Source organism: Mameliella sp. CS4 (assembly GCF_019392335.1).
Taxonomy (GTDB): Bacteria; Pseudomonadota; Alphaproteobacteria; order Rhodobacterales; family Rhodobacteraceae; genus Antarctobacter.
The window spans coordinates 113,788-204,085 of the sequence record NZ_JAHXRQ010000008.1; the positions used below are offsets into that span (position 1 = coordinate 113,788).

A 90,298-nucleotide genomic window follows, 5' to 3' on the forward strand; every position below is an offset into this window, starting at 1 on the left:
CGGGATTGGGCGAGGTCACGTCGCCGTGGTCGATATCGGCCATCATCCACATCGGGACGGCCATCTTGGCGGCGCTCAGCCGGTCCTGCAGCCTGATGCACTCGGCGATGGTTTCGCCGAACTCGCGGCCCACGCTCATCGGCTCCCAGAAGACATAGTCGAGCCCGGCGCCCTGGGCGTGCTCGGCGACCTCGGCCCAGCAGTCGATGGCGATCCGCAAAAGGTCCTCGCGCCGCGCGGGGTCGTCGTAATCCTTGAACGTGAAGATCGCGAATTGCGTCCCGACCGATGTGCCGCCCAGGTCACCGATGATGTCGGCGAAAGTCTTGAACCAGTCGACATAGTACCGGCGCACGTCCCGGTCCGGGTGGCCAAAGTGGTTGAGCCGCCCGTAGGGCCCGGTCATGCCGCTGGTCACCCGGGCGCCTGTCCGCGACAGCGCCGCGCCCATCTGCCGGGTCAGCCGCCGGATCACCGGCGCGGGCCAGCTGGGGTTGATGAACTCATGCGTCAGCTGGATGTCGCGGATCCGGATATCGCGCGCGATGGTGTCGATCAGGTCGTCCGGCTCGGCAAAGCGGTTCACCAGCGGGTTGGTGTTCAGCGAAAGGGTCAGGCCCATGTCACGCGGCCTCCTGCCGGGCATCGAACCAGGCGGCAAAGGCTGCCTGTTCCGCCTCGGTCATGTGCAGGCGATGCTTGGTGCGCCGCCACAGGATGTCCTCTGCGGTCTGCGCCCATTCGTGGGTCACCAGGTAGGTCACTTCGGCCTCGTAAAGCTGGCCGCCAAAGTGCTGTCCCAACCCCTCCAGCGAGGTTGCATCGCCGGCGATCTGGCGGACCCGGCTGCCGTAGCAGCGCCCGTAGTGGCGGCGCAGTTCGCGCGGCATCCAAGGGTATTCCCGCTTCATCGTGTTGCGGAACTGCTCGTAGTCGGCATTTATCAGGTCGCCGCCGGGCAGGGGGGCATTTTCGGTCCAGTCCCTGCCCATCCTGGGAAAGAACTTTTCGATCTTGTGCATCCCGCGCTCTGCCAGTTCGCGGAAAGTGGTGATCTTGCCGCCAAAGATGTTCAGGAGCGGCGCGCCGCCGGTCTCGTCCACGTCAAAGACATAGTCGCGGGTCACCGCCGAGGGGTTGCCCTGTCCGTCATCAAACAGGGGCCGCACGCCGGAAAAGGTGGTTTCCACGTCGTCGCGTGTCAGCTCTTCCTTGAAGTAGCGATTCACGGCGTCGATCAGGTACTGCACCTCGCTCTCGTCGGCGGTCACGTCCTCGGCCCGGCCGTCATAGGCGATGTCGGTTGTCCCGATTAGCGCCTTGTCACGTTCGTAGGGGTTGATGAAGATCACGCGCTTGTCGTGGTTCTGGACCAGGTAGGCATTCTCACCCTTCCAGAACTTGGGCACGATGATGTGGCTGCCCTTGACCAGCCGTACGTTCCGCGCACTGTTTGACCCTGCCACCCGCGTCACCACGTCCGTCACCCAGGGACCGGCGGCATTGACCAGCAGCTTGGCCTCGAATTCCCGCGTCTCGCCGGTGACGGAGTTTTTCGTCGTCACCCGCCAGGTGCCGTTTTCACGCCGCGCCGAGACGCAGGGTGAGCGAGTCAGGACCTCTGCCCCGCGTTCCGCCGCATCGACGGCGTTCAGCACCACGAGCCGCGCATCGTCCACCCAGCAGTCCGAGTATTCGAAGCCGCGTGTATACTTGTCCTTGATCGCGGCCCCCTCGGGGTCGCGGCGCAGATCCAGTGTCCGGGTGCCCGGCAGCTTCTTGCGTCCGCCAAGGTGGTCGTACAGGAACAGCCCCAGCCGGACCAGCCAGGCGGGGCGGTCCTGGGGGCTGTGCGGCAGGACAAAGCGCATCGGCCAGATAATGTGCGGCGCGTTCTTCATCAGCACTTCGCGTTCGATCAATGCCTCGCGCACAAGCCGGAATTCGTAGTATTCGAGGTAGCGCAGACCACCGTGGACCAGCTTGCCCGACCGGGACGAGGTGCCCTCGGCCAGGTCGTCCTTTTCGCAGAGCACGACGCTCAGGCCCCGGCCGGCGGCGTCGCGGGCAATGCCCGCGCCGTTGATGCCGCCGCCGATCACGAAGAGGTCGACCTTGGAAATATCTGTCATCTCTCAAGCTCCTTCAGCCGCACGCGCCGCGGCCAGCCCATCCCATACGGGGGCAAGGCCGTCGCGCGCCTGGCGGTAGGTGGTGAACAGGGTGTCGTAGACAGGCACGAGGCCCGGATCGGGCGCCTCGGGCTGGCCCAGCAGGGGTGTTGTCCATTGCGCGATGCAGGCGTCCATGTCGGCATGGGCGCCGATCGCGACGGCGGCCATCATGGCACAGCCGGCGGCGCCGGCCTCCTCGCGCATGGAAACGCGGACAGGGGTATTCAGCGAGGCCGCAAGGACACGGCGCAGGGCGGCAGAGCGCGCCGCGCCGCCGGTCAGGCGCAGTTCGCGGGGCATGTCCCCCATCGCGGTATAGCAATCCCGGGCCGCCATCCCGAGGCCCTCGACCACGGCACGGATCACGTCCGGAAAGCGATGCGCGGCGTTCAGCCCGACAAGGCTTGCCCGCGCATCGGCATTGACGAAGGGGCCGCGCTCTCCGGCCTCGGAGATATAGGGGTGATAGACCAGCGCCCCGGGCTGTGACCGCTCCATCCAGCCGTCGATACGGCCGACGAGGTCGGCATGTGAGGGGGCTTTGCCGAACTCGCCGATCAGCTCCTCGGCCAGGGCCAAAGCCCAGTCGATGTTCAGCGTCGCGGCCATGTTGGTCTGCACCTGGGTGACCATGTCCGGCACCGGCAAGCAGATCACATAGCCCGTGCCCTCGGCGTTCAGGTGGACCTGGTCCGAGGTCACGGCGCGCATGTGCACGCCGGTCGACCCGACCGTCGAGCAGGCCGCTCCGGCGTCGCCCGTGTGCACGCCCGCGCCAAGGGCGGTCATGACCATGTCGACATACCCCAGCGAAACCGGCGTTCCCGCGAGCAGCCCGGTGGCCTCTGCCGCCTCTGGCGTCAGGGGACGGGTTTCCTGCGCACCGTCGATGATCTCCGGCAGGAGGTGTCGGCGCGCCTGCAGCCCGAGGGCAGAGATCACCGTGTCGCTGTAGCGCCGGTTGCGGAAGTCGCCGAAGGTAAAGCTCGCCTCCGAAGGATCGGTCGCGCGCACGCCGGTCAGGTTGAGGAACAGCCAGTCCTTGCAGTGCAGGGCCACCTCGGCCTGGTCCAGAAGCTCTGGGCAGGTGGCGGCCATATGCGCGAGTTGGCTGCCCTGCTGGCAGGTGTTCAGCCCGGTTCCCGTCGCCTCGAACCGCGCGCGCTCACCCGTGCCAGCCGATAGCCGGCGGACCGTGGGCGCTGCTCGCGCATCCAGCCAGAGCCAGGCGTCGCTGACCGCCGCGTTGCCCTTGCCTGCCAGCCATGTGCCGTCGCCCTGACCCGTCAGGGCGAGCGCGGCGGTCCGCTGGGCCAGCCCCGGCATCTTGTCTGCCAGTCCACGCAGGGCGGTGGCGCAATCGGCCCATGTCTGCGGCAGGGACTGGGTGGCAGAGCCATCGGTGCCCATCGTGTACCTGTTGCGCACCGATGATGCGGCCAGCTGGCGGCCCGAAAGATCGAAGGCGACGGCCTTGATCACGGAGGTGCCCGCATCGACGCCGATGATCACGTCAGACGAATCGGACATCAGCGCCTCCCTTTTCATTGTCGGTCACCTCGGCCTCCCCCTTGTGACGCTTGTGTTTTCCTGCCTCCGGGGCAGGTTCGCGCCGCGCGTGTTCAGAGTGCTCTTTCCCCTGTCCGCACTGCGTCCGGTTGCATTTGGTGTAACACAAAGAATCTCGACGTAGTGATTTTTTTTGCAGACAACGTAATTTTTTTCACTTATGGTTGGCGCAAACAGTCGCGGTGGTTTCACGGTGACGAATCGTCGGCCCATCCAGGGAATTGAGGAGTTCCGGGCGCGGCGAAAGGGGAGGAATAAAGCAACTTCAGATGGTTGCCATTCCCAGCACAAATAGTGTCCTGCCGTGCGGCAGGAAGAAACGGAACAGCCCGGTCCGCCGGGAGGAATCGCAAGAGGGGGCACGCCCGACATGGCAACCACCGGCACAGCATCTGCCAGCGCCAGCAAGGCCACGCGCAGGAATGTAATCACCGCTATCGCGGGGGTTGTGTTGCTGGGCGCGATCGCGCTCGACACGAAGGTCGTGAGCATCGGCGGCGAAGAAGACCTGCGGCAACAGGCCTTTGACCCGGATCGCTTTGGCGTCGGCGAATTTCCCCGCATCCGCGATGTCGTGACCGGTCGCGCCCCCGAGGCCGCCGACCTGGCCCGCGAACTGGCCGAGGACAAGAAGGCGGCAACGGCGGCCTATGGCACGATGGCGGGGGCCTTCCCGGTCATGACGGTCAAATTCACTGGCACCGTGGGCGAGGGCAAATCCGGCATCTTCAACATCGACGTGCCGGATATGCCGGAAGGTACCAAGATCCGCGTTCAGACCGGCCCGGCGATCAACGGGACAGAGCTGCGCGACATCGTCGGCGACATCGAGTTCGGCGCTTTCAAGAACCAGATCGAGTACCAGGACGCGGGCGCAGGCATCAACCGGGCGATGTCGGCGGATGTGTTGGCCGACCTCGACCGCGACACGCTGCAGGGCAAGACAATCTCTGTGACCGGCGCTTTCACCATGATCAACCCGAAGAACTGGCTGGTGACCCCTGTCGCGCTTGAGGTGCAGTGATGAAGGTTCCCGTGCATGACGAAACGCCGACCACCACGCCCGACAAGGTGGAGGTGGTTCTGGCCGCGCGCGACGTCACCAAGAGCTTTGGCGCGGTCCACGCGCTGAAGGGGGTGAATTTCGATGTTCACCGCGGCCAGGTGACGACGCTCTTTGGTGAAAACGGCGCGGGCAAGTCCACGTTGATGAAGATCCTGTCCGGCGTGCATATGCCCACGACCGGCGAACTGATGCTGGACGGGGCACCGGTCGAGATCCGGTCAACCGTCGAGGCGCGCGAACTGGGGATTTCCATCATCCACCAGGAACTGTCGCTCGCGCCCAATATGAACGTGCGCGACAACATCTTTCTGGGACGTGAGATCATGGGGCCGCGCGGTGTGAACTTCGCCGAGGAAGAGCGCCAGTGCCGCATCCTGATGGAAGAACTGGAAGAGGATATCGACCCGCTGACCCCGGTCGAGGACCTGCGCCTGGGACAACAGCAGATCGTCGAGATTGCGCGAGCGCTTTCGGTCAATTCGCGCATTCTCATCATGGACGAGCCGACCTCGGCCTTGTCGGCGGCCGAAGTCGAGGTGCTGTTCAAGGTCATCCATGACCTCAAGGCGCGGGGCGTTTCTATCGTCTACATCTCGCACCACCTTGAAGAGGCGTTGACCATCACCGACCATGCGGTCGTGCTGCGCGACGGTGTCATGACGGCCTATGCCCCCCGCGCGGAAATCGACCTGGAGTGGATCGTCCGCAACATGGTGGGCGAGAATTTTGACCTCGGCTCGCCGCCGACGGGGTATGACTTTGGCGACACCGCCTTGTCGATCGAGGGCCTCAGCGTGCCCGCACCGGGCGGGTCCGGCTATTCGGTCGTGGACCGCCTGTCGCTGAACGTGCGTCAGGGCGAGATCGTCTGCATCTACGGGCTGATGGGGGCCGGGCGCACCGAGCTGATGGAATGCGTGGCGGGCCGCCTGCCGGCTTCGGGCGGAACGGTCCGCCTGCACGGGCGTGACCTGGCGGGGATGACCATTGCCCAGCGGATCGAGGCGGGCCTTGTGCTGACGCCCGAGGATCGCCAGCGTGACGGACTGGTGCAGACCATGACCGTCGGCCAGAACCTCTCGCTGGCATCGATCGGGGCCTTTACCCGGCGCCTGCTGACGTCGAAGGCCGATGAGCAGGAGATCATCGAACGGTCCATCCGCGAGGTCACGATCAAGACCGACGGCGGCGGCGCGGCCATCGGCTCGCTGTCCGGCGGAAACCAGCAGAAAGTCGTAATCGGCAAGATGCTGGCCACCAAACCGTCGGTCGTGCTGCTGGACGAACCCAGCCGCGGCATCGACATCGGCGCCAAGGCAGAGGTGTTCCGCCTGCTGTCCGAGGGCGCGAAAGACGGGCTGGCTGTGGTCTATTCCACCTCCGAGGTCAGCGAATGCCTGTCCATCGCGCATCGCATCATCGTCATGCACAAGGGCAAGATCTCTGCCACCTTCGGGCCGGACGCCACCAAGGAACAGATCATGGCCGCCTCTGGTGAGGTAGACCTGCAGCAAAGCCTGACGGCCGCCTTCGGGCTGGACCATTGCGAGGTCGTCACCGACCTGCACCAGGAAGACCTGGCGCTTGGCCCGCTTGGCGCGGCGGGGGGCAGCTTCCTGGCCTCCGTCATCGCTAAGGGCAAGGTTGGTGTCATCGGGGTTGGGCACGGCCGGACGTTGTTGTCCTGCGTCGAGAACCTGCCCCCGCAATCGGCGCCGAACCTGCGGGTCGTCTCGCTGATGGGGGCGTTGACCACCGGCGCGGACATGAACCCGCACGCGGTCGTCACCCGCCTGGCTGACAAGACCGGGGCCGAGGCGGCCTCGATGCCCGTTCCCTTTATCGCCAATTCCACCGCGGATCGCGACGTGCTGCTGGGCCAGAAGGCCGCGCAGAGGGCCGCCGACCTGGCCGCGCAGGCCGATCTGATGATCGTTGGCATCGGCACCACCGGGGCGCAGGCGGAACTGGTCACGACGGGCATGATCGAGCAGGCGGAAATGGCGGGCATCGCCGAGGCCGGCGGCGTCGGAGAGATGCTGGGCCATTTCTTTGACAAGCGGGGCAAACCCGTGGGCAGCGAGATTACCGACCGCATCCTGACTCAGCCGCTGGACCGGTTGAAAGGCCGCCGCATCGTTGCCGTGGCCGGGGGCGAAATCAAGATCCACGCGATCAAGGCCGTGCTCGAAAGCGGCTTGCTCAGCGGGTTGATCATCGACGAACACACAGCCCGGGCAATTGTCGACATGGACAAACCCGACACGGCGCAGCACTGAACTGGAGATCGCCGACATGACCGATGTCACCACCAACAAGAAGCAGGGGTCCGGCGGGCTGGTCGCCTCGATCTTTGGCGAGAATGCCAACCTCGTTCAGATCCTGCTGGAAGGCCGTGCCTTCTTTGCGCTGATCGCGATCATCATCATCTTTTCGATCCTGTCGCCGAACTACGCGACCGTCTCGAACTTTCTCATCATGGCCAACCATGTCGCCATTTTCGGGCTGTTGTCCGTCGGCATGATGCTGGTGATCCTGAATGGCGGGATCGACCTGTCGGTCGGCTCTGTCCTGGGCCTGACCGGGGTTTTCGCCGGGTTCCTGATGCAAGGGGTCGAGCTGGAAGCGGCCGGGGTGATCCTCTACCCGCCGGTCTGGGCCGTCGTGGTCCTGACGCTGGGCCTGGGCGCCTTCGTCGGCGCGGTCAACGGCGTGCTGGTTGCCTATTTCCGGGTGCCGGCCTTCGTGGCCACGCTGGGCTCGCTCTACGTGGCGCGCGGTGTCGCGCTGCTGATGACCAACGGCCTGACCTTCAACAACCTGTCCGGCAACGAGAGCCTGGGCAACACCGGCTTTGACTGGCTGGGCTTCAACCGCATCGGCGGCGTGCCGATCGGGGTCATCATCCTGGCCGTGGTCGCCATCGCTGCCGGTCTGATGTTGTCGCGCACAGCCTTTGGCCGCTGGCTGTATTCCTCGGGTGGCAACGAACGCGCCGCCGAACTGTCTGGCGTGCCGGTCAAGAAGGTGCAGATCACCGTCTACGTCCTGTCGGGCATGTGTGCCGCCATCGCGGGCCTGGTTCTCAGCTCGCAGCTGACCTCAGCCGGCCCCACCGCGGGCACCACCTACGAACTGACGGCCATCGCTGCGGTCGTGGTGGGCGGCGCCAGCCTGATGGGCGGGCGGGGCACCGTGCGCGGCACGCTGCTGGGCGCCTTCGTCATCGGCTTCCTGTCGGACGGCCTCGTGATCATCGGCGTGTCGTCCTACTGGCAGACCGTCTTTACCGGCGCGGTCATCGTCCTCGCCGTGATGCTGAACTCCATCCAATACGGGGGCAAGGCCAAGAAAGGCTAGGCCCGCCCCAACCCAAATTTCGCGGTTTCTCGGGCAAGAGGAGACCCGACGCGAAGTCCCGCCGGACCACCGGCAACAACCAACCCAAGGGAGAGAATTCTCATGATCAAGTTCACCAAACGCGCCCTGCTGGCCGCCGCCGCTTCGCTGCCCCTGATGGCAGGCTCGGCCTGGGCCGAGGGCCTGATCTCCATCATCGTGACCGACCCGGCGAACCCCTACTGGTTCACCGAAGGCGAGGTCGCCAAGGCAACCGCAGAGGAACTGGGCTACGAGGCCACCGTTGCGGCGCACAAGGGCGACACCAACGTGGAATCCAACCTGATCGACGCGGCCATCACCAATGGCGCCAAGGCGATCATCCTTGACCCGGCCAACGCGGACGGCTCTGTCGGCGTGGTGCGCAAGGCGACCGAGGCCGGCATCCCGGTCTTCCTCGTGAATGCCGAGATCAACGAATCCGGTATCGCCATCGCGCAGCTGGTTTCGAACAACGCCCAGGGTGCCGCGCTGGGCGCCGTGGCCTGGCAGGAGCTGGTCGGTGACGAGGCCAAGTATGTCGAATTCTTCGGCAACCCGGCCGACAACAACGCCGCCACCCGCTCGAACGGGTACAACACCGTGCTGAGCCAGTATCCGGGTCTTGAGAAGGTCGCGCAGGAAGTGGCCAACTGGGACCGGACCCAAGGCTATACCAAGATGCAGTCGATCATCCAGGCGAACCCGGTCATCGACGCTGTCATCTCGGGCAACGACGAAATGGCGCTGGGGGCCATCGTCGCGCTGAAGGAAGCCGGCAAGCTTGAAGGCACCATCGTCGGCGGTTTCGACGGGTCGCCCGATGCGGTCGAAGCGGTACGCGCGGGCGAAATGGCCTATACCGTGCTGCAGCCGGTCGCCGTCTTCGCGCGTGAGGCCGTGATCCAGGCGGATTACTACATCAAGAACGGCGAGCCGAAAGTGGCCCAGGAAAAGCAGCTGTTCGACTGCGCCCTGATCACCCCGGACAATGTCGACAAGTACACCGCGCCCTTCACTCTTTCCGAGTGATCCCGGCCCGGGACTGACCAAGGGGGCGCGCCTTCGGGCGCGCCCTTTTTTGTGCGGGGATGGTCAACACGGGCCGCGGGGATGTCCCGCGGCCCGGCCTGTTCGCAGAGGGGGTGGATCAGAGATCGCCGACCGGGGTTTCCATGATGTCGGGCCACTTGGCGAAGGCGCCGGAGATCACGTTTTCGCGGTCTTCCAGGTACTTCTCGAAGATGGCCTTGTTGACGAAGAGATACAGTTTGCCGTCGAAGATGTCGGCATAGCGCACGTCGCCGTCCAGTTTCTTGCCGACGTAGACGCCGAAGGCGCAGAAGCCGCCGAACTGGGGAAGCATCGCTGCCGGATCGGCGTCGAAGGCGGCCTTGGTCTCGGCATTGGCAAAGTAGTAGTCGACGCCGTCGTGCTCCGAGGTGAATTCCGCGTCACCGATTTCAGGCGCGTCGGCCTCAAACATCGACACCGGGTCAAAGCCGTGCATGCCCAGCGGGTTGCCGGTCAGGGTCAGGCCGTTCGACACGTTGTATTCGTCGGCGGCAAAGGCGGCCGAGGCAAGCGCGATCAGAGATGCGGAAACGGCGGCGGCAAAGGTCAGTTTGGTCATGGTCTTGGTCCTTGTTTTCAGGGAGTTTTCAGGGGGGGAAGTGTGCTGCGCCGCTTACGCGCCGCGAGCGATGCGGGTCACAGCGTCGTCTGTCCACCAGACGCCGTTGGCAACCATTCGGAAATTGATGATGGCGGCGAGGTAGCCGTCGCCCTCGGGCACCTTGGCCCCGGCGGTGGCGTCCCGCACCACGGCGACCTCGTAACCCAGTTCCAAGAGCTCGTAGAGATGGGCCTGGGTGCAGAGATTGGCCGACATGCCGGCAAGAATGACCTTGTCGATGCCGCGCTTGCGCAGCTGCAGGTTCAGATCGTTCTGTGCCGGGCCATAGACCTTGTGAGGCGAACAGACGATGGTTTCGCCGTCCTCGATGTACTTCTTGTACTGCGGCATCCAGTCGGCACCGGAGCCTTCGAACCCGTCCAGCGACAGGGCGTCGGGGCGGTCGAACATGCCGATGGCGTGCATGGTCTTTTCCAGCGTGCCTTCGAACTGCCACTTGTGGTCATGCGGATAGTAATAGTGGGGCGAGATGAAGACTGGCATGCCGGCGGCCTTGGCGGCGGCAAAGAGGCGCTCGATGTTGTCGACGGTGCCCTGTTCGGTCACGCTTTCGCCCACGACGCCCCAGGTCACGCCGTCCTCGGACAGAAAGTCGATCTGCGGGTCTGTCACCACCAACGCGGTGCGGCCGGGCGTGATCTCCATGTCGATCTGCGGCAGGCCGGGATCGGCCGGGTCGGCATAAAGCGCGCGGGCGTCCGGCGTGGCGGCATGGGCCGCCGAGCCGGCGATGGCAGCGGCGCCCGTGGCGGCAGCGCCCGCCAACAGGCGGCGGCGTGCGGTGTCCACCTGTTCAGGCGTGACGTTGCAACCGCAGTTCTCGTGATCGTCGTGTTTCATGGTCTCTCTCCTTTGGGTCAGAGCGGGGTGGGGACAGCGCGGCTGCGCTGCCAGGGCTGCGAAAGCGGGTGCGCCGCATGGCGGTGCCGGTCGCGGCCTTTGGTGTGCCGCGTTGGTCCGTGTGTCTTTCGCTGTCCTTGGGGGCCGGGCTGCCGGGAGGGGCAGCGCGGGAATGGGGTCAGTCCACCGCCGGCGGCAGGGTGCAGGTGCAGACCGGCGGGGGCGTCAGGGCTTGCGGGCCGGGCAGCGGGGCAAGGTCCTCGGGAAAAACGCGCGCGGCGTGCGAGTCCGGCTCATCCGCCTCTCGCGGGAGGCGGACCAGGAGTTGCGGATTGGCGGGGGCGTGGCTTTCGGGCGGGCTGCCGGCATAGGCCGGAGCGGACATCATGATCAGCGTGGCGAGGCCGCCGGTGGCCAGGGCTCCGGCCAGTGCCGCGATCAGGAGCGAGACCATCTCGCGCATGCCGCGTATCCAGGGCGCGCTTTGCGGAGCATGTACGATGGTTACGCGGCAATGGCGCGGTGCGTCGGGACCCGGGCGGGCCGGTGCGGAGGTCAGTTCCATGTCTTGGGCCTTTCGTTTTGGCGTTGCCCGGGGCGCTGGCCCCGATTTTCCGTGATGAGGGACGGCGCCTCATCCTGTTGATGTAATGAGATTAAACCGTCCCGGCCCTGACCGTATCGGCCCCGCCTGCCAGCCTTTGGGCAGTCCCTGCCATGACCGCGCCCTGGGGCAGGCGCGGCACGTCGCAAGCCCTGTTGCGATACTGCGCCGGGGCCTGTCCGACCCAGCGCTTGAAGGCACGGCCAAAGGCGCTTTGCTCGGCGAAGCCGGTCAGAAAGGCGACCTCGGCGATGCTGCAGTCGCTGTGCTCCAGCAGGTCGCGGGCCAGTTTGACCTGCACCTCGCGGACCACGTCACGATAGGTGGTGCCTTCGTCCGACAGGCGACGAAAGAAGGTCCGTTCGCTCATCCCCATGTCGCGCGCCAGGGAGGCGGCGCGCGGAATCCCGGTGCTGAGCGCGGTGGACAAGCGGCGGCAGAGGTCCGCGCGCAGGGGCGGTTCCTGTTCCACGGGACCCAATTCCTGATCCAGGTGCCGGGTCAGGAAGTCCGACAGAGCCTCGTCCCCGAGGCGGTTGGGAAGGTCCAGCGACCGAGACGACAGGGCGATGGAATCCCGGTCCGCGCCAAAGATCACGGGGCAGCCGAAATGCGCCTCGTAGCGGGCGGGATCGCCGGAACAGGTATGCCGGAAGGTGACAAATTCCGGTGTCAGCCCGTCACGGACAAAGTCCCGCGCGTTGCGGGCAAAGCCGGCAAGCGCGCATTCGTTGCGCAGCGTCAGTGCCGGGTGATCCTGAGTCCGACCTTCGAGCACCAGCCGCACAGGTGTTTCGCTGGTGTCCAGCCGGTAGACAGCCGTATCCGTAAGCAGGCGAAAGTAGCGTTCCAACCGCACCAGCGAGGCACGCAGAGTCGGCGCGGTCTTGAGCGCGAGGCCCAGAACGCCGAGGTCATCCATTCGGATCGCATCGGCATAGGCAGCCATCAGGGCCACGCGGTCGGGATGGCGCCGTGCGATCCAACAGATGAGGTCGAAAAAACTCTGGTCGTCCAGTTGACCATCGTGGAGTGGCGCCACCCGGTGGACAGCGACCCCGCCGGACAGGATTTCTCCGTTTGCGGTCAGTGTCAGGTTGGCGGCTGCGGTGATGGCGTGGACAAAGGCTGCAGTGACGGTGGGCATGGCAGGCTCCAATTCTTTGCAGGTAAATGAAAACCGCCCCCGGATCATCTCCGGGGGCGGCGTCGGGCGGGTCAGGCCCTGGTGAAACGCTGTTGCTCGAGTTCGGCGATCCGTTCGCGCAGGCGGCGGATTTCCTCGCCGTATTCGGCGTCGGTGCGGCGCACCGGGATGTGCTGGGGGCAGTTCCAGTCGAAGGCCGCCACGTGGATCACGATTGCGCGTTCGGCAACCGGCGCGTCCGGCCGGTTCAGGTGGGCGATCACCGACGGATCTTCGGTGATCCGGGCATGACCCAGCAGCTTGAGCCGCTTGCGCCGCGCGAAGTCCACCGCAAGGATCGAGATGCGGTCATTCCGGCGGAGGTTGCCGGTGCTGATGTACTGCTTGTTCCCGCTGTAATCCGCATAGGCGACGGTCTGCGGGTCGATCACCTTGAGAAATCCGGGCGTGCCGCCGCGAAACTGGACATAGGGCCAGCCGGTCTCGGACACTGTGGCCTGGAACACGCCGTCGCGGGCCTCGATGAAGGCGGCCTCGCGTTCGGTCAGTGCGGCACCATCGTTGCGGTCGGGGGACAGGACGCGCGCGTAAATCTCTGCCGATCCGTGCTGGTGCTGTTCGGCACGCACGGTGGGTGTAAAGGCGATCTGGGCATAGGCATTGGGCATGATCTCTCTCCTCAGAGGCCCAGGTCGGTCAGGCCGGGGTGATCCTGCGGGCGCGGCCCCTGTGGCCAGTGCATCAGGCGTTCGTCTTCTCGGATCGGCAGGTCGTTGATCGAGGCGACGCGTCGCTGCATCCGGCCATCGGCGGCGAACTCCCAGTTCTCGTTGCCGTAGGCGCGAAACCACGCGCCGTTGTCGTCGCGATACTCATAGGCGAAACGCACGGCGATGCGGTTGCCGTCCTGGGCCCAGAGTTCCTTGATCAGGCGATAGTCATGCTCACGCGCCCATTTGCGCGACAGGAAATCGACGATGCGGTCGCGGCCCTGGAAGCGCTCGTCGCGGTTGCGCCATTGGCTGTCGGGCGTATAGGCCAGCGCGACCTTCTCGGGCTGGCGGGTGTTCCAGGCATCCTCGGCCATGCGGACCTTGTGCACTGCGCTGTCTTTGTCGAACGGGGGGATCGGCGGACGGGTCATCTTGGGTTCCTTGGGGATAGGTGGGCGCCCCGGCGGTGGAGGGGGGACAGGGAGTGTGCCGGGACGCCCCGGGGGGACCTGGGGGATCAGGCGGCGGCAGAACTCACGACCGGAAAGTCGATCGGGGTGCCGAAGGCCTCGTTGATGTAGTTGGTCAGCGTGTTCAGCGCGACATGGGCCACGATCTCGACGATCTGTGCGTCACTGTAGCCGGCCAGCTTGACGGCAGAGACCTCGGCCTCGGTCACGTTGCCGCGCGCCTTGACCAGCGACACGGCAAAGCGGACGGCGGCATCTGCCTTGGGGTCGGTCGAGCCACCCCGGCGGTTGGCCGCGATTTCGGCGTCGTCGAGCTTGACCATGTTCTTGCCAATGAAGGCATGGGCGGACAGGCAATAGTCGCAGCCATTCACCTGCGCGACGGCCAGGGCGATACGTTCGCGCGTTGCGGCGGGCAGGTCGCCTTTCGACAGGGCGCCGTTCAGTTCCAGGTAGCCGCCGAGCGCGGCGGGGCTGTTGGCCGTGAGGCGAAACAGGTTGGGCGCGGAGCCGAGCGAAGCCTTGACCGCCTCGAGCAGCGGGCGCGAGGCGATGGGGGCGTCGTCGATGGTGGCCGGAAGGGGGATACGTGTCATGGGATCTCTCTTGGTGTGGTTCATGTGTTCGCGCTTTGTGGCGCCCCTTATAAAACAGACAGGTCTGTATATTTGTCAAACCCCTATCACCGAGCTGTGAACCGGTGGAGTTTATCTTTCACGTTGAAAGATCGCCAAAAAAGCGGGATAAGTATACAGAACTGTCTGATAACAGGAGGGAACGTTTTGAAGTCGCGTCGTGACGACCTTGTCGAAACTGCCCTGAAACTTTTCTACATCCACGGCTTCAACGCGACCGGCATCGACCGCATCCTGGCCGAATCGGGCGTGGCGAAGATGACCCTCTACAAGCACTTCCGGTCGAAAGACGAATTGATCCTCGCCGCCTTGCAGTTGCGCGACGAACGGTTTCGCAACTGGCTTATGGCTGAGATGGAAAAGGCGTCAGCCGATCCCGAAGAGCGGCTCTTGTCGATGTTCTCTGCGCTTGAAACTTGGTTTCTGGGAAAGGCGTTCAAGGGGCTGGGTTTTTCCGGATGCGCCTTTATCAATGCTGCGGGTGAGTTCGGGGACCAGGCCCATCCGGCGCACCGGCTGGCTGCCGAACACAAACGCCGGATCGTAGACTATCTTGCAGAGCTGTGCCGCCAAGCGGAGCTTCCCGAGCCGGAAAAACTGGCCGAGCAACTGGCACTGCTCAAAGAGGGGGCCATTGCCACGGCGCATGTTCGGAACATGCCCGAGGCGGCCCGCACGGCCGAAAAGATGGCCCGCGTCCTTATCGAAAGCGCCAAGGCCGGGGACGGTGGGTCGGCGACATAGGCAAGGCCGCGCCTCTGGACATTTCCATCGAAATTCGGGATCGAACAGGTTGGTTTCGATAGGAAAGTGATATCATGCTCGACAAGTTGGAAATGTTCATCGCATTGGCCCGTGAGGGCCATTTCGGGCGGGCCGCAGAGGGTATGAATATCGCCCAACCGACCTTGTCGGCGGGGATCAAGCAGCTCGAAGAGCAGCTTGGCGTTCAGTTGGTGTATCGCGGGTCGCGATTCGGGGGGCTGACCCCGGAAGGACAGACCGCACTGACATGGGCCAAGCGGATCACCGGTGATGCCCGCCAGTTGCGTGACGAGATGCGGATGAGCCGAAAAGGTCTGGCGGGCGAGGTTCGACTTGCCGTGATCCCCACGGCCCAGTCCTGGGCCGGGCACCTCTGCACGGTTTTCGCCGCCAAGCACCCGAATGTCAGGTTCCGGATCCTGTCGCGCAATTCACGCGAGATCCTGCAATTGCTGGATGATTTCGAGGCGGACGCCGGGATTTCCTATCTCGACAACGAACCCCTGGGCCGGGTCGATACCGCCGAATTGTACGAAGAAAGCTACGTGCTTGTTTGCGCGAAATCGTCTCAATTCGCCGGGCAGGACAGCGTCGAATGGTCTGCCCTGAGCGATGTGCAACTGGCCCTTCTGACGCCCGACATGCAGAACCGGCGGATCATCAACCGCCTCTTCATCAAGAACGGTGTCAGGCCCAGCGCCTGCATCGAAACGAATTCGGTCATCGCGTTGGTGGCCAGCGTGATCGAGGGGCATTGCATAACGGTTCTGCCGGGGGATCTGGCGCGATTCCTGGCAGCGGGGAAGGACATTGCACTGGTCCCACTGCAAGGCGCCGGACGCTACCACAAGGTCGGTTTGATCCTGCCCCACAGGGATCCGCGCACGCCGGTTCTGCAGGCATTATTGAAAGAAGCGCGTAAGATGCCGCCGGTTTGATAGAAAATTCCTATCGACTGACGGAACAGCGTTATTGAAGCGACCCCCTCCGAACGTGCCAGTTGGCGCCAATTCAGGAGGACCACGACATGCCTGCCAGCGCCGATTTCGACGCCGCCGAGCTGCAAACCATCATCGCCGCGCACCAGTCCCTCGAAGGGCCGCTGCTGCCGTTGCTGCATGCCATTCAGGACAGTTTCGGCCATATTCCGGCCGGGGCCCACGCACCGATCTGCGAGGCGCTGAACATCACCCGGGCGGAGCTGCACGGGGTCATCAGCTTTTACCATGACTTCCGCGAGGCGCCCGCAGGCCGCCATGTGCTGAAGATTTGCCGCGCCGAGGCCTGCCAGTCCGTCGGCGGCAGTGAACTGGCCGAGGGCCTGCTGTCGAAACTGGGTTTGGACTGGCACGGGACGACACCCAACGGGGCGGTCACGATCGAGCCTGTCTATTGCCTGGGTCTGTGCGCCTGTGCCCCGGCGGCGATGGTGGATGACCGCGTGGTGGGCCGCGTCGATGCGGCCAGGCTGGACACACTGCTGGCGGAGGCAGGCGCATGAAGATCTACGTTCCGATGGACAGCGCCGCCAAGGCGCTGGGAGCCGAGGATGTGGCTGCCGCCCTGCGCGCGGCAGCACCTGATGCGGAGATCATCCGCACCGGCACACGTGGGATGATCTGGCTGGAACCCCTGGTCGAGGTTGACATCGACGGGGTGCGCCACGGGTTCGGCATGGCGGAACCCTCCGATGCGGCTGCGATCCTTGACGGCACCAGCGCCAAGGCGCTTGGCCCGGTCGAGGAGCTGGACTGGATGAAGCGCCAGACCCGCCTGACCTTTGCCCGCGTCGGCGTGATCGATCCCCTGTCGCTGGACGACTACGAGGCGCATGGCGGGCTGAAGGGCCTGCGCGTTGCGCTCGACCTGTCGGCCCAGCAGATCGTCGACGAGGTGAAGACCTCGGGCCTGCGCGGTCGCGGCGGGGCCGGCTTTCCCACGGGCATCAAGTGGCAGACGGTGCATGACGCCGAAGCGCCGCAGAAATACATCGTCTGCAACGCCGACGAGGGCGACAGCGGCACCTTTGCCGACCGCATGGTGATGGAGGGCGACCCCTTTACCCTGATCGAGGGCATGGCCATTGCCGGGCTGGGGGTTGGCGCGACCAAGGGCTATGTCTACCTCCGCTCCGAATACCCGGACGCTATCGCCGTCATGACCCGCGCGGTGGAACTGGCCCGCGCCGCGGGCGTTCTGGGCAATGACGTGCTGGGCTCTGGCCGGGCTTTCGACATGGAGATCCGCAAGGGCGCGGGCGCCTATGTCTGCGGCGAGGAAACGTCCTTGCTCAACTCGCTCGAAGGCAAGCGTGGCGTGGTGCGGGCCAAGCCGCCGCTTCCGGCGCTGGAGGGCTTTCTTGGCCGCCCGACGGTGGTGAACAATGTCATCAGCCTGGCGACCGTGCCGGTGATCTTCGAGAAGGGGGCCAAACACTACGCCGACTTCGGCCTTGGCCGGTCGCGCGGGACCGTGACCCTGCAGATCGCGGGCAATGTCGCGCGCGGCGGGCTGTTCGAAACCGCCTTTGGGATCTCGCTGGGCGAGGTGGTCAACGACCTCGGCGGCGGCACGGCCTCAGGCCGCCCGGTCAAGGCGGTGCAGGTGGGAGGCCCCTTGGGCGCGTATATGCCGGTGTCGAAATTCGACACGCCCCTGGGATACGAGGAGTTCGACCAGGCGGGCGGGCTGATCGGCCACGCGGGCCTGACCGTCTTCGATGACCGGACCGACATGCTGGGCATGGCGCGCTTTGCGATGGAATTCTGCGCCGTGGAAAGCTGCGGCAAGTGTACCCCTTGCCGGATCGGCGCCGTGCGGGGCGTCGAAACGCTGGACCGGATCGCCGAGGGCGACGCCGCCGCGCTGCCCCTGCTGACCGACCTTTGCGAGACGATGACGGATGGATCGCTTTGCGCGCTGGGGGGCTTTACGCCCTTCCCCGTCATGTCCGCCGTTACCCATTTCCCCGATGATTTCGCCCGCCAGAAGGAGGCCGCCGAATGAAGGACTTTATCCTGCCGACCGACGACCGTGACATGGGCACCCCGGCCCGCCAGGGCGCGCCCGTCACCCTGACCATCGACGGATTCGAGGTCACCGTCCCCGAGGGCACCAGCGTCATGCGCGCCGCCGCCGAGATCGGCATCTCGGTGCCCAAGCTCTGCGCCTCGGACAACCTGGAGGCTTTCGGGTCCTGTCGCCTTTGCGCGGTCGAGATCGAGGGCCGTCGCGGTACGCCGGCCTCCTGCACGACGCCGGTGGCGGCGGGTATGGTCGTGGACACGACCTCGGCCAAGGTCCGCAAGATCCGCAAGGGCGTTATGGAGCTCTATATCTCTGATCACCCGCTGGATTGCCTGACCTGCGCGGCCAACGGCGATTGCGAGCTGCAGGACATGGCCGGGGCCGTCGGCCTGCGCGACGTGCGGTACAAGGCGCCCGAACAGGGCGGGTTTGCCAATCATTTCGAGGCCCGCAACACCAGCGGTGAGGCCAACCCGGAATGGCTGCCCAAGGACGACAGCAACCCCTATTTTACCTACGACCCCTCCAAGTGTATCGTCTGCAACCGCTGCGTTCGCGCCTGCGAAGAGGTGCAGGGCACCTTTGCGCTGACGATCTCGGGGCGCGGGTTCGACAGCCGGGTGTCTGCGGGTGGCGTCGGGGACGATTTCCTGGCGTCGGACTGTGTCAGTTGCGGCGCCTGCGTGCAGGCCTGCCCCACCGCGACCCTGCAGGAAAAATCCGTGATCGAGATGGGCACGCCGGATCGGTCCGTCGTGACCACCTGCGCCTATTGCGGTGTCGGTTGTTCCTTCAAGGCGGAAATGCAGGGCGACGAACTGGTGCGGATGGTGCCCTACAAGCACGGCAAGGCGAACCGGGGGCATAGCTGCGTCAAGGGCCGCTTTGCCTATGGCTATGCCAACCACAAGGACCGCATCCTGAACCCGATGATCCGCGACACGATCGACGAGCCCTGGCGCGAGGTCAGCTGGGATGAGGCGCTGAGCTTTGCCGCTGGCCGCATGCGCGGCCTTCAGGAAAAGCATGGCAAGAAAAGCATCGGTGTCATCACCTCCAGCCGCTGCACCAACGAGGAAACCTACCTGGTGCAGAAGCTGACCCGCGCGGTCTTTGGCAACAACAACACCGACACCTGCGCCCGCGTCTGCCATTCGCCCACCGGCTATGGCCTTCGCCAGACCTTCGGCACCAGCGCCGGCACGCAGGATTTCGACAGTGTCGAACAGACAGACGTGGTCATCGTGATCGGGGCCAACCCCACTGACGGCCACCCGGTCTTTGCCTCACGGCTCAAGAAACGCCTGCGGGCAGGGGCCAAGCTGATCGTCATCGACCCGCGCCGGATCGACCTGGTGAAATCCGCCCATATCGAGGCGGCGCATCACCTGGCGCTGAAACCCGGTACCAACGTTGCCGTGGTCACGGCGCTGGCGCATGTGATCGTGACCGAGGGGCTGATGGATGAAGCGTTCATTCGCACCCGCTGCGACTGGGACGAATTCCAAGTCTACGCCGAATTCGTCAGCGAACCGCGTCACTCGCCCGAGGCGACGGCCCTGCTGACCGGCGTCAAAGCGCAGGACCTGCGGGCCGCCGCGCGGACCTTTGCCCGGGGTGGCAATGGCGCGATCTACTACGGCCTCGGCGTGACCGAGCACAGCCAGGGGTCGACCACCGTCATGGGCATTGCCAACCTCGCCATGCTGACCGGCAATGTCGGGCGGCCCGGCGTGGGTGTGAACCCGCTGCGCGGCCAGAACAATGTGCAGGGCTCCTGCGACATGGGCAGCTTCCCGCATGAACTGCCGGGGTATCGCCATGTGAAACTGCCCGAAGTGCGTGAAGTGTTCGAGACCACCTGGGGTGTCGAGATCGACCCGGAACCCGGCCTGCGTATTCCCAACATGCTGGACGCGGCGGTCGAGGGCACCTTCAAGGGGCTGTACTGCCAGGGCGAGGATATCCTGCAATCGGACCCGGACACCAAACATGTCGCGGCGGGGCTTGCGGCGATGGAATGCGTCATCGTGCATGACCTCTTCCTGAACGAGACGGCCAACTACGCGCATGTCTTCCTGCCGGGGTCGACCTTCCTGGAAAAGGACGGCACCTTTACCAATGCCGAACGCCGCATCAACCGCGTGCGCCGCGTCATGGCGCCCAAGAACGGCTATGCCGACTGGGAGGTGACGCAGCTGCTGGCAAATGCGATGGGGGCGGGCTGGTCCTATACGCATCCCAGCCAGATCATGGAGGAAATCGCCGCCACGACGCCCTCTTTCGCCGGGGTGGACTATGCCCTGCTGGAGGAAAAAGGGTCGGTGCAATGGCCCTGCAACGAGGCGCATCCCGAAGGCACGCCGCTGATGCATGTCGATGAGTTTGTGCGCGGCAAGGGGCGGTTCATCGTCACCGAATACGTTGCCACCGATGAAAAGACCGGCCCGCGTTTCCCGCTCTTGCTGACCACCGGGCGCATCCTGTCCCAGTATAACGTCGGCGCGCAGACCCGGCGCACGGAAAACGTGGTCTGGCACGAGGCCGACGTGCTGGAAATCCACCCGCATGACGCCGAGAACCGTGGCCTCAACGATGGCGACTGGGTGCGGCTGGCCTCGCGCTCGGGGGAAACGACGCTGAAGGCCACAGTGACCGACCGGGTCAGCCCCGGCGTGGTCTATACCACCTTCCACCACCCGGACACGCAGGCCAACGTCATCACCACGGACTATTCTGACTGGGCCACGAACTGCCCGGAATACAAGGTGACGGCGGTGCAGGTCGCGCCCTCGAACGGGCCGACCGATTGGCAAGAGGACTACGCCGCCCAGGCCGAACGGTCGCGCCGTATCCTTCCGGCAGCGGAATGAGCGCGCGCTCTGCAACCGTCAGCGCCTCGGGCCGGTCGCACCAGTCCGAGAGCACGCTGGCGATCCACCGCACACTGCCCGAGGAGGTGCCGGTGGCGCTGGTCTTCAACGGCACCACACAGGCGGTCATGATGGCCAGCCCCTCCGACCTGGCGGATTTCGCCCTCGGCTTTGCCCTGACAGAGGGCATCGTCAGTGACCCCTCGCAGGTCGACGATTTTGAAATCGTCGAACACGCGCAGGGCATCGAGGCACGCTTTCTGCTGGAGGACGGGTGCGCCCGCGCCCTGTCCGAGCGACGGCGCTTCATGGCGGGGCCGGTGGGCTGCGGCCTTTGCGGGATCGACAGCCTGGAGCAGGCGGTGCGTCATGTCCCGCACGTGACCTCTGACCTGCGGTTGACGGTGGCCGAGGTTGCCCGCGCGACCGATGCGTTGCGCCGTCATCAGCGCCTGCATGACATGACCCGCGCCACCCATGCGGCGGGCTTCATGACCTCTGGGCGCAGCGTCTACATGGCGCGCGAGGACGTGGGGCGGCACAACGCGCTGGACAAGCTCATCGGCGCGCTGGCGCATGAGGGGGGCGATGCCTCGCAGGGCGCCGCCGTCATGACCTCGCGCCTGTCGATTGAACTGGTCCAGAAATGCGCGCTGGCCGGAATTCCGGTCCTTGTTGCCGTGTCCGCCCCCACCGGCGCCGCTGTCCGCCTGGCGCAGGAGGCCGGGATCACCCTGGCCGCCTTTGCCCGGGGCGGCGGTTTCGACATCTATTCCCACCCGTACCGCATCACCGAGGAGGCTCCGCATGTCGCCTGACAAGATGATCCGCATGGCGAACCAGATCGCCACGTTTTTCAAGACCCAGCCGAACGAGGACGCCCCCGCGCGCGTCGCGGCGCATATCTCGGATTTCTGGGAGCCGCGCATGCGCGAGCAGTTGCGCAGCCATGTCGCGCAGGGCGGTGACGGGCTGGACGAGGTGGTTGTCCGGGCCGCCGCGCAGATATGACCAATGCCGCGCCCGACGTGGGCAGGCTTGATCTGACGGACAGTCGTGCCGACAAAAGGGGCGCGGCATGACGGGCACCAGCCTCCGCGCAGGGGAACGCGCGCTTGACCTCGGCCCGGCCGGGGACGCGGCGTTGCGCTTCATCGGCACCGTCCGCACACCTTGGCACAACCGGGATACCTGCCCGCGACAAGGGCGGCTGGACGGGCCGGAATGCCGCATCCGCCTGAACCCGGAATGGCAACCGGCGCTGGCAGGGTTGGGGGCGTATGACAGTATCGAGGTCCTCTACTGGCTGGGGCTGGCGCGGCGGGACCTGCTGACCCAGAGCCCAAAGAATGACGGACGGATCTTTGGCACCTTTGCCCTGCGCTCTCCGGGGCGGCCCAACCCCATCGGCACGTCACTGGTAAAACTGTTGCGGATCGAGGGGGCGGACCTCATTGTGCGCGGACTGGATTGTGTCGACGGCACCCCGCTGATCGACCTCAAGCCGGACCGTTGCCTGTTTACGCCCAAGGCGCCGCCGAAGCCGGGCGAGAGTTGACGATTTCGCTTTTCGAAGGAGGGCACTTTGCGATTTCTGTTCCTGTTCCTCGCGCTGCTGGCCACGCCTCTGGGCGCACTTACAATCACCGACAGCGCGGGCCGCGTCGTCGAGGTGCCCGACGAGGTGACCACCGTTTTTGCCGCCGGGCCGCCCGCCTCTGTCCTGGTTTACGTGCTGAAGCCCGAGGCCCTGACCGGCTGGCCCCGGGCGCTGCGCGCCGAGGAACGGGCCTATATCGCCGAACCCTTCCGCGACCTGCCTGAAACCGGCCGTCTGACCGGGCGCGGCGGTGAGGCCAACCTGGAACGGGTGCTGCAGATCAAGCCCGACCTGATCGTCGATTTCGGCTCTGTCCGGGACACCTATATCGACCTGGCGGATCGGGTGCAGGCGCAAACCGGCATTCCCTACCTGTTGATCGATGGCCGGTTCGAAAACACCCCCCAGGCCCTGCGCCTGTTGGGCGAGGCGTTGGGTGTTCCGGACCGTGGCGAGGCGCTGGCGGCGGATGCCGAGGCGCGCTTTGCCAGCATCGACGCGCTGCTGAGCGAAATCCCCGAGGAGGCCCGCCCCCGCGTTTACCTGGCGCGCGGGCCGGATGGGCTGGAAACCGGCATGAAAGGCTCGATCAACACCGAGATCATCGAGCGCGCGGGCGGACGCAACGTGGCCGATGACGGTGGTGCGACGCTCGGGCTGGTCAGGGCCTCGATGGAACAGGTCATCGTCGCCAATCCCGATCTGGTCGTGACCTGGGACCGGACCTTCTTTGACCGGGTCTGGGAGGATCCCCTGTGGCAGGGTGTCGACGCCGTTCAGAAACGGCGTGTCTACCTGTCGCCCACGGCGCCCTTTGGCTGGATCGACCGCCCGCCTTCGCTGAACCGGATGATGGGACTCACCTGGATGGCGGGGCTGATGTATCCCGACCGCTGGCCGGGAGAGTTGCGCAAGGAGGCGCGGGAATTCTACGCGCAATGGTATCACGTCGACCTGTCCGAGGACGCGCTTGATCGTCTGCTGGAGTGGGCCGAAGGACGCCCGCCAGAGTGAGCCGGCCCGCGCTGCCCCTGCTGCTGGCGCTTGTGCTGGTGCTCATGGCCTTTGGGGCCGTGATGGTGGGGCCGTTCGGCCTGTCGCCGGGCGAGGTTTTGCGGACCCTTGTCGGGCAGGGCGATCCGCAGGCCCGGATCGTGATCTGGAATATCCGCCTGCCGCGCGTCGCCGCCGCCTTGCTGGTCGGCGCGGCGCTGGCCGCCGCAGGGGCCAGCTACCAGGCGCTGTTTCGCAATCCGCTGGTCTCTCCGGACATCCTGGGCGTGTCGGCGGGCGCGGGACTGGGGGCCGTGGCGGGGATCTTTCTGTCCCTGCCGGTGGCGGCAATTCAGGCCTCTGCCTTTGTCGCCGGCATGGTTGCCGTGGGTGTGGTGACGCTGGTGGCGACCGCCGTGCGCGGCGCCGACCGAACCCTGACATTGGTTCTAGTGGGGGTGGTGATCGGGGCGTTGGCCGGGGCCGCGACCTCTCTGCTCAAGGTGCTGGCCGATCCCTATGACCAACTGCCGGCGATCACCTTTTGGCTGCTGGGGTCGCTGGCCTCTGTCACCTCTGCCGACATCCTGCCGGCCTTGCCCGCCGTGCTGGTCGGGCTTGTGCCGCTGACGCTGCTGCGCTGGCGGATCAACGTGTTGTCGATGGGCGACGAAGAGGCCCGCGCGCTGGGCGTCGAGGCCGGGCACACCCGGTTCCTGGTGATCGCCTCTGCGACGCTGGTCACGGCCAGTGTGACCGCGCTGGCTGGTGTCGTCGGCTGGGTCGGGCTGGTGATCCCGCATGTGGCGCGGATGCTGGTCGGGCCGGGGTTCGGGCGCTTGTTGCCGGTCTCGGCCCTGATCGGGGCGGGCTACCTGCTGGCGGTGGACACGCTGGCGCGGTCCATCGCCCCGGTCGAGGTGCCGCTGGGCATCCTGACGGCGGTAATTGGCGCGCCCTTTTTCGTGGTCCTGCTGGCGCGCGGGCGCCGGGGCTGGTCCTGATGCTGGAGGCCCGCGCCCTGTCCATCGGCCACGGCAAGACCCGTGTTGGCAGTGGCCTGTCGCTGCGGGTGGCGCCGGGCGAGGTGCTGTGCCTGCTGGGGCCAAATGGCTGTGGCAAGACCACTCTGTTCCGCACCCTGATGGGGCTGCTGCCGGCGCTTGCGGGTGACGTGTTGCTGGGGGGGCGGCCCGTCACCGCCCTGACCCGGGCCGAGATCGCGCGCCGGATCGCCTATGTCCCGCAGGCCCATGCGCCGCCTTTTCCCTTTGAGGCGTTGGAGGTTGTCCTGATGGGGCGCACCGCGCGGCTGGGGGCGTTTGGGCAGCCGGGCCGGACCGACCGGGCCACGGCGCTGGATGCGATGGATCACCTGGGGATCGCGGACCTTGCCGGGCACAACTATGCGCAGCTTTCCGGCGGTCAGCGCCAGTTGGTCCTGATCGCCCGCGCCCTGGCGCAGGAGGCGCCGCTGATTGTCATGGACGAGCCGACCGCCAGCCTGGATTTCGGCAACCAGGCGCAGGTCCTGTCGCGGATCGCCGCGCTGGTTTCCGGCGCGCTGGACGACGGGCGCAGCGTCGTCCTGTCGACCCATGATCCCGACCAGGCCTTTGCGCTGGATGCGCGTGTGGTTCTGATGCACCGGGGCGGCATCCTGGCCCAGGGCGCGGCCTCGGAAATCCTGGACGGCCCGCGCCTGAGTACGGTCTACGGCATGCCGATCACGGTCGAGACCACGACCAGCGGCCGCCGTGTCTGCCTGCCTGCCGTGACGTAACCTGCGCTCAGCGGCGCTGGAACAGGATCACCACCAGCGCCAGCAGCGACGACCCCAGCATCAGCAGCAGGGACACCGCGTTCAACAGCGGCGTAGACCCCTCTTTCAGTCGGTCGAACATGGCGATGGTCAGCGGCGCGTCAGAGCCGACCAGCATCAGCGTGGTGTTGAAGTTCTCGAAGCTCATCAGGAAGGCCACGACCACCGCGCCGATCATCGCCGGCATCAGGAAGGGAATGGTGATCGTGCGCACCGCCGTCAGCCGCGTCGCGCCCAGGTTCAGCGCCGCCTCTTCCAGCGTGCGGTCGAACTTCTGCAACCGCGCGGTGATGACCAGCGTGGCGATCGTGGTGATAAAGCTGAACTGCCCCAGGATGACCAGCAGCAAGCCGGGACGCAGTGCCTGGATATCCATCTGGGCAAGGTCCCAGATGCCGTTCGCCAGGGTCGACGAAAAGACGAGGATGGAGATGCCCAGCACGATGCCGGGAATGACCAGCGGCAACAGCATCAGAACGTAAAGCAGCCCCTTGCCCCGAAAGTCGTAGCGGTTGAACAAAAAGGCATTTGTGGTCCCGACGCAGACCGACAGCACCGCGACGCAGGCGGCGACAAAGGCCGAGGTGCCCACGGCCCGCAGGATGCCGCGTTCGTGGAACACTCCGATCTGCGGGCGGTCCTCGCCAAAGAACCAGTTCCAGGTGAACCCCTCCCAGGGAAGAGAGGGGAACTGGCTGTCGTTGAAGGCAAAGACCGCGACCACGGTCAGAGGCAAGGCGAGGTAGAGGAAGAACAGCAGCACGTAGCTGCCGTAGATCAGGCGAAAGCTGCGGGATTGGGGAATGGTGGGGATCATCGGCTTATCCCATCGTTTCCTGCAGGGTGCGCCCCGTCAGGCGCAGCATCCCCCAGACGATCACCGAGGAGAGCACCAGCAGCATGAAGCCGAAGGCGGCGCCCAGCTCCCAGTTGGAGCGGACGATGAACTGGTTGTAGATCATCTCGGTGAACCACAGGCTGTCCTTGCCGCCCAGCATGGTCGGGGTCAGGTAATTGCCCAGCGACAGCATGAAGACCACGATGCAGCCCGACACGATCCCGGGCATGGCATGGGGGATGATGATTTCCCGCAGCACCGACACCCCGTTGCCGCCAAGGTCATAGCCCGCCTCGATCACGCTGTCGTCTAGGCTTTCCAGCGTCGTGACCAGCGGCACCACCATGAACAGCATCGAGGTATAGACAAGGCCGACCATCATGGTGGCATCGGTGTACAGCATCTCGACCGGCTGATCGGCCAGGCCCGCCCATTGCAGCAGGGTCGACACCAGCCCGGTTTCGCGCAGCAGGATCATCCAGCCGAATGTGCGCACCAGTTCCGAAACGTAGAAGGGAATGAGGCACAGCATAAACAGCACCTGCTGCAGGCGGCCCTTGGCCATCTTGGCGATGTAGTAGGAAACCGGAAAGGCGATCACCAGCGTGATGGCCGTGGCCAGCACCGACATCACCGCCGTGCGCCAGAACGTCCGCAGATAAAGCGGCTCTGTCAGCGCCTTTTCGTATTGCGCCAGGCTGGTCTCGTAGACGCCAAAGCTGATGCGTTCGCGGATCGAGATGAGGAACATGTCGATATGCGGAATGACGATCAGCAGGCCCAGCCACAGGACCAGCGGTGTCAGCAACAGGATGAATCCGATGCGGGCATGGCTGCGCATCAGATTGCCCCCTTGAAACAGGTCGCCTGCGCCGCGCCCCAGCCGATGTGCACCGCATCGCCCCGTTTCAGCGCGTCAAATTCCCCGGACTGGGGCAAGGTGACCTCCAGCGTTTCGCCCGCATCATCCTGGACCAGAACGCGCGAGGCGGCGCCGTTGAACAGGATGCTTGTCACCTTCCCTTGCAGCTGGTTGTCGAACCCGCTCAGCGCCTCGGCGCTGGCGGCAAGGCGGATGGATTCCGGGCGGACAAAGATCTCTGCCGTATCGCCTGTGGTCATCGGCCCTGCGGCAGTCGCCTGCATGGCCAGCCCGCTGTCGGTGCGCATCTGCAGGGCCTTGCCCTCGACGCGGTCGATGCGGCCTTTCCAGCGGTTCGCCTCGCCGATGAACCCGGCGACAAAAGGCGTTTCGGGGCGATAATACAAATCCTGCCCGGTGCCGACCTGCTCGAACCGTCCGGCATTCATGACGGCGATCTGGTCGGACATCACCAGCGCCTCGGACTGGTCGTGGGTGATGTAGACAAATGTGGTGTCAAAGGCCGCCTGCAGCGCCTTGAGTTCCACCTTCATGTGTTCGCGCAGCTTCAGGTCCAGCGCGCCCAAAGGCTCGTCCAGCAGCAGAACGTCCGGTTCCAGAACCATGCAGCGGGCGATGGCGACGCGCTGTTTCTGACCACCCGACAGCTCATCGACCTTGCGCCCGCCGATCCCGGGCAGGCCGATGCGGTCCAACGCCTCGTCAACCTTGCGGGCGATCTGGTCCTTGGGCATCTTCTGCCGCCGCAGCCCGTAGCCGATGTTTTCCGCAATGGTCATCATGGGAAACAGGGCCAGATGCTGGAACACCATGTTCACCGGGCGCTTGTTCGGCGGTGTGTCCAGGACGGATCCGCCCTTGATCCGGATATCCCCGGAGGTCGGATCGAGAAACCCCGCAATCATCCGCATGATCGTCGTCTTGCCGCAACCCGAGGGCCCCAGAATCGAAAAGAAACTGCCCGGCGGCACGGAAAAGGACACGTTGTCGACGGCGGTTGTCTCACCGAACCGTTTGACGAGGTCGGTGCATTCGAGATCAGGGGTCATTCGGGACGTCCGTTCAATGTGGCGGCACCCGGAACACCGGGTGCCGCCCGTGTCAGATCAGTTGGCGGCCTGGACGCGGTCCAGGACCTCGCCTTCGATGGCTTCCAGACCGGCGGGAACCGGCGGATACCACTTGATGTTGTCGATGGCCTCCTGCGGGAAGCTGTTCTGGTACTTGGCCTTCAGCCCGTCCTCGACGTATTCGTCCGCTCCGGCGGAGGCGGTGAAGTTGCCGGCTGCCGCGGTGATCATGGCCGCGATTTCCGGCTGCATGACAAAGTTGATCCACTCATAGGCGACATCGTCGGCCTGGCCCTTGGCGGGCAGGACAAAGGTGTCGATCCAACCCAGAGCGCCCGAGGCCGGGGCGACAAAGGTGATGTCGGCGTTGTCGTCGTTCAGCTTCCAGCCGCCGGTGTCCCAGGCCATCGAGGCGGTGACTTCGCCCGAACGGACAAGGTTCATCAGCTCGTCGCCGCCACCCCAGTAGGTTTTGACGTTGGGTTTGCACTCGGCCAGCTTGGCTTCGACCTTGCCCATGATCTCCTTGTATTTTTCCTCGTCGCCGTAGGCAGCAAAGGGATCTTCACCCATCGCGAAGGCAAAGCCGATCAGCGTCGGGCGCTTCAGGCGGTAAGTCACCTTGCCTGCGACGGCCGGATCGCAGAGGTCGGTGTAGTCTTTGACCGTGTCACCCGCCTCGGCGGTGTTCAGCACCAGGCCGGAGGTGCCCCAGACGTGCGGCACGCCATAGACTTCGTCGTTCACGGTGGTGTTGGCCATCGTGGCCATCAGCATCGAGGGGATGAACAGCGACTCGTCGATTTTGGACATGTCGATAGGCTTGTAGATGCCGAATTCCATCTGCGGACCCATGACGCGGTCCTGGCTGGGCTGGACCAGGTCGAACCCGCCGCCGCCGGTGGCGCGCAGCTTGGCGATCATTTCCTCGTTGTTGGACTTGGTCACCTCGACGGTGTGACCGGTCTTCTGCTCGAACAGCTCGATGACCTCGTCGGGGGCGTAGCCGCCCCAGGTCAGCAGGCGCAGCGTGTCGGCGGAGGCCGTGGTGGCCATCCCCGCGATCAGGGTGGTGGTCAATAGGATGGTTCTGGACATGGGTCTCTCCTCTGTCGGGTCGTGGTTCTGTCCCGGGGCCTGCCGGGAAAGGGCAGGAGGGAACCGGGACGCGATTTGGGCCTTATGGGCCTCTTGTTTGACGTTTACATGAAATCAGTGCGATTCCAGAAGGTTGCCCCGGCGGAAGCTCCGCCGGGTGCAGGGATCAGAGCGCCGCCTTGAACAGCGCTGTCAGGTTCTGCTCGGTCAGTTCGATCGGGTTTCCGCCGCAGGACGGGTCGATGATCGCGCCCTTGACCAGCGTCGGGATCGCTTCTTCGGTCACGCCGAGATCGGACAGGGTGCGCGGGATGTTCAGGCTGTCGTTGAGATCCTGCACGAAGGCGCGGAACCCGTCAAAGCCGCCGTCGATGCCGAGATAGGCTGATGCCGTGTCAAATCGGTCGCGGATGGCATCGGCGTTGAACGCCAGCACCGTCGGCATGCAAACCGCGTTGGTCGTGCCGTGGTGGGTGTTGAAATGCGCGCCGATGGGGTGGCTCATGGCGTGGATGGCGCCCAGTCCCTTTTGAAAGGCAGTGGCGCCCATCATGGCCGCGCTCATCATCTGGGCGCGGGCCTCGATGTCCTGGCCGTTGGCGAAGGCACGGGGTAGGTATTCCTTGACCAGTCGCATGCCTTCCAGCGCGATACCCTGGCTCATCGGGTGGTAGTGCGGGCTGCTGTAGGCCTCGACACAATGGGCAAAGGCATCAAGTCCGGTGCCCGCGGTGATGAAGCCCGGCATGCCGACGGTCAGTTCCGGGTCGCAGATGACGACCTCGGGCAGCACCTTGGGGTGAAAGATGATCTTCTTCTCATGCGTCTCGGAATTGGTGATGACGCTGGCGCGCCCCACCTCGGACCCCGTTCCGGCGGTGGTCGGCACGGCGACGATGGGGGCGATCACATCCGCATCGGCACGGGTCCACCAGTCGCCGATATCCTCGAAATCCCAGACCGGGCGCGTCTGACCGGCCATGAAGGCGACCATCTTGCCCAGGTCCAGGCCAGAGCCGCCGCCAAAGGCGATCACGCCGTCATGGCCGCCGTCGTTATAGGCCTTCACCCCGGCGGCGAGGTTCTTTTCGTTGGGGTTCGGGTCCACATCGGCGAACAGCGCGCGGCCAAGCCCGGCCTTGTCCAGAACGTCCAGCGTCTGGGCGGTGATCGGCAGGTCGGCCAGTCCGCGATCCGTGACCAGCAGCGGGCGAGAGATACCCGCCTGCGCGCAGGCGCCCGGCAGTTCAGAGATACGGCCCGCGCCGAACTTGATGGCGGTGGGGTAGGACCAGTTTCCGGTCAGGCTCATTTCGTCACCTTCTTCAAGTGATAGGATTTGGGGCGTGTGAGGTTGTGATAGCCGATGACGGACAGGCCGCCGCCGCGTCCGGTCTGCTTGCAGCCGGTCCAGCACAGGCCGGGGTCAAGGTAATCGGCCCGGTTCATGAAGACGGTGCCTGTCTCGATCCGGTCGCCGACCCGTTCGGCGCGCGCAACGTCCTGTGTCCAGAGCGAGGCGGTCAGGCCGAAATCGCTGTCGTTCATCAGCGCGATGGCCTCTTCGTCACCCTTGACCTTCATGATGCCGACCACGGGGCCAAAGCTTTCATCGCGCATGACGCGCATGTCATGGGTCACGTCGGTCAGGATCTGCGGCGTCAGGTAGGTGCCGCCGTCATCCTCGGGGAAAGTGTCGATATGGGCGGTGGCGCCGGCCTCGACGGCTTCCTTGATCTGGGCGCGGACCTCTTGCGCGAACCGGACGTTTGCCATCGGGCCGATTGTGGTGTCCTGGTCCAGCGGGTTGCCCATCTTGTAGCCCCGGACAACCGCCAGCGCCTTTTCAAGGAAGCTGTCGAAAAGCGATTCATGAACGTAGATCCGTTCGATCCCGCAGCAGCACTGGCCGGAATTGAACATCGCCCCGTCGATCAGCGTATCGACGGCGGCATCGACATCCGCATCCTCCATGACATAGCCCGGGTCCTTGCCGCCCAGTTCCAGCCCGATGCCGGTAAAGGTCCCCGCCGCCGCCCGTTCCATCGCCTTGCCGCCGCCCACCGATCCGGTGAAGTTCACGAAGTCAAAGGCGTTGGCGGCGATCAGGTCAGAGGTCGTGTCATGGCTCAGAAAGACGTTCTGGAAAACCTCTTCGGGCACGCCGACCGAGTGGAAGGCCCGCGCCATGCGCTCGCCCACCAGCAGGGTCTGGGTGGCGTGTTTCAGAATCACGGTGTTGCCCGCGATCAGGGCCGGGGCCACGGTGTTGATGGCGGTCATGTAGGGATAGTTCCAGGGCGCGACCACCAGCACCAGCCCCAGCGGCACGCGCTTGATGTACCGTTTGAATGTCTCGTCCTCGCCGACCTCAATCGGGGCCAGCGCCTCTGCCGCGATTGCCGCCATGTGCGAGGCGCGTTCATCGAAACCGCCGAATTCCCCGCCAAAGCGCACCGGGCGGCCCATCATGTGCGCCAGTTCCGGCACGATCTCGTCGTTCATCGCGCCTACGGCGGCGACGCCCGCCATGACCAGATCGACCCGCTCCTGCAAGGGGCGGGCGGCCCAGGCGGCCTGCGCGGCACGGCCCTTCGCGGCGGCGGTTTTCGCCTCGTCCAGCGACAGCGTGGGGCGTTCGGCAAAGACCGAGCCGTCGATGGGGGAGATGCATTTCAAAGTATTGCTCATTCTGTCCTCTATGGATCGGGCCGGGTGGCCCTCATGCAAGCTCGAACCCGCGCGCGACTTCGTAGTCGGTCACGACGCGGTTGAAGTCCTCGATTTCCACCTCTGCCGCGCGGGCATAGTGGGTGACCACCTCTTCGCCAAAGGCCTCGCGCAGCAGGTCGGATTTCATCAGCGCCGCGCGCGCGGCGGGCAGGGTGGTTGGCAGCTCCGGCGCCTCGCCCGCGTAGGCGTCGCCGGAAAAGGCCGGGGCCAGCTCCAGACCCTCTTCGATGCCCTTCAGGCCGGCGGCCAGCATTGCCGCCATCGCCAGGTAGGGGTTCATGTCCGACCCGCCGACCCGGCATTCGATGCGCACCGCCTTTGATCCGTCGCCGCAGAGGCGGAACCCGGCGGTGCGGTTGTCGATGGACCAGATCACGCGGGTCGGGGCAAAGGTGCCGACCTGGAACCGCTTGTAACTGTTGATGTAAGGGGCGAGGAAAACCATGTAGTCGGGCGCGTATTTCAGCAGTCCCGCGACATAGGCCTTCATCAGCGCCGACATGCCCAGCGAGTCGCTCTCGTCGAAAAACACCGGCTTGCCGTCCTGCCAGAGCGATTGATGGACATGGCTGGACGAGCCGACCTTGTCCTGGTGCCACTTGGGCAGAAAGCTCGCGGCATGGCCCTGCTGGTGGGCGATTTCCTTGACCGCGTGTTTGGCGATCGTGTGATATTCGGCGGTGTCCAGCGCCGGGGCATACTTGATGTTCAGCTCTTCCTGCCCGGTTTCCGCCTCGCCCTTGGAATTCTCGATCGGCAGGCCTGCCGCATAGAGGTGGTTGCGCACCGGGCGCATCACATGCTCTTCGCGGCTGGTCAGCTGGATGTTGTAATCCTCGTTGTACCCCGACAGCGTCGCCAGGTCGCGAAAGCCGGATTTGCGGATCTCGTCAAAACTCTTTTCGAAGAGGAAGAACTCCAACTCCGTCGCCATCATCGGGGTAAAGCCCTTGGCCTCGGCCCGGGCGACCATCTTTTTCAGCATGGCGCGGGGGGAATGCGGCACTTCCTCGTGGGTGTGGTGATCCAGCACGTCGCACAAAACCATGACCGTGCCCTCGAGCCAGGGCATGGGGCGCAGGGTGGCCAGGTCCGGCTTCATCACGTAGTCGCCATAGCCCTTTTCCCAAGAGGTGGCGGCATAGCCCTCTGGCGTGGCCATCATCAGGTCGGTGGCCAGCAGGTAGTTACAGCAGTGGGTTTCCTCCCAGGCGCTGTTCACGAAATGCGCGGCGTGAAACCGCTTGCCCATCAGGCGGCCCTGCATGTCCACGATGCAGGCCAGGACGGTGTCCACCTCGCCGGAGGAGACCTGCGCCTTGAGGTCATCGAATGTCATGGGGCCGGGCATCGGGCATTCCTTCCAGTGGTCTCTCAAAGGGGACCCCGGCGCGAGGTGCGGCGCCGGGGCTTTGGATTTGTCCCCGGGACAACCCCGGGGACGACGGCGATCAGCCGTAACGGTAGGGGCGTCCGGCCTTGGCCATGTCCGCGTTGTACTGCTTGAAGATCTCCACGACCTTGGCCTTGGTCTCGGACTCTGCCGCGATCTCGTCCCAGAAGGTGCGCGCGGCCTCTTCGACCGTGTCCCATTCGGCATCGGGGATCGAGGTCAGCTGCATCTTTTCGCCGTTGACGCGCAGCCGCGCCTCACCACCCCAGTACCACCACTGGCGGTAATAGTGCGACTGTTCCATGCAGGTGGCCAGCAGCAGTTTCAGATCCTCGGGCAGTTCTTCCCAGCGGCCCATGTTGGCAAAGAAATGCCCGATCCAGGCGCCGGAAATGTTGTTGGTGAGGAAGTAGTTGGTCACATCCGCCCAACCCACCGTGTAATCCTCGGTGATGCCGGACCAGGCGATCCCGTCCAGCTCGCCGGTCTGCACGGCGACCTCGATGTCTTCCCAGGGCAGGGTGACGGGCACGACGCCGAACTGGCTCAGGAAACGGCCCGCGGTGGGGAAGGTGAAGACCCGCTTGCCCTGCAGGTCGGCGAGGCTGTTGATCGGGTCCTTGGTGGCGAAATGGCAGGGGTCCCAGCTGCCGGCGCTGATGTGCTTGACCCCGACCTTGGCGTATTCCTCGGCCCAGATCTCGTTCAGGCCGTACTGGTTGAACAGGACAGGCACGTCGAGCGAATAGCGCGAGGCGAAGGGGAAGTAGCCGCCGAAGACAGTCACCTCGGTCGGCGAGGCCATGCTGTCATCGTCCGACTGCACCGCGTCGATGGTGCCGCGCTGCATGGCGCGGAACAGTTCGCCCGTGGGCACCAGCTGGTCGGCGTAGAACAGCTCGATCTGCATCCGGTCGCCGGCGATGGCGTTGAAGCGGTCGATGGCCGGTTTCACCACATGTTCCGCCAGCGCGGCGCCCGCGTAGGTCTGCATCCGCCAGGTGATGGTGGATTGTGCCAGCGCCGGGGCGGCCAGCGGTGCGGCGGCAACGCCCACACCGGCAGTTTTCAGAAACTTTCTTCTCGAAGTCGTCATATCCGTTCTCCTTGTTGAAAATCTGTCCTCTTTTTCGAGGCTTCTGAGGGGTTATTTTCCGTAAACGAGGTCGGGCAGCCAAAGCGCGATCTGCGGGAAGACCATGACCAAGGCCAGGGCCAGCACCATCACCAGCGCAAAGGGGATGATCGAACGATAGATGTCCTTGAGACCGATTTCCGGCGGCGCCATCGCGCGCATCAGGAAGAGGTTATAGCCGAAGGGCGGCGTCATGTAGGCGATCTGGGTGGTGATCGTGTAAAGCACCCCGTACCAGATCAGGTCGAAACCGAGTTCCCCCACCAGCGGCACGTAAAGCGGTGCGACGATCACCAGCATGGCAGTGTCGTCCAGGAACGTCCCCATGATGATGAAGGACAGTTGCATCAGAATCAGGATCATCCAGGGGCTGAGGCCCAGCTGTTCGGTGAACAGCGACTCGATGGCGCGCACCGCGCCCAGCCCGTCGAAGATCGCGCCAAAGCCCAGGGCGGCCAGGATGATCCACATGAACATGCAGGAGATGGCCAGCGTCTGGCGCACCGAGGTCTCGAACACCTCGCGGTTCATCCGGCCCTTCAGGATTGCTGCAACGAAGGCGGCCATGGCCCCGATGGCCGAGCTTTCGACAAGCGAGGTCCAGCCCTTGACGAAAGGCACCATCATCACGGCAAAGATCACAAGCGGCAGGATGCCCGCGCGCAGCAGGCGCAGTTTCTCGGCCCGGCTGACGTTACGCTCGTCCTCGGGCAGGGGCGGGCCAAGCTCTGGCTGCGCACGGCAGCGCACGTAGATGTAGATGATGAACATCGTGGCCATCATCAGGCCGGGCACCACGCCTGCCAGCCACAACTGACCCACCGGCTGGCGCGCGATCATCGCATAGAGCACCAGCACGACAGAGGGCGGCACAAGGATGCCAAGGGACGAGCCGGCCTGGATCACCCCTGTCACCATGATCTTGTCATAACCCCGGCGCAGCAGCTCCGGCAGCGCGATGGTGGCGCCGATGGCCATGCCCGCCACACTCAGCCCGTTCATGGCGGAGATCAGCACCATCAGCCCGATGGTCCCGATGGCAAGTCCGCCGCGCACCGGCCCCATCCAGACGTGGAACATCCGGTAAAGATCGTCGGCGATCTTCGATTCCGACAACACGTAGCCCATGAAGATGAACATCGGCAGCGTCAGCAGCGGATACCATTTCATCAGCTTCATGGCGGCGGCAAAGGGGACGTCGACGCCCCCCGTGCCCCAGAGCAGCAGCCCGGCCAGCGCACCGACAAAGCCGATGGCGCCGAACACGCGCTGCCCGGTCAGCAGCATCAGCATCATGCCCGAGAACATGAGGATGGCGATCATTTCATAGGACATCAGATCTCCACCCCGCGGATGCGGCCGATGTCACGGAACAGCTCGGCGAGGGTTTGCAGCAGCATCAGGAAGATGCCGAAAGCCAGCACCAGCTTGACCGGCCAGAGGAAGGGCCGCCATGCGGTCGATGAACGTTCGAGATAGCCCAGCTTTTCGCCCGCCGCCTCGAAGCCGCCGGTGAAAAGCGCGCCGAAGAACTCGGCGAAATACTCCAGCGGCTGCATCCCGAAATAGCCCAAGGCATAGGCCAGGGACCCCAGCGCGCCGTACAAAAGCACACCCAGGTAGAACATCAGGAAAAAGACGGTGAAGGCATCGACCCAGGCCTTGGTCCGCACCGACCAGCCGCCATAAAACAGGTCCATCCGCACGTTCGATCCCAGCTGGATCGAATACGGCCCGCCCAGAATGTAATAGGCGACCATGACGAATTGTGCGGTTTCCAGCGTCCAGAGCGAGGGCAGAAAGGCGACCTTGGACACCGAGGACCACAGCAGCACGCCCACCAGGACAAAGATCAGGTACATGGCGATGCGCCCGATAAAGCGGTTCATCGCGTCGACGCCATGCACAAACCCGGTGATGATCCTAGGCATCGGTCACCTCCGCAGGAACGGCGGCCAGCGCCGGGCGCAGCATCGCCAGAAGTTCGGATGCGATGGCCTGCACGTCCTCCAGCGTGGTCAGCAGGTCATTGCGGACCTCGATCATCACGTTGGGCAATCCGCGCGAGATGCCGTGCAGTTTCAGAGAATGGGTCACGCCGTCCTCGGGTCCGTAGGGCTTGTTGCGGTCAACGCGTCGGTCCTCTTCGGGTGTCTGGGCCAACATGATGTCGGCCAGCCGGCTGTCGCTGTCGTGCAGGATGCCGATTTCGGTCTCACGGGTTGTGCCATGATAGACCGGGGTAAAGCTGTGCACGGTGACGACGGCCCGTGGCCGTGCCGAAAGCAGCCGGTCGACGGCCTTGCAGAAGGGGCGATAGACCGTCTCTACCCGCTCGGCCTTTTGCGCGGGCGTCAGGTTCGCGTTGCCGGGTATTTCCACAATTTCAGAGCGGACGGGCATCGCGCCGTCGGCCTCTGGCGGTCTGTTGATGTCATAGACCAGCCGCGACACGCGTCCGGCCACAAGCGGCGAATCAAGTTCTGTCGACAACATGCGCGCCAGCGCCAGCGCACCGGGATCCCAGGCCGCATGGCTTTGCCGCCACTCGGGGCGCAGCCCGAGATCGCCGTAGCGCTCGGGTATATAGGCCGACGCGTGTTCACACAGCAGCAGGGCGTCGCCCGTGCCTTCGGCATTGATCACGCTGACGGCGGGTTCACGGCCGCCGTGGTCGCTTTCCGACATGCAGGTCCCCCTGTTCTGAAAAAAATTTTCCACATTGGCGCGGGTTGTGTCAATATTTCTTCACGAGGCGACGGGCAGATTCATGCGGTTGACACGCATCGGGGCGCGTTTCGCACAAAATGCAGCGACTGCGATGCAAGGAAGTGAGCCGTGACACAGCCCAGTTCGACCGTCCGGGAATTGATCCGGCAGCACTATTCGGACCTGACGCAGTCAGAGCGCAAGTTCGCCAATGCCCTCTTGGAAAACTACCCGGCGGCGGGGCTTGCCTCGATCACCATCGTCGCGGGGCAGACCGGGGTGTCGACACCGACGATTGCGCGCATGGTGCAGAAACTGGGGTTCAAGGGTTTCCCGCAGTTCCACAAGGCCCTGCTGAAGGAATTGCAGGCCAAGGTCTCCGGTCCGACGGAGCGGCGCGCCAACTGGGCGACCGAGGCGCCGGAGTCGCACCTGTTGAACCGATTTGCCAAGGCGGTGACGCAGAACCTCCAGACCACGTTCAGCAACGTGCCCAGCGAGGCCTTTGACGCCGCGGCGCACCTGCTGGCGGACACGGATCACACGCTGTTCATCGTGGGCGGGCGGATCACCCATGCGCTTGCGGATTACGCCTTTACCCACCTGCAGGCGGTTCGGCCCCGGGTGATCCACCTGACGTCGTCCTCGGCGACCTGGCCGCATTACCTGCTGGACATGGAAAAGGGCGATACGCTGCTGATGTTCGACATCCGTCGCTATGAGTCCAACCTGTTGCGGCTGGCAGAGCTGGCGCGCGAACGCGGGGTCGAGGTGGTGCTGATCACCGACCAATGGTCCAGCCCGGTGGCCGAGATCGCGACACACAGCTTTAACTGCTGGGTGGAAATCCCCTCGGCCTGGGATTCCAACGTCTCGACGCTGATGCTGCTGGAGGCGTTGATTTCAGCGACCCAGGAAGAGGCCTGGCCGAACACCAAGGACAGGTATGAACGGCTGGACAGGCTGTTTGAGCAGACAAGGTTGTTTCGCAAGCCGGGCGGGCAATAGATCGGGCGCTATGAGGCGGGTGCCGCCTTGTCGGGCAGGGCGTTGCGATAGCCATCGTTGATGACGCGCCGCATGGCGTCCTGCGCCTCGGCGGGCACGCCAGAGGCAATGGCCGCCGCAACGGTGCGGTGCCGGTCGACGACGGTCTTGCGCCGCTCGGGAAAGGTGGCGACGCTTTCGGACATGAACAGGGAATACAGCGCGGTCTGGACCAGGTCGCCCAGCGACTGCAGGAACCGGTTGCCGGACAGGCGCAGCACCTGCTTGTGGAACTCGTAGTCCGCCAGGGCGAAATCCGCCCGGCTTTCGGCGTTCTCCAGCGCGTCGCAGAGCGAAAAGAGATCGTCGCAGTCGATCTGGTTGACCCGCCCGGCGGCCTGGGCGGCGGCGGCGGGTTCAAAGATCATCCGGATCTCGAACAGTTCCTCGTAGTAGCGTGTCGGGTTCTTGACCGAAGCATGCCAGCGCATCACGTCCTGGTCGAACATGTTCCATCCGTCGGCTGGCCGCACCTGCGTGCCGACCTTGGCCTTAGACTGGATCAGCCCCTTGGCAATCAGAGTCTTTTTCGCTTCGCGGACCACGGTGCGCGACACGCCGAACATCTCGCACAGGTCCGGGTCCAGCGGGATCATCGTCTCGGGCGGGTATTCCCCGGCGACGATGGCAAGCCCCAGCTGGTCGACCACAAAGCTCGTGTGATTGCTCGCGCGGTCGCCCCCGCCGTGGACAAGCGTCATGAGTGAGCGGCGGAGCCAGTCGTTGTTCGTCGTCTTGCCTGCGTCGCCCAAGTCAGCCCTTTCTGCAGCACGATGAAGGCAAAGAGCAGCCCCCCGATCACGATCTTGGTCCACCAGCTGGACAAAGTCCCGTCGAACACGATGTAGGTCTGGATCAGACCCATGATCAATATGCCGAAAAAGGTGCCCGCCACAAAGCCGTAGCCCCCCGTCAGCAAGGTGCCCCCGATGACGACCGCGGCGATGGCATCCAGTTCGACCCCCACGGTGGCCAACGAATATCCCGCCGAGGTGTAGAGCGAGAAGACGATGCCCGCGAGCCCGGCAAGCCCGCCGGAAACAGCGTATATCCCGATCGTGGTCGAGGCCAGCGGCAGGCCCATCAGCTTGGCCGTCTGCCCGCCGCCGCCAAGAGCATAGACGTTCTGACCAAAGCGGGTGCGATGGGCCACCAGGATCCCGACGAGAAAGGTCAGCACCATGAGCCCGCCGATCAGCCGGAACCGCCCGCCCGAGGGGTCTTTCCAGTACAGGCCCTGCAGGAAATCGTAGAATTCATGCGTGATGGGCACGCTTTCGGTCGACAGCACATAGGCCGCGCCACGCGCCAGGAACATGCCCGCCAGCGTGACGATGAAGGGCGGCATTTCCAGGTAATGGATCAGCGCCCCCATCGCCGCGCCAAAGGCAGTGGTGATCATCAGCACCAGCGCGAAGGCCACCAGCGGATGCATCGAGGTATCGCGCAGCACCACGGCCAGGAAAACCCCGGTGAAGGCGATGACCGACCCGATGGACAGGTCGATGCCGCCCGAGAGGATGACAAAGGTCATGCCGACCGCCGCGATGCCCAGAAAGGCATTGTCCGTCAGCAGGTTGGCAACGACCCGCGTCGACAGCATCGACGGGTAGGCAGAGGCGCAGAGCGCATAGGCCAGCACGAAGGTCGCCAGCGTGACCAGCAGCGGCAAATGGGTCGAGCGGATCATTGCGCCTCTTCCTTCTGCGTCTTGGGCAAGGGGGCCGTGTCGGGTTGTGGTTGCGGCCCCGAGGCGCGCAACATGTACATCAGGTAGCTGATCCGCGGGCTCTGGATCACAAGGATCGCGAGGATCAGCAGCGCCTTGATCACAAGGTTGAACTCTGGCGGCATACCCGACAGCAGGATCACCGAGTTGACCGACTGGATGATCAGCGCGCCAATCAGCGAGGCAAGGATCGAAAACCGTCCGCCCAGCAGCGAATTGCCCCCGATCACCACGGCAAGGATCGCGTCCAGCTCCAGCCACAGCCCGGCATTGTTGGCATCCGCGCCCTTGATGTCGGCGGCCACGATCACGCCCGCCAGCGCGGCGCAAAGGCCGGACACCAGGTAGACACAGACCAGCAGGACCCGGCTGTTGATCCCCGCCAGCCGCGAGGACCGCTCGTTGATCCCGATGGCCTCGATCAACATCCCCAGCGCGGTGCGGCGCACGACGAAGATCACCAGCGCACCCAGCGCCATCCAGATCAGGATCGGCGTCGGCACACCGGCGACAACCCCGGCGCCCAGGTGGATCAGCCCCTCGTTCGAAAAGGTCAGGATCTTGCCCTCGGTGATCAGCTGGGCGACGCCGCGCCCGGCTACCATCAGGACAAGCGTGGCAACGATGGGCTGGATCTTGAGCACGGCGACAAGGATGCCGTTCCACAGCCCGCAGAGCGCCCCGGCGCCCAGCCCGGCCAAGAGCGCCGTGACCCAGCCGTGCCCCTCGACCACCACCGCCGCCGAGGTCGCCCCGGCGATGGCCATGACCGCGCCCACTGACAGGTCGATCCCGCGCGTGGCGATGACCAGCGTCATGCCGACACAAAGGATCGCCACGGGTGCGGCCCGGTTCAGCACGTCGATCAGGTTGCCGAAGAGCCGCCCGTTGCGAAAGTCGATGTCGAAGAAATCCGGAAAGACGACCAGGTTGATCGCCAGTGCCGCCGCCAGGATCAGCAGCTGCGGCAGGATCCGTTTGAACGTGGAATGCTTGGGTCCGATCATCGGGCGCCCTCCTCGGCCGGGGTGCCGTGCTCGGCAATGGCGTGGACGATGTTCTCGGGCGTGATCTCGGCACCGCTGAGTTCGCGCACCTGCTTGCGGTCGCGCAAGACGATGACGCGCGTGGAATAGGCCACCAGTTCTTCCAGTTCCGACGAAGCGACCAGAAGGGCCATTCCGTCAGACCGCAACTGTTCGATCAGGGCGATGATCTCGGCGTGGGCGCCCACGTCGATGCCGCGTGTGGGCTCGTCGAGGATCAGGAAATCGGGATTGGTCGCCAGCCAGCGCGCCAGCAGCGCCTTTTGCTGGTTGCCGCCCGACAGCAGCCGGATCGGCATGTCGAGACTGGCCAGACGGATGTCCAGCGCCTTGACGTAACGCTCGGCGATCTCGTTGACCTCAGCGCGTGGGATCGGGCGCATCCAGCCCTGGCTGGCCTGCCGCGCGAGAATGATGTTGTCGCGCACGGACAGGTCTCCCACGATGCCCTCTGTCTTGCGGTCCTCGGGGCAAAGGGCAAAGCGGTGTTTTACGGCCTCGCGCGGGGTCGAGACCGGGATTTCCTTGCCGCGCAGAAGGATGCGGCCCTGATCGGCTGGTACCGCTCCGAATATCAGGTTCGCGGTTTCCGTCCGTCCGGACCCCAACAGCCCGGCAAGGCCGACGACCTCGCCTTCGCGCAGGGCCAGAGACAATGGGTCCAACATGCCGCGCTTGCCGAGGTTCTCGACCTCGATCAGCGTTTCACCGGCCTTGGCCGGCTTGCGATCGTGCACCTGTGACTCCAGTTGCCGGCCCAGCATCAGGGTGACAACGTCCTTTTGGGACACATCGGCCAGCACACGTGTGCCGACCACGCGCCCGTTGCGCAGGATCGTGGCGCGGTCCGAAATCTCGAAGACCTGATCCAGGAAATGGGTGATGAAAACCACGGCCAGCCCGCGGTCGCGCAACTGCCGGATCACCGAGAACAGCAATTGCACCTCGTCCCGGTCAAGGCTGGCGGTCGGCTCATCCAGGATCAGCACCTTGCCCGACATCTCGACCGCGCGGGCAATGGCAACAACCTGCTGGATCGCCACGGAATAGGCGGTCAGCGGTTCCGCCGGGTCGATGTCCAGGCCGTAGCCCGCCAGCGACTCGCGCGCCATCGCGTTCATCCGGCGCCGTGCCATCAGGCCCCAGCGCATCGGCTGGCGCCCAAGGTAGAGGTTTTCCGCCACCGTCAGATTGGGCAGCAGGTTCACCTCCTGGTAGACCGTGCCGATGCCCATTCTCTGGCTGTCGGCGGTGGACTGGGGCGAAACCTCTTGCCCGTCGAGGTGGATGGTGCCGTTGTCGCGCTGATAGGCGCCTGTCAGGCATTTGATGAGGGTGGATTTTCCGGCGCCGTTCTCACCCAGAAGTGCGTGCACCTCGCCGGGTTCCAGCCGCAAGTCTACCTCGTCCAGGGCGATGGTGCCTGGGAAAAACTTGGATATGCCCTTGGCGTGCAGCACAGGGCCCGTGTCATGTGTCATGGCTGACTCTTGTCGGCGGGGGAGAGCATTGCAAGCCCGCGACCCGGCCTGGTCGAAAAATCCGGGGCCGGACGTCAGCAACGCCCGGCCCAGCGTGACCGCTGGCTCAGTAGCCCAGGTCTTTCTTCTGTTCGTAGATCGCCTGGTTGTCGTCGGCGGCGGTGAACAGCTTGGATTCCGTCTGGATCCATTTCGGCGGCGTGGTGCCGTCGGCCAGGAAGGCTTCGAGCGCGTCGAGCGCGGGGCCTGCCATGTTGGGCGTCAGTTCGATCGTGGCGTTCATGTCGCCGTTGGCGATGGCCAGGTGCGCATCGGGCACCGCGTCGATGGCCACGATCTTGATGTCGTCACCCGGGTTCAGACCGGCATCCTTGATCGCCTGGATCGCGCCGACGGCCATGTCGTCGTTATGGGCGTAAAGCGCGCAGATGTTTTCTCCTCCCTCTGCCTTGAGGAAGCTTTCCATTACGACCTTGCCCTTGGACCGGGTAAAGTCACCGGTCTGCGAGCGCACAATCTGCAGATTGTCATGCCCGGCGATGGCCTGTTCGAAGCCGGTCTTGCGGTCGATGGCCGGGGACGATCCGGTGGTGCCCTGCAGCTCGACGATGCGGCAGTCCGCGCCGTCCATCTCGTCAACCAGCCACTGCCCTGCCACGCTGCCCTCATGCACCAGGTCAGAGGTCACGGCGGTCAGGTACAGGTCGTCCGGCGCATCGACGGTGCGGTCCAGCAGCACAACGGGAATATCCGCGTCCTGCGCCTCTTCCAGCACTTCGTCCCAGCCGGTGGCGACCACGGGGGCCAGCAGGATCGCGTCCACGCCCTGGGCAACAAAGCTGCGGATCGCCTTGATCTGGTTTTCCTGCTTCTGCTGGGCGTCCGCGAATTTCAGGGTGATGCCGCGGTCCTTGGCTTCCTGTTTGGTCACGGTCGTTTCCGCGGCGCGCCAGCCCGATTCCGAGCCGATCTGAGAAAAGCCAATGGTCAGATCGGCGGCGAATGCGGTGACCGGCGCAAAGGCGATCGCCCCGGCCAGAAGCGTCTGTCTGAGTTTCATGATGTCCTCCCGTTCTGTGCGGCTTACAACCGCTACGAAATTATTAAGTATTATTTTATCACTTTTGTAAACCGGCTTTCGCGGGACAGGGATTCGGGTCCGCTGCAAGCGGATTTCCGGCCTTTCTGGCGGGCATTTGGCCCAGGTCGCCCTCTCAGGCAGAGGGCGTGTCGAGGAGCGCCAGGAAAGAGGTCAATGCGGGTTGATCGGGCCCGTCTTTCCAGATCACGCAGACGTCGATTCGCGGCTGGGGGCCCCTCAGTTCGAGGTAGTGCGCGCCACTGCGGCTCATCCCGGTCATCGACCGGGGGACCAGGGAAATGCCCAGGCCGGCGGCAACAAGACCGATGATGGTCTGCATCTGGATGGCTTCCTGGTGAATCCGCAGGGCCCGTCCATACGCCGCGTAGAGATCCGCCACCGCGTCGTAGTAGGCGGGTGCGACATGGCGGGGAAAGAAAACCAGGGGCGCCTCTGCGATCCGTTCGAAATCGACGGACCCGGCGGCAATCGCGTCCGGCGGCGCCCAGCGGTCGGGAACCACGGCGACCAGCGGTTCGCTGGGCAGCGCGCGGTGGGACAACGAGGGGCGAAAGGCCTCATCGGGGCGGATGATGATTCCCGCGTCGATCTCGCCCCTGGCCAGCGCCTCGAACTGCATGTCGCTGGTCGCCTCGCGCAGGTCGACCCGAACGTCGGGAAAGGCATCGCGAAAACGGCGGACCAGTTTCGGCAGCAGGCTGTAGCTTGCGATGCTGACAAAGGCGAGCCGCAGCTCTCCCATCTCTCCCCGCGCGGCACGCCGGGCAATGGCGGGCAACCGCTCGGCCTCTGTCAGGACCTGGCGGGCGTGATCCAGCCAGATCGCCCCGGCGGTCGTCAGCGAGACGCTTTTGCGCGTGCGGTGGAACAGCTGCACGCCCAGGGACTCTTCCAGTGCGCGTATCGACATGCTGAGCGGCGGTTGCGTCATGTTGAGCCGTTGCGCGGCCCGGCCAAAATGCAGCTCTTCCGCGACCGCGATGAACTGCCTGATCTGACGAAGGTCCATCCACCATGCTCTCAGTGATACACACTGAGTATGAATAGCGCACTTTCTATATATTTTACAGCGGATTTGGATTTGCCTAGCCTGATCCGGCCGGCGTTGCCGGGGTGGGCGCGGTGGGTACAGTCGACAGGCGGGGAGATATGTCATGCAGGGCGGAGGTGGGCAGACCGGGGGCAATGCCACGGCAGGGATCGTCCTGATGAGTGTGGGCGTCGCCAGTCTCAGCGCCAATGACGCGCTCGCCAAGTTTCTGGTCGCCGACTATTCGCCCCTGCAGATCCTGTTCCTGCGCAACGTGATCGCCTTGCCCTTTGCCATTCTGCTGACCCTGAAGATGGGGGGCACCGCCGCGCTGCGCTCTGGCCGGCCTGCCGCACATCTTGTGCGCGGGGCGCTCTGGATCGCGGCGACGGTGCTGTTCTTTACCAGTTTCCTCTACCTCGACCTGGCAGAGGCCACGGCGCTGATCTTTGTCGCGCCCCTGTTCATCACCGCAATCTCGGCCGCCGTTCTGAAAGAGCAGGTAGGCCGTCGGCGTTGGAGTGCTGTCTGCGTGGGGTTCATCGGCGTGCTGATCGTCATCCGGCCCGGGGCTTCGGCGTTTCAGCCTGCCTCGCTTTTGCCGGTGCTGACGGCTTTCCTTTATGCGCTGCTGATGCTCAGCGCGCGTTGGGTCGATGCCCGGGAAAGCGTCTGGACGATGCTTCTGTACCTGACCGGGGCCAGCGCCTTTTTGAGCGCCTTTATCGTGCCCTTTGTCTGGGTGCCGGTCCGGCTGGGCGACCTCTGGTTCTTTGCGGCGGTTGCCCTGTTCGGGACGGCAGGCATGACAATGATGACGCAGGCCTTTCGCCTGGCCCCGGCCGCGATTGTCGCGCCGCTGGATTATTCGGCCATTGTCTGGGCCACGGCGTTCGGCTGGCTGATCTGGGGTGAGGTGCCCGATCGCGCCGCGTTTTATGGCGCGGCTGTCATCATCGCCAGTGGCCTGTATGTCATTTGGCGTGAGCGCAGGGCCGATCCTCTGCAGGGATAGCGGTGGGCCTCAGTCCTCTGGCCCGATCCCGAAATAGAGCAGGTATTTGTCGATGGACTGGGCAATCACGGTTTCCGGGTCTTCGGGCTCGGGCATCCCGTAGATGTGGGTACGGATACCGATGTAGACGATCCCGCCGTGCAGGTTCCAGATGTCCTCCATCGTCGGGCGGGTCTCGCCCTTGGCCAAAGCCTCGGTTTCGGCCAGCACGGGGCGAAGAATCACGTCGCCCAGGTGCATCAGGTAGCGCCGGTTCAGCACCGCGCCCGCCAGCCCGGAGGACATGAAGATCCGCATCCAGTCCCGCTCGAAGATCAGGCCGCTGTACTCGGTGTAGAAGGCAAGCAGGCGGGACCGCAGAGGGGTCGTGCGGTCTGTCAGGCGGTCGGGCCAATCCGGTGACAGGCGGTCCAGGTAGACCTTTTCATAGACCGCTTCCAGCAACTCGTCCTTGGTCGCGAAGTAGTTGAAAAGAAGCGATTGTGTGACGCCCAGCCGTTTCGCGAGCTGTCGCGTGTTTCCTTCCAGACCGACCTCCGCGAAAAAGCGCACCGCCTCGTCCACGATCTGCGCGCGGCGCTCTTTCGGGGGCAGGCGCCGGCGCGCCGTTCTGCTTTCGGAGTCTGCGTTTTCGCTGTCCAACCGACCGTCCATCGTTATGCCTCTGTCCCCCTTTAGCAGTTTTTACTTGAACTGTTCATCTTTTTATAGATCATGTGATCAACAAAAGTGAGCAAGTGCTCAATTGCGCCAGGGAGAGGCGCAAGGACAAGACGGGAGGAAATCGCCATGAAGGCATCGGCGGGCGGATATGCCCGGGCCAGGGACGTGCGGCATGCGCTTGACCTTCTGGCCGCGTCGGACGGCATGGGCCGGATTCTGGCAGGTGGTCAAAGCCTGGTGGCGGCGATGAACATGCGGCTGTCCGAGGGCGACATGCTGGTCGATATTTCGCGCATCGCCGGATTGAGCGGCGTGACCGATGAAGGCGATGTCCTGCGCATCGGCGCCCTGACGCGCCACGCGGAGGTCGGGGCCGATCCGCTGATCCGGGCGCATATCCCTCTGTTGGCGGCGGCGGTCGACTACATCGCCCATGCGGCGATCCGGAACCGGGGGACCATCGGCGGGGCGCTGGCCCATGCCGATCCCGCGGCTGAATTTCCCGCCTGTGTCCTGGCGCTGGGCGCCACGCTGCATGCCGAAGGCCCGGACGGAACGCGCGAGATCGCAGCAGAAGACTTCTTTCAGGACGTGTTCACGACGGCTCTGGCCGAGGACGAGATCCTGACCGGCATCACGATTCCGAAGGTGGAGCAGGGCGAGGCGCAGGTCCTCGAAGAGGTCGCGCGCCGGTCCGGGGACTATGCCCTGACGGGGATGTGCCTGGTCAAACGCGGTGCGGGCCACCGGCTGACGGTGTTTTCGGTCGGGCCGACGCCCCTGTTGGCACAGGGTGCGATGACGGCGCTGGACGCGGGCGACATTGACGGAGCCGTGGCAGCCCTGGCCGAGGCGCTGGATCCGCCTTCGGACACGCAGGCCAGCGCGGCCTATCGCAAACATCTTGCCGAGGTTCTGCTGCGCAGGGCCGTGGCCCGGATCGGGGAACAACAGGTATGACGGCAGCCTTTTCGGACAAGGTGGACATCGAACTGACCGTGAACGGAGAGCCTGTCGAGGGCCGCGTTCCGGCGGGACAGCACCTGGTGGATTTCCTGCGGCAGACGCTTGGCCTCACCGGGGCACATGCCTCGTGTGAACACGGTGTCTGCGGTGCCTGCACCCTGCGTGTCGACGGCCAGGCCGTGCGCGGCTGCCTGATGCTGGCCGCCCAGGCCGACGGGGCAGAGGTCTGGACGGTCGAGGGGCTGACCGAACAGGGCAGCAGCCGCGACCTGCAACAGGCCTTCGTGGCGCGCAACGCCCTGCAATGCGGGTTCTGCACCCCGGGCATGATCGTTGCCGCCGAGGATCTTCTGGCGCGGGGTGGCGTCCCGTCGCGTGCGGAGATCCGCGAGCATCTGTCGGGCAATTACTGCCGCTGCACCGGCTACGAGGCCATCGTGGACGCGGTTGAAGACGTGGCGCAGGCGCGCGCCGGAAAGGGGACGGCATGAGTATCGCATTCGGAAACCCCGACAGACCGAACTCCTATATCGGCAAGACGGTCCCGCGTCCGAATGCGGAAAAGCTGGTGCAGGGGCGCGGACGCTATGTCGACGACATCACCTTGCCGCGCATGGTGCATGTGGCCTTTGTCCGCTCGCAACTTGCCCATGCCCGGATCACCGGGATCGACACCGAGGCGGCAAAGGCCGTCAAGGGTGTGTTGCGGGTCTTTACCGGCCCGGACCTGGCCGAGGTCTGCACACCCTGGGTGGGGGTCCTCGCGCATCTCAAGGGCCTGAAGTCGCCGCCGCAGCACGCGCTGGCCGTGGATCGCGCCTGTTGGGTGGGGGAACCCGTGGTGGCGGTTGTCGCCACCACACGCGCCGCCGCCGAAGAGGCCGCCACTCTGGTCGAGGTCGACTATGATCCGCTGCCCGTCGTCACCGACACGATGACCGCGCTGGACCCGGACACGCCGCTGATCCACCCGGACCTGGGCGACAACCTGGCCTTTCAGCGCCTTCACGAGGAAGGCGATGTGGACGCCGCCCTGGCCGATGCGCACAGGGTTGTCTCAGCCCGGTTCCGCACCGCGCGCCACACCGGCGTCACGCTGGAACCGCGGTCGATCCTGGTCGACTGGAACCCGGCCGAAGGGCAGATGACCGCATGGCACGCCACGCAGGCGCCGCACATGATGCAGACCGTGCTGGCCACGCATCTCGACATACCCGAAAGCCGCGTGCGTGTGATCTGTGGTGACGTGGGCGGCTCTTACGGGATCAAGGTGCACGTCTACCCCGACGAGGTGGCGACAGCGGCGATTGCCCGGGTCATGGCGCGCCCGGTCAAGTTCATTGCGGACCGTCTGGAAAGCTTTACCTCGGACATCCACGCCCGCGACCACGAGATCGAGGCAAGGATCGCCGTGGCCGAGGATGGCAAGATCCTGGCCATCGACGTGGACGACTGGACCGGGATCGGCCCTTATTCGGTCTATCCGCGCACCTCGGCAATCGAGGGCAACCAAGTCGTGAACCTCTGCGGCGGGCCCTACGATTTCGCCAATTACCGTGCGCAGACCACCGTCGTCTTCCAGAACAAGGCACCAACCTGCCAGTACCGCGCCGTGGGCCATCCCATCGCCGTGGCGATCACCGAGGGGCTGGTGGACATGGCCGCCGCCGCCATCGGCATGGACCCGGTCGAGATCCGGCGCCGCAACATGTATGCCGATGATGCCTACCCGGTCACATCGCCCGCCAAGATGCGGTTCGAGGGGCTGTCGCACCATGCCTCCATGAACAAGCTCATGGAGATGATCGACTACGACGCCCTGCGCGCCGACCAGGCCGAGGCGCGCAAGCAGGGCAAGCATCGCGGCATCGGGATCGCGTCGTTCATCGAACTCACCAACCCGTCGCCCTTCATGTACGGCATCGGCGGCGCGCGGATCTCGGCCCAGGACGGCTGTACCGTGCGGATGGATCCGGACGGATCGGTCGTGGCGCTCTCTGGCGTGACGGAACAGGGCCAGGGCACCGAGGCGATGCTGAGCCAGGTCGTGGCCGAAGGCGTGGGCGTGACCCCGGACAAGGTGCGTGTCATCACCGGCGACACGCAAGTGACGCCCTATGGCGGTGGCACCTGGGCCTCGCGTGGGGCGGGCATCGGCGGCGAGGCGGCGCTACAGGCGGCGCGCGCGCTGCGCGAGTCGATCCTGGCCGTTGCGGCCTCCATGCTGCAGGCCGACGCGGGCAAGCTGGACATTCGCGCCGGCCAGGTGGTCGACGCCGACAGCGGCGAAGAGCGCATGCCGCTCGAAGAGCTGGGCCGCATTGTCTATTTCCGGGGCGACACCCTGCCCAAGGACCTGCCGCGCGAACTGGTGCAGACCCGGCATTTCATCACGATGGACTATCCCTTTGCCTTCACCAACGGCGTGCAGGCCAGCTATCTTGAGGTGGACACGGACACCGGCGTCGTCACCCTGCTGAAACACTGGTGCGTCGAGGATTGCGGACGGGTCATCAACCCGCAGCTTGTGGATGAACAGATCCGAGGCGGCATCGTCCAGGGACTTGGCGGCGCGCTGTACGAGGAGATCCACTATGACGAGGATGGCCAGCTGCTGAACGGGTCGATGGCGGATTACCTGGTGCCGATGGCGGGCGAGATGCCGGACATGCAGATCGGCCATGTCGAGACGCCCACCGGCGAAAGCGAACTGGGCGCAAAGGGGGCCGGAGAGGCCGGCACCGCCGGGGCCCCCGCCGCCGTCATGAATGCCATCAACGACGCCCTGCGCCCAATGGGGGCGCAGGTGACCGAAATGCCCTTTACGCCGGAACGCATCCTGCGTGCCCTGGGCAAGATCGACGACTGAACCATGAGGCGCGGGAGGCGCCTTGACCAAGGGAGGAAACACATGAAGATCACCGCAATGGCAGCAGCCACCGCGATCCTGATGGGCGGCACGGCCTATGCCCAGCAGACGATCACCGTCAACATCGGCTCATCGCACCCGGAGGCCAATATCTGGGTCTACGCGATGAAGAACACCTTTCAGCCGGAGGTGAACCGCATCCTGGCCGAGGGTGGCAACGACTATACCGTGAACTGGGTCGAGAGCTACGCCGGCACGCTCTACAAGTTCACCGACACGCGCGAGGCCGTGATGGACGGGATCGTCGACGTGGGCATGGTGGGCACGGTCTGGGAAGGGGCGAACATGCCCTTGCAGAACGTGACCTATTTCACCCCCTTCGCGACCGAAGATCACCGCATGATCATCGAGATCTTCGACGACCTGTCCGAGAACCTGCCGGAACTCAAGAACAGCTGGGCCCAGAACGGCATGGTGCACCTGTCGTCGCTGATCACCGACAGCTACGACATCTACGCGACATTCCCGGTCTCTTCGATGGCCGACCTGCAGAACCGCAAGTTGAACGCGCCGGGCACATCGGCCAACTGGCTGCGCGAAACCGGCGCGACCCCGGTCGATGGCGCGCTCACCACCTATTACACGAACATCCAGACCGGTGTGACCGAGGGCACCCTGTCCTTTGCCTCCGGCATCCTGCCGACCCGCGTCTACGAGGTGGCCCCGGAACTGACCCGTGTCGGCATCGGCTCGATGTATTTCGGCGGGATCGCGGCCAACAAGGACTTCTTCGACGGGCTGCCGGCCCCGGTTCAAGAGGCCTTCCGCGAGGCGGCACAGGCGACCTCGATCGCGCATGGCGACTATGTTGCCGACCTGGCGGCGCGCGCCCTGGACGAGATGCAGGAAGCGGGGCTGACCATCCACCAGTTGCCCGATGCCGAAAAGGCCAAGTGGGTCGAGGGCCTGCCCAATATCATCGAGCCCTGGCTGGAACAGACGGGCGATGCGGGCAAGACCGTGCTCAAGGCCTATTTCGCGGCTCTGCGCGAACGGGGGGCGACACCGCTGCGGGACTGGGACGAAGGTCTCTGATCGGAACGTGACGTAAAGACACCCGCCCGGCAATCTGATGCCGGGCGGGTGTACTATTAAAGGCAGGAACGGGGCATGAGCGAAGACAACACGGCCGAGTTCGACGACGGGTTTGTCCCGTCCTTTTCCGAGGCGCCTTTCGGCGCGGCGCTGGGCGGTGTCGCGGCGGCCATGTCCGCCGTCGGCACGGCGGCCATCGGCGCGCTGATGCTGCTGATCGTGGCCGATGTCATCGGACGCAACTTCATGAACATGCCCATCACCGGCGTGTCCGAGATCGCGGGGCGGTCCGTCGTGGCCATCGTGTTCCTGCAGGTGCCCGCCGCAATTCTGCAAAGGCGCCTGACACGGGCCGATTTCCTGGTGCGGCGGATCGAACGCGCCTCGCCTGCGGCGGTGGCGCTTCTCGAGGCCGTTTTCTGCATTGCCGGCGCCGTGGTCTTTGCGCTGGTGCTCTGGGCCTCCTGGCCGAAATTCATCCAGAGCTGGCACAGCGCCGAGTTCTTCGGTGTCCAGGGCGTCTGGACCATCCCGACATGGCCCTTCCGCGGGATCACCGTGCTGGGCGCCTTCACCGCCGTTCTTGCCGCGCTTTATCGCGCGGTTGCGGAACTGCGCAGCCTGGGGCGCGCGAAATGACCACGCTTGCTTTCGGTTTCGTCCTGATCGGTGTCCTTGTCCTGCTGGTTCTGCTGGGGATGCAGATCGCCTATGCGCTGTTCGGCGTCGCCTTTGTGGGGATCTGGCTGATCCGCGACAACATCGGCCTGGCCTTCCGGATGCTGGAACTCACGGCCTATTCCGGCATTGCCGACTACCTCTTTGCCACCATCCCGCTGTTTGTCTTGATGGGGCTGCTGGTCAGCGTGTCCAACGTCGGACGCGATACGTTCGAAGTGGCCGAGGAACTGTTGCGGCGCATGGTCTGCGGGTTGGGCGTCGCCACCGTTGCCGCCAACACGATCTTTGCCGCTGTGACCGGCGTGTCCATCGCCTCGGCCGCGGTCTTTACCCGCGTCGCCGTGCCCGAGATGACGCGCCACGGTTATCGTCCGGCCTTCTCGGCGGGCACGGTCGCGGGGTCCTCCGTCCTCGGCATGCTGATCCCGCCCAGCCTCTTGCTGATCATCTACGGCGTGCTGGCCGAGGTTTCCATCGGCGGCATGTTCATCGCGGGCATCATTCCGGGACTGATGCTGGCGGGCGGCTTTGTGGCCATGCTGATCAGCATCACCACGCTGTTCCCGCGCTTTGTTCTGGAAGACCCCGACAGCGTCCGCGCGCGGCGGCTGGACAGTGATTTCAAGCGGATGCCGCTGGACCGGATGGTGCTCAAGCTGATCCCCATCGTCCTTTTGGTGATCCTCGTTCTGGGGGGACTTTATACCGGGTATTTCACCCCGACCGAAGCCGGGGGTGTCGGGGCTTTCGGGGCTCTGGTGGTGGCTCTGTCGCGGCGCAGCCTCGACCGGCACAAGCTGTGGCAGGTGATGAAGCAGACCGGGGTCATCTCCGTCTCGATCCTGCTGCTTCTCATTGCGGCCTCCTTCTATTCGCGGATGCTGGCCATCGCGGGCCTGCCCAACGCGATTGCCGGGCTTGTCACCGACTCCGGGTTCGGGCCGATGGGGTTCCTGTTCTTCTATGCCCTGATCATCCTGCTGATGGGCATGATCCTCGACAGCACCTCGATCCTGCTGATCATGGTTCCCATCGCCGCGCCCATCGCGCAGGGGCTGGGCATCGACCTTATGCATTTCGGGATCGTCACGGTGATCGCGGTCGAGATCGGCCTGCTGACACCACCTTTCGGCATATCGGTCTTTACCGTTCACAACACGTTGAACAATCCGGCGGTCTCGGTCGAGCAGATCTTTGGCGCAACGCTGCCCTTCATCGCGGTGATGCTGTTGGTTCTGGTGATCGTGGCAGTCTTCCCTGCGACCGTGACCCTGTTCCTGTAGGGGGCTGCGGGCCAGGTTTGCCGACCTCATCTGCTCAGCGCCCCAGGATGTCGGCGGCCTCGTCCGCCGCGTGCTGGGAGCGGGCCGTGCTGCGTTGCCTTGCCGGCAGGCCGCATTGGGCCAGCATGTGCTGGACGTCCTTGGGGAGGCGCGCGTTTTCGGCAGGTTGCCAAGCGCATGCCCGGCCTTTGCGATGTCGACGGCGTAATACAGCTCACTCGCTCTGGCGATCCGCATCACCGCCACGCAAAGAGAGCAGGCTTGCAACTGGTGCAAAGTGCGGTGCCGCGCAGAGCGACAGCGCCCGGATTGCGGGCTGCATCGCGGATCGCCTTTGTCTCGCCGTGGCTTGTCGGGTCGTGGTTCATCACGGACCTGTTGACGCCCGCGCCGACGATCTTGCCATCCTTGACCGCCCCGTTTCGAAAGGTTCGGTTCGGGGGGGCAGGGCCTCGGCGGCGATGTCCGGCGCGCGGGATCATACATCGGTGTTTCCTTCTGGGGCGGCGAAACAGGCGACACGGCGGTCGCGCTCGTCGGGGCTGCATGTAGCAAGCTCGCGCATGCAGAGGCGCGCGGACAGCGCGGATGAAAGCTGCACCTTGAGGGCGGCGTTATGGATGGGGGTATCTTGCTCCCCTTCGGCGCCCCTTGGTCGGGTATCCTGTCGAGCAATACCCATGCGTAGGGATGCCGCGGGTTTGCAAAGAGGTCTGTGGCCGGCTGGATCTCGACAATCCGGCCCAGGTATACGGCCGCCGTGCAGCGCTCTCGGTCAAATGCAGCTTGCGCAACATCGACCCTGCTGTGCGGGTGGGAGAGATCGTGGGCTGGGCCGGCATCCAGGGGGCGGGCCGCGTTGCCCTGGCCTTGGCGCTTTTTGGCCAAACCCAGTTTGAGCACGGCGCGGTGACCCTGAACGGCGCGAGTGTGGCGTTCCAGACCCCGTGCAGCAGCATCCTTGGCGGCATCGGGTTGCTTCGCAAGAGCGAGGGGCTGATGACGTCGGTGCGCGACAACAGCATGCTGACCTCGCGCGCCTTTACGCCGCTCCGGCCCGGTGACCGCAAAACGCCTATGCGGACTGGGCACGCATGGACGGTCTGCCGGACCAGTTGGAGATCGGCGCGGCCTCTTGCGATCAGGACATTCGCGCGCTGTCAGGCGGCAGTCGACCAAAGGCCATCGTGGCCCGCTGGCTTTCGATGCGCCCGGAACTGCTGATATTCATCGAGCCGAAGCGTAGCCTCGACGTCAATTCCAAGGCCGCGATCTACCACCTGATGCGCGATCTGGCCCGCGAGGAGGCCGGTATCCTGATGATCTCGTCCGACTCGCCAGAGGTGATCGGTGCGGCGGGCCGTGGACTGGTCATGCAGGAAAGCCGGATCGCCGCATTCCCGCTACGGAGCCACCGAACAGGACATCATGCGCGCAGCCACCGGAGAGATCGATGTGGCCGCATGAACATCGCCGAGGATACTCCCCGCCGGTGCAGTGGCTCACCAAGGTCGGGCCGGGCTTCGACGCGGTCGGCGGCAAGGAAGAGGCTGCGCGTTTCGCGGGCATCAAGACGGGCCGCGTGGTCATCCTAAGCGTTAGGTTTGCATGGCGATTGCCGTGTTTCGCGGCTGCGCTCGGGGGCGCCCTGTGTCGGGTCCGACGGGGTCCGTGAACTCAAATGCATCGCCGTCGTTGTGATCGGTGGCACGGTGCTGGCCAGTGGGCCTGGCGGCACAGAGGTCCGGGTCGAGGCGGGCGACGTGGTTGTCATGCCGGTGGGTGTGTCGCATGCAATGATCGACAATTCCGAAGACGGGATGGCGATCGGTGGCTACCCCGAGGGGCGCTACCGGGACAAGATCCAGGAGGAGTCCGTCAGCGAGGCCGATTTCCGGGCTGCCGCGAAATTCATCATGTTCTTGCCTAACCCCGGCAGTCGACCCTGTGACAAGCGGGCCGACTCAATGGCTGGAAACACCGTCATCCGTTGATGCGGGCGGGAGTGTTTTCCCTGACCGGCTGGATGCGACGAGCTGAAAACACGCCACCGCGCGGGCGTCTCGCGCGGTGGCATTGGTGTCAGGCGGCGACGGAAACGGCAGAGACCCCGGCCCGGCTGGTCCCCCAAGCTCCCCTGTTGTAGCGTCGGCAGAGCCCTGTCGCCCCGTCGATGCTGACAAGGGTCAGCCAACCGTTGTCAAAGAGCGCGCGCACGTCCGGTTGCCGGCGCAGGACCTGCTGGATCATCTCTTCGGGGGCCTCGACGGCCACGATGAGCCGGCTTGGCAGATGGCGCAGCGTCGTCCCGTCATGCACCGATTGCCAGGGCAGTCCCACGCGCAATGCGCCACCGTTGCCCTCCAGCACGCCGATCCCGCCGACCACGTTGTGCAACAGCTTGTTGCCCGCGCCAAAGGTCTCGGGCGCAACCGCCGAGCCGTTATATTGCAGGGCGATCCAGCTTGCGACGACCACGGGCGCGCTCAGGATCAGTTCCAGCGTCGCAGCCCCGGGATCCTGCTGCCAGTCGTAGTCATGCAAAAAGGTACTGCCATCCAGGTCCCGACCGGCGGTCCGTGCGCGCGGGGCGGCCACGAAAGCCCTGCATCCGGCCAGGCCCCATTCGGGCCGCAGTTCCGACCAGTCGTGGCCCCGCGTGGCAAGTGTTTCGGCCTTGCCTCTTGGCAGCGTCGCGGCGCGCTCTGCCCGTGCAAGGACAGCGGCCCGTGCCAGGGCCGACCTGAGCCGATCCAGATTCGCCCCGGGTTGGCTGTCCTCGAACAGGCGGACCTCGTCGGACACCGTGTCATGCAGTCCGGCGACAAAGCGGGTGTCGTCTGGAACGTCGATGCCACGACCCTGCAGGCCCGCGCGGACAGCCTTATCGTTGAGCAGCAGGGCCACCAGCCGGGCGTTCACGTCACCCGCATGACCGCCACAGGCGCCACACTGCAACGCGCTGGCATGGGGCGCATTGGTGACCGTGGCGCCATGCCCGCAGATCAGGACCAGCGGCGCAAAGCCCGAGGTCAGCGACATGGCCATGAGAGTCTTTTCGGCCATGTCGATGCGTTCTTGCAGCGGCAGGTCAAGATAGGGCGCAGGATCATCCTGGGGCAGGGCCCCGCGGCCAAGACTGTCGCGCAGCAGTTTGCCGACGTAAAGTGGGCCAGCCGCTTCGACAAAGGCAAAGGCCGACACGGCAGCGCGCTTGAACCGGCCCCAGGCCCGGACCGCCCGCAAGCGGACGCGGATGCCGGTGTCGTCGCCGTTGGTCGCGGTCGTGAGACCGGGTGACAGCAAGATCGGAGACCGGGCCTCGACAATGTCAGAGGCATGTCCGTGATGCTTGACCGCCAGGCCGAAGAAGCCGGCAAAGCCGATGGTCCGCAGCCCCTGGTCCGCAGACTCCAGCGCCCGGCGCAGGCGTTCGGACCGCACGTCGATACAGAAAGCCGCCTGGATCGCCGGGCGGGCATCGGGCCGCGCCTCGGTTTGCCCCAACAGCGTGTCGCCGAGACGCCGCTCTGCCGCCCGGTCGACGGCTTCTTGCAGGGCGGCCTCCAGTGCGATGTCATCGTCGATGGCAAGGGGGCGGGCATAGTCCTTTAACGCCCGGTCCAAGGCTGCCGACCGCGTCGAAGGCCCTTGGTCAAGCAAGGCAACCTCCCAGGCAAGGCGGATTGTCAGAAGGTCGAACAGCGTATCTTCCCGCCCTCCGTCACGTTCCGCCGTCCAGCCAAGGTGACGCGCGTACTGGGCCCATCCCCCGAGCGTCACCAGCAGCCTGTGGAAATAGACCGGGGCGGCCTCCTGCGTGAGGCTCAGGGCCTGGCAGGCGTCCGCAAAGGCCGCGCGCGCATCGCTGGGCATCGCCGCGATGCGGGCGGCAAAGCCGGGCAGTCCTGCCAGTTCGGGGGTCAGGTCCCGGCTGGCGAAAACGCGCCACGAGGCCCAGGCACCGCCACCGGGCGCCGGCCAGAAGGCCTGGCCACGGTCAAAATGCGCAGCCGCCCACAGGCCGATCCGATCCTCGACGAAGGCGGGCCAGTCGATGCCGCTGTCGTCCTGCGCCAGATCCGCCAGTGCAGGAAGTACGGCGGTCTTGGCCGCCGTTTGCCGTGCCGCCCGATGCAAGGTGTCGGGGGCCAACCCGTGCGCCGCCTCTGCGGCATGCAGGTCCTCGGACGTGACATGACCTGCGTCGATCATCGCGGCCACGGTCTCTCTGGGGAGGAACATCCGGCCGCCACCGACCCGGGCCAACCTTGCGGCGGCTGTCCTGCGGTCTTCGTTGGCCTGTCCCAGCCAGGGGTTGACGGCAACGGTGGCATCCAGAGGGAAGGCCGGGGGGATTTGCCGGATCGCGTTTTCTGCGGCGGAAAACAGTTCAAGTGTCTGGCCGGGCCAGGTGACATAGGCGTTCATTGGTTTGCTCCGGGCTTGGGAGTCCAGCGACCGGACAGCCGGTCGGACACCGTGTTGAGGTACAGGCCGTTCATCAGGTGGACGCGCAGTCCCGCCGTGGCCGGGTGGCTGGCCCAGAGCGGAAAGGTCGTCTGCGCAACGGCGGCCAGGGCAAAGCTCGCAAGGGCCAGGACGATGGTCGCCCAGACCAGCCCGTCAGGCGCGGGCGGGGCGGGCAGCGAGCCCGATGAAAGCCAGGTCGCGCCCTGTTGCAGGGTAAAGTAGGATGTGGTCGCGATCACCGACATGGCGGCGGTGCGCCAGGCCAGGGCGCGGGGGGCAAGATCGGCCAGCCCCTGGGCCATCAGGTAGACCACGCCAAAGATCAGGATCGCGCCAAGCGCCACCGTCTGCGGCGGTTTCGACATGATCCCAAAGCCCAGCCCGACCACGAGGTAAAGAGCAAGGGCAAGGCCGAATGCCCGGGCCACGGCGCCAAGGCCGGGCACGGCGACCGGGCCGGGCCGGCGGATCGATGCGACCTCGCGCACCGCGCCGCCCGAAGCCAGGAAGGCATGGGCCTTGTAAAGCGAGTGCGCCACGATATGCAGCAATGCCAACGGGAAAAGCGCAAGCCCGCATTGCAACACCATGAACCCCATCTGCGCACAGGTGGACCAGGCCAGCGCGGTCTTGACGGCGGGCTGGGTCAGGGCGACGGCGGCCCCGATCAGCGCGCTGAAGCCACCGACAAGGGCCAGGAAAGCCAGCACCCCGGGTGCGGCCAGCAGCACGTCTGCAAAGCGGATCAAGAGGAAACCGCCCGCATTCACGACGCCCGCGTGCAACAGGGCCGACACCGGCGTCGGGGCCTCCATGACCTCTGTCAGCCAGCCGTGCGTCGGCAGCAGCGCGGATTTCAGGATCGCCGCAGCGGCCAGGAACAGCGCGGCCAACCAAAGCATGCCCGTGCCCTCACCGGCCTGGGCGGCGGCGTTGATCGTCGCGATATCCGACGTGCCAAAGCTGACCAAGATCAGGGCCGTTGCCGCGATCAGTGCGGCGCTGGACACCAGCCCGCTGACCGCCTTCTTGCGGGCGGCGCGCCGGGCGCGCGGACGATCCGGGTAGAACAGAAGCAGCCGGTGCAGCGTGATCCCGACCGCAACCCAGCCGACAACCAGTTGCACGATGTTGCCCGCGCCGACCAGCAGCAGGACACAGGCGATTGTCGCAGACATCCATCCCATGAAGGCAGGCTGCCGCGCCTCTCCGTCCAGCGCCACGCGCGAGAAACGCAGGACGATCCAGCCGACAAAGGCCACCGTCAGCGTCATCGCCACGCTGACGATGTCGATCCGGGCCGACAGGCCGACCCCGGCGGCACCGAGAAGAGGGCTGGTGCCGGGGCCCGACAGCGCCAGCTCAATGGCCGCCAGACAAGCCAGCGCAAGACTCACCAGTGCGGCAAGCTCGGGCAGGCGCAGGCGCCAGTCTGCGCGGGCGGGAGGGAACAGGGCCATCGCAAGCGCGGCGGCGGCCAGCGCGAGGGGCGATAACAGAAGCAGGTAGCTCATCGTGGATCTCCGAAGCTGTGTCGGAGGTCGATCTAGACGGCCCTTGTGGTAATAAAAATTATATTGTTTGGATCAATACGTTCTATTAACTAGAACGCATGCACCTGAACTATCGCCACTTGCAATATTTCCAGGCGGTCGCGCGAGAAGGAAACCTGACCCACGCGGCGGCCCGGCTGAACTTGTCGCAATCCGCCTTGTCCACGCAGATCCGCCAGCTTGAGGACCGGTTCGGGCATGCCTTGTTCGAACGCACCAGCCGGGCAATGGTCCTGACAGAGGCGGGGCGGATCGCGCTGGACCATGCGGATCGCATTTTCGACGTCGGGGAGGACCTGGTCGCGACCCTCACCGGGACAGGCAAGGTCAAAGCGGCATTGCGCGTCGGGGCACTGTCGACCCTGTCGCGCAATTTCCAGTTGCAGTTCCTGCGCCCGGTCCTCTCGGACGCGGGGGCGGAACTGGTTCTGTCGTCCGGCAACAGCCAGAGATTGCTGCGTGCGCTGGAGGATCTGGCGCTTGATGTCGTGTTGCTGACAGATCCGCCGCCGAGGGACCTGTTTCCGGGGCTTGTGGCGCATCGTATCGACGAACAGCCTGTGGCGATCCACGGCACGGCCCGCCGGCTTGGCCACGAGACACTCGCGGGGCTCTTGTCCGAGGAACCGGTGATCCTGCCGACCGAAAGTTCGATCCGGACGGGATTTGACAGCCTTGTCGCCCGTCTTGGCGTCACTCCCAGGATCGCGGCAATTGTCGATGACATGGCTATGGTCCGGCTGCTGGCCCGCGACGATGTGGGCCTGGCCATAACGCCTGCCGTTGTCTTGGCCGACGAACTGGCACATGGCCTTTTGTCCAGTGCCCCGTTTCAACTCGACATCGTCGAGAGCTTTTACGCCGTCACTGCGCCGCGTACTTTTCCGCATCCGCTTGTCAGGCGGCTGATCGCGCCGGACGATGGTGCCGGGGATGGATCACCGGGTTGAAGCCCCGCGTTTCAGGGCGGGGCCGAACTCGTGGGCCCGCTCCCGGCGTTGGGGGACTGTTGTGGAGCCATGAAGTGTCAGCCATGCAGGGTCATCAGGGATATGCCCCCGACCAGAACAAGGCTCAGGGCCCAGACCTTGTCGAGGTTGAACCAGCTTCGTGACAGTGCCTTTAGACCCAGCCAGCGATAAACGGCAAAGGCAAAGGCGCCGCCGGCAAGTGACATGGCAACCGTGTGGGACAGGGCGACCAGCAGGGCCACGCCGGTATTGCCGGTCATCAGGTTCGCCGCCGCGGCGTGGCCGGTGTCCGTTTCGACGCTGCGGCAGATCCCCAGGTAGATCGGCACCAGCATCAGTCCCGCGCCATGCGCCATCGCCGCCAGGAAGGACCATAGCGCCAGCCGCGACGGCGGGACCCGCGCCAGGAACCGTGGGTGGCGGGAACTGATGAGCAGGTAGACCCCCAGGGCGATCACAAGGCAGGCGGCGCCGATCTGGATTTCGCGCTGCCACTGAGCCAGGAACATCAGTGCGCCGAAAGGCAGCAGGATCGCCACGATGGCCAGCAGGTGCCCCAGCGCCAGGGCGCCCAATGCCCGCCACAGGCTGCGACGGTTGCGATCCATCAGCGCGGCGGAGACGGCCAGTGGCCACCCCATCCCCGGATTGACCCCGTGATAGAGCCCAGACGCGACAACGGCCCCCCAGAGGGCCGTTGTGGTGGTTAGTCCGTCCATTCTCAGGCGGAGGGATAGCAGAAGCTGTCGGTCGAGCAGTCCCCGCCTTCCAGACGGATCTGGTGACTGCGATAGCCATCGGGGAAGTCGACGTAGAAATCCTCGGCCAGGGTCAGGCCGCCGTTTTCGCCCACATGCGCCATGACCATCTGTCCGCCCTTCGCATCCGGGTAGAACTGGTCGTCCCAAGTGGAATAGAGCGAGTTGGTCCAGTAGACGCGCTTGCCGTCGCGGCTGATCTCGACCATCTGCGGCCCATAGGCAAAGGGCTTGCCGCTGGGGTGTGGAGTCTCGCGAGCTATGCCGCCAAGCTCGACCTTGCCGGCCAGTTTCGGGTTCATCGGGTCCGAGACATCGTATTGATGCATCTCGCCCAGCCCCCAGCAGGCGACGTAGAGATACTTGTCGTCCAGGCTCAGGTCGATATCGGTCACCAGAGGCGGCACCGCCTCGAAGCCTTGCAGCAGAGGGGGCAGGTTTTCGGCCTTTTCCGGGCGCGGGTCGATGGTGATGGTCTTTTTCGCCTCGAAGGTGCCATCCTCCTTTTGCCACCAGGTAAAGATGGACCCTTGCAGGTTGGTCGTGTCCACCACGACGCCGCAGAACCCGTAGTCCTTTGCTGGGTCATGCGCCGGTCGGATTTCCAGCGCCATCTGGTGGTTTTCGCCCAGGTCGATGGTCTGCACGTTCTTGCGTTCGCGCAGCTTCCAGAAGTGGATCGCATGGCCGTATTTGTTGCTCAGCAGATCCTCGGCAACGATACCGTTCTCGAACTGGGGGGGAAGGCCCCATTCGCTGCTGACCATGTAGTCACGCGGCAGGTTCCACCAGAAGTCGTAGTGCTTTTCCTGCTTGCCCCGGTCCATCTCGTAGCGGCCCAGGATCTCGAAGGTCTCGCAATCCATGATGAAGATGCCCGGAGGCCCGTCGGTGCCATCTTCGCCGCCGCCACCCAGGGTGCTGACGTAGATGCCTTCGGGGCCGCAGTGGATCGTGTGGGGCCGCGAATAGCCTGTCTTGGCAAAGACTTCTTCGGGTTCGATGATCTTGTGGATCTTGGCCTTCAGCGGCTCTTTCACGTCGATGATGTAGATGCGCGAAGACCGGATGCCCGGGATGATCAGATAACGTCGTTCAAGGAAGGCATGGCCCGAGAGCGGCGACAGCGACGAGGAACAGGCGTTCCAGCCGAAATGGTGAAACTCGTCACCCTTGTTCGGCATGATCAGCTTGTGGACGATCTCGCCGTAGCTTTTTGATTTCGGGTCCACGTCCACCACCGCCAGACCGTCGGGCTGGCTGCCGTCGGGCGACAGCATCAGCGTAAAGGCAAGTGTCTCGGACGGCGCCTCCATCGCCAGCCTGGGGGTTGCGTGGAATGTCGGGTCGGGTCTCAGGTTCATGGTCTCTCCTCCCATTGAATCTCTGGTCGTTATGCGCGTCCTCTAAATGCAGGCTGTCACTCTGCCATAAATTGCAGAGTCGCCGAAGACATTTACCGCCCGACGCCGTGCGGCTCCGGCGGTATCTTGCCTTCTGCGGGGCGCGCGCCTTGCTGTCGCAAGCGCGCGCTCCTTGGCTTCATGCGGCGGCCAGCGCCTTTTTCGGGTCGAAGAAGGGGCGTTCGACAACTGTCGCAACCGTCGGGCCGGAGGGCAGGATGACCTCGATCTGCGTGCCCACATGGGCATGTTCGATGTCGATCATCGCCAATGCGATGTTCCGCTCCAGTCGGGGAGAGTAGACCGCCGAGGTGACCTTGCCGATTTCCGCGCCGGCCTTGTTGATTGGCCAGAAGGTGGTGTTCGGCCCCCGCATCGGGTCGGCTTCGATGATCAGCCCGACCTGCATCCGCTTGACGCCCTCGTCACGGATGCGTTTCAGCGCGGCCTTTCCGATGAAATCCGCCTCTATCTCGAGGTCGACCAATCGGTCGAGACCCAGTTCATAGGGATTGGTGTTGATATCCGCATCGGCGTGATAGGACAGCATGCCGCCTTCGATCCGCCGGATCGACGAGGTGTGGCCGGGTTTCAGGCCGAATTCCAGCCCCGCTGCCATGATGCGCTCCCACAGGGCGTCTCCCTTGCTGCCGTCGCGCAGGTATAGCTCGTAGCCAAGCTCGCTGGACCAGCCGGTGCGCGAGACGATCAGCGGGATGCCGTCCAGGTCCATTTCGCGCAGCCAGTAGTATTTCAGGTCCATGATGCTGTCGCCGAAGAGGGCGCGAATGACCTCGCCCGACTGCGGTCCCTGCAATTGCAGTGGCGACACATCGGGTTCACCGATCTGCACGTCCAGGCCGGAATGCACCGCCACACCCTGCGCCCAAAGCAGGATGTCGCTGTCGGCCAGCGAAATCCAGAAGTGGTTTTCCGCCAGGCGCAGCAGGATCGGGTCGTTCAGGATTCCGCCCTGAGCATTGGTGATCAGCACGTATTTGCACTGGCCCACGGCCATCTTCGACAGGTTGCGCGGTGTCAGCAACTGGACGAATTTCGCGGCGTCGGGCCCGGTGATCTCCACTTGCCGTTCCACGGCCACGTCACAGAGGATCGCGTCGTTGACGAGGTTCCAGAAGTTCTGTTCCGGATCGCCGAAGTCGCGCGGGATATACATGTGGTTGTAGACGGAGAAACCCTTGGCCCCCCAACGCACCGTGGCGTCGAAGTAGGGGGATTTGCGGATCTGCGTGCCAAAGCCGAACTCGTCTGCGTGCATTGCGTGCGCCCTTGTCTGTTTCCGGGCAGGCGGCCCGGAACACGGTTGATAATGGCGCCTATCTAGAAGCGAAAACCGCCTGCCAGCAGACCAAAAGACGGGCCTTGGTCGGTCTATTCGGGCTTAATTTCCGGCCCGGGTCAGGCCGTTCGGTCGCGCGGCTGCGGACAGGCCAGGCGGGCGATGTTCGGGCGGTCGGCCTTGACCACGCGGGTCGCGATGTAGGTCATGTAGCGGTCGACCCCAAGTTCGGCGTCCTGCATGACCTGTATCAGCCTCTGAAAGGCGGCAAGCGTCGAGCAGACCGTCTTTAACACGTAGTCCATGCCGCCGCCGGTGGCGATACATTCGGTGATGTCATCTTGGCGCGCGACCCAGGCCTCGAACCGTTCGAAATCAGTCTTGCGGTGATGGGTGAGAGAGACGGTCACGATCACCTGCGTGAAGTCGCACAGCCGGTCGAGCGCGATGTCAGCGTGGTATCCGCGAATGTATCCCGCAGCCTTGAGCCGGTCGAGCCGCGCCCAGCAGGGCGTGGGAGAGATGTTCACGATCTCGGACAGTCGTGTCTTGCTCAGCTGCCCGTGCTGCTGAACCGCGCACAGGATGCGGATATCCGTGGCATCAAGGCTCAGCTTTTTCACCGATGGGGCACTCTCGCTCTATCGAAACGGAACATGTATTGCGTCCGGACGGACCCTCGCGACAGAGTATATCTTTTTTCGACAGCCAAGGGGCGCAGCATTGCGACGAAAAATGTCCCGGTCGCGGCGCTTGCCGTCGGCACTCAGCCCTTGGCTGAAACAGCCCCTTGGCCTTCGAAACTCGGGCAGCATGAATGAGACCTTGGGACGGCTTTAAACCGCGACAGGGTCACTTGCCAAAGTTCCACGTCAGTCACTTCAGGCGATCTGAATTGATCCGATGACAAGCGCTTCGAAGGCGGCTTCGTCGAGCATGCTGTTATTCTCGATGAGAATATCCAGATCGCCAAGCTGCAGCAGGCCGTCGCCCGATGGTTGCACGGTGAAGGCATCGGCGAGCAATGTCAGGGGATCTGTTGCGGACAACAGGTCATCGAAGCCGGCAAGGAGAATGAGATCCTCCGCTTTCAGATCCATGATTGTGTCCGTGGAGCCGTCGCTGGTTCCGGACTCGAAGACAAACCAATCTTCCCCAGAGCCTCCCGACAGGCTGTCCGCGCCAGAGCCGCCGATCAGGGTGTCGTCTCCTGACGTTCCGATGAGGGTATCGTCTCCGTCACCGCCGCTCATCGAGTCGTTGCCGCTTTGGCCTTTGAGCAGGTCGTCGCCGGCAGAGCCGATCAGTGTGTCGTTGTTCTTGCCGCCAAAGAGGTTGTCTGCCCCCTCGCCACCGATGATCGAGTCATTGCCGTTGCCGCCATAGATCTCGTCCGCGCCGTCACCGCCATCGAGGCTGTCATCGCCGGTGTCGCCATAGAGCCTGTCCTCGCCCGCGCCACCCTCCAGCAGGTCGTTGTCCTTGCCGCCTTTCAGCACGTCGGCGCCGTCGCCGCCTTGCAAGCTGTCGGCGTCATTGCCACCGGAGAGTTCGTCCGACCCGGCGCCGCCGACCAAAAGGTCCTCGCCAGAGTCGCCGAACAAACTGTCGTCCGCCACATTTCCAAGGAGCGTGTCGTCGCCTGAGTTGCCAAAGACAGGTGCCGACGCACCGCCCCCGATCAGGATGACTTTGTCATTTCCGTCCATTGCGTCGCGTTCGGTCGCCGACGGAGACAGGAAGACGAAGTCGTCGTCACAGGTGAACAGGTCTTGCCCGTCGTCAATGTGGATGCCGTCCGGGCCAATCGAGATCTGGACCGGTTCCTGCAACAAATCGACGGCGTGCACCAAGAGGCCCGAAGGCTTCACCGCAACAGACACGCCGAGATGCGAAATTCGGTCTACAAAAGACTGCGGAATCTCGTCCGGTGTGGGCAGCAGCTTGCCTGGCTCCTTGTGTCCGGGCCGGCCTGGGTCGAGCGGGCGCGCCAGTTTTAGCAGGAAGGCTTCGGTCGGCGGGGCAAGCGCCAGGTCGTCAATGGGGCCACGCGGAACGTTGCCGGCTGAACCGGCCCAATTGGCAAATTTCTTCATACCCTTGATTGCTGGCATGGTCTCATACTCCGAAAATCTGTGCCGTTCGCCTTTGCTTGGCGGACAGCGAATGTGTTACCAGCCGATGCCCTGGCAGTTTTCCGGCTCGGCCTGTCCCGCGAACAGGCGCGCGACGTCGACAACAGGGACAAACACCTCCTGCGCCGCCTTGCGGTATTCCGGCAGGGCGTGGGTCACGATGACAGCATCCGCGCCCTGAAGCGCGCTTTCGATGTCTTCTTGCAGAAGCTGGGGCAACTGCTGGCAGAGGTCCTGCAAACCCGGCTTTGTCGAGGCCGCGTGCCGCGCACTTTCGACCACGTTGTCGGGTGTCACGAAGTGGTCGTGCGCGCTGATGGCGATGCCGTTCTCCTGAAGCTGGGCGATCACGTCCAGGATCGGGCTTTCGCGCAGGTCATTGGTGCCGGGCTTGAAGGCGAGGCCAAGCACGGCGACCTTGCGCGGTCGGGCGGCCAGAAGCATGGCCACGGCCCGGTCGATCTGCGCCAGATTGGACTGGTCAAGGCTGCCGATCAGCGGCAGGTCCACGTCGCGGCTCTGTGCCAAATGGTTCATCGCGCGCACTTCCTTGGGCAGGCAGGACCCGCCGTAGGCAAAGCCCGGCTTGAGATAGTAGGGCGACAGGTTGAGCTTGGTGTCCTGGCAAAAGATGTCCATGACGTCCCGTCCGTCGATGTTCAGCGCCTTCGACAGGCGGCCGATCTCGTTGGCGAAACAGACCTTGTTGGCGTGCCAGACATTGTCGACGTATTTGACCAGTTCGGCGGTTTCGATTTCGGTCACGATCGGGAGGGCGTCGACCGGCTCGAAGATCCGGGACACGATTGCGACCGAGCGTTCGTCCGATGCGCCGATGACGGTCTTCGGGGGCGTCCGGAAGTCGTCCACGGCGACGCCTTCGCGCAAGAATTCGGGGACAAAGGCTATGCCGAAGTCGATGCCGGCCGCCTTGCGCGACACCTGCTCGATCCGGCGCGCCATGACGTCCATCGTGGTGCCCGGAGGAACAGAGCACCGCAGGACGACAACGTGAAAGGTTGTCTTGGCGGCGATTGCGGCCCCGATCGTATCGGCCACGCTTTCGATATACCGCAGGTCGCAAGAGCCATCAGGGGCGGTCGGCGTGCCGACGGAAACAAAGGTCGCATCCGTTTCGGCAACGGCGGCGCAGAGGTCGTTGGTGGCAGAGATGGCGCCTCGTTTCACACCGTCTGAAAGCAGGTCGTCCAGGCCCGCTTCGTGAATCGGGGATCTGCCTTCGATGATGTTCGCGATCTTGAGTGTATCCACGTCCACGCCAACGATCTCGTGGCCGAGCGATGCAAGGCATCCGGCCGTCACCGATCCGACGTAGCCGAGTCCGACAACACTGATGCGCGGTTTGTGGTCCGGCACCAGGTAGGGCTGAAACGCCTTCGATGCATCCGATTGCCAGTTCGCAGAGACAGCGTCCAACATTTGCTCAATACCTCGGTTTTTTGTTTCTCTGGATTGGACAATCTCTATCTTTTGTGTCCGAAATTGGACGCTGTTAAGAATTTGTTAAGATTTGGGGAATTGCCCCAACTTGTTGATCAGGATTGGAATTTTGGGGTGTTGTGGTCGGCTGGAACGGGCATTTTGTTGTCAAAACAGAAACGCACATTCAGCCGTCCGGCGTCGCATCAAGCCGGGGATCGTGCCGAGGGTCAGAACCCCGGGAAAAATGCGCCGGGGCCCATGACCCGTGACACCACCTGAATGAACACCAGGACAATCGTGACGAACTGGAACATCGCGATGGCGGATTTTGCCCGGTAGGTCAGGCTGACCTCGTGCTGGGCCTTCTGGCCGCCCCGGTTGGCCCAGCGCTGCTTGTGCGGAAAGAAGATCATGAACGACTTTACCGAGGCGTTCAAAAGCTGGTTGACGTACAGCAGGAAGGGCCATGTCAAATCCGGTCGCTTGGCGTAGCGGAACAGGAAGAGACTGAGCACCAGGCGGGACACCAGGATCCAGGACAGGGCGACCCAGACATAACCGGGGTCAAAGATCAGCGAGAGCAGGATCAGGGTGGGGCTGACCAGCATGGTCCAGATCGCAAGACGTTGGTCCAGCACGCACCACCAGATGAACCAACCGACCCGGTTCGGCCCCAGCTGCAGGGCGCGTGCGCCGTTGCGCAGCATGTTGCCCGACCAGCGGCGCAGGTTCTGGACCATCCGGTCGCGACCGCTGCCTTTGATGACTTCGACGGTATAGACGCAGACGTCCGGCACATAGAGCATCTTGGCCCCGCGTCCGAGCAGGTAGTACCAGGTGCTTTTGTCGTCGCCCGAGAGAAAGCGGAAACGCCCCCAGAGCCAATGGTCGAGAAAATCCGCCTCGATGGTTCGGATGAAGGACAGATTGCAGATCTGCCGCGCCCGGAACATGCTCATCCGCCCGGTGAGGGTCAGGACCTTGTCGCTCATGGCGTGGCTCTGCATGGCCAGCCGGCGTTGTGCGAAACGCATGTTCAGCCAGCGGCACAGCCAGGACGGTCCGTAGGTGATGGCCTCTTCGTCCGTGGTCAGGGCTTCGAGCTTGTCGTCCGAGCCGAACATGGCGCAGCACCCGGCAAGGACACCGGGGCCTAGAATCGCATCGCCATCCATGAACAGGATCAGGTCGTCGTCGTCGGGAGCCGTTCGAATGATGGCGCGCATCACAAGGCCGATGGCCATTCGCTTGCCGGGCTGGTTCTGGCGGATGAAGGCCACCTCGGCGTCAAGGTCGGCGCCATGCTCCCAGACGACGTCTTCGATGATGCGTTCGTCGTGACGTGCACCGCTGCCGACCCAGATGGTCGCCGGCACGCCGATCTCGCGGATCTGATCCAGAAGTGCCTTCATCACGTGGCGTGTGATGGCCTCTTCTTCGTAGTAGGTGGTCATCTGGACATGCAGATGCCGCGGTCTCCAGCCATCGTTCCAGACCCTGTTGCACCGCTCGCGTATGTCCGGGAACTTGACCTCCTCGTAACGGCGGGCGCGCTGTGCGTGGTTGAACCACCAACCGTAGCGCCATATGCCCAAAAGCCCCAGGACCCAGGTGATCTCCTGGTGTTTCACATCGTAGAGGAATCCCGGGATCAGGACGACGGTAAGTGCACAGAGCAGCACCATACCCGCCAGAGCCAGCATGTCGCGAAGGCGCCATTTGCTCCCGGAAATAGGGGTTTGGTGCACCGTCATGCGGTCGGCAATGTCGCGATAGGGATCCGCGGGAAGCCAGTTGGTTTCGGCCATCAGTTCCTCTGCGTCTCGGCAGAGGCCGGGCCGACACTCAGCGTTTGGTAGATGGGAAGGACAACGGGTTTGTAAGCGAAGAACGCGAAAAGCGCGTAGATCGCGACCGCCGTCAGGACCCGTGTCGGGCGCGGCAAGGTCCGGCGCGTCTCGGCGGCGGCTTCCTTCGGGGTTTGCTCCATCGAAATCTTTTCGACCGGCGCGTCCATCGAAAGGATCATGCGGTCCATCGTTATCGCCCGGCCTGTTGCGAGTTGGCGGTAGAAATTCGTCAGGACTTCCGACTCGCGCTGACCGATGGCCGAAAACCGAAAGCAGTCGGTTTCGGAGTCATGCTCCAATTCTGCCTGCAAGGTTATGCCGAAGCCCTGGAAAGGAATGGTGATCATGGCTTTACCGCTCACGCGGGGGACCGTCTCTGGCCGAGTGACCCCCTCCAGCGACCAGGATTCCGCCCAAAAACAGCCCACACCCTCCAGGTCAACCAGAAGCGGGGCCTGGATGGTGTAGCTCAAATCTGGCAGGGCCGGTTCGTACCTGACTTTCATGGAACACATCCTCGATTACCCGCAACATGCCGGTCGAATGTGTTCATTTTTCGGCGAATTGGGGACAGTACGCGCCTTTGGGCTGCATTGTTGCGTATTTTTACCGGGCGTCATCATGCGAAATGATGCGCTTGCACTTGGGGCAGCCCCCTCTCATGGCGACTGTCCAACACAATGCATACCGACATTTTGCATCGCGGCGCTGCAAGATGCCCTTCGGCGGCAGAAAGGCCCCGAGGCCTTGGACACCGATCAGGGCAGGCAGTCCGTCGGTCCTGGGTCTACGCAGTTCCCGCCGTATGTCGTGCGCTTAACGGACAGTGTCACGGTGAGGCGGGCAGGGGAAATCGGAAAGCGCCCCACATCCGCAGCGATTCTCCCCAAAGTCGCTATTTGATCCGGCCCGGGAAGGGGCGGGCAAGGCTCTACAGCACGAAATCGGCAGCGGTCAGCCCGGTAACGCCGGCCACCCGCAGCTCGGCATCTATCGCGCCATCTCCGTTCACATCGAACTGCACGATAGTCGAACCGGTGCCCGTCTCGAACAACCGCAGTTCGGGATTGCCGGAGGGCGCGAAAGGGGCGGTGCCTCGGAATTCGAAGACACCGGCAGAGACGGCAGCAATGTCGATCTGGTCCAACCCCTGCTGAAAATCCATGATCTGGTCGCGATCTGCCCCGATCCCGAGGTCTGGTGCCGACAGAAAGACAAAGACATCCGCATCCGCGCCACCGGTCAGGAAGTCGCGGCCGTCGCCGCTGAACAAACGGTCCTGACCGGCGCCGCCCAGCATGGTGTCATTGCCTTCGCCACCGTTCAGTGTGTCATTGCCTCCGGCCCCGTTCAGCCTGTCGTTGCCCCCATTTCCGGACAGTTCATTGTCCAGGTGATTGCCGATCAGCACGTCGTTGCCATCGCCTCCCGCCGCGTTCTCGAAGTTGCGGATCGTGTCCCCGGCAGCAATCGCATCGCCGGAGACCGAGTTATTCCACAGCCGGACGATCACGTCGTTTGCCGCCAAACTGTAGTCCAGCGTATCCCGGTCCCCTGGAGAGCCGTCCATGATATCGGCCCCGTCGGAGCCGAACAGCACATCGTCGCCGGTCCCGCCGATCAGGCTGTCGGCGCCATTGCCGCCATCCATCGTGTCGTTCCCGGCGGACCCGAGCATCGTATCGTTGCCGTCCGGATCGCTGGCCCCCGCTCCGCTGAGCAAGAGGTCATTTCCGTTGCCGCCGATCATGCTGTCAGCGCCAAGCCCGCCGTAGAGCGTGTCGTTCCCGCCAGAGCCGTTCAGCGTGTCGTTGCCGCCCTGGCCATGCAGAGAATTTCCAAGATGGTTGCCCGTGAGCGTGTCATTGCCAGCGCCGCCCGCCACGTTTTCAAAGTTGCTGATCGTGTCCCCGGTGGCCTCCGGATCGCCAGACACAGCGTTGCTCCAGAGATTGACGTTCACACCGGCGGTGGCCAGCCTGTAGTCCAACGTATCGCTGTCTCCGGGGGAGCCGTCCAGGAAATCGGCCCCCGTCCCTCCGGCGATCCAGTCATCTCCAAACCCGCCGATGATACTGTCGAGGCCGGCGTTGCCGTAGAGCGAATCGTCTCCCCCATTGCCGGCCAGGGTGTCGTTGCCTGGATTGCCGATCAGGGTGTTGGCAAGGTGGTTGCCCTGGAGGATGTCGTTCCCGGATCCGCCCCGAGCCGCCTCGAAATTCAGGATCGTGTCCCCGGCCGCAACCGGATCGCCCGAGACCGTATTGTTCCAGAGCCGGACGATCACCTGCGTCGTCGCAAGGTCGTAGAGCAGGTAGTCGGTGCCGCCGGGCGACCCGTCGAGGGTCTCGGCACCGGTGTTTCCGATGATCAAGTCATCGCCAATCCCGCCGATGATGCTGTCGGCGCCGTCCCCCCCGTCCATCGTGTCGTTCCCGGCGTTGCCGTTCAGGACATCGACGCCTTCTCCGCCGTGCAGATCGTCGCCGGCACCGCCACCGTGAAGGGTGTCATTGCCGCCGTTTCCGGTCAGGACATTGCTCACCTCGTTGCCGGTCAACTCGTCATTGCCGCTGCCGCCGGTCGCATTCTCGATCACCACGCCGTTGGCGATGGTGAACCCACCGTGGAACGCGGGCAGATGAGTGACAAAGCCGCCGCCGCCCGACTCGAAACCCAAGGTCGCGGCGCGCAGGTCGATGACCGCGTCGCTGGAGCCGTCGTGGCGGATTTCATCGGTGCCGGAGACGTCCCAGATCGCCGCGTATCCGCTATTGATGGCCGTCAGAAGATAAGTGCTGTCACCGGCGCCCGTCGTCGTGTTCGCCCCATACATGTTTTGCACGGCGGCGATATCGATCGGGGACGGCGTATAGACCGAGCCATAGGGCGTCACGGATTCAGGCAGGTAGCCGAGCGGCCCGGTCGGCCAGCCACGGTTGTAGCTCATCACCGTAAAGACCTCTTGGTTGAGGTCGTTGTCGCCGTAGGAAAAGAATGGGGTGGTGACGCCGGGCAATACGACGCCTTCATGCGGGTGATCCAGGCCCAGCAGATGGCCGATCTCGTGGATGACGATGGCAAAGGCAAAGCCGCCATCGTCCAGAGATCCCGCATCGGTCCATTGCGAAACCCGGTTGGATAGGCGCATCACTTGCAGCGTCCCGCCGGGGAATTGGGCGTCCCCGTAGGGCGGGGAATCGCCCAGAACCACCTCGATATCGGCCTCGGCGCGGTTGGTCGTCTGCACGAACTGAAGGTCCGCCACCTCGGACCAGGTGGCAAAGGCGGCCATGATCCGCTGCTGTTCATAGGCGCTGGCCGCGTCGGCCGTGATGCCCCCGACCACATCCCCGGCATCGGCGATATAGACGCGGATCGGATCCGACGTGTCGATAAGATAGGTGGTCTGCAATACAGAGCTCAGGTCCACGGTCGGCGCTGCGGCGGTTCGTTCGGACTGGTGGGGCTCTGTCAGTGTCACGCTGTCCCGGGCGAACGATAAATAGGCGTCCGTCGGTGACGGCGCGGTACGGAAGATGGCGGCGGTCCCATCATCGGCACTGGCCCTGTTCGGGAGTGTTTCCAGGAGGGGCGCGGCGGCCGTGTGCCCGGCCCATCCGCCTCCTGCAAGCAGCAGATCAACAAATTCTGCCGGTTCCAGGCTTGGTCGGACCCTGGGCTCCCCGGGATCCGTCGGTCCCTGCATCAGGGAGGCCGGATACCAGTCCTGATTGTCGGCACTCTCGATGCGGTCTTCAAAGGAAGCACCTGTGCCAAGGATGGCTGTGACGGTCTTGGTGCCTTGAATCGCGACTGTTCCGCCGATGGACATGGACGGCTTCCCCCTAATGTCTCTGTCTATTCCCGGAGGCAGCTGCGCCTGATTGGCAAAGAAGACACCAAATCAACGGCAATAAAGGATCACAGTGTCCGGCTTTCCAAACTGTGGAAACTCCCATGATGAGACCACAGCGGGCAAGTTTCGGCAAAGGAATTCGCGTGGCGGGTGCGCAGGTCTTGGGGTGCGTTGGCCCTGTGGCCTGACCGGATACCCGTGCCTCATCCATTGCGGGCCTGGATGCCCCTTCAGGGTGTCGGCCCATTGCGCGACCCGCGAGCAGGTGAACAACGATCTGGGTGGCGGGTGCGACGCGGTCCCGATGCCCGGTTTGTCTTGTCCACCACAAGGCTCGGTTCTGCTGTAAGCCCCTCGGGGGTATGGCCGTGCCGACCGACGGATCGCGGCGCGACACGTTGTGAACCGTCGTTCAATTGAGTTGAGAATGACACGCCGTTGTCACATGCAGGGTCTAGGTGAAATTCATTCGGATGTTTTGAAGATGTCAAAAGAACGTTGGCGCGAAATTCGCGCGTTGATCGAACAGGAAATCATGGACGGTGTGTTGGAACCCGGGGCCAGGCTGCCCACAGAGCCTGAACTGGCAAGCCTGTATCAGGCCGGGCGCCATTCGGTACGCCGCGCGGTCGCGGAGCTGGCCAAGGAAGGGCACCTGAGCATCGAGCAGGGACGCGGCACCTTTGTGCAGCCGCGCCCGATGATTGATTATCCGATTGGGCGACGGACGCGGCTAAGGCGCAACCTTGGGCCACAGGGGCTGGCGGTGGCGGGCGAAACGCTGGGGTCCGAACGGATTGCCGCCACGGGCCGTGTCGCCCGGGTGCTGGGACTGGAAGAGGGCGCGCCGGTGATCGCCACGCGTCGCCGGTCCCTGGCCGATGGCGTGCCAGTCAACCTCGGGACGATCTACCACGACGCCACGCGCTTTCCCGACTACCCGGACCGGCGCCAGGCGCTGGGATCGACGACGGAGGTCTACAAGACCTACGGCATCAATGACTACCTGCGCGCCGAGACGCGCATTCATGCCCGCCCGGCCCGCAGCGAAGAGGCCCGCCTGTTGAACCAGCATCCCGACATGCCGGTGCTGGTGGTGCGCGCGGTGGACAAGTCGCTGGATGGCAGGCCGCTCGCTTACAGCAAGGTGATCTGGTCGGCGGCGCGGGTGAAATTCAGCATCAACCCTGACGAGGACGAGGAATGACCGGAACAATCGCCGATCCGCCGGACTGGCCGCATGAACGCATTCTGAGCGTGCTGGCACGCGCGGACACGACGCGGCTCAAGGCCTGTGCCGAACCGCTGATCGCCGAGATGGGAGAGATCGAGGTGCGCGACAACCGCACCGGGCTTGTCATGTTGCCGATGCGGGACACGGCGCAGGGGACGCATTTCCACCTTGGCGAGGTGCTGGTGAGCGAGGCGCGCATCGCGGCGCGGGAAACCGAGGGCTACGGAATGCGCCGGGGCCGCGACCTTGAGGCCGCGATGGCGATGGCTCTGGTCGATCTGGCCTTGGCTCTTGGCTGCCGGGTCGACGCTTGTCTGTGCTTTCTCGACGCCGAGGCCGCGCGTCAGGCCGCCGAGGATCACGAGACCCTGTGCAGGGTAGAGGCGACACGCGTGGACATGGAAACATTCTGATGACCCTGACCCCGAAACCCTCCGATTTCGAAGCCCGCTGCAATGCCACCTACGAGGCGCTGATGTGGGCACTGTCGCGACCCGGCCTGATCCGGGATCTGCCCGCTGAGGGGCAGGCGCAGATTGTCGACGCGCTGATCGACCGCGAATGTTCGGTCCATGCCGCCGATCCCGATCTGGCGGATCTTGCCGTGCGGAGCGGTGCCGCGCGCGTGGCAATCGACAGGGCGGATCATGTCTTTCTGTCCGACTTGCAGCAAACCGCGCAACTGAAGGCCTTGAACCTCGGCTCTGACCTGCACCCCGAAAACGGGGCGACGCTGGTTCTGAACGCGGATCTGACCGACGGTCAGCGGCTGCGCCTGACCGGACCCGGTGTGGATGGCACGCTCGACGTGACGGTTGGCGGCCTGCCCAAGGGGATCTGGCCGGAACGGGCCCGCGTCATGCGCTACCCGATGGGGTTCGAAATGTTCCTGGTGGACGGCGCGCGGGTGATGGGCCTGCCGCGCTCGACCCAAGTGGAGGTGCTCTGATGGCCTATGTGGCGACACGGGGTGGCGAACGCGCCATCGAACAATCGCAGCGCCTCTACCGGGCTGACATCGGTCCGATTTCACCCGGGCGGGTGGCCGAGGTGCGCGCCGCGCTGCCCTATCTCGTAGACCGGGTGATGGGCGAGGCCTCGCTCTATGATGAGGATCTGGCGGCGCTGGCGCTGGCGCAGACAGGGGGCGAGCTGTACGAGGCAATCCTGCTGTTGCGGGCCTGGCGCACAACACAGCCGCGCCTGACAGTGGCAGAGCCGGTGACGCAGGAAAGCCTGTTCACCCACCGCCGGATTTCGGCCGCCTTCAAGGACATTCCCGGCGGGCAGGTGCTGGGTCCGACGCTTGACTATGCTCACCGCATTCTCGCAACCGAGGTCCTGTCCGGAGAAACCCATGTGCCGGCTCCGGTCGAACCGGCTGCGACACCGTCGCCTGCAAAGCAGCCTTCGGTGGCTGCGTGGCAAGCCGAGAACGGGTTGCTGACGGCTCCGGTGACAGACCGGACCCTGGGCAACGATATTCCTGACGTCACCCGCGAACCGCTGCTCTTTCCCGCCAAGCGCGCGCATACGCTGCAATCCCTGGCGCGGGCCGAAACGGGGGGCGTTCTGGCCCTCGGCTACGCGGCGCAGCGTGGATACGGGCAGGCGCATCCGACGGTGAACGAACTGCGACTGGCCGAAGCCGAGATCGTGGTGACGCACCCGCGCGGTACAAGGTTCAGCGCCGGTCGGGTGAAAGTCTCGCAGGCCGAGGTCGTGTCGAAAAAGGGCGCAGAGCTTGGGCTGGGCTTTGCCGCGACCCTTGGCTGGAATGAGGTCAAGGTGATCGCGGCGGCGACGCTGGACCTGAACGCCAAGGGCGCGGCCAAGGGATCAGCGACGGAGGAAGAGTTCTTTCTCTACCATACCGAGGGTGTCGAAAGTTCTGGCTTCTGCATCCACTTCAAGCTGCCGCACTACGTCACCTTCCAATCGAGCCTTGATGCCATGCGCGACGCGAAGGCCCGACGTGCCGCGCGGGAGACAGTCGAAGAAGACAAACGAGTGGAGCCTGCGGAATGACCCTGAAATCCCTCACCCGAGACTGGGAGCCGATGGCCTATGGCTTTCTCGATGCCTCCGCCAAACGTGAGATCCGGCGCAAGACGCTGAAGGCCATCGCCGTTCCGGGCTGTCAGATGCCCTATGCCAGCCGCGAGGTGCCGATGGCGCGCGGCTGGGGCACCGGCGGATTGCAGGTATCCTGCACGCTCATCAACCCCGCGACACGGGTCAAGGTGATCGACCAGGGCGCCGATGACAGCGTCAATGCCGCCTCGATCCGCAAGTTCCTGGCACATGTGTCAGGTGCGCCGGTGACGATGGACACGCTGGAGGCCGACCTGATCCAGTCGCGCCACCGCATCCCCGAGGAAGTGCTGCGCGAGGACCAGGTGCTGGTCCTGCAGGTGCCCAACCCCGAACCGCTGCGCCCGGTGCAGCCCAATATGTCCATCGCGCGGCAGATGCACGCGGATGCGGATTACGGGCGGATGTGGCTGCAGCTCTATGAACAGATCGTGCGGTCGGGGCGGGTGATGCAGGGTGCCTCTTACCCCTCGCTGGTGAACGGGCGCTATGTCATGACACCGTCGCCGATCCCGCGCTGGGACGTGCCCAAGCTGCACATGGCGCAACATCTGACGATCCTCTCGGCGGGGCGCGAAAAGCGTCTGCACGCTGTGCCGCCTTATACACGGGTCGAGCCGCTGGTTTTTGACGATGTGCCCTACCGGGTGGAGGAACACGGCGATCTGACCTGTCAGCGGTCCGGCGCGCGCGGTTTTTTCATGAACGAGATCCCGCAGGCGGATGGGACCTCCAGCTACGAGGTTTCGGACAGTGAGCTGGGCGTCAAGACGATCCGCCGGGCCGAAGGCGCGCCGGTGAAGATCGGCCCGACCTGGTATCGCGATGGGCAGATGGGGCCCGCGACCGAGGAGGACAGGACATGAGCCTGACGATGGAGCCGCCGCGGCTGGTCACGACGCGACCGTTGCTGACCGCGCGAAACGTGTCGAAATGTTATGGAAGCGTGCAGGCCCTGCGCGATGTCTCGGCCACCGTCTACCCGGGTGAGGTGCTGGGCATCGTGGGAGAGAGCGGTTCGGGAAAATCCACCTTTCTGCGGTGCCTGAACCTCGAAGAGGTGCCGGACGAAGGGTCGTACACGCTCGACCTGCCGGACGTCGCGGACAACCTCTTTGACCTCGACCGTTATGCGCGCCGGATGCTCTGCGCCACCAAGATTGGCATCGTCTACCAGAACCCGCACCTTGGGTTGCTGATGAACCATTCCTCTTCCGGCAATGTTGCCGAGCGGCTGCTGGTGGCCGGTGAGCGGAGGTTCTCGGTGCTGCGTGACAAGGCGCGGCGCGCGCTGGATGCCTCCGAATTTCCGCTCGACCGGATGGATGCGCCGCCCGTCGAATTGTCGGGCGGGATGCAACAGCGGGTGCAACTGGCCAAGGCCATCGCCCTGGAGCCGGCGCTCTTGTTGCTGGACGAGCCGACCACCGGGCTGGACGTCTCGGTGCAGGCGCTGGTGCTGGATACGCTGAAGCGGCTGCAACAAGAGCGGCGGATCACAATGGTGATCGTCAGCCACGATCTTGGCGTGATCCGCACCCTGTCGGACCGGGTGATGGTCATGCGACGGGGCCAGGTGGTCGAGGCCGGACTGGCCGACCAGGTGTTCCAGGACCCGCAACATGCCTACACGCAACAATTGGTGCATGCGAAACTATGACCCTGATCCTTGACGTCAAAGGCCTGTCCAAGGGCTTTGAGATGCACCATCTGGGCACCCGGATGGCGGCGTTTTCCGATATTTCCTTTACCCTGAGTGCAGGCGAGTTCCTGCTGCTGAAGGGGCGCAACGGCGCGGGAAAATCAACGCTTCTGCGCACGCTCTACCGCAGCTACCTTGCGGCCTCGGGCCAGATCCTGTTCCATTCCTCGCACGGGGTGGTGGATCTGGCCCGCGCGGCGGATGTGGATGTGACCCTGTTGCGCCGGACAGAGATCGGCTTTGTCACCCAGTTCCTGACCGCGCGACCGCGTGTGAGTGCCGAGGCGCTTGTGGCGGAACCCCTGCGGCTGGCCGGGACGCCGGAGGAGGAGGCGCTGGAAGAGGCAAGGCATTGGCTGTCGGCCTTTGGCGTCAAGCGCGCGCTCTGGGCGGCCTATCCGACGACGTTTTCCGGCGGAGAACAGCAGAAGGTGAACCTGGCCCGGGCGCTGATCCTGCCGCAGCGACTGCTCATGCTGGATGAGCCGACCGCCTCGCTGGATGCCTCGGCCCGTGCGGCGCTGATCGACCGGCTGGCGGAACTGAAACGCGCGGGGACGGCAATGATCGGTGTCTTTCACCACCCCGGCGACGTAGAGGTGCTGATCGACCGCGAGATCGACCTCACCCCCGATGCCCCCAAGCAGGAGACGCGAGAAGATGTGGCTGTCTGATTTTATCCTTGTGCTGCGAGACAGCGTGCGGCGCGGATCGCTCCGGATCGAAAACGGCGTGATCGCCGAGATCGCCGATGGCCCGATGCCGGGCGGGATCGAAGGGGCCGGACGGCTGCTGTTCCCGGGGTTCATCGACATGCATGGCGACATGATCGAACAGGAACTGGAGCCGCGCGCACGGGTGGATTTCCCGATGTCCGTGGCGCTGAACGCGTTAGACGCCCGCCTGGCGGCCAGTGGTGTGACCACGGCCTATGCCGCGGTTTCCTTTTCGCGTGGCGCGCGCGAGGGTGAGCGGCGGTCTTATGAACATACCTCGGGTGTGATCCGGGCGTTGCACGCGGCGCGCGATACATGCCGGGTCGATCACCGAATCCACGCGCGCTTTGACATCACCTTCGACAATGCCGTGGGGGTGCTGGAACGGTTGCTGGACGATGGTCAGGTCGACCTGGTTTCGCTGATGGATCACACGCCGGGGCAGGGACAGTATCGCAACCTCGAAGTGCATATCCGCAACAAGGCCGCACAGCAGGGGATATCAGAAGCCGAGGCGCGGCAGCTGGTCTCTACCACCATCGTAGAACGGTCCCGTCCGCAGGACGTGCTTCTGCAGAACATGCAGAGCGTCTCTCGCATGTGCCGGGCGCATGGTGTCGCTCTGGCCAGCCACGATGACGACACGGCCGATAAGGTTCGTCTGATGGCGGACCTGGGCGCCGTGATCGCGGAGTTTCCCGTCACGCGCGACGCTGCCCAAACGGCGGTGGACCTGGGGATCATGACGGCGATGGGCGCGCCCAACGCAATGCGCGGGCAAAGTTATTCCGGCAACCTTTCTGCCCGCGAGGCCCATGCGGCTGGATTGCTGTCGATCCTGGCGGCGGATTACCACCCTGCGGCGATCCTGCCCGCCATCCGCATCCTGTCAGAGGTCGATCCCGATGGGCTGGCAGGCGCGGCGCGGCTGGCGACGGCCAACCCGGCGCAGGCGCTGGGCTTGACCGACCGAGGGGAAATCGCTGTCGGGAAACGGGCCGATCTGGTTGCCGTGGAGTCCGGGGACCGCGTCGCGCTGACACTCGTCAAAGGGGAAGTGGTCTATTCCAACGGCACGGTCCCCGGCTGGCAAGAGGCGTTGCGCACCGTCGCCTGAGACTGTCAGCAAAGCGTCATATGCGGGTTGTGCGACTGTTACGCGGCACCGGTAAGACCTCTTCAGGAATATTCATCCGGATGTATTTCGGATGCTTTGACAAGAGGGGCCGGACCCATGACTGCGACGCTGAGCCTGAAAAACCTGACCCGCACCTTTGGCGAGACCCGCGCCGTCGAGAACGTCACGCTGGACATCCAGCCCGGCCAGTTCGTCGGCGTGATCGGACGTTCGGGCGCGGGCAAGTCCACCATGCTGCGCCTCATCAATCGTTTGATCGACCCGACCGCCGGGTCGATTGCCTTTGACGGGGTCGAAGTGAGCGCGCTCAAGGGCAGGGCGTTGCGCAATTGGCGGCGCGACTGTGCGATGATCTTTCAGCAGTTCAACCTGGTGGACCGGCTGGACGTCCTGACAAACGTGCTGATCGGTCGGCTGGCCGAACACGGTATCCTCTCCTCGATGACCATGCGGTTCACCGACGCCGAAAGGGCGATGGCGATCCAGGCACTTGACCGGCTGGACCTCGTGCCGCAGGCGCTGCAGCGGGCGGGCACTCTGTCCGGCGGCCAGCAACAGCGGGTCGCGATTGCCAAGGCGCTGGTCCAGACCCCCAGGATCATGCTGGCGGACGAACCCATCGCCTCGCTTGACCCGGCCAATGCCACCCGCGTCATGGACGGGCTGAAACGGATCAACACCGAGGATGGGCTGACCGTTCTGGTCAACCTGCACACGCTGGATACTGCACGGGCCTATTGCGATCGGATCGTCGCCATGCGCGCGGGCCGCGTCATGTTCGACGGGACCGCCGCGCAGCTGACAGACGACGTGGTGCGCGACATCTACGGTCTGGAAGGGCTGATGGAGTTCAACGAGGCCGTCACCTCCACCTCGGCGCGGGCCACGGGCCGTGTCGCCGAACAGGCCTGACCACCCCAAGACCACCTGAAGACGCAACGAGGGAGTTCACAATGCGTTTCCTGACCACAACGGCGCTTGTCGCGCTGATCGCCGCCCCGGCGCTGGCCGACGGCTGGAAGGACGATTACCAGATCGTCAAGTTCGGCATCCTGTCCGGCGAGAACGAGCAAGACCGCCTGATGCGCAACGAACCGCTGCGCGTCTACCTCGAAGAGACGCTTGGCGTGAAGGTCGAGATCTTCACCGCCGGCAATTACGACGGCGTGATCCAGGCCATCGCCGCCGATCAGATCGAGGTCGCGCGCTTTGGCTCCTCCTCCTACGCGGCGGTCTACACCGCCACAGACGGTGGCGTCGTGCCGACCCTGACCACCATCAAGCAGGACGGCAGCACCGGCTATTACTCGGTCGTTGTGACCCGCTGCGACAGCGGCATCAAGAGCCTCAAAGACGCCAAGGGCAAGGTCCATGCCTTCGCCGATCCGGATTCGACCTCGGGCTATGCCGTGCCCTATTTCAACTTCATCACCAAGGAAGGTTTCACGCCGGAAGAATTCTTCCGCCAGATCACCTTCTCCGGCAGCCACGAGGCCGGCGTGACCGGCGTCGTCAACGGCATCTTCGACACCGCATCGACCTATCAGAACAACGATGCTGACGGCGTCTATCAGCGCATGGTCGACAAGGGCATGATCGACGCGGACGTGGTCTGCAAGGTCTGGGAAAGCCCGGAAATCACCTCCGGCCCCTGGACCTTCCGCAACAACCTGCCCGAGGACATGATCGAGGACATCACCGCCGCGATCGAGGCGTTCCCGACGGCCGATCCCGAAGGCTACAAGCTCTACTCTTCCTGGACCGCCGACAACCCGAATCCGGATGCCGGTTTCACCCGTGTCGACCACGACCGTTACCAGTGGATCGTCGACATGCGTTCCTGGATCAAGGAACAGCGCCGCTCGGGGTCCTGATCCCGCTTTGACGTTTGACGGCGGGCCTGCGCGCCCGCCGTCCCATTCAGGAGAAAGAGCATGACCGCCACCGCCGACGACCCCGGCGCGGGTCCCGTGCCCGCTGACCCGATTTCGACCTTCGAAGCCGAATATGCCGCGCGCCGCCGCCGGGCGCGCATGGGCTGGGCCATCGGCACCGGCGTTTTCCTTCTGGTCTTCGCCTTCACGGCCTGGATCGGAGATTTCTTCAAGGTGACGCAGGTGACCATGCCGGACGGATCGCGCGAGTGGCGCTGGATCATCCCGGCAGGCCTCCCGCGCCTGGGCGAATACATTGAAAAGACCCTTCCTGCGCTGCGCTGGGAGACGCTGGGCGCGGATTTCGGTGAGTGGTTCTGGCGCTGGAAAATCTGGTTGGAACTGCTGTTCGAGACCATCCTGATTGCCTTCATGGCCACCGCGCTGGGCGTGGCCGGCGGCTTTCTTCTGTCCTTTCCGGCGGCGCGCAACCTGACGCCAAATCGCTATGTGCTCTGGATCACGCGTCGCTACCTGGAGATCGCCCGCACCGTGCCGGAACTGGTCTGGGCGCTGATCTTCGTCTTCTGCTTTTCGGTCGGGCCGATGGCCGGGGTCATGGCCATCGGGCTGCATGCCACCGGCGCGCTGGGCAAGCTTTATTCCGAGGTCAATGAGAACATCGACATGCGTCCGCTGGAGGGCGTCAAGGCCGCCGGTGGGACATGGTTCGACCAGATCCGTTATGGCGCCGTGCCGCAGGTCCTGCCCAATATCATCAGCTACACGTTGCTGCGCTTCGAGATCAACGTGCGCTCGTCGTCGATCATCGGCTACGTCGGCGCGGGCGGGCTGGGGCAGGAGTTCCGCACCGCCATGTCCTTTCAGGAATACACCGATCTTTCGGCGCTCTTCCTGATCATCTTCGTGACCGTGATGGTGATCGACTTCGGCTCGGAAAAGCTGCGCCATCGTATCATCGGCCTGGACAGCGACCGGACGCGCCGCCGCCGGTTCGCCGTCCGGCCCGCGTGAGGGAAAGCCCTATGACACCAGCCATCACCGAAAGCGAGATCGCCGAGGCGCGCGAACGCCTGCCGCTGGCCTTTCAGCAGCCCCTGCCGGTGCGCCTGCGCCGTTACGCGCTCTGGGCGCTTTTCACGGGGATCTTTGCCTGGTGCCTCTATGACTTCAACATCACGCCCGCCCGGATCTGGGAGGGTCTGGGCCGGTTCGGCCGGGTGTTGAGTTTCATGTTTCCGCCGCATGTCTGGGACAACTGGGCCGAGTTCTCGGAAATCCTGAATGGTCTGGGCGAGACGCTGGCCATCGCCTTCCTTGGCACGCTTTTGGGGGCGCTCGTGGCCTATCCTCTTTCCTTCCTGGGCGCCAAGAACATCAACCGGTTGAATTTCCTGCGTCTGGGCACGCGACGCGGGTTCGACCTGATCCGTGCCTTCGAGACGCTGATCCTGGCGCTGATCTTTATCCGCGCCTTCGGGCTTGGCCCGCTGCCCGGCATCCTCGCCATCGCGGTCTCGGAGATCGGCACCTTTGCCAAACTCTTTTCCGAGGCCATCGAGAACACGTCGGAGAAGCCCATCGAGGGGGTGAAGGCGTCCGGCGGGTCGCGGTTCCAGCAGATCCGTTTCGGAATCTCGCCGCAGGTGAACCCGGTGATCCTGTCGATCTTGCTCTACAATTTTGAATCGAACGTCCGGTCCGGCACGATCCTGGGCATCGTCGGGGCCGGGGGCATCGGGTTCCTGCTGTCGGACCGAATCTCGGCCTACAGGTGGGATGAGGCCTGGTCGATCATCTTTCTCATCATCGCGATGGTCTATGTGATCGACTGGCTGTCCGGGCTGATAAGGACGCGGCTGATCGGCAAGACCGATCCGGCCCGGTAACAGGGAGAAGACCCATGAGCGGCGCTGGCGCGAAACATCCTTTGACGGAGGCCCCGAACATTCACCCAGAGGCGAAGGTCGAGGAATGTGACCTGGGAAAATGGACCGAGGTTGGCAGAGGCACCTCGATGCGGGCGTCCAGCATGGGGGATTGGTCCTACATCACGCAGGACTGTCATGTTGTCTGGACGACGATTGGCAAGATGTGCTCCATCGCCAATGCCACCCGTATCAACCCGGGCAACCATCCGACATGGCGCGCGGTGCAGCATCACTCGGTCTACCGGGCAGAGGCCTATGGGCTGGGCGCGGATGACACCGAGTTCTTTGAGTGGCGCAAATCCGACTGGGTGAGCATCGGCCATGATGTCTGGATCGGGCACGGGGTCACGGTGACGGCCGGGGTGACCATCGGCACCGGAGCCGTTGTCGGGGCCGGCGCGGTGGTGACGCGCGATGTTGCCCCCTACACGATTGTCGGCGGTGTCCCGGCGCGCGAGATCCGGCGCAGGTTCACCGAGACGCAGGCAGAGGCCCTGCAGGAGATCGCCGTCTGGGACTGGTCTCACGACACCTACAAGGCCGCCCTGCCGGACATTCGGTCGATGGAGATCGACACCTTCATCGAGAATTACCGCTGACAGGGAACCGCCTGAGCGTTTCGGGTCATCACCTCAAGCCCCTCACAGATGTACGTCGCACTGTTGCTCGGCCTTGCCAGCGAGAGCGGTTCCGACCTTCGCCGCCGACACCCATCCGTACCGCGGGTTCGCAGACGGCTGGAAAACCTCGTTGGCGGCCTTGCTCATGATGCTCCAGCCCGCCCAGGAGGTGCAGCCTCTGGCAGACCCGGGGCTGTTCAGTCTGCGGGGTCCCGCTTGGCCCGGAGATGGTGAGCGATGCCATCATCGGCTCCTCTGTTTGGTTGCGTCCTCTATCTGGATGGGTACGCGGATCGGCGCCGCGCGCTCAGAGCGCGAAATCCGTCTCTGTCAGCCCGGTGACATTGGCCACGCGGATCTCGGCATCGGCGGCACCGTCGCCATCGGTGTCGAACTGGACGATGGTCGATCCCGCCGCCGTCTCGATCAACCGCAGCTCGGGGTTGCCGGAGGGGGCGAAAGCAGCGGTGCCGCGGAACTCGAAGTTTCCGGGGGCCATGGCGACCACGTTGATGACGTCCAGCCCCTGTTCGAAATCGAGCACCTGATCGCGGGTGGCGCCGATCCCGGCCTGCGCCGTGGTCCGGAAGACAAAGACATCCGCGTCCTGGCCGCCGGTCAGGAAGTCGAGCCCCAGCCCGCCCGCGAGTTCGTCCTCGCCGTTCCGGCCACGCAGCACGTCCGTCCCGTCGCCGCCTTCGAGGATGTCGTTGCCCGCGCCGCCGTCCAGCGTGTCGTTCTGATCGTCGCCCTGCAACGTGTCCGATCCGTCCTGGCCCACCAGCAGGTCGTTGCCGGGGCCGCCGATCACCAGGTCGTCGCCGCCGTTGCCGGTCACCGTGTCATGGCCAAAGCCGCCGTCAACCTCGTCGTTGCCATCTCCGCCGATGACGAAATCCTGGTCCGCGCCGCCATAGAGGTAGTCGTCGCCGCCGCGCCCCACCAGCAGGTCATTGCCGCTGCCGCCGTCCAGTTCGTCGTAAAAGGCGCCGCCTGATAGGCTGTCGTTGTCCTGGTCGCCATAGACCCGGCCCACGACGCGGCCCGCGCCGCCTTCGTAGCGGTCGTTGCCATCGTCGAGGTAGATGGTCCCGACCATCAGCCCGGCGTTGTAGATATTGTTGACCCCGACGCCATTCGCGGCGGTATAGCTGCCCAACGGGCCGCTGATCGTGCCGGTGTTGTAGAGATAGCCGGTGCCGGTCGAGCTGACGGACAGCCAGTTCTGCGAAATGCCAAAGCCGGTTTCCGCAAGGATGGTGCCGGAATTGGTGATCCGCGTGGGCTGCGATTCAGCGTCCAGGCGGACCGCGTTCTGCGCGCCCTGGATGGTGCCGGAATTGGCGATGGCCAGCAGCGGCACGACACCGCCGGCGGGGCGGGACACGTCGATCGCATCCGCCCCTGACATGATGGTCCCGGCGTTCTGAAGGTCGAAGACCCCCTGAACCGAGCCGGTGATGGCGTCCGAATTCGTCGCACTGACAAAGCCGGTTGGGCCGACCAGCATCTTCAGTCCGTTGCCGGCGATCTCGACCGCGGGAAAGATCGACCCCGAGGAATCCGCAATCAGTGACCCGTTCACCGTGAGGTAGTTGATCAGCGACCCGCCGACGGTGACCGCCACGTCATCGGTGACCAGCAGCGTATCGCCCGGGCTGGGAAGAACACCGGTCTGCCCGGGGTCGAGAGTCTGGGCGGTGCTGGAAAATCCGGTGATGATGAAATCGGCCATGCATTGTTTCCTTTCAAAAAAGTCAGTGAAAAATATCTGGCGAGGGTCACGGCGGGGCCGGGCGGCCCCGATCCGCCCCGGGGTCTACAGCGCGAAATCGTCCGCCGTCAGCCCGGTCACGCCCGCCACGCGAATCTCGGCATCCGCCGTGCCGTCGCCGTCCACGTCGAACTGCACGATGGTCGATCCGGTGGGCGTTTCGAACAGCCGGACCTCTGGGTTGGGCACGGCAGTGTCGAAGGCGCCGGTGCCCTTGAACTCGAAGACGCCGGGGCTCATGCCGACCACGTTGATCAGGTCCACCCCTTGTTCGAAATCGAGGATCTGGTCGCGCTGCGCGCCGATCCCGGCGTGGCTGACATTGCGGAAGACAAAAACATCCGCGCCCTGGCCACCGGTGTAAAAATCCAGATCCTCGCCGCCGGCCAGCTCGTCGTCGCCGCCGCGTCCGCGCAGCACATCGGTGCCCGCGCCGCCCTCGAACACGTCGTTGCCGGCGCCGCCGTCCAGGGTGTCGTTGTCGGCGCCGCCGTCGAGGAAATCGGAGCCATCCTGGCCCACCAACAGATCGGCGCCCGCATCGCCGCTCATGGTGTCATCGCCCGCGTTGCCGGTCAGCGTGTCACCCTCGGTGCCGCCGTCCATGACGTCGTTGCCCGCGCCGCCCAGCAGCGTGTCGTTGCCCGCGCCGCCCGAGAGGTCGTCATCGCCGCCGCGGCCAACCAGCAGGTCATCGTCGTCGCCGCCGTCGATCACGTCGGTCAGGGCGCCGCCCGCGATGGTGTCATTGCCGATCTCGCCGAAGATCGTGCCGCTGACGCTGCCCCCGCCACCCTCGTAGCGGTCGCCGCCGCCATCGAGGTCGATATCGCCGATCATCAGCCCGGCGTTGGAGATGACATTGACGCCGTCGCCGCCGCGATAGCTGAGCGAGGACCCCGAGATGGTGCCGCTGTTGTTGAGATAGGAGGTTCCGGTATCGCCGCCGCGGGTATTGGCCAGGACGGCGGCCCCGTCATGGGCCGAGAGCGTTCCGGAATTGAACAGGAAGTGGTCGGTGATGCCCGACCCGAGCTGCACCGCGACGGTGCTGGCAAGGATGGAGCCCGTATTGCTGAAGTCCATGAAGGCCGCGCCATCGATTGTCAGGATCCGAACCGCGTAGTTCGAGGGCGACTGGATCGTGCCGGCGTTTACGAAATCGGCATAGTTGCTGATGATCAGGTCGAATGCATAGCCGCGCGCGGTCGCCACATAGGCGTCGGGGCCGATGCCCACGGTCAGCGACTGGATCGACCCCTGGGTCTCGACCGCCTTGTCGCCGGTGGTGTTCCCCGAGGCGATCAGCGAACCATTGATCAGAAGGGTGTTGGTCAGCGTGCTGGAGCTGTTGTCGAGCTCGATGGCATTGCCGCTGGTGACCACCAGCGAGGCATTGGCGGTGGCGATGACCCCGGTCTCGCCGCCGTTGAGGCTGCGCGGTGTGGAGCTCGACCCGGTGATGGTGAAACTGGCCATGAGACTGTCCTTTCCTTGGCCTCTGGAGAGATCTCCGGCAGGGAACAGAACAAGGCAAAGATATCACCCGCACCCCTGCCGGAGAGGAGTGCGGCAGGTCCAGCATACACCGAAAACGCCAATTTGGTGAGAAAGTCCCCAAGTGATCTGCGCCTATCAGGTGATCCGGTTTCAATCTGGGTGCAGGGCGGGCGGCTACACCCAGTGGACGCGGTGGAGGTGAGTGGCAAACGTCGCCGTTCCGACTGCAGGCACGAACAAGGGCATCTTTGCTCAGATGATGGCTGGCCTGGCCGCTCGCGTAAGGATCACACCATCAGACTTTGGGATCAAACACCTGGTTCTGAAACAACGCCGCAGAGTTGTGCGAACAAAAAGTCATTGGGTTGGCATGGCCACTCATGGCGGAGGCGGCTTAATCGCAAGGTAAGTTTGCGGCGCTACCTCTACAGGACCGAGTGATTCTTTTGGGAAGGCCGTGATGCGAGTCGTCGCAATGATATGTTTGGTTCTGGGGCCCTTGATCGCGGCGCCTGTATTGGCTCTGACTGGTCGCCCCATACAAACAGCAACCACACTTCTTGTTGTCGGACCTATGAACGGTTTGCCTGACATCCTGCGCCGCGCGGGCGGACGTCCTGTCGGCCCGACGCGCGCACCGATTGCCCTGCTTGCTGTTGCTGACAAACATCCCGAGGGCTTTCCAGAGCGTTTGAAAACCGAAGGTGCCTGGTTGGTACTCGACGGTACGATCGCAGCGCAACTTTGCGGAGTTTAGAATGACCACCACCACCTCTTCCCTGGAAATTGCGCAGGCCAAAGGTCTACGCTTGATTGGCTATTTCAACGTTCTGTTAACGCCCGTTCCGGCGACAGGTGCCTGGTTGGCGGGCCTGTCCCCCTGGCCGTTTCTGGTGATCTCTTGCGCAATTGTCGCGGTCACCATCGGCCTTCAGCGCCTTGGCGGGGGGGGCGCGCGGATTGCAGTTTCGCTTGGTGCGATGGGTCAGTTGCCTTTGCTGACTGCAGCACTGGCCGGAAACCCGTGGCAGCTTGACTCCCACCTGATCTATTTTGCCGTGCTTGCTGTACTGGTTATCCTGCAGGACCAACGGGCGCTTCTCGCCGCGTCAGGGCTCGTCATTATCCATCACGCGGTGCTGACGTTTTTCCTGCCGACGTTGATTTATCCAAGCAGCGGCTTGCTGATTGATCTGGGGCGCCTGGCGCTACACGGCACCGTCTGGGTGGCCGAAACCGCAGGTCTGTTCTATCTTTTGCGCATGCAGCTCAGTCAACGCGGCCAGATCGAGCAAGAAACAGCAAGGCTGTCCGATGCCTTGACAAGCTCCCAAGAATTGCAACTGAATTTGACCAAGAACGAGGCGGAACAGCTCAATGTCATGGAGCAGTTCAGCGCGGCTTTGACCAAATTGGCAAAAGGGGACCTTGCGACACGGATCAAGACAGTATTCCCCGATCAGTTCGAACCGCTGCGAAACGAATTCAACAGCGCGGTCCACTCGTTGTCTGTCGCCATGACCAGCGTCCAGGAAAACGCACATTCAATCAAAACGGATACAAGCAGCATTGCTTCGGCATCCGAAAAACTCGCCAAGCGGACAGAGGATCAGGCAAACGCTCTGGGAAGTGTGGCCTCGCGTATTGATCAAATCAGTGAGGTCATGTCCTCCGCCTCGGAAGACGCCCGGCAGGTAGCGGTGACGACAGCCGAGACGAGAGTCGATGCGGAAAACGGCATGAAAGTGGTCGATGGCGCGTTGGATGCAATGGGACAAATCAAGAGCAGTTCCGACCGGATCCAATCGGTTGTCGATTTGATCGAAGACGTGGCGTTGCAAACCAACCTCCTGGCGCTCAATGCCGGGGTCGAGGCCGCGCGTGCCGGGTCGGCCGGCCAAGGGTTCGCTGTTGTCGCGTCGGAAGTTCGCGCGCTTGCCGGTCGTTCTTCGGATGCCGCGCAAGAGATCAGTGTTCTCATAAACGATAGTGCCCGTCAGGTTAAAAACGGTGTGGAACTCGTCGATAACGCCGGTGCCGTCCTTCGCGGTGTTCTCGAAGCAGTGCGCAAGGCATCTGACTCCATGGAAAACATCGCATCGACGGTCGGGACACACTCACAGGGAATCGCCGATTTGAAACATACCATGGGCGAGCTTGATCAGCTTACGCAGCAGAATGCCGCGATGTTTGAAGAAACGTCTGCTGCAACGACAGCTTTGACCGCGGCGACCAATTTGCTTAGCGAGGTTGTGGCGGAATTCCAAAATGCCTCGGAGCCGGATACGTCAGCGCCACGTCTCCGCCAGATCGCCTAGGTGTTTGATCTCATGTGCTCCTCTACGCAACGTTGGACCGCCTGAAGCTGGAGTTTCGAGGCTGTTTTATGATGACGTGCCGGTGACGTCATCGGGATAGCACAGGGTGATTGACCTGCCACTGAACTTTCATCCAGCCGCGACCGCAGCCCGATTGGTGTTTACGCCGTTTGGCGCAGGTTGAGCAATCGCCCGACGCGCAGAGCTTTCATCTCGCGCAGCGGGGCGTGCGATTGCGGTGGTAAGGGTCAGCGCGTAATCGGCTGGTGTTTGGTGGTCCAACGGCTTTGTTGCGCAAAGCGCGTGAAGCCCGGACTTCCCCTTTCCCCGGACGGACTTATCCTACGGGCTCTGTGACAGGGATGCCAAGGGCGGTGTAGCGGTTGAGCACGG

At 64.4% G+C, this 90,298-nt stretch carries 82 protein-coding genes and 2 pseudogenes (1 of these 84 cut by a window edge); 40 read left to right on the forward strand and 44 right to left on the reverse strand.

From position 1 onward, the window contains the following. The 3 genes in view from KZZ07_RS11965 to KZZ07_RS11975 are tightly spaced (at most 3 nt apart) and all read right to left on the reverse strand, a layout consistent with a single transcriptional unit that may run on beyond the window. A protein-coding gene (locus KZZ07_RS11965; protein ID WP_219514403.1) for a TIM barrel protein crosses the window boundary here: on the reverse strand, nt 1-622 show its 5' portion. Its footprint begins 311 nt before the window's first position; only the first 622 of its 933 coding nucleotides appear in the window; its start codon is at nt 620-622; its stop codon lies beyond the left edge, outside the window. 1 nt (nt 623) lies between these two features. Then, complete coding sequence (locus KZZ07_RS11970; protein ID WP_219514404.1) at nt 624-2,132, reverse strand: glycerol-3-phosphate dehydrogenase; 1,509 nt, start codon at nt 2,130-2,132, stop codon at nt 624-626. Nucleotides 2,133-2,135: 3 nt separating this feature from the next. Further along, nucleotides 2,136-3,704: an FGGY-family carbohydrate kinase gene (locus KZZ07_RS11975; protein ID WP_219514405.1), complete on the reverse strand. Its 1,569-nt coding sequence runs from the start codon at nt 3,702-3,704 to the stop codon at nt 2,136-2,138. Nucleotides 3,705-4,113: 409 nt separating this feature from the next. Between KZZ07_RS11975 and KZZ07_RS11980 the strand changes: the two genes are divergently transcribed. The 4 genes from KZZ07_RS11980 to KZZ07_RS11995 all read left to right on the forward strand — a co-directional run bounded on the left by KZZ07_RS11980 (nt 4,114) and on the right by KZZ07_RS11995 (nt 9,219). Beyond that, on the forward strand, nt 4,114-4,767 hold the full coding sequence (locus KZZ07_RS11980; protein WP_219514406.1) for a DUF2291 family protein: 654 nt from the start codon (nt 4,114-4,116) through the stop codon (nt 4,765-4,767). Next, nucleotides 4,767-7,088, forward strand: a complete 2,322-nt coding sequence (locus KZZ07_RS11985) for a sugar-binding domain-containing protein (RefSeq protein ID WP_219514407.1) — start codon at nt 4,767-4,769, stop codon at nt 7,086-7,088. The genes KZZ07_RS11980 and KZZ07_RS11985 overlap by 1 nt, the downstream gene beginning before the upstream one ends. A 16-nt stretch (nt 7,089-7,104) precedes the next feature. Next, a complete protein-coding gene (locus KZZ07_RS11990) occupies nt 7,105-8,169 on the forward strand; it encodes an ABC transporter permease (protein ID WP_219514408.1) in 1,065 nt (354 codons plus the stop codon). A gap of 102 nt (nt 8,170-8,271) precedes the next feature. Beyond that, a complete protein-coding gene (locus KZZ07_RS11995) occupies nt 8,272-9,219 on the forward strand; it encodes a D-ribose ABC transporter substrate-binding protein (protein WP_219514410.1) in 948 nt (315 codons plus the stop codon). 118 nt (nt 9,220-9,337) lie between these two features. Here the strand turns inward: KZZ07_RS11995 and KZZ07_RS12000 are convergent, their stop codons facing one another. The 7 genes from KZZ07_RS12000 to KZZ07_RS12030 all read right to left on the reverse strand — a co-directional run bounded on the left by KZZ07_RS12000 (nt 9,338) and on the right by KZZ07_RS12030 (nt 14,253). Further along, a complete protein-coding gene (locus tag KZZ07_RS12000; protein WP_219514412.1) occupies nt 9,338-9,820 on the reverse strand; it encodes a YHS domain-containing (seleno)protein in 483 nt (160 codons plus the stop codon). 54 nt (nt 9,821-9,874) lie between these two features. Beyond that, a complete protein-coding gene (locus tag KZZ07_RS12005; protein ID WP_219514414.1) occupies nt 9,875-10,723 on the reverse strand; it encodes a cysteine hydrolase family protein in 849 nt (282 codons plus the stop codon). Nucleotides 10,724-10,901: 178 nt separating this feature from the next. Next, nucleotides 10,902-11,288 (reverse strand): hypothetical protein, encoded by a 387-nt coding sequence (locus KZZ07_RS12010; RefSeq protein ID WP_219514416.1) that lies wholly within the window; start codon nt 11,286-11,288, stop codon nt 10,902-10,904. A gap of 91 nt (nt 11,289-11,379) precedes the next feature. Next, entirely contained in the window at nt 11,380-12,474 is a 1,095-nt protein-coding gene (locus KZZ07_RS12015; protein WP_219514418.1) for an AraC family transcriptional regulator, read from the reverse strand. A gap of 71 nt (nt 12,475-12,545) precedes the next feature. Further along, on the reverse strand, nt 12,546-13,142 hold the full coding sequence (locus KZZ07_RS12020; RefSeq protein WP_219514420.1) for a pyridoxamine 5'-phosphate oxidase family protein: 597 nt from the start codon (nt 13,140-13,142) through the stop codon (nt 12,546-12,548). 11 nt (nt 13,143-13,153) lie between these two features. Next, nucleotides 13,154-13,618 (reverse strand): nuclear transport factor 2 family protein, encoded by a 465-nt coding sequence (locus KZZ07_RS12025; protein ID WP_219514421.1) that lies wholly within the window; start codon nt 13,616-13,618, stop codon nt 13,154-13,156. An 86-nt stretch (nt 13,619-13,704) separates the two neighbouring features. After that, a complete protein-coding gene (locus KZZ07_RS12030; RefSeq protein ID WP_219514422.1) occupies nt 13,705-14,253 on the reverse strand; it encodes a carboxymuconolactone decarboxylase family protein in 549 nt (182 codons plus the stop codon). Nucleotides 14,254-14,439: 186 nt separating this feature from the next. Here KZZ07_RS12030 and KZZ07_RS12035 point away from each other — a divergent pair, with 186 nt between their 5' ends. From KZZ07_RS12035 to KZZ07_RS12085, 11 genes are all read left to right on the forward strand, one after another. Beyond that, nucleotides 14,440-15,036: a TetR/AcrR family transcriptional regulator gene (locus KZZ07_RS12035; protein WP_219514423.1), complete on the forward strand. Its 597-nt coding sequence runs from the start codon at nt 14,440-14,442 to the stop codon at nt 15,034-15,036. 74 nt (nt 15,037-15,110) lie between these two features. Then, complete coding sequence (locus KZZ07_RS12040) at nt 15,111-15,995, forward strand: LysR family transcriptional regulator (protein WP_219514424.1); 885 nt, start codon at nt 15,111-15,113, stop codon at nt 15,993-15,995. 89 nt (nt 15,996-16,084) lie between these two features. Further along, nucleotides 16,085-16,558 carry a formate dehydrogenase subunit gamma gene (locus tag KZZ07_RS12045; protein ID WP_219514425.1) on the forward strand — a complete coding sequence of 158 codons (474 nt, stop codon included), beginning with the start codon at nt 16,085-16,087 and terminating at the stop codon, nt 16,556-16,558. Then, nucleotides 16,555-18,063: an NADH-ubiquinone oxidoreductase-F iron-sulfur binding region domain-containing protein gene (locus KZZ07_RS12050; RefSeq protein WP_219514426.1), complete on the forward strand. Its 1,509-nt coding sequence runs from the start codon at nt 16,555-16,557 to the stop codon at nt 18,061-18,063. Before KZZ07_RS12045 ends, KZZ07_RS12050 begins: the two co-directional genes overlap by 4 nt. Next, entirely contained in the window at nt 18,060-20,957 is a 2,898-nt protein-coding gene (fdhF, locus tag KZZ07_RS12055; protein ID WP_219514428.1) for a formate dehydrogenase subunit alpha, read from the forward strand. Before KZZ07_RS12050 ends, fdhF begins: the two co-directional genes overlap by 4 nt. Continuing rightward, nucleotides 20,954-21,775, forward strand: a complete 822-nt coding sequence (gene fdhD / locus KZZ07_RS12060; RefSeq protein ID WP_219514429.1) for a formate dehydrogenase accessory sulfurtransferase FdhD — start codon at nt 20,954-20,956, stop codon at nt 21,773-21,775. The genes fdhF and fdhD overlap by 4 nt, the downstream gene beginning before the upstream one ends. Beyond that, entirely contained in the window at nt 21,765-21,968 is a 204-nt protein-coding gene (locus KZZ07_RS12065) for a formate dehydrogenase subunit delta (protein WP_219514430.1), read from the forward strand. Before fdhD ends, KZZ07_RS12065 begins: the two co-directional genes overlap by 11 nt. A 67-nt stretch (nt 21,969-22,035) precedes the next feature. Next, nucleotides 22,036-22,515, forward strand: a complete 480-nt coding sequence (gene tsaA, locus KZZ07_RS12070; RefSeq protein ID WP_219514431.1) for a tRNA (N6-threonylcarbamoyladenosine(37)-N6)-methyltransferase TrmO — start codon at nt 22,036-22,038, stop codon at nt 22,513-22,515. 27 nt (nt 22,516-22,542) lie between these two features. Beyond that, entirely contained in the window at nt 22,543-23,571 is a 1,029-nt protein-coding gene (locus KZZ07_RS12075) for an iron ABC transporter substrate-binding protein (protein ID WP_219514432.1), read from the forward strand. After that, entirely contained in the window at nt 23,568-24,554 is a 987-nt protein-coding gene (locus tag KZZ07_RS12080) for a FecCD family ABC transporter permease (RefSeq protein WP_370631140.1), read from the forward strand. Before KZZ07_RS12075 ends, KZZ07_RS12080 begins: the two co-directional genes overlap by 4 nt. After that, nucleotides 24,554-25,333 carry an ABC transporter ATP-binding protein gene (locus tag KZZ07_RS12085; RefSeq protein WP_219514434.1) on the forward strand — a complete coding sequence of 260 codons (780 nt, stop codon included), beginning with the start codon at nt 24,554-24,556 and terminating at the stop codon, nt 25,331-25,333. Before KZZ07_RS12080 ends, KZZ07_RS12085 begins: the two co-directional genes overlap by 1 nt. Before the next feature lie 7 nt (nt 25,334-25,340). Here KZZ07_RS12085 and KZZ07_RS12090 read toward each other — a convergent pair whose 3' ends face one another. The 11 genes from KZZ07_RS12090 to KZZ07_RS12140 form a co-directional block, all read right to left on the reverse strand. After that, nucleotides 25,341-26,189: an ABC transporter permease gene (locus KZZ07_RS12090; protein WP_219514435.1), complete on the reverse strand. Its 849-nt coding sequence runs from the start codon at nt 26,187-26,189 to the stop codon at nt 25,341-25,343. Between the two features lie 4 nt (nt 26,190-26,193). Beyond that, nucleotides 26,194-27,051: an ABC transporter permease gene (locus KZZ07_RS12095; protein WP_219514438.1), complete on the reverse strand. Its 858-nt coding sequence runs from the start codon at nt 27,049-27,051 to the stop codon at nt 26,194-26,196. Then, nucleotides 27,051-28,142 (reverse strand): ABC transporter ATP-binding protein, encoded by a 1,092-nt coding sequence (locus KZZ07_RS12100; protein WP_219514440.1) that lies wholly within the window; start codon nt 28,140-28,142, stop codon nt 27,051-27,053. Before KZZ07_RS12100 ends, KZZ07_RS12095 begins: the two co-directional genes overlap by 1 nt. A 57-nt stretch (nt 28,143-28,199) precedes the next feature. Beyond that, the gene (locus tag KZZ07_RS12105) at nt 28,200-29,261 is read right to left on the reverse strand and encodes an extracellular solute-binding protein (RefSeq protein WP_219514442.1); all 1,062 of its coding nucleotides are present in this window, start codon (nt 29,259-29,261) and stop codon (nt 28,200-28,202) included. 166 nt (nt 29,262-29,427) lie between these two features. After that, the gene (locus tag KZZ07_RS12110; protein ID WP_219514444.1) at nt 29,428-30,573 is read right to left on the reverse strand and encodes an iron-containing alcohol dehydrogenase; all 1,146 of its coding nucleotides are present in this window, start codon (nt 30,571-30,573) and stop codon (nt 29,428-29,430) included. Beyond that, nucleotides 30,570-31,952, reverse strand: coding sequence for an aldehyde dehydrogenase family protein (locus KZZ07_RS12115; protein WP_219514445.1), 1,383 nt, complete (start codon nt 31,950-31,952; stop codon nt 30,570-30,572). The genes KZZ07_RS12110 and KZZ07_RS12115 overlap by 4 nt, the downstream gene beginning before the upstream one ends. A 31-nt stretch (nt 31,953-31,983) precedes the next feature. Continuing rightward, on the reverse strand, nt 31,984-33,345 hold the full coding sequence (locus tag KZZ07_RS12120; protein ID WP_219514446.1) for a glutamine synthetase family protein: 1,362 nt from the start codon (nt 33,343-33,345) through the stop codon (nt 31,984-31,986). 100 nt (nt 33,346-33,445) lie between these two features. Next, nucleotides 33,446-34,483, reverse strand: coding sequence for a TRAP transporter substrate-binding protein (locus tag KZZ07_RS12125; RefSeq protein WP_043137003.1), 1,038 nt, complete (start codon nt 34,481-34,483; stop codon nt 33,446-33,448). A gap of 51 nt (nt 34,484-34,534) precedes the next feature. Continuing rightward, nucleotides 34,535-35,857, reverse strand: a complete 1,323-nt coding sequence (locus KZZ07_RS12130) for a TRAP transporter large permease (protein ID WP_219514447.1) — start codon at nt 35,855-35,857, stop codon at nt 34,535-34,537. Continuing rightward, complete coding sequence (locus KZZ07_RS12135; RefSeq protein WP_219514448.1) at nt 35,857-36,453, reverse strand: TRAP transporter small permease subunit; 597 nt, start codon at nt 36,451-36,453, stop codon at nt 35,857-35,859. Before KZZ07_RS12135 ends, KZZ07_RS12130 begins: the two co-directional genes overlap by 1 nt. Further along, nucleotides 36,446-37,210, reverse strand: a complete 765-nt coding sequence (locus KZZ07_RS12140) for an N-formylglutamate amidohydrolase (protein WP_219514449.1) — start codon at nt 37,208-37,210, stop codon at nt 36,446-36,448. Before KZZ07_RS12140 ends, KZZ07_RS12135 begins: the two co-directional genes overlap by 8 nt. A 150-nt stretch (nt 37,211-37,360) precedes the next feature. Between KZZ07_RS12140 and KZZ07_RS12145 the strand changes: the two genes are divergently transcribed. After that, the gene (locus tag KZZ07_RS12145; RefSeq protein ID WP_219514450.1) at nt 37,361-38,239 is read left to right on the forward strand and encodes a MurR/RpiR family transcriptional regulator; all 879 of its coding nucleotides are present in this window, start codon (nt 37,361-37,363) and stop codon (nt 38,237-38,239) included. 8 nt (nt 38,240-38,247) lie between these two features. On the opposite strand, the gene KZZ07_RS12150 is transcribed toward KZZ07_RS12145, so the two are convergent. The 6 genes from KZZ07_RS12150 to KZZ07_RS12175 form a co-directional block, all read right to left on the reverse strand. After that, complete coding sequence (locus tag KZZ07_RS12150) at nt 38,248-38,979, reverse strand: FadR/GntR family transcriptional regulator (protein WP_219514452.1); 732 nt, start codon at nt 38,977-38,979, stop codon at nt 38,248-38,250. Next, nucleotides 38,976-39,968: a galactofuranose ABC transporter, permease protein YjfF gene (gene yjfF / locus KZZ07_RS12155; RefSeq protein ID WP_219514454.1), complete on the reverse strand. Its 993-nt coding sequence runs from the start codon at nt 39,966-39,968 to the stop codon at nt 38,976-38,978. Before yjfF ends, KZZ07_RS12150 begins: the two co-directional genes overlap by 4 nt. Further along, nucleotides 39,965-41,014, reverse strand: coding sequence for an ABC transporter permease (locus KZZ07_RS12160; RefSeq protein ID WP_219514457.1), 1,050 nt, complete (start codon nt 41,012-41,014; stop codon nt 39,965-39,967). The genes yjfF and KZZ07_RS12160 overlap by 4 nt, the downstream gene beginning before the upstream one ends. Next, complete coding sequence (locus KZZ07_RS12165) at nt 41,011-42,534, reverse strand: sugar ABC transporter ATP-binding protein (RefSeq protein ID WP_219514458.1); 1,524 nt, start codon at nt 42,532-42,534, stop codon at nt 41,011-41,013. The genes KZZ07_RS12160 and KZZ07_RS12165 overlap by 4 nt, the downstream gene beginning before the upstream one ends. A gap of 106 nt (nt 42,535-42,640) precedes the next feature. After that, on the reverse strand, nt 42,641-43,594 hold the full coding sequence (gene ytfQ / locus KZZ07_RS12170) for a galactofuranose ABC transporter, galactofuranose-binding protein YtfQ (protein WP_219514459.1): 954 nt from the start codon (nt 43,592-43,594) through the stop codon (nt 42,641-42,643). Nucleotides 43,595-43,748: 154 nt separating this feature from the next. Beyond that, nucleotides 43,749-44,645 (reverse strand): LysR family transcriptional regulator, encoded by an 897-nt coding sequence (locus tag KZZ07_RS12175; RefSeq protein WP_219514460.1) that lies wholly within the window; start codon nt 44,643-44,645, stop codon nt 43,749-43,751. A 145-nt stretch (nt 44,646-44,790) separates the two neighbouring features. On the opposite strand from KZZ07_RS12175, the gene KZZ07_RS12180 reads away from it, so the two are divergent. Beyond that, a complete protein-coding gene (locus KZZ07_RS12180) occupies nt 44,791-45,681 on the forward strand; it encodes a DMT family transporter (protein ID WP_219514461.1) in 891 nt (296 codons plus the stop codon). A 9-nt stretch (nt 45,682-45,690) separates the two neighbouring features. On the opposite strand, the gene KZZ07_RS12185 is transcribed toward KZZ07_RS12180, so the two are convergent. After that, nucleotides 45,691-46,335, reverse strand: coding sequence for a TetR/AcrR family transcriptional regulator (locus KZZ07_RS12185; protein WP_219514462.1), 645 nt, complete (start codon nt 46,333-46,335; stop codon nt 45,691-45,693). Nucleotides 46,336-46,470: 135 nt separating this feature from the next. Here KZZ07_RS12185 and KZZ07_RS12190 point away from each other — a divergent pair, with 135 nt between their 5' ends. The 6 genes from KZZ07_RS12190 to KZZ07_RS12215 all read left to right on the forward strand — a co-directional run bounded on the left by KZZ07_RS12190 (nt 46,471) and on the right by KZZ07_RS12215 (nt 53,238). Beyond that, complete coding sequence (locus KZZ07_RS12190) at nt 46,471-47,304, forward strand: FAD binding domain-containing protein (protein WP_219514463.1); 834 nt, start codon at nt 46,471-46,473, stop codon at nt 47,302-47,304. Beyond that, nucleotides 47,301-47,801 carry a (2Fe-2S)-binding protein gene (locus KZZ07_RS12195; protein ID WP_219514464.1) on the forward strand — a complete coding sequence of 167 codons (501 nt, stop codon included), beginning with the start codon at nt 47,301-47,303 and terminating at the stop codon, nt 47,799-47,801. The genes KZZ07_RS12190 and KZZ07_RS12195 overlap by 4 nt, the downstream gene beginning before the upstream one ends. Continuing rightward, nucleotides 47,798-50,179 carry a xanthine dehydrogenase family protein molybdopterin-binding subunit gene (locus KZZ07_RS12200; protein ID WP_219514466.1) on the forward strand — a complete coding sequence of 794 codons (2,382 nt, stop codon included), beginning with the start codon at nt 47,798-47,800 and terminating at the stop codon, nt 50,177-50,179. Before KZZ07_RS12195 ends, KZZ07_RS12200 begins: the two co-directional genes overlap by 4 nt. 42 nt (nt 50,180-50,221) lie before the next feature. Continuing rightward, nucleotides 50,222-51,274, forward strand: a complete 1,053-nt coding sequence (locus KZZ07_RS12205) for a C4-dicarboxylate TRAP transporter substrate-binding protein (RefSeq protein ID WP_219514468.1) — start codon at nt 50,222-50,224, stop codon at nt 51,272-51,274. Between the two features lie 75 nt (nt 51,275-51,349). Further along, nucleotides 51,350-51,913, forward strand: a complete 564-nt coding sequence (locus KZZ07_RS12210) for a TRAP transporter small permease subunit (RefSeq protein WP_219514470.1) — start codon at nt 51,350-51,352, stop codon at nt 51,911-51,913. Beyond that, nucleotides 51,910-53,238, forward strand: a complete 1,329-nt coding sequence (locus KZZ07_RS12215; RefSeq protein ID WP_219514472.1) for a TRAP transporter large permease — start codon at nt 51,910-51,912, stop codon at nt 53,236-53,238. Before KZZ07_RS12210 ends, KZZ07_RS12215 begins: the two co-directional genes overlap by 4 nt. A 236-nt stretch (nt 53,239-53,474) precedes the next feature. On the opposite strand, the gene KZZ07_RS28080 is transcribed toward KZZ07_RS12215, so the two are convergent. Beyond that, on the reverse strand, nt 53,475-53,786 hold the full coding sequence (locus tag KZZ07_RS28080) for a tRNA-specific adenosine deaminase (RefSeq protein ID WP_367276021.1): 312 nt from the start codon (nt 53,784-53,786) through the stop codon (nt 53,475-53,477). 31 nt (nt 53,787-53,817) lie between these two features. Next, a pseudogene (locus KZZ07_RS28085) lies at nt 53,818-54,330 on the reverse strand (ABC transporter ATP-binding protein); the annotation flags it as partial. A gap of 2 nt (nt 54,331-54,332) precedes the next feature. Here KZZ07_RS28085 and KZZ07_RS12230 point away from each other — a divergent pair. Continuing rightward, a complete protein-coding gene (locus KZZ07_RS12230) occupies nt 54,333-54,833 on the forward strand; it encodes a hypothetical protein (RefSeq protein ID WP_219514522.1) in 501 nt (166 codons plus the stop codon). A 9-nt stretch (nt 54,834-54,842) separates the two neighbouring features. Then, nucleotides 54,843-55,232, forward strand: coding sequence for a cupin domain-containing protein (locus KZZ07_RS27675; protein ID WP_255564306.1), 390 nt, complete (start codon nt 54,843-54,845; stop codon nt 55,230-55,232). A gap of 88 nt (nt 55,233-55,320) precedes the next feature. On the opposite strand, the gene KZZ07_RS12240 is transcribed toward KZZ07_RS27675, so the two are convergent. Next, nucleotides 55,321-57,669 carry a YbcC family protein gene (locus KZZ07_RS12240; protein ID WP_219514474.1) on the reverse strand — a complete coding sequence of 783 codons (2,349 nt, stop codon included), beginning with the start codon at nt 57,667-57,669 and terminating at the stop codon, nt 55,321-55,323. Next, nucleotides 57,666-59,225, reverse strand: a complete 1,560-nt coding sequence (locus KZZ07_RS12245; RefSeq protein ID WP_219514475.1) for a proton-conducting transporter transmembrane domain-containing protein — start codon at nt 59,223-59,225, stop codon at nt 57,666-57,668. The genes KZZ07_RS12240 and KZZ07_RS12245 overlap by 4 nt, the downstream gene beginning before the upstream one ends. 98 nt (nt 59,226-59,323) lie before the next feature. On the opposite strand from KZZ07_RS12245, the gene KZZ07_RS12250 reads away from it, so the two are divergent. Continuing rightward, nucleotides 59,324-60,214, forward strand: a complete 891-nt coding sequence (locus tag KZZ07_RS12250) for a LysR family transcriptional regulator (RefSeq protein WP_219514476.1) — start codon at nt 59,324-59,326, stop codon at nt 60,212-60,214. Nucleotides 60,215-60,291: 77 nt separating this feature from the next. Here KZZ07_RS12250 and KZZ07_RS12255 read toward each other — a convergent pair whose 3' ends face one another. The 9 genes from KZZ07_RS12255 to KZZ07_RS12295 all read right to left on the reverse strand — a co-directional run bounded on the left by KZZ07_RS12255 (nt 60,292) and on the right by KZZ07_RS12295 (nt 72,608). Then, nucleotides 60,292-60,954 (reverse strand): hypothetical protein, encoded by a 663-nt coding sequence (locus tag KZZ07_RS12255; protein WP_219514477.1) that lies wholly within the window; start codon nt 60,952-60,954, stop codon nt 60,292-60,294. Between the two features lie 2 nt (nt 60,955-60,956). Then, nucleotides 60,957-62,357, reverse strand: a complete 1,401-nt coding sequence (locus tag KZZ07_RS12260) for a selenium-binding protein SBP56-related protein (RefSeq protein ID WP_219514478.1) — start codon at nt 62,355-62,357, stop codon at nt 60,957-60,959. Between the two features lie 178 nt (nt 62,358-62,535). After that, nucleotides 62,536-63,675: a glycine cleavage T C-terminal barrel domain-containing protein gene (locus KZZ07_RS12265; protein ID WP_219514480.1), complete on the reverse strand. Its 1,140-nt coding sequence runs from the start codon at nt 63,673-63,675 to the stop codon at nt 62,536-62,538. A gap of 140 nt (nt 63,676-63,815) precedes the next feature. Beyond that, on the reverse strand, nt 63,816-64,319 hold the full coding sequence (locus KZZ07_RS12270) for an Lrp/AsnC family transcriptional regulator (RefSeq protein ID WP_219514482.1): 504 nt from the start codon (nt 64,317-64,319) through the stop codon (nt 63,816-63,818). 258 nt (nt 64,320-64,577) lie between these two features. Beyond that, nucleotides 64,578-65,810: a calcium-binding protein gene (locus KZZ07_RS12275; RefSeq protein WP_219514484.1), complete on the reverse strand. Its 1,233-nt coding sequence runs from the start codon at nt 65,808-65,810 to the stop codon at nt 64,578-64,580. Between the two features lie 57 nt (nt 65,811-65,867). Then, nucleotides 65,868-67,271: a nucleotide sugar dehydrogenase gene (locus KZZ07_RS12280; protein WP_219514486.1), complete on the reverse strand. Its 1,404-nt coding sequence runs from the start codon at nt 67,269-67,271 to the stop codon at nt 65,868-65,870. A 230-nt stretch (nt 67,272-67,501) separates the two neighbouring features. Continuing rightward, a complete protein-coding gene (locus KZZ07_RS12285) occupies nt 67,502-69,082 on the reverse strand; it encodes a glycosyltransferase (RefSeq protein WP_219514488.1) in 1,581 nt (526 codons plus the stop codon). Then, nucleotides 69,082-69,630 (reverse strand): hypothetical protein, encoded by a 549-nt coding sequence (locus tag KZZ07_RS12290; RefSeq protein WP_219514490.1) that lies wholly within the window; start codon nt 69,628-69,630, stop codon nt 69,082-69,084. Before KZZ07_RS12290 ends, KZZ07_RS12285 begins: the two co-directional genes overlap by 1 nt. A gap of 425 nt (nt 69,631-70,055) precedes the next feature. Beyond that, the gene (locus KZZ07_RS12295) at nt 70,056-72,608 is read right to left on the reverse strand and encodes a M10 family metallopeptidase C-terminal domain-containing protein (protein ID WP_219514492.1); all 2,553 of its coding nucleotides are present in this window, start codon (nt 72,606-72,608) and stop codon (nt 70,056-70,058) included. 859 nt (nt 72,609-73,467) lie between these two features. Here KZZ07_RS12295 and phnF point away from each other — a divergent pair. From phnF to KZZ07_RS12360, 13 genes are all read left to right on the forward strand, one after another. Then, on the forward strand, nt 73,468-74,190 hold the full coding sequence (gene phnF, locus KZZ07_RS12300; RefSeq protein WP_219514493.1) for a phosphonate metabolism transcriptional regulator PhnF: 723 nt from the start codon (nt 73,468-73,470) through the stop codon (nt 74,188-74,190). Beyond that, complete coding sequence (locus KZZ07_RS12305) at nt 74,187-74,630, forward strand: phosphonate C-P lyase system protein PhnG (RefSeq protein WP_219514495.1); 444 nt, start codon at nt 74,187-74,189, stop codon at nt 74,628-74,630. The genes phnF and KZZ07_RS12305 overlap by 4 nt, the downstream gene beginning before the upstream one ends. After that, entirely contained in the window at nt 74,630-75,166 is a 537-nt protein-coding gene (gene phnH, locus KZZ07_RS12310; protein WP_219514497.1) for a phosphonate C-P lyase system protein PhnH, read from the forward strand. The genes KZZ07_RS12305 and phnH overlap by 1 nt, the downstream gene beginning before the upstream one ends. Further along, nucleotides 75,166-76,245 carry a carbon-phosphorus lyase complex subunit PhnI gene (locus KZZ07_RS12315; protein WP_219514498.1) on the forward strand — a complete coding sequence of 360 codons (1,080 nt, stop codon included), beginning with the start codon at nt 75,166-75,168 and terminating at the stop codon, nt 76,243-76,245. Before phnH ends, KZZ07_RS12315 begins: the two co-directional genes overlap by 1 nt. Next, complete coding sequence (locus KZZ07_RS12320) at nt 76,242-77,177, forward strand: alpha-D-ribose 1-methylphosphonate 5-phosphate C-P-lyase PhnJ (RefSeq protein ID WP_219514499.1); 936 nt, start codon at nt 76,242-76,244, stop codon at nt 77,175-77,177. The genes KZZ07_RS12315 and KZZ07_RS12320 overlap by 4 nt, the downstream gene beginning before the upstream one ends. Next, nucleotides 77,174-77,971, forward strand: coding sequence for an ATP-binding cassette domain-containing protein (locus KZZ07_RS12325; RefSeq protein WP_219514500.1), 798 nt, complete (start codon nt 77,174-77,176; stop codon nt 77,969-77,971). The genes KZZ07_RS12320 and KZZ07_RS12325 overlap by 4 nt, the downstream gene beginning before the upstream one ends. Continuing rightward, complete coding sequence (locus KZZ07_RS12330; RefSeq protein WP_219514501.1) at nt 77,968-78,687, forward strand: phosphonate C-P lyase system protein PhnL; 720 nt, start codon at nt 77,968-77,970, stop codon at nt 78,685-78,687. The genes KZZ07_RS12325 and KZZ07_RS12330 overlap by 4 nt, the downstream gene beginning before the upstream one ends. Further along, nucleotides 78,674-79,846 carry an alpha-D-ribose 1-methylphosphonate 5-triphosphate diphosphatase gene (locus KZZ07_RS12335; protein ID WP_219514502.1) on the forward strand — a complete coding sequence of 391 codons (1,173 nt, stop codon included), beginning with the start codon at nt 78,674-78,676 and terminating at the stop codon, nt 79,844-79,846. The genes KZZ07_RS12330 and KZZ07_RS12335 overlap by 14 nt, the downstream gene beginning before the upstream one ends. Before the next feature lie 117 nt (nt 79,847-79,963). Then, the gene (gene phnC / locus KZZ07_RS12340) at nt 79,964-80,779 is read left to right on the forward strand and encodes a phosphonate ABC transporter ATP-binding protein (RefSeq protein WP_219514503.1); all 816 of its coding nucleotides are present in this window, start codon (nt 79,964-79,966) and stop codon (nt 80,777-80,779) included. Between the two features lie 41 nt (nt 80,780-80,820). Continuing rightward, the gene (gene phnD, locus KZZ07_RS12345; protein WP_219514504.1) at nt 80,821-81,741 is read left to right on the forward strand and encodes a phosphonate ABC transporter substrate-binding protein; all 921 of its coding nucleotides are present in this window, start codon (nt 80,821-80,823) and stop codon (nt 81,739-81,741) included. Between the two features lie 60 nt (nt 81,742-81,801). Continuing rightward, nucleotides 81,802-82,776, forward strand: coding sequence for a phosphonate ABC transporter, permease protein PhnE (gene phnE, locus KZZ07_RS12350; RefSeq protein ID WP_219514505.1), 975 nt, complete (start codon nt 81,802-81,804; stop codon nt 82,774-82,776). Between the two features lie 11 nt (nt 82,777-82,787). Continuing rightward, entirely contained in the window at nt 82,788-83,651 is an 864-nt protein-coding gene (phnE, locus tag KZZ07_RS12355; RefSeq protein ID WP_219514507.1) for a phosphonate ABC transporter, permease protein PhnE, read from the forward strand. A 14-nt stretch (nt 83,652-83,665) separates the two neighbouring features. After that, nucleotides 83,666-84,292: a DapH/DapD/GlmU-related protein gene (locus KZZ07_RS12360; protein WP_219514508.1), complete on the forward strand. Its 627-nt coding sequence runs from the start codon at nt 83,666-83,668 to the stop codon at nt 84,290-84,292. Nucleotides 84,293-84,620: 328 nt separating this feature from the next. Here the strand turns inward: KZZ07_RS12360 and KZZ07_RS12365 are convergent, their stop codons facing one another. Both KZZ07_RS12365 and KZZ07_RS12370 read right to left on the reverse strand, forming a co-directional pair. Continuing rightward, entirely contained in the window at nt 84,621-86,048 is a 1,428-nt protein-coding gene (locus KZZ07_RS12365) for a calcium-binding protein (protein ID WP_219514510.1), read from the reverse strand. An 84-nt stretch (nt 86,049-86,132) separates the two neighbouring features. Further along, nucleotides 86,133-87,566: a calcium-binding protein gene (locus tag KZZ07_RS12370; protein WP_219514512.1), complete on the reverse strand. Its 1,434-nt coding sequence runs from the start codon at nt 87,564-87,566 to the stop codon at nt 86,133-86,135. A 779-nt stretch (nt 87,567-88,345) separates the two neighbouring features. Here KZZ07_RS12370 and KZZ07_RS12375 point away from each other — a divergent pair. Next, on the forward strand, nt 88,346-89,905 hold the full coding sequence (locus tag KZZ07_RS12375) for a methyl-accepting chemotaxis protein (RefSeq protein WP_219514513.1): 1,560 nt from the start codon (nt 88,346-88,348) through the stop codon (nt 89,903-89,905). Between the two features lie 129 nt (nt 89,906-90,034). Here KZZ07_RS12375 and KZZ07_RS12380 read toward each other — a convergent pair. Continuing rightward, nucleotides 90,035-90,187, reverse strand: a pseudogene (locus KZZ07_RS12380) (IS3 family transposase); the annotation flags it as partial. Between the last annotated feature and the right edge of the window lie 111 nt (nt 90,188-90,298).

Excerpts from the sequence above, each read along its gene's own strand:
- KZZ07_RS11970 (WP_219514404.1), bottom strand. The coding sequence starts at position 2,132 with ATGACAGATATTTCCAAGGTCGACCTCTTCGTGATCGGCGGCGGCATC.
- KZZ07_RS11975 (WP_219514405.1), bottom strand. The coding sequence starts at position 3,704 with ATGTCCGATTCGTCTGACGTGATCATCGGCGTCGATGCGGGCACCTCC.
- KZZ07_RS11980 (WP_219514406.1), top strand. The coding sequence starts at position 4,114 with ATGGCAACCACCGGCACAGCATCTGCCAGCGCCAGCAAGGCCACGCGC.
- KZZ07_RS11985 (WP_219514407.1), top strand. The coding sequence starts at position 4,767 with ATGAAGGTTCCCGTGCATGACGAAACGCCGACCACCACGCCCGACAAG.
- KZZ07_RS11990 (WP_219514408.1), top strand. The coding sequence starts at position 7,105 with ATGACCGATGTCACCACCAACAAGAAGCAGGGGTCCGGCGGGCTGGTC.
- KZZ07_RS11995 (WP_219514410.1), top strand. The coding sequence starts at position 8,272 with ATGATCAAGTTCACCAAACGCGCCCTGCTGGCCGCCGCCGCTTCGCTG.
- KZZ07_RS12000 (WP_219514412.1), bottom strand. The coding sequence starts at position 9,820 with ATGACCAAACTGACCTTTGCCGCCGCCGTTTCCGCATCTCTGATCGCG.
- KZZ07_RS12005 (WP_219514414.1), bottom strand. The coding sequence starts at position 10,723 with ATGAAACACGACGATCACGAGAACTGCGGTTGCAACGTCACGCCTGAA.
- KZZ07_RS12010 (WP_219514416.1), bottom strand. The coding sequence starts at position 11,288 with ATGGAACTGACCTCCGCACCGGCCCGCCCGGGTCCCGACGCACCGCGC.
- KZZ07_RS12015 (WP_219514418.1), bottom strand. The coding sequence starts at position 12,474 with ATGCCCACCGTCACTGCAGCCTTTGTCCACGCCATCACCGCAGCCGCC.
- KZZ07_RS12020 (WP_219514420.1), bottom strand. The coding sequence starts at position 13,142 with ATGCCCAATGCCTATGCCCAGATCGCCTTTACACCCACCGTGCGTGCC.
- KZZ07_RS12025 (WP_219514421.1), bottom strand. The coding sequence starts at position 13,618 with ATGACCCGTCCGCCGATCCCCCCGTTCGACAAAGACAGCGCAGTGCAC.
- KZZ07_RS12030 (WP_219514422.1), bottom strand. The coding sequence starts at position 14,253 with ATGACACGTATCCCCCTTCCGGCCACCATCGACGACGCCCCCATCGCC.
- KZZ07_RS12040 (WP_219514424.1), top strand. The coding sequence starts at position 15,111 with ATGCTCGACAAGTTGGAAATGTTCATCGCATTGGCCCGTGAGGGCCAT.
- KZZ07_RS12045 (WP_219514425.1), top strand. The coding sequence starts at position 16,085 with ATGCCTGCCAGCGCCGATTTCGACGCCGCCGAGCTGCAAACCATCATC.
- KZZ07_RS12050 (WP_219514426.1), top strand. The coding sequence starts at position 16,555 with ATGAAGATCTACGTTCCGATGGACAGCGCCGCCAAGGCGCTGGGAGCC.
- fdhF (WP_219514428.1), top strand. The coding sequence starts at position 18,060 with ATGAAGGACTTTATCCTGCCGACCGACGACCGTGACATGGGCACCCCG.
- fdhD (WP_219514429.1), top strand. The coding sequence starts at position 20,954 with ATGAGCGCGCGCTCTGCAACCGTCAGCGCCTCGGGCCGGTCGCACCAG.
- KZZ07_RS12065 (WP_219514430.1), top strand. The coding sequence starts at position 21,765 with ATGTCGCCTGACAAGATGATCCGCATGGCGAACCAGATCGCCACGTTT.
- tsaA (WP_219514431.1), top strand. The coding sequence starts at position 22,036 with ATGACGGGCACCAGCCTCCGCGCAGGGGAACGCGCGCTTGACCTCGGC.
- KZZ07_RS12085 (WP_219514434.1), top strand. The coding sequence starts at position 24,554 with ATGCTGGAGGCCCGCGCCCTGTCCATCGGCCACGGCAAGACCCGTGTT.
- KZZ07_RS12090 (WP_219514435.1), bottom strand. The coding sequence starts at position 26,189 with ATGATCCCCACCATTCCCCAATCCCGCAGCTTTCGCCTGATCTACGGC.
- KZZ07_RS12095 (WP_219514438.1), bottom strand. The coding sequence starts at position 27,051 with ATGCGCAGCCATGCCCGCATCGGATTCATCCTGTTGCTGACACCGCTG.
- KZZ07_RS12100 (WP_219514440.1), bottom strand. The coding sequence starts at position 28,142 with ATGACCCCTGATCTCGAATGCACCGACCTCGTCAAACGGTTCGGTGAG.
- KZZ07_RS12105 (WP_219514442.1), bottom strand. The coding sequence starts at position 29,261 with ATGTCCAGAACCATCCTATTGACCACCACCCTGATCGCGGGGATGGCC.
- KZZ07_RS12110 (WP_219514444.1), bottom strand. The coding sequence starts at position 30,573 with ATGAGCCTGACCGGAAACTGGTCCTACCCCACCGCCATCAAGTTCGGC.
- KZZ07_RS12115 (WP_219514445.1), bottom strand. The coding sequence starts at position 31,952 with ATGAGCAATACTTTGAAATGCATCTCCCCCATCGACGGCTCGGTCTTT.
- KZZ07_RS12120 (WP_219514446.1), bottom strand. The coding sequence starts at position 33,345 with ATGCCCGGCCCCATGACATTCGATGACCTCAAGGCGCAGGTCTCCTCC.
- KZZ07_RS12125 (WP_043137003.1), bottom strand. The coding sequence starts at position 34,483 with ATGACGACTTCGAGAAGAAAGTTTCTGAAAACTGCCGGTGTGGGCGTT.
- KZZ07_RS12130 (WP_219514447.1), bottom strand. The coding sequence starts at position 35,857 with ATGTCCTATGAAATGATCGCCATCCTCATGTTCTCGGGCATGATGCTG.
- KZZ07_RS12135 (WP_219514448.1), bottom strand. The coding sequence starts at position 36,453 with ATGCCTAGGATCATCACCGGGTTTGTGCATGGCGTCGACGCGATGAAC.
- KZZ07_RS12140 (WP_219514449.1), bottom strand. The coding sequence starts at position 37,210 with ATGTCGGAAAGCGACCACGGCGGCCGTGAACCCGCCGTCAGCGTGATC.
- KZZ07_RS12150 (WP_219514452.1), bottom strand. The coding sequence starts at position 38,979 with ATGACGCTTGTCCACGGCGGGGGCGACCGCGCGAGCAATCACACGAGC.
- yjfF (WP_219514454.1), bottom strand. The coding sequence starts at position 39,968 with ATGATCCGCTCGACCCATTTGCCGCTGCTGGTCACGCTGGCGACCTTC.
- KZZ07_RS12160 (WP_219514457.1), bottom strand. The coding sequence starts at position 41,014 with ATGATCGGACCCAAGCATTCCACGTTCAAACGGATCCTGCCGCAGCTG.
- KZZ07_RS12165 (WP_219514458.1), bottom strand. The coding sequence starts at position 42,534 with ATGACACATGACACGGGCCCTGTGCTGCACGCCAAGGGCATATCCAAG.
- ytfQ (WP_219514459.1), bottom strand. The coding sequence starts at position 43,594 with ATGAAACTCAGACAGACGCTTCTGGCCGGGGCGATCGCCTTTGCGCCG.
- KZZ07_RS12175 (WP_219514460.1), bottom strand. The coding sequence starts at position 44,645 with ATGGACCTTCGTCAGATCAGGCAGTTCATCGCGGTCGCGGAAGAGCTG.
- KZZ07_RS12180 (WP_219514461.1), top strand. The coding sequence starts at position 44,791 with ATGCAGGGCGGAGGTGGGCAGACCGGGGGCAATGCCACGGCAGGGATC.
- KZZ07_RS12185 (WP_219514462.1), bottom strand. The coding sequence starts at position 46,335 with ATGGACGGTCGGTTGGACAGCGAAAACGCAGACTCCGAAAGCAGAACG.
- KZZ07_RS12190 (WP_219514463.1), top strand. The coding sequence starts at position 46,471 with ATGAAGGCATCGGCGGGCGGATATGCCCGGGCCAGGGACGTGCGGCAT.
- KZZ07_RS12195 (WP_219514464.1), top strand. The coding sequence starts at position 47,301 with ATGACGGCAGCCTTTTCGGACAAGGTGGACATCGAACTGACCGTGAAC.
- KZZ07_RS12200 (WP_219514466.1), top strand. The coding sequence starts at position 47,798 with ATGAGTATCGCATTCGGAAACCCCGACAGACCGAACTCCTATATCGGC.
- KZZ07_RS12205 (WP_219514468.1), top strand. The coding sequence starts at position 50,222 with ATGAAGATCACCGCAATGGCAGCAGCCACCGCGATCCTGATGGGCGGC.
- KZZ07_RS12210 (WP_219514470.1), top strand. The coding sequence starts at position 51,350 with ATGAGCGAAGACAACACGGCCGAGTTCGACGACGGGTTTGTCCCGTCC.
- KZZ07_RS12215 (WP_219514472.1), top strand. The coding sequence starts at position 51,910 with ATGACCACGCTTGCTTTCGGTTTCGTCCTGATCGGTGTCCTTGTCCTG.
- KZZ07_RS28080 (WP_367276021.1), bottom strand. The coding sequence starts at position 53,786 with ATGCAGCCCCGACGAGCGCGACCGCCGTGTCGCCTGTTTCGCCGCCCC.
- KZZ07_RS12230 (WP_219514522.1), top strand. The coding sequence starts at position 54,333 with ATGGACGGTCTGCCGGACCAGTTGGAGATCGGCGCGGCCTCTTGCGAT.
- KZZ07_RS12240 (WP_219514474.1), bottom strand. The coding sequence starts at position 57,669 with ATGAACGCCTATGTCACCTGGCCCGGCCAGACACTTGAACTGTTTTCC.
- KZZ07_RS12245 (WP_219514475.1), bottom strand. The coding sequence starts at position 59,225 with ATGAGCTACCTGCTTCTGTTATCGCCCCTCGCGCTGGCCGCCGCCGCG.
- KZZ07_RS12250 (WP_219514476.1), top strand. The coding sequence starts at position 59,324 with ATGCACCTGAACTATCGCCACTTGCAATATTTCCAGGCGGTCGCGCGA.
- KZZ07_RS12255 (WP_219514477.1), bottom strand. The coding sequence starts at position 60,954 with ATGGACGGACTAACCACCACAACGGCCCTCTGGGGGGCCGTTGTCGCG.
- KZZ07_RS12260 (WP_219514478.1), bottom strand. The coding sequence starts at position 62,357 with ATGAACCTGAGACCCGACCCGACATTCCACGCAACCCCCAGGCTGGCG.
- KZZ07_RS12265 (WP_219514480.1), bottom strand. The coding sequence starts at position 63,675 with ATGCACGCAGACGAGTTCGGCTTTGGCACGCAGATCCGCAAATCCCCC.
- KZZ07_RS12275 (WP_219514484.1), bottom strand. The coding sequence starts at position 65,810 with ATGCCAGCAATCAAGGGTATGAAGAAATTTGCCAATTGGGCCGGTTCA.
- KZZ07_RS12280 (WP_219514486.1), bottom strand. The coding sequence starts at position 67,271 with ATGTTGGACGCTGTCTCTGCGAACTGGCAATCGGATGCATCGAAGGCG.
- KZZ07_RS12285 (WP_219514488.1), bottom strand. The coding sequence starts at position 69,082 with ATGGCCGAAACCAACTGGCTTCCCGCGGATCCCTATCGCGACATTGCC.
- KZZ07_RS12290 (WP_219514490.1), bottom strand. The coding sequence starts at position 69,630 with ATGAAAGTCAGGTACGAACCGGCCCTGCCAGATTTGAGCTACACCATC.
- phnF (WP_219514493.1), top strand. The coding sequence starts at position 73,468 with ATGTCAAAAGAACGTTGGCGCGAAATTCGCGCGTTGATCGAACAGGAA.
- KZZ07_RS12305 (WP_219514495.1), top strand. The coding sequence starts at position 74,187 with ATGACCGGAACAATCGCCGATCCGCCGGACTGGCCGCATGAACGCATT.
- phnH (WP_219514497.1), top strand. The coding sequence starts at position 74,630 with ATGACCCTGACCCCGAAACCCTCCGATTTCGAAGCCCGCTGCAATGCC.
- KZZ07_RS12315 (WP_219514498.1), top strand. The coding sequence starts at position 75,166 with ATGGCCTATGTGGCGACACGGGGTGGCGAACGCGCCATCGAACAATCG.
- KZZ07_RS12320 (WP_219514499.1), top strand. The coding sequence starts at position 76,242 with ATGACCCTGAAATCCCTCACCCGAGACTGGGAGCCGATGGCCTATGGC.
- KZZ07_RS12325 (WP_219514500.1), top strand. The coding sequence starts at position 77,174 with ATGAGCCTGACGATGGAGCCGCCGCGGCTGGTCACGACGCGACCGTTG.
- KZZ07_RS12330 (WP_219514501.1), top strand. The coding sequence starts at position 77,968 with ATGACCCTGATCCTTGACGTCAAAGGCCTGTCCAAGGGCTTTGAGATG.
- KZZ07_RS12335 (WP_219514502.1), top strand. The coding sequence starts at position 78,674 with ATGTGGCTGTCTGATTTTATCCTTGTGCTGCGAGACAGCGTGCGGCGC.
- phnC (WP_219514503.1), top strand. The coding sequence starts at position 79,964 with ATGACTGCGACGCTGAGCCTGAAAAACCTGACCCGCACCTTTGGCGAG.
- phnD (WP_219514504.1), top strand. The coding sequence starts at position 80,821 with ATGCGTTTCCTGACCACAACGGCGCTTGTCGCGCTGATCGCCGCCCCG.
- phnE (WP_219514505.1), top strand. The coding sequence starts at position 81,802 with ATGACCGCCACCGCCGACGACCCCGGCGCGGGTCCCGTGCCCGCTGAC.
- phnE (WP_219514507.1), top strand. The coding sequence starts at position 82,788 with ATGACACCAGCCATCACCGAAAGCGAGATCGCCGAGGCGCGCGAACGC.
- KZZ07_RS12360 (WP_219514508.1), top strand. The coding sequence starts at position 83,666 with ATGAGCGGCGCTGGCGCGAAACATCCTTTGACGGAGGCCCCGAACATT.
- KZZ07_RS12365 (WP_219514510.1), bottom strand. The coding sequence starts at position 86,048 with ATGGCCGATTTCATCATCACCGGATTTTCCAGCACCGCCCAGACTCTC.
- KZZ07_RS12370 (WP_219514512.1), bottom strand. The coding sequence starts at position 87,566 with ATGGCCAGTTTCACCATCACCGGGTCGAGCTCCACACCGCGCAGCCTC.
- KZZ07_RS12375 (WP_219514513.1), top strand. The coding sequence starts at position 88,346 with ATGACCACCACCACCTCTTCCCTGGAAATTGCGCAGGCCAAAGGTCTA.